Source organism: Pseudoxanthomonas indica (assembly GCF_900167565.1).
GTDB classification, from domain to species: Bacteria; Pseudomonadota; Gammaproteobacteria; order Xanthomonadales; family Xanthomonadaceae; genus Pseudoxanthomonas_A; species Pseudoxanthomonas_A indica.
The window spans coordinates 1,775,001-1,889,397 of the sequence record NZ_FUZV01000001.1 but is presented as its reverse complement, the minus strand read 5'-3'; the positions used below and the strand labels follow the sequence as shown (position 1 = coordinate 1,889,397).

At 66.9% G+C, this 114,397-nt stretch carries 100 protein-coding genes (1 of these 100 running past the window's edge); 47 read left to right on the top strand and 53 right to left on the bottom strand.

The window, feature by feature from the left end; translation table 11 throughout:
* From B5X78_RS08755 to rpmB, 5 genes are all read right to left on the bottom strand, one after another.
* Positions 1-2,485, bottom strand: the 5' portion of a protein-coding gene (locus tag B5X78_RS08755; protein WP_079724018.1) for a hybrid sensor histidine kinase/response regulator. It extends 968 nt beyond the left edge of the window; only the first 2,485 of its 3,453 coding nucleotides appear in the window; the start codon lies at positions 2,483-2,485; the stop codon falls past the left edge of the window.
* A gap of 91 nt (positions 2,486-2,576) precedes the next feature.
* A complete protein-coding gene (locus tag B5X78_RS08750) occupies positions 2,577-3,947 on the bottom strand; it encodes an FAD/NAD(P)-binding protein (RefSeq protein ID WP_079724017.1) in 1,371 nt (456 codons plus the stop codon).
* Between the two features lie 90 nt (positions 3,948-4,037).
* Positions 4,038-5,447, bottom strand: coding sequence for a cardiolipin synthase (cls, locus tag B5X78_RS08745; RefSeq protein WP_079724016.1), 1,410 nt, complete (start codon positions 5,445-5,447; stop codon positions 4,038-4,040).
* Positions 5,448-5,564: 117 nt separating this feature from the next.
* Positions 5,565-5,729, bottom strand: a complete 165-nt coding sequence (gene rpmG, locus B5X78_RS08740; protein ID WP_027070918.1) for a 50S ribosomal protein L33 — start codon at positions 5,727-5,729, stop codon at positions 5,565-5,567.
* A 13-nt stretch (positions 5,730-5,742) separates the two neighbouring features.
* Positions 5,743-5,979, bottom strand: coding sequence for a 50S ribosomal protein L28 (gene rpmB, locus B5X78_RS08735; RefSeq protein ID WP_056881579.1), 237 nt, complete (start codon positions 5,977-5,979; stop codon positions 5,743-5,745).
* A gap of 308 nt (positions 5,980-6,287) precedes the next feature.
* Here rpmB and B5X78_RS18415 point away from each other — a divergent pair, with 308 nt between their 5' ends.
* Positions 6,288-6,797 (top strand): hypothetical protein, encoded by a 510-nt coding sequence (locus B5X78_RS18415; protein WP_139381470.1) that lies wholly within the window; start codon positions 6,288-6,290, stop codon positions 6,795-6,797.
* A 177-nt stretch (positions 6,798-6,974) separates the two neighbouring features.
* Here B5X78_RS18415 and B5X78_RS08725 read toward each other — a convergent pair whose 3' ends face one another.
* The 10 genes from B5X78_RS08725 to B5X78_RS08680 all read right to left on the bottom strand — a co-directional run bounded on the left by B5X78_RS08725 (position 6,975) and on the right by B5X78_RS08680 (position 17,295).
* Positions 6,975-10,157: an efflux RND transporter permease subunit gene (locus B5X78_RS08725; protein ID WP_079724014.1), complete on the bottom strand. Its 3,183-nt coding sequence runs from the start codon at positions 10,155-10,157 to the stop codon at positions 6,975-6,977.
* Between the two features lie 10 nt (positions 10,158-10,167).
* Positions 10,168-11,148, bottom strand: coding sequence for an efflux RND transporter periplasmic adaptor subunit (locus tag B5X78_RS08720; protein ID WP_079724013.1), 981 nt, complete (start codon positions 11,146-11,148; stop codon positions 10,168-10,170).
* On the bottom strand, positions 11,145-12,410 hold the full coding sequence (locus B5X78_RS08715; RefSeq protein WP_079724012.1) for a TolC family protein: 1,266 nt from the start codon (positions 12,408-12,410) through the stop codon (positions 11,145-11,147). Before B5X78_RS08715 ends, B5X78_RS08720 begins: the two co-directional genes overlap by 4 nt.
* Positions 12,411-12,539: 129 nt before the next feature.
* Entirely contained in the window at positions 12,540-12,923 is a 384-nt protein-coding gene (locus tag B5X78_RS08710; RefSeq protein WP_079724011.1) for a hypothetical protein, read from the bottom strand.
* Positions 12,924-12,996: 73 nt separating this feature from the next.
* Entirely contained in the window at positions 12,997-13,338 is a 342-nt protein-coding gene (locus B5X78_RS08705) for a lipid-A-disaccharide synthase N-terminal domain-containing protein (protein WP_079724010.1), read from the bottom strand.
* Positions 13,339-14,067: a glycosyltransferase family 2 protein gene (locus B5X78_RS08700; RefSeq protein WP_079724009.1), complete on the bottom strand. Its 729-nt coding sequence runs from the start codon at positions 14,065-14,067 to the stop codon at positions 13,339-13,341. It lies immediately after the preceding gene.
* A gap of 71 nt (positions 14,068-14,138) precedes the next feature.
* Complete coding sequence (locus tag B5X78_RS08695; protein WP_079724008.1) at positions 14,139-15,041, bottom strand: ParB/RepB/Spo0J family partition protein; 903 nt, start codon at positions 15,039-15,041, stop codon at positions 14,139-14,141.
* Positions 15,041-15,838 (bottom strand): ParA family protein, encoded by a 798-nt coding sequence (locus B5X78_RS08690; protein ID WP_079724007.1) that lies wholly within the window; start codon positions 15,836-15,838, stop codon positions 15,041-15,043. The genes B5X78_RS08695 and B5X78_RS08690 overlap by 1 nt, the downstream gene beginning before the upstream one ends.
* 173 nt (positions 15,839-16,011) lie before the next feature.
* Entirely contained in the window at positions 16,012-16,659 is a 648-nt protein-coding gene (gene rsmG, locus B5X78_RS08685; protein WP_079724006.1) for a 16S rRNA (guanine(527)-N(7))-methyltransferase RsmG, read from the bottom strand.
* 33 nt (positions 16,660-16,692) lie between these two features.
* Positions 16,693-17,295 carry a 4'-phosphopantetheinyl transferase family protein gene (locus B5X78_RS08680; protein ID WP_079724005.1) on the bottom strand — a complete coding sequence of 201 codons (603 nt, stop codon included), beginning with the start codon at positions 17,293-17,295 and terminating at the stop codon, positions 16,693-16,695.
* Positions 17,296-17,438: 143 nt separating this feature from the next.
* On the opposite strand from B5X78_RS08680, the gene B5X78_RS08675 reads away from it, so the two are divergent.
* Positions 17,439-17,693: a GlsB/YeaQ/YmgE family stress response membrane protein gene (locus B5X78_RS08675; protein ID WP_079724004.1), complete on the top strand. Its 255-nt coding sequence runs from the start codon at positions 17,439-17,441 to the stop codon at positions 17,691-17,693.
* Between the two features lie 114 nt (positions 17,694-17,807).
* Here B5X78_RS08675 and xth read toward each other — a convergent pair whose 3' ends face one another.
* The gene (xth, locus tag B5X78_RS08670; protein WP_079724003.1) at positions 17,808-18,575 is read right to left on the bottom strand and encodes an exodeoxyribonuclease III; all 768 of its coding nucleotides are present in this window, start codon (positions 18,573-18,575) and stop codon (positions 17,808-17,810) included.
* Positions 18,576-18,656: 81 nt separating this feature from the next.
* Complete coding sequence (locus B5X78_RS08665; RefSeq protein ID WP_079724002.1) at positions 18,657-20,066, bottom strand: coniferyl aldehyde dehydrogenase; 1,410 nt, start codon at positions 20,064-20,066, stop codon at positions 18,657-18,659.
* 61 nt (positions 20,067-20,127) lie between these two features.
* On the opposite strand from B5X78_RS08665, the gene B5X78_RS08660 reads away from it, so the two are divergent.
* The 8 genes from B5X78_RS08660 (at position 20,128) to B5X78_RS08625 (ending at position 28,555) form a co-directional block, all read left to right on the top strand.
* On the top strand, positions 20,128-20,670 hold the full coding sequence (locus B5X78_RS08660; protein ID WP_079724001.1) for a gamma carbonic anhydrase family protein: 543 nt from the start codon (positions 20,128-20,130) through the stop codon (positions 20,668-20,670).
* Between the two features lie 76 nt (positions 20,671-20,746).
* On the top strand, positions 20,747-21,625 hold the full coding sequence (locus B5X78_RS08655; protein ID WP_425478716.1) for a DUF2167 domain-containing protein: 879 nt from the start codon (positions 20,747-20,749) through the stop codon (positions 21,623-21,625).
* Positions 21,626-21,818: 193 nt separating this feature from the next.
* On the top strand, positions 21,819-22,511 hold the full coding sequence (locus B5X78_RS08650; RefSeq protein WP_079724000.1) for an RDD family protein: 693 nt from the start codon (positions 21,819-21,821) through the stop codon (positions 22,509-22,511).
* On the top strand, positions 22,508-23,500 hold the full coding sequence (locus B5X78_RS08645; protein ID WP_079723999.1) for a stage II sporulation protein M: 993 nt from the start codon (positions 22,508-22,510) through the stop codon (positions 23,498-23,500). Before B5X78_RS08650 ends, B5X78_RS08645 begins: the two co-directional genes overlap by 4 nt.
* Positions 23,490-25,037, top strand: coding sequence for a DUF4129 domain-containing protein (locus B5X78_RS08640; RefSeq protein WP_079723998.1), 1,548 nt, complete (start codon positions 23,490-23,492; stop codon positions 25,035-25,037). The genes B5X78_RS08645 and B5X78_RS08640 overlap by 11 nt, the downstream gene beginning before the upstream one ends.
* The gene (locus B5X78_RS08635) at positions 25,034-26,203 is read left to right on the top strand and encodes a DUF4350 domain-containing protein (RefSeq protein ID WP_079724482.1); all 1,170 of its coding nucleotides are present in this window, start codon (positions 25,034-25,036) and stop codon (positions 26,201-26,203) included. Before B5X78_RS08640 ends, B5X78_RS08635 begins: the two co-directional genes overlap by 4 nt.
* A 44-nt stretch (positions 26,204-26,247) precedes the next feature.
* Positions 26,248-27,213: an AAA family ATPase gene (locus B5X78_RS08630; RefSeq protein WP_229730945.1), complete on the top strand. Its 966-nt coding sequence runs from the start codon at positions 26,248-26,250 to the stop codon at positions 27,211-27,213.
* Positions 27,214-27,256: 43 nt separating this feature from the next.
* Entirely contained in the window at positions 27,257-28,555 is a 1,299-nt protein-coding gene (locus B5X78_RS08625) for a DUF58 domain-containing protein (RefSeq protein ID WP_079723996.1), read from the top strand.
* Positions 28,556-28,559: 4 nt separating this feature from the next.
* On the opposite strand, the gene aroE is transcribed toward B5X78_RS08625, so the two are convergent.
* A complete protein-coding gene (gene aroE / locus B5X78_RS08620; protein WP_079723995.1) occupies positions 28,560-29,414 on the bottom strand; it encodes a shikimate dehydrogenase in 855 nt (284 codons plus the stop codon).
* A gap of 52 nt (positions 29,415-29,466) precedes the next feature.
* On the opposite strand from aroE, the gene B5X78_RS08615 reads away from it, so the two are divergent.
* Positions 29,467-30,357, top strand: a complete 891-nt coding sequence (locus B5X78_RS08615; RefSeq protein ID WP_079723994.1) for a TolB family protein — start codon at positions 29,467-29,469, stop codon at positions 30,355-30,357.
* 52 nt (positions 30,358-30,409) lie between these two features.
* Here B5X78_RS08615 and hemB read toward each other — a convergent pair whose 3' ends face one another.
* The 5 genes from hemB to B5X78_RS08590 form a co-directional block, all read right to left on the bottom strand.
* On the bottom strand, positions 30,410-31,405 hold the full coding sequence (hemB, locus tag B5X78_RS08610; protein ID WP_079723993.1) for a porphobilinogen synthase: 996 nt from the start codon (positions 31,403-31,405) through the stop codon (positions 30,410-30,412).
* 128 nt (positions 31,406-31,533) lie between these two features.
* Positions 31,534-33,150 (bottom strand): PA domain-containing protein, encoded by a 1,617-nt coding sequence (locus B5X78_RS08605; RefSeq protein ID WP_079723992.1) that lies wholly within the window; start codon positions 33,148-33,150, stop codon positions 31,534-31,536.
* Complete coding sequence (locus tag B5X78_RS08600) at positions 33,143-33,607, bottom strand: post-PEP-CTERM-1 domain-containing protein (protein ID WP_139381467.1); 465 nt, start codon at positions 33,605-33,607, stop codon at positions 33,143-33,145. The genes B5X78_RS08605 and B5X78_RS08600 overlap by 8 nt, the downstream gene beginning before the upstream one ends.
* A gap of 301 nt (positions 33,608-33,908) precedes the next feature.
* Positions 33,909-34,157 (bottom strand): hypothetical protein, encoded by a 249-nt coding sequence (locus B5X78_RS08595; RefSeq protein WP_079723990.1) that lies wholly within the window; start codon positions 34,155-34,157, stop codon positions 33,909-33,911.
* A gap of 66 nt (positions 34,158-34,223) precedes the next feature.
* Positions 34,224-35,240 carry a chorismate transformation FkbO/Hyg5 family protein gene (locus B5X78_RS08590; RefSeq protein ID WP_079724481.1) on the bottom strand — a complete coding sequence of 339 codons (1,017 nt, stop codon included), beginning with the start codon at positions 35,238-35,240 and terminating at the stop codon, positions 34,224-34,226.
* A gap of 232 nt (positions 35,241-35,472) precedes the next feature.
* On the opposite strand from B5X78_RS08590, the gene B5X78_RS08585 reads away from it, so the two are divergent.
* The gene (locus B5X78_RS08585) at positions 35,473-35,937 is read left to right on the top strand and encodes a hypothetical protein (protein WP_079723989.1); all 465 of its coding nucleotides are present in this window, start codon (positions 35,473-35,475) and stop codon (positions 35,935-35,937) included.
* A 68-nt stretch (positions 35,938-36,005) separates the two neighbouring features.
* On the opposite strand, the gene B5X78_RS08580 is transcribed toward B5X78_RS08585, so the two are convergent.
* From B5X78_RS08580 to B5X78_RS08570, 3 genes are all read right to left on the bottom strand, one after another.
* Complete coding sequence (locus B5X78_RS08580) at positions 36,006-36,485, bottom strand: cytochrome c oxidase assembly factor Coa1 family protein (protein ID WP_079723988.1); 480 nt, start codon at positions 36,483-36,485, stop codon at positions 36,006-36,008.
* Between the two features lie 33 nt (positions 36,486-36,518).
* Positions 36,519-38,699, bottom strand: coding sequence for a S9 family peptidase (locus B5X78_RS08575; protein WP_176140837.1), 2,181 nt, complete (start codon positions 38,697-38,699; stop codon positions 36,519-36,521).
* 98 nt (positions 38,700-38,797) lie between these two features.
* On the bottom strand, positions 38,798-39,499 hold the full coding sequence (locus tag B5X78_RS08570) for a glutathione binding-like protein (RefSeq protein ID WP_079723986.1): 702 nt from the start codon (positions 39,497-39,499) through the stop codon (positions 38,798-38,800).
* Between the two features lie 125 nt (positions 39,500-39,624).
* On the opposite strand from B5X78_RS08570, the gene B5X78_RS08565 reads away from it, so the two are divergent.
* From B5X78_RS08565 to B5X78_RS08555, 3 genes are all read left to right on the top strand, one after another.
* On the top strand, positions 39,625-40,269 hold the full coding sequence (locus B5X78_RS08565) for a TIGR00645 family protein (RefSeq protein WP_079723985.1): 645 nt from the start codon (positions 39,625-39,627) through the stop codon (positions 40,267-40,269).
* A gap of 15 nt (positions 40,270-40,284) precedes the next feature.
* Entirely contained in the window at positions 40,285-42,462 is a 2,178-nt protein-coding gene (gene uvrD / locus B5X78_RS08560; RefSeq protein WP_079723984.1) for a DNA helicase II, read from the top strand.
* 85 nt (positions 42,463-42,547) lie between these two features.
* The gene (locus B5X78_RS08555) at positions 42,548-42,994 is read left to right on the top strand and encodes a universal stress protein (protein ID WP_079723983.1); all 447 of its coding nucleotides are present in this window, start codon (positions 42,548-42,550) and stop codon (positions 42,992-42,994) included.
* A gap of 31 nt (positions 42,995-43,025) precedes the next feature.
* On the opposite strand, the gene B5X78_RS08550 is transcribed toward B5X78_RS08555, so the two are convergent.
* Positions 43,026-43,334, bottom strand: coding sequence for a DUF2782 domain-containing protein (locus B5X78_RS08550; RefSeq protein ID WP_079723982.1), 309 nt, complete (start codon positions 43,332-43,334; stop codon positions 43,026-43,028).
* 88 nt (positions 43,335-43,422) lie between these two features.
* On the opposite strand from B5X78_RS08550, the gene polA reads away from it, so the two are divergent.
* Positions 43,423-46,188, top strand: coding sequence for a DNA polymerase I (gene polA / locus B5X78_RS08545; protein ID WP_079723981.1), 2,766 nt, complete (start codon positions 43,423-43,425; stop codon positions 46,186-46,188).
* A gap of 404 nt (positions 46,189-46,592) precedes the next feature.
* Positions 46,593-47,087 (top strand): DUF421 domain-containing protein, encoded by a 495-nt coding sequence (locus B5X78_RS08540; protein ID WP_079724480.1) that lies wholly within the window; start codon positions 46,593-46,595, stop codon positions 47,085-47,087.
* 24 nt (positions 47,088-47,111) lie between these two features.
* Here B5X78_RS08540 and hemF read toward each other — a convergent pair whose 3' ends face one another.
* From hemF to B5X78_RS08525, 3 genes are read right to left on the bottom strand one after another with little or no spacing between them, the layout of a single operon-like run.
* A complete protein-coding gene (gene hemF, locus B5X78_RS08535; protein ID WP_079724479.1) occupies positions 47,112-48,020 on the bottom strand; it encodes an oxygen-dependent coproporphyrinogen oxidase in 909 nt (302 codons plus the stop codon).
* A 28-nt stretch (positions 48,021-48,048) separates the two neighbouring features.
* On the bottom strand, positions 48,049-48,648 hold the full coding sequence (locus B5X78_RS08530; protein ID WP_079723980.1) for a hypothetical protein: 600 nt from the start codon (positions 48,646-48,648) through the stop codon (positions 48,049-48,051).
* A 15-nt stretch (positions 48,649-48,663) separates the two neighbouring features.
* A complete protein-coding gene (locus B5X78_RS08525; RefSeq protein ID WP_079723979.1) occupies positions 48,664-51,030 on the bottom strand; it encodes a S9 family peptidase in 2,367 nt (788 codons plus the stop codon).
* A gap of 184 nt (positions 51,031-51,214) precedes the next feature.
* Between B5X78_RS08525 and B5X78_RS08520 the strand changes: the two genes are divergently transcribed.
* Together B5X78_RS08520 and B5X78_RS08515 are read left to right on the top strand one after the other, a co-directional pair.
* Positions 51,215-51,472 carry a YcgL domain-containing protein gene (locus B5X78_RS08520; protein ID WP_079723978.1) on the top strand — a complete coding sequence of 86 codons (258 nt, stop codon included), beginning with the start codon at positions 51,215-51,217 and terminating at the stop codon, positions 51,470-51,472.
* On the top strand, positions 51,465-54,758 hold the full coding sequence (locus B5X78_RS08515; RefSeq protein WP_079723977.1) for an ankyrin repeat domain-containing protein: 3,294 nt from the start codon (positions 51,465-51,467) through the stop codon (positions 54,756-54,758). The genes B5X78_RS08520 and B5X78_RS08515 overlap by 8 nt, the downstream gene beginning before the upstream one ends.
* A gap of 33 nt (positions 54,759-54,791) precedes the next feature.
* Here B5X78_RS08515 and B5X78_RS08510 read toward each other — a convergent pair whose 3' ends face one another.
* Positions 54,792-56,606 (bottom strand): monovalent cation:proton antiporter-2 (CPA2) family protein, encoded by a 1,815-nt coding sequence (locus B5X78_RS08510; RefSeq protein WP_079723976.1) that lies wholly within the window; start codon positions 56,604-56,606, stop codon positions 54,792-54,794.
* A gap of 159 nt (positions 56,607-56,765) precedes the next feature.
* Here B5X78_RS08510 and B5X78_RS08505 point away from each other — a divergent pair, with 159 nt between their 5' ends.
* Positions 56,766-57,653, top strand: coding sequence for a protein tonB (locus B5X78_RS08505; protein WP_139381466.1), 888 nt, complete (start codon positions 56,766-56,768; stop codon positions 57,651-57,653).
* Positions 57,654-57,672: 19 nt separating this feature from the next.
* On the opposite strand, the gene B5X78_RS08500 is transcribed toward B5X78_RS08505, so the two are convergent.
* On the bottom strand, positions 57,673-58,551 hold the full coding sequence (locus tag B5X78_RS08500) for a DUF2306 domain-containing protein (protein ID WP_079723974.1): 879 nt from the start codon (positions 58,549-58,551) through the stop codon (positions 57,673-57,675).
* 164 nt (positions 58,552-58,715) lie between these two features.
* On the opposite strand from B5X78_RS08500, the gene B5X78_RS08495 reads away from it, so the two are divergent.
* On the top strand, positions 58,716-60,776 hold the full coding sequence (locus B5X78_RS08495; protein WP_079723973.1) for a winged helix-turn-helix domain-containing protein: 2,061 nt from the start codon (positions 58,716-58,718) through the stop codon (positions 60,774-60,776).
* A gap of 85 nt (positions 60,777-60,861) precedes the next feature.
* Here B5X78_RS08495 and rho read toward each other — a convergent pair whose 3' ends face one another.
* The gene (rho, locus tag B5X78_RS08490; protein WP_425478699.1) at positions 60,862-62,613 is read right to left on the bottom strand and encodes a transcription termination factor Rho; all 1,752 of its coding nucleotides are present in this window, start codon (positions 62,611-62,613) and stop codon (positions 60,862-60,864) included.
* 174 nt (positions 62,614-62,787) lie between these two features.
* A complete protein-coding gene (trxA, locus tag B5X78_RS08485; RefSeq protein WP_079723971.1) occupies positions 62,788-63,129 on the bottom strand; it encodes a thioredoxin TrxA in 342 nt (113 codons plus the stop codon).
* Positions 63,130-63,352: 223 nt separating this feature from the next.
* On the opposite strand from trxA, the gene rhlB reads away from it, so the two are divergent.
* The 5 genes from rhlB to ung are packed head-to-tail and all read left to right on the top strand — an operon-like array spanning position 63,353 to position 68,358.
* Positions 63,353-65,062 (top strand): ATP-dependent RNA helicase RhlB, encoded by a 1,710-nt coding sequence (gene rhlB / locus B5X78_RS08480; RefSeq protein ID WP_079723970.1) that lies wholly within the window; start codon positions 63,353-63,355, stop codon positions 65,060-65,062.
* A 57-nt stretch (positions 65,063-65,119) separates the two neighbouring features.
* Positions 65,120-65,806: a cell division ATP-binding protein FtsE gene (gene ftsE, locus B5X78_RS08475; RefSeq protein WP_079723969.1), complete on the top strand. Its 687-nt coding sequence runs from the start codon at positions 65,120-65,122 to the stop codon at positions 65,804-65,806.
* Positions 65,803-66,744: a permease-like cell division protein FtsX gene (ftsX, locus tag B5X78_RS08470; protein ID WP_079723968.1), complete on the top strand. Its 942-nt coding sequence runs from the start codon at positions 65,803-65,805 to the stop codon at positions 66,742-66,744. The genes ftsE and ftsX overlap by 4 nt, the downstream gene beginning before the upstream one ends.
* A 20-nt stretch (positions 66,745-66,764) precedes the next feature.
* On the top strand, positions 66,765-67,598 hold the full coding sequence (locus B5X78_RS08465; RefSeq protein WP_079723967.1) for a response regulator: 834 nt from the start codon (positions 66,765-66,767) through the stop codon (positions 67,596-67,598).
* A gap of 34 nt (positions 67,599-67,632) precedes the next feature.
* A complete protein-coding gene (ung, locus tag B5X78_RS08460) occupies positions 67,633-68,358 on the top strand; it encodes a uracil-DNA glycosylase (RefSeq protein ID WP_079723966.1) in 726 nt (241 codons plus the stop codon).
* A 10-nt stretch (positions 68,359-68,368) separates the two neighbouring features.
* Here ung and B5X78_RS08455 read toward each other — a convergent pair whose 3' ends face one another.
* Complete coding sequence (locus tag B5X78_RS08455; protein WP_079723965.1) at positions 68,369-68,932, bottom strand: DUF2059 domain-containing protein; 564 nt, start codon at positions 68,930-68,932, stop codon at positions 68,369-68,371.
* A gap of 149 nt (positions 68,933-69,081) precedes the next feature.
* Between B5X78_RS08455 and arfB the strand changes: the two genes are divergently transcribed.
* Both arfB and B5X78_RS08445 read left to right on the top strand, forming a co-directional pair.
* Positions 69,082-69,516 carry an alternative ribosome rescue aminoacyl-tRNA hydrolase ArfB gene (gene arfB, locus B5X78_RS08450; protein WP_079723964.1) on the top strand — a complete coding sequence of 145 codons (435 nt, stop codon included), beginning with the start codon at positions 69,082-69,084 and terminating at the stop codon, positions 69,514-69,516.
* A 46-nt stretch (positions 69,517-69,562) separates the two neighbouring features.
* A complete protein-coding gene (locus B5X78_RS08445; protein WP_139381518.1) occupies positions 69,563-70,123 on the top strand; it encodes a lysophospholipid acyltransferase family protein in 561 nt (186 codons plus the stop codon).
* A 90-nt stretch (positions 70,124-70,213) separates the two neighbouring features.
* Here B5X78_RS08445 and B5X78_RS08440 read toward each other — a convergent pair whose 3' ends face one another.
* From B5X78_RS08440 to B5X78_RS08430, 3 genes are all read right to left on the bottom strand, one after another.
* Entirely contained in the window at positions 70,214-73,276 is a 3,063-nt protein-coding gene (locus B5X78_RS08440) for a TonB-dependent receptor (RefSeq protein ID WP_244898551.1), read from the bottom strand.
* Between the two features lie 123 nt (positions 73,277-73,399).
* Positions 73,400-74,494 carry a FecR family protein gene (locus tag B5X78_RS08435; RefSeq protein ID WP_079723961.1) on the bottom strand — a complete coding sequence of 365 codons (1,095 nt, stop codon included), beginning with the start codon at positions 74,492-74,494 and terminating at the stop codon, positions 73,400-73,402.
* Positions 74,472-75,059: an RNA polymerase sigma factor gene (locus B5X78_RS08430; protein WP_079723960.1), complete on the bottom strand. Its 588-nt coding sequence runs from the start codon at positions 75,057-75,059 to the stop codon at positions 74,472-74,474. Before B5X78_RS08430 ends, B5X78_RS08435 begins: the two co-directional genes overlap by 23 nt.
* A gap of 155 nt (positions 75,060-75,214) precedes the next feature.
* Between B5X78_RS08430 and B5X78_RS08425 the strand changes: the two genes are divergently transcribed.
* Complete coding sequence (locus B5X78_RS08425; protein WP_079723959.1) at positions 75,215-76,237, top strand: cyanophycinase; 1,023 nt, start codon at positions 75,215-75,217, stop codon at positions 76,235-76,237.
* 73 nt (positions 76,238-76,310) lie between these two features.
* The gene (locus B5X78_RS08420) at positions 76,311-77,345 is read left to right on the top strand and encodes an isoaspartyl peptidase/L-asparaginase family protein (protein WP_425478697.1); all 1,035 of its coding nucleotides are present in this window, start codon (positions 76,311-76,313) and stop codon (positions 77,343-77,345) included.
* 113 nt (positions 77,346-77,458) lie between these two features.
* Here B5X78_RS08420 and B5X78_RS08415 read toward each other — a convergent pair whose 3' ends face one another.
* Entirely contained in the window at positions 77,459-77,803 is a 345-nt protein-coding gene (locus B5X78_RS08415) for a VOC family protein (protein WP_079723958.1), read from the bottom strand.
* 72 nt (positions 77,804-77,875) lie between these two features.
* Complete coding sequence (locus tag B5X78_RS08410) at positions 77,876-78,844, bottom strand: LysR family transcriptional regulator (protein WP_079723957.1); 969 nt, start codon at positions 78,842-78,844, stop codon at positions 77,876-77,878.
* A 106-nt stretch (positions 78,845-78,950) separates the two neighbouring features.
* Here B5X78_RS08410 and aceB point away from each other — a divergent pair, with 106 nt between their 5' ends.
* Both aceB and aceA read left to right on the top strand, forming a co-directional pair.
* Positions 78,951-80,576 (top strand): malate synthase A, encoded by a 1,626-nt coding sequence (gene aceB, locus B5X78_RS08405; RefSeq protein ID WP_079723956.1) that lies wholly within the window; start codon positions 78,951-78,953, stop codon positions 80,574-80,576.
* Between the two features lie 27 nt (positions 80,577-80,603).
* Positions 80,604-81,893 carry an isocitrate lyase gene (gene aceA / locus B5X78_RS08400; protein WP_079723955.1) on the top strand — a complete coding sequence of 430 codons (1,290 nt, stop codon included), beginning with the start codon at positions 80,604-80,606 and terminating at the stop codon, positions 81,891-81,893.
* Positions 81,894-81,958: 65 nt separating this feature from the next.
* Here the strand turns inward: aceA and B5X78_RS08395 are convergent, their stop codons facing one another.
* Complete coding sequence (locus B5X78_RS08395; protein WP_217698654.1) at positions 81,959-82,612, bottom strand: helix-turn-helix domain-containing protein; 654 nt, start codon at positions 82,610-82,612, stop codon at positions 81,959-81,961.
* Positions 82,613-82,958: 346 nt separating this feature from the next.
* Here B5X78_RS08395 and B5X78_RS08390 point away from each other — a divergent pair, with 346 nt between their 5' ends.
* The 4 genes from B5X78_RS08390 (at position 82,959) to B5X78_RS08375 (ending at position 89,556) form a co-directional block, all read left to right on the top strand.
* Entirely contained in the window at positions 82,959-85,124 is a 2,166-nt protein-coding gene (locus B5X78_RS08390) for a TonB-dependent receptor (protein ID WP_188444695.1), read from the top strand.
* A gap of 126 nt (positions 85,125-85,250) precedes the next feature.
* A complete protein-coding gene (locus B5X78_RS08385) occupies positions 85,251-87,245 on the top strand; it encodes a serine hydrolase domain-containing protein (RefSeq protein WP_079723952.1) in 1,995 nt (664 codons plus the stop codon).
* Positions 87,245-88,243, top strand: a complete 999-nt coding sequence (locus B5X78_RS08380; protein ID WP_079723951.1) for a dipeptide epimerase — start codon at positions 87,245-87,247, stop codon at positions 88,241-88,243. Before B5X78_RS08385 ends, B5X78_RS08380 begins: the two co-directional genes overlap by 1 nt.
* Before the next feature lie 8 nt (positions 88,244-88,251).
* Positions 88,252-89,556, top strand: coding sequence for a peptide MFS transporter (locus B5X78_RS08375; RefSeq protein ID WP_079723950.1), 1,305 nt, complete (start codon positions 88,252-88,254; stop codon positions 89,554-89,556).
* A 19-nt stretch (positions 89,557-89,575) separates the two neighbouring features.
* On the opposite strand, the gene B5X78_RS08370 is transcribed toward B5X78_RS08375, so the two are convergent.
* Positions 89,576-91,078: a YifB family Mg chelatase-like AAA ATPase gene (locus B5X78_RS08370; protein ID WP_079723949.1), complete on the bottom strand. Its 1,503-nt coding sequence runs from the start codon at positions 91,076-91,078 to the stop codon at positions 89,576-89,578.
* A gap of 8 nt (positions 91,079-91,086) precedes the next feature.
* The gene (gene ubiK, locus B5X78_RS08365; protein ID WP_079723948.1) at positions 91,087-91,350 is read right to left on the bottom strand and encodes a ubiquinone biosynthesis accessory factor UbiK; all 264 of its coding nucleotides are present in this window, start codon (positions 91,348-91,350) and stop codon (positions 91,087-91,089) included.
* A gap of 176 nt (positions 91,351-91,526) precedes the next feature.
* On the opposite strand from ubiK, the gene B5X78_RS08360 reads away from it, so the two are divergent.
* The 3 genes from B5X78_RS08360 (at position 91,527) to B5X78_RS08350 (ending at position 93,703) form a co-directional block, all read left to right on the top strand.
* Positions 91,527-91,865 (top strand): P-II family nitrogen regulator, encoded by a 339-nt coding sequence (locus B5X78_RS08360; RefSeq protein WP_079723947.1) that lies wholly within the window; start codon positions 91,527-91,529, stop codon positions 91,863-91,865.
* Positions 91,866-92,005: 140 nt separating this feature from the next.
* Positions 92,006-92,497, top strand: a complete 492-nt coding sequence (locus B5X78_RS08355; protein ID WP_079723946.1) for a P-loop NTPase family protein — start codon at positions 92,006-92,008, stop codon at positions 92,495-92,497.
* Positions 92,498-92,668: 171 nt separating this feature from the next.
* Positions 92,669-93,703, top strand: a complete 1,035-nt coding sequence (locus tag B5X78_RS08350) for an amidohydrolase family protein (protein ID WP_079723945.1) — start codon at positions 92,669-92,671, stop codon at positions 93,701-93,703.
* Positions 93,704-93,821: 118 nt separating this feature from the next.
* Here the strand turns inward: B5X78_RS08350 and speE are convergent, their stop codons facing one another.
* Positions 93,822-94,670, bottom strand: a complete 849-nt coding sequence (speE, locus tag B5X78_RS08345; protein ID WP_079723944.1) for a polyamine aminopropyltransferase — start codon at positions 94,668-94,670, stop codon at positions 93,822-93,824.
* Between the two features lie 177 nt (positions 94,671-94,847).
* Between speE and speA the strand changes: the two genes are divergently transcribed.
* A complete protein-coding gene (gene speA / locus B5X78_RS08340; RefSeq protein WP_079723943.1) occupies positions 94,848-96,740 on the top strand; it encodes an arginine decarboxylase in 1,893 nt (630 codons plus the stop codon).
* Positions 96,741-96,888: 148 nt separating this feature from the next.
* Here speA and B5X78_RS08335 read toward each other — a convergent pair whose 3' ends face one another.
* The 5 genes from B5X78_RS08335 to radC form a co-directional block, all read right to left on the bottom strand.
* Positions 96,889-97,638, bottom strand: a complete 750-nt coding sequence (locus B5X78_RS08335) for an SDR family NAD(P)-dependent oxidoreductase (RefSeq protein WP_079723942.1) — start codon at positions 97,636-97,638, stop codon at positions 96,889-96,891.
* Positions 97,639-97,653: 15 nt separating this feature from the next.
* Positions 97,654-98,601: a carboxylesterase family protein gene (locus B5X78_RS08330; protein ID WP_139381464.1), complete on the bottom strand. Its 948-nt coding sequence runs from the start codon at positions 98,599-98,601 to the stop codon at positions 97,654-97,656.
* A gap of 6 nt (positions 98,602-98,607) precedes the next feature.
* Complete coding sequence (locus tag B5X78_RS08325) at positions 98,608-99,429, bottom strand: SPOR domain-containing protein (RefSeq protein ID WP_079723940.1); 822 nt, start codon at positions 99,427-99,429, stop codon at positions 98,608-98,610.
* 32 nt (positions 99,430-99,461) lie between these two features.
* Positions 99,462-101,150, bottom strand: coding sequence for an arginine--tRNA ligase (gene argS / locus B5X78_RS08320; protein ID WP_079723939.1), 1,689 nt, complete (start codon positions 101,148-101,150; stop codon positions 99,462-99,464).
* A gap of 84 nt (positions 101,151-101,234) precedes the next feature.
* Positions 101,235-101,909 (bottom strand): RadC family protein, encoded by a 675-nt coding sequence (gene radC, locus B5X78_RS08315; protein WP_079723938.1) that lies wholly within the window; start codon positions 101,907-101,909, stop codon positions 101,235-101,237.
* Between the two features lie 94 nt (positions 101,910-102,003).
* Here radC and coaBC point away from each other — a divergent pair, with 94 nt between their 5' ends.
* From coaBC to B5X78_RS08300, 3 genes are read left to right on the top strand one after another with little or no spacing between them, the layout of a single operon-like run.
* Positions 102,004-103,233, top strand: a complete 1,230-nt coding sequence (gene coaBC / locus B5X78_RS08310; protein ID WP_079723937.1) for a bifunctional phosphopantothenoylcysteine decarboxylase/phosphopantothenate--cysteine ligase CoaBC — start codon at positions 102,004-102,006, stop codon at positions 103,231-103,233.
* Positions 103,230-103,709, top strand: coding sequence for a dUTP diphosphatase (dut, locus tag B5X78_RS08305; protein ID WP_079723936.1), 480 nt, complete (start codon positions 103,230-103,232; stop codon positions 103,707-103,709). The genes coaBC and dut overlap by 4 nt, the downstream gene beginning before the upstream one ends.
* Positions 103,710-103,722: 13 nt before the next feature.
* Positions 103,723-106,053, top strand: coding sequence for a phosphomannomutase/phosphoglucomutase (locus B5X78_RS08300; protein WP_079723935.1), 2,331 nt, complete (start codon positions 103,723-103,725; stop codon positions 106,051-106,053).
* A 27-nt stretch (positions 106,054-106,080) separates the two neighbouring features.
* On the opposite strand, the gene B5X78_RS08295 is transcribed toward B5X78_RS08300, so the two are convergent.
* Together B5X78_RS08295 and pyrE are read right to left on the bottom strand one after the other, a co-directional pair.
* Positions 106,081-106,737 (bottom strand): hypothetical protein, encoded by a 657-nt coding sequence (locus B5X78_RS08295; RefSeq protein ID WP_079724477.1) that lies wholly within the window; start codon positions 106,735-106,737, stop codon positions 106,081-106,083.
* 63 nt (positions 106,738-106,800) lie between these two features.
* On the bottom strand, positions 106,801-107,463 hold the full coding sequence (pyrE, locus tag B5X78_RS08290; RefSeq protein WP_079723934.1) for an orotate phosphoribosyltransferase: 663 nt from the start codon (positions 107,461-107,463) through the stop codon (positions 106,801-106,803).
* Positions 107,464-107,580: 117 nt separating this feature from the next.
* On the opposite strand from pyrE, the gene B5X78_RS08285 reads away from it, so the two are divergent.
* The 3 genes from B5X78_RS08285 (at position 107,581) to B5X78_RS08275 (ending at position 110,077) form a co-directional block, all read left to right on the top strand.
* Positions 107,581-108,351, top strand: a complete 771-nt coding sequence (locus B5X78_RS08285; RefSeq protein WP_079723933.1) for an exodeoxyribonuclease III — start codon at positions 107,581-107,583, stop codon at positions 108,349-108,351.
* Entirely contained in the window at positions 108,351-109,751 is a 1,401-nt protein-coding gene (locus B5X78_RS08280; RefSeq protein ID WP_079723932.1) for an AmpG family muropeptide MFS transporter, read from the top strand. Before B5X78_RS08285 ends, B5X78_RS08280 begins: the two co-directional genes overlap by 1 nt.
* A 98-nt stretch (positions 109,752-109,849) precedes the next feature.
* On the top strand, positions 109,850-110,077 hold the full coding sequence (locus tag B5X78_RS08275; RefSeq protein WP_079723931.1) for a hypothetical protein: 228 nt from the start codon (positions 109,850-109,852) through the stop codon (positions 110,075-110,077).
* On the opposite strand, the gene B5X78_RS08270 is transcribed toward B5X78_RS08275, so the two are convergent.
* Together B5X78_RS08270 and B5X78_RS08265 are read right to left on the bottom strand one after the other, a co-directional pair.
* Positions 110,078-111,211, bottom strand: a complete 1,134-nt coding sequence (locus B5X78_RS08270; protein WP_079723930.1) for an anhydro-N-acetylmuramic acid kinase — start codon at positions 111,209-111,211, stop codon at positions 110,078-110,080. It abuts the gene before it with no gap.
* Positions 111,212-111,284: 73 nt separating this feature from the next.
* Entirely contained in the window at positions 111,285-112,760 is a 1,476-nt protein-coding gene (locus tag B5X78_RS08265; RefSeq protein WP_079723929.1) for a M23 family metallopeptidase, read from the bottom strand.
* 179 nt (positions 112,761-112,939) lie between these two features.
* On the opposite strand from B5X78_RS08265, the gene tyrS reads away from it, so the two are divergent.
* A complete protein-coding gene (gene tyrS, locus B5X78_RS08260; RefSeq protein ID WP_079723928.1) occupies positions 112,940-114,154 on the top strand; it encodes a tyrosine--tRNA ligase in 1,215 nt (404 codons plus the stop codon).
* The last annotated feature ends 243 nt before the right edge of the window (positions 114,155-114,397 follow it).

Here is a 114,397-nt window from a genome sequence, read left to right as displayed (position 1 = left end):
CCACGCGCTCGGCCAGATGCCGCTGGGATTCGTCGTGCTCGCCGTCGCGCAAGGCCGAGGCGAACAGGCGCGCCGCGTTCAACGGCTGCAATACGTCATGGCTGATCGCGGCGAGGAAGCGCGTCTTGGATTGCTGCGCCGCCTCGGCCGCCTGGCTGCGCTCGGCCACGCGCTGCTCCAGGTTCTCGTTGGCTTCGCGCAACGCCTGCTCGGCACGCTTGAAGTCGGTGATGTCGTTGTAACTGGTGACATAGCCGCCACCGGGCAACGCCTGGCCGCGCATCTCGATGATCTGGCCGTCGCTCAGCACGCGCTCGAACACATGCGGTGAGCCGGCGCGCATGTAGGCGATGCGCCGGCCAATCTGCACATCGACATCGCCTTCGCCCAGTTCGCCCTTCTCGGCGTTGTAGCGGATCAGATCGGCCACCGGGCGACCCACGTACAACATGCCGTCGGGGTAGCCGAACATCACCTGGTAGCTGCGGTTCCAGGCCACCAGGCGCATCTCCGGGTCGACCACGCTCACGCCGGCGGCGATGTTCTCCAGCGTGGTGGAAAGGATCTCGCGATTGAAGCGCAGTTCCTGGCCGGCCTGATCCAGCACCGCCACCACTTCGCCCAGCTCCATGCCCGAGCCACGCAGCACGCTGGTCAGCACGATGCGTGCGGAGGCCGCGCCGATCGCCGCGGCCAGCAGGCGTTCGGTGAACTGCACCCAGGCGCGATCCGCGGTGACCTGGGGTTGTACTTCGCGGCCCAGTGATTGCGCCTGCTCGGCAAAGGCGCGCCGCGCATGGCGCTCGCCGACTACCCGCTCGGCCAGCGTCTGCAGATCGCCGACCCGCACGCTGCCCGGCCATTCACCCGCGGCCAGCGCCGGCCGTTGCGCGTAGGGATCCAGGAACGGGGCCGCGCGCAAGCGATCATCCACGCCCGGTCGCCAGCGTGCCGAAACCACCATCATCGCGCCGGTGTTGATCAGCAGCGACCAGAAGGTGCCATGCGTGAGCGCATCCCAGCCGCTCAGGCCGAACAGCTGGTGCGGTCGCAACCAGGCAATGCCAAAGGGACCGGTCGCCACCCAATCCGGATGGAACCAGCCCGCCTGCGTCATCGTCGGCAGCAGCAGGGTGTAGATCCACGTGCCGAAGCCCAGCAGCATGCCGGCTTCCACGCCGCGTCGGCTGGCGCCGCGCCAGTACAGGCCGCCAATCAGCCCGGGCGCGAACTGCGCCACCGCCGCGAACGCCATCAGCCCATACGAGGCCAGCGTGCTGTCATTGCTGCTGCCGCGGTAATACGAGTAGGCGGTCAGGGCCAGCAGCAGGATCGCCAGCCGGCGTATCCACAACACCCGCGAGGCCACGTCGGCCTCGGCGTGATGCTCGGCCCAGCCGCGGCGAAGCAGCACCGGCATCACCAGGTCGTTGCTGACCATCGTCGCCAGCGCGATGCTCGCCACGATCACCATGCCGGTGGCAGCGGAGAAGCCACCCACGTAGGCAATCAGCGCCAGCGCCTTGCTGCCGTCGGAGAGCGGCAGGGCCAGCACGTAACTGTCGTCGGCCACGTTGCTGCCGGATCCGAACGCCGCCACGCCGGCGGCGGCGACCGGGATGACCATCACCGAGAACAACACCAGGTAAGCGCCAAACAACCAGCGTGCCTTGCGGATATCGCCCACGTCGCTGCATTCCACCACCGCCACATGGAACTGGCGCGGCAGGCAGACGATGGCCAGGAACCCCAGCAGCGACTGCGCGATGAAGCCCACCGGCGGCGCATTCTCGAACAGGGTGCGCGCCGACTCGGTCACGTCGATGTCGCGATGACCCAACCAGAGGTAGGCAAACAGGCCGATGGCGATCATCGCCACCAGCTTCACCATCGACTCCAGCGCGATGGCCAACATCATGCCGTGGTGGTGTTCGGTAGCGTCCACCTGGCGCGTGCCGAACAGCGCGGCAAACAAGGCCATCAGCAAGGCCACGTACAGTGCCGGATCGGAAAAGAAGCCATGGCTGGAACCGCCGGCCTGGCCGGTCAGCACGCTCAGGCTCATCGCCACCGCCTTGTACTGCAGGGCCAGGTAAGGCACCACGCCGATCAAGGCGATGACCGTGACCAGTGCGGCCAGGTGCCGCGAGCGGCCATAGCGCGAAGAAATGAAGTCGGCGATGGAGACCGTGTTCTCGCTGCGCGCGATCAGTGCCAGCCGTTCGATGATGCGCCAGCCGAACAGCAGCAGCAGCAGCGGACCCAGGTAGATCGGCAGATACCCCACGCCGTTGCGCACCGCGCTGCCGACTGCGCCGTAGAACGTCCACGACGAGCAATACACTGCCAACGCCAGGCTGTAGACCACCGGCCGCAGCCACGGCCGGTCCGGGTACATCGGCCGCCGATCACCCCACCACGCCACGCCAAACAGCAGGGCCGCGTAGGCGACGGAGACCAACAGCAGGATCCAGCTGGAAATCACGCGCCTGTCCCGGGGAATCGCCGCCTGGGTGGGCAGCTGCAGGGGGCAAAGTCGCCGCCCGTGCGGCAGCTGTCAATGGGCAAGGTGACCGCTACGCCAGCAGGACGCGGGCGGCGTGCTCGGCCTGGCCGCGCAATTCCGGTATGGCGGTGCTTTCCCACAGATCGCCCACGCGCAGGCTGCCCAGCGCGACCACGTCGTCCTGCACCTGCCCGTGTGCGTCCAGGACCTGGCCATCGCCGACGGTGGCCACGCCGATGCCATGCGGGCCCGGCTGCAGCAAGCCATCGCCGAGCATCTGGGTGAGCAGGGCATTGCGCATGGTCGGCACGCGCAATTCCACACCGGTGGCGTTGATCACATGATCAACGTCGAAGTGCAATTCCTTGCCGGCACGGGTCACCGCCGCCACGCGCACGCAACGGCCGGATTGCATCACCGCATCCAGGCGGCCGCGATGCACGCGCAGCTGGCCACTGTCGATCAACGTCTGCATGCGCGCATGCACGTCGCTGGCGATGCGATGACGATGCACGTCCCACAGGCGCACCAGGTGCCGCAGGAAGCGACGTTGATCGGCCGCGGACAAGCTCGCCCACAGGGCCTGACCGTGCGGTCGCAGCGTTTCCATCAACGCCTGCCAGGGCTGACCGGCGGCCATCGCCTTGCGTGCGGCCCGGCGCAACACGCGCAACCGCGCCCGCAGGCCCAGCGACATCAGCTGGCCCGCGTCGAAGTCCAGCTTGGCCGCGGCGGCATGCGGCTGCGGCCACCAGCCGTGGCGTGACAACACTTGGATGCGGCCACGATGCCCGGTGGCGACGAAACTCAGCACGGCATCGACCATGCTCAGACCGGACCCCACGATGCACAGGCTGGCATCCTGCGGAATGGCGCGCACGGCCTCGAAATCCCACGCCCCGGTCAGTGCGCCCGGCGCCAGCGACGATGCACCACGCGCCGGCAGCGGACGTGGGCGGTTGCCCACCGCCAGCACCACGCGCGCGCACTCCAGGGAGCTGCCATCCTGCAGACCCAGATGCAGCCGGCCGGCGTGCCTGTGCAGCGTGACCACCGACTGTTGCACGTGTTCCAGCGTCGCGGTGCTGGTCACCATGGCCTCGGCCAGGCGGGCGCGCAGATAGTCGCCATAGCGGCGACGTTCCAGGAACGCCGGTGCAAGCCGGGCGCGTTCGTCCGCATCGTCAGCGGCGACAAAATCGAGAAAGTCGTCCGGTTGATCCGGCAGCGCGCTCATCTTCTGCGCGGGCACGTTCAAGACGTGCTCGGGATAAGGCGTGGCATAGGCCACGCCCTGGGCAAGCACCGGCTGCGGCTCCAGCAAGGCAATGCGCAACGGCTTGCGCGCCTGGCGCAGCAATTGAATGGCCACGAGCACGCCGGCGGCTCCTCCCCCGACGATGGCGATGTCATGGGCGAGGCCCGCGTTGGCGCTGGTCATGCCGGCATTCTAGTCGATTGGACTACGCGGCCTCATGCTGGTTCGGCATGTGCAGGTGTATTCAAACGCAAACAAAATTTTCACTTCTGCTTACATCAACGAGTCGGCCAGGCGCGCAATGCCGTCGCGACTGCGGCGCCAGGCAGGTCGTCGCGCCCACTCCTGCGCCGACACGTGGCGTGACTGGCGCAAATACTCCGCTTCCAGTGCACGCAACTCGGCTACCAGGCGCGCGTCGTAGCACAGCAGGCCAATCTCGGCATTCAAGGCGAATGAGCGGATGTCCAGATTGATGGAGCCGACCAGCACCACGTCCTCATCCACGCTCAAATGCTTGGCGTGCAGGAAGCGCGGTTCGTACAGGGCGATATCCACGCCGCACGCAAGCAGCTCGGCGTAGTAGGACTCCTGCGCCCATGCGGTCAGGCGCTGGTTGTTGCGTGCCGACAGGATCAACTGCACCTGCACGCCGGACAGGGCGGCAATCCGCAAGGCGCTGAGGGTGGCGTCATCGGGAACGAAGTAGGGGGTGGCCAGCACGATCCGTCGCTTGGCCAGATGGATCAGCGCGTTGACCGCATCGCGCGCATTCTCGAACGGATACGCCGGGCCGCTGGGCAGCAACTGCGCGGGCACATCATCGGCGCAGGTCGGCTGCTCGTTCTCCACATGCAGGCGCTCGCCCGTTTCGATGTACCAGTCGCTGGCGAACACCGCATCCAGATGCGAAACGACGGGGCCGCGCACCTGTGCCACCAGTTCGCGGTTGGGATAGCCGGCAATGAAATCGGCGCTGGCCAGGTTCTGCGAACCGACGAATCCGATCTGTCCGTCGATGACGGCGATCTTGCGGTGGTTGCGCAGGTCCATGCGGCCACTGCGTCGCCAGCGCAGGCCACCCGGCAGCAGTTCGTGCACCTGCACGCCCGCCTGCATCAGCGAACGCCGATAGCGGCGCAGGCCGCGCTTGGCGCCAACCGCATCCAGCAACAACCGGCAGGTCACCCCGCGTTGCGCGGCACGCGCGAGCGCAGCGGCGATGCTGTCCCCCACGGGGTCATCGAACATCAGGTAGTAGAGCAGGTGCACGCGCGATTGCGCGCTGTCGATGGCGCCGATCAGGGCCTCGAGCGAGGCGTCGTATTCGCCCCACAGATGGACCGCGTTGCCGTGCACCGGCATGAACGCACCCTGGGTTTCCACCAGCGGCGCCATTTCCGCCGCCACTCCGCCATCGGGCTGCCAGCGCAGCGCGCGCAGGGGTTGCTGTTCTTCGCGGATGACCTGGTTGGCGCGCGCCTGCCGCTCGATGCGCTGGCGCGACAACCACGGATGGCCCAGCAACAGGTAAGCCGGCAGGCCGAACAGCGGCACGAAGCCGACCAGCAACATCCAGCTGCGTGCGGCGGCCGGCGAGGTGCGGCTGGGTATCCACAACAACGCGGCCAGGCGGATCAGCCAGTCGACGATCAGGAAGGCGGTGCCAGCGGACCAGTCCATGCGCGCCCCGTCGGAGAGAGACCGCTCGATTCTGGCAAAACGTGCAGGCAAAAAGAAACCCGCCTTGCGGCGGGTTTCTTCAGTTCGAAGTCGAAGGGGCGCCTGGCGCCGCTCGGCTTACTTGATCTTGCCTTCCTTGTAGATCACGTGCTTGCGCACGACCGGGTCGTACTTCTTGATTTCCATCTTGCCCGGGGTGTTCTTCTTGTTCTTGTCCGTCGTGTAGAAATGGCCGGTGTTGGCCGAGGAAATCAGACGGATCTTGTCGCGCTTGGATGCCATGGTTGATTACTCCTCAGACCTTTTCGCCGCGGGCGCGCAGCTCGGCCAGAACGGAGTCGATGCCGTTCTTGTCGATGGTGCGCAGTGCATGCGCGGAAACTTTCAGCTTGATCCAGCGGTTTTCGCTGGCAACCCAGAAACGACGCTCATGCAGGTTGGGCAGGAAACGACGACGGGTCTTGTTGTTGGCGTGGGAGACGTTGTTACCCGTCTGCACACGCTTGCCGGTCACTTGGCATACGCGGGACATTACGCACCTCGAAGGTAGTTGTTGCTTCCCTTGGCCAGGGAGGCGGCGGCCAGGCGCGGCCAACAGGCCAACGCCACGCGATACAGTCAAAACCTCGCCGTAACCCCAAGCCGGAATCGCGCTTCCGGCCGCAAATCCGGTCAGACCGGACACAGCGAGCCGCGCATTATGCCGGCCTTTCCCTTGCGCCGCAAGCACTTAGGGTGGCGATGGCGTTCACGAACCCGTCGAAATGTCCCTCGTGATGGTCGTTAGGGTGGCCCGGACAGCAAGTGCCTCTTCCCTGGGCGCGCAGCCAGGCGGAGGCAATGGCCAAGTGGTCCCCCTACCTCGCGTGCGATGGCCAAGTCCATCCGCTGTCGCAGTTCCACGCGCGGATACATTCGTTCACCTTGCCGCCGACCACGTCTCGTCCAAAGGTCCGGCACGTCCGGGTCAGGGCCAGCTACAGCATGCATTGCTTCACCCGGACCCCCGAGCCCGGCGAGACGATCAGGCCAAGTCAGGTCTACTGCCGTAACCCGTCAGGCAGGTTGTTCTCGCCAGAACGCGCCGAGCTGGGAAGAGCATTGCCTGCCATCGTGGCCGGCCTGTTGGAACGGAACTGCTTTGCCACGGATCGCAGGAACCATGTGCTGTTCTGCCCGGCGCAACTGGAAAACGGTGACGAGTACGCCATCTTCTTCGCCCTCCGCACTGCCTCACCGGCAGTGGAATGGGACGCCAACCTGATGATTCTCAGCGCGCATGCGCGTCGCGGATTCCGCCCCGGCGGCAAGCCGGAGAAGTTCCGGAATCTGTTGCAGCCTGTGATCTAGAAAAAGCGAAGCCCCCGCTATCAACGGGGGCTTCGTGTACCGGGAAACTCTTGGCTATCCCCACTCAAGGTGGAGGCCGCTGCTCGCGGCGGTCGGGCGCTTGCACCCGTCAGCGCAACCTGCGGCGGACGTTACCAACTTGGTAACGCCCAGGCAAACGAGACGGGCTGCGGATGTTCAGGCAATCGACGTCGGAGGGCGCCTATCCCGGGTCCATCCGTGCCAGGCCCGGTACAAGGCCGGCAGCAGGCACAGGGTCAGCAGGGTCGAGGAGACAATGCCGCCGATTACCACCGTGGCCAGGGGGCGCTGGACTTCCGAGCCGGCACCGACGTTGAGGGCCATCGGCAGGAAGCCCAGCGAGGCCACCAGCGCGGTCATCAGCACCGGCCGCAGCCGGCCCAGGGCGCCTTCGACCACGGCCTGGTCCAGCGACATGCCATCCAGGCGCAGGCGCCGGATGAAGCTGATCATCACCAGCCCGTTCAGCACCGCCACGCCGGACAGGGCGATGAAGCCCACCCCCGCCGAGATCGACAGGGGGATGCCGCGCACGGCCAGGGCCAGCACGCCCCCGGTCAGCGCCAGCGGCACGCCGCTGAACACGATGGCCGCGTCGCGCGCCGAGCCGAAGGCCCAATAGAGCAGGGCGGCAATCAGCGTCAGGGTCAACGGCACCACCACCGCCAGCCGCTGGCTGGCCGAGATCAACTGCTCGAAGCTGCCGCCGTAGGCCAGCCAGTAGCCGGTGGGCAGGGTCACCTGCGCGTCCAGGCGCTGGCGCAGCTCGCCGACAAAGCCGCCCAGATCGCGCCCGCGCACATTGGCCGTGACCACCACGCGGCGCTTGCCGTCCTCGCGATTGATCTGGTTGGGGCCCAGCGCCCGCCGGATCTGCGCCACCTCGCGCAGCGGCACCGTGCGCGCTTCGGCCAGCCAGGTGGCGGCACGGCTGGCTTCGTCCGGCGCGTCGACCGCGCGCAGGGGGATGGGCAGATCCAGCAGCGCGGCCGGATCCTGGCGCAAGGCTTCGGGCAGGCGCACGACGATGTCGTAGCGACGATCACCTTCGAACAGCGTCCCCGCCACCGCGCCGCCCACCGCCGCGCTGACGGTGTCCTGCACATCGCCGGCATTCAAGCCGTAGCGGGCCAGCGCCTGGCGGTCGGGGACGATGCTCAGAACCGGCAATCCGGTAGTGGCTTCCAGACTGACATCGGCGGCGCCCGGCACCTGCCTGGCCACCGACTCCACCTGGCGCGCCAGTCGCAGCAGGGTGTCCAGGTCATCGCCCTGCACCTTGATGGCAACGTCGGCACGCACGCCGGAGATCAACTCGTTCATGCGCATCTGGATCGGTTGGGTGAACTCGTAGGCATTGCCCGGCAGCAGCGCCACGGCGGCCTGCATCTCGGCCACCAGTTGCGCCTTGGGTTTGCGCGGGTCCGGCCATGCCGTGCGCGGCTTGAGCATGACGAAGGTGTCGGCCACCGAAGGCGGCATCGGATCGGTGGCGACTTCGGCGGTGCCCAGCTTGCCAAACACCCGCTGCACTTCCGGGAACTGGCGCAGACGCGCTTCCAGCGTCGCCTGCATGTGCAGTGCCTGGCTCAGGCTGGTGCCGGGGATGCGCATCGCGTGCAGGGCGATGTCGCCTTCGTCCAGGCTGGGGACGAACTCGCTGCCCAGGCGCGTGGCCAGGGCCGTGCACAACAGCACCAGCACGGCCGTGGCCGCGAACACGGCCCGCCGCCAGCGCAAGGTCCAGGCCAGCACGGGGGTATAGACCCTGCGCGACCAGCGCATCACCGGCGTGTCGTGTTCGCGCACCTCGCCACGCAGGAACATGGCCACCGCCGCCGGTACGAAACTCAGCGACAGCAGCATCGCGCCGGTCAGCGCCAGCACTACCGTGATGGCCATCGGGTGGAACATTTTTCCTTCCACCCCGGTGAGCGCGAAGATCGGCAGATACACCGCGGTGATGATGCCCAGGCCGAACAAACTGGGGCGAATCACTTCGGCGGTGGCGCTGGCGGCCACCTCGCGGCGTTCCTCATCACTGAGCACGCGGCCATGCTGACGCTGCAGTTCGGCAAAGCGGCGCAGGCAGTTCTCGATGATGATCACCGCGCCATCGACGATCAGACCGAAGTCGAGCGCACCCAGGCTCATCAGATTGCCCGACACGCCGCCGCGGGCCATGCCGGTCACGGTGAACAGCATCGACAGCGGAATCACCGCCGCCGTGATCACCGCCGCGCGCACATTGCCCAGCAACAGGAACAACACCAGCACCACCAGCAGCGCGCCCTCGATCAGGTTCTTGGCGACGGTGCGGATGGTGCGATCGACCAGCACGGTGCGGTCGTACACCGGCGTGGCGGTGATGCCGGCCGGCAGGCCCTTGCCTGCTTCGGCCAGACGCCGCGCAGCCGCCTCTGCCACCTCGCGGCTGTTGGCGCCCTTGAGCATGAACACCGTGCCCATCACCACTTCGTGCCCGTCCTGGGTCGCCGCGCCATTGCGAAGCTCGGCGCCATCACCCACCTGGGCCACGTCGCCGATCGTGATCGGCACGCCTTCGCGTCGCGCCAAGACGATCCCGGCGATCGCGGCGCTGTCGGCCACCTGGCCCGGTACCCGCACCAGCCATTGCTGGCCATTGCGCTCCAGGTAGCCGGCGCCGAGGTTGCGGTTGTTGCTTTCCAGGGCATCCACCAAGTCCTGCAGGGTCAGACCCAGCGACACCAGCCGCGCCGGATCCGGGGTGACGTGGATCTGCCGGGCGTAACCACCGAGCGTGTTGACCTCGGTGACGCCGGGCACGTTGCGCAGCTGTGGTCGGATTACCCAATCCTGCAGGCCGCGCAGATCGGTGGCGGTCCAGCGCGTGCCGTCCGCTTTGCGTGCGTCCGGCGCGGCGTCGAGCGTGTACATCAGAATCTCGCCCATGCCGGTGCTGACCGGGCCCATCGCCGGTTCCAGCCCAGGCGGCAGTTGCGAACGCACCGCTTGCAGGCGTTCGGCCACCTGCTGGCGGGCGAAGTACAGATCGGTGCCGTCCTTGAACACCACCGTGACCTGCGACAGGCCATAGCGCGACAACGAGCGCGTGTAATCCAGGCCCGGCAGTCCGGCCAGGGCGGTTTCCAGCGGATTGGTCACGCGCTGCTCGGCTTCCAGCGGCGAGTAGCCTTCGGCTTCAGTGTTGATCTGCACCTGGACATTGGTGATGTCCGGGGTGGCATCGATGGGAAGTTGACGGAAGCTGGCCACGCCGATGGCGACCAGCAGCAGGGTCAGCGCCAGCACCAGCCAGCGCCGCGCGATGGCGGTACGAATCAGTGTCTCGAGCATGGTCGCGGCCTCAGTGCTCGTGCGCGGCGCCGGATTTCTCCAGGTCGGCCTTGATCACGTAACTCTGCTCCACCACCACCTGTTCGCCCGTCGCCAGGCCCGACAGCACTTCGGCGCGCTGCGCATCGCGGCGCCCCAGCTGCACGGCGCGCGCGCTGTACTCCTCGCCCGTACGCACGAACACCACCTCGCGTCCGTCCATTTCCTGCAGCGCCGTCAGCGGAATGGCCAACGCCACCTGCGCGCGATCCACGGTGATGCGCGCACGCACTGCCGTCCCCGGTCGCCACAGGCCATCGGTGTTCGCCAGGACCGCGCGCGCCACGGTGCTCTGGCTGGCGGTGGCGGTGGCCGGCAGGATGCGTTCGATCCGCGACTGGCTGCTGACGCCGTCGCCCAGGCGCGTGACCAGCACCGGCGAGCCCACGCCGATATGGCTGGCGTCGGCGCCAAACACATGCAGATCCACCCACAGCGAGGACAGGTCCGCGACCTCGAACAGCACTGCGCCTTCGCCCACTACATCGCCTGCCGCCGCATCGCGGCTGAGCACGACACCGGTGATCGGCGAGTGGATCGCGTAAGTGGACAGGCTCAGGTTGCTTTCCACCTGCGCCAGCACCTGGCCGGCGCGCACCTGATCGCCGACGCGCGCCTGCATGCTGCGCACGGGACCGGCAAAGCGCGCGGCTACCCGCGTCAGACGGCCTTCAATGGGCGTCAGCAGGCCCTGCACTTCATGCTCGTCGGCGATTTCGCCGGCCGCGACGGCGGCCGTGCGGATGCCGGATTGATCGGCGATGGCGCGGGCGATGCGCGTACTGGCGTGTTCGTCGGACGTTTCTTCGTGCCCGCCTTCGCCTTCGCCCGCGGCGTGCGCTTTGCCGTCGTCGTCCGCGTGATCGTGGGTGGGTGTCTTGCCGCCCTCGCCGCAGGCGGCCAGCGCCAGCAACAGGACGGGCAGGAGGATTACGGTCAACAACGTCTTCATGGGGTGTCTCCTGCATCGCCTGCCGCCAGGACGAACGACTGGCCGGTCAGGCGCTGGATTTCGATAAGGGCGCGCTGGGCTTCAAACGCGGCGTCATGCTGCTGGCGACGTGCGGCCGCCAATTCGCCCTGCAGCTGCGCCCATTCCAGATAACTGAGCGCACCGGCGCGGTAGGCGCGCTCGGCGGCGCGTTCGGCTTGCTGCAAGCGTGGCGAGACCTGCGTGCGCAGCGCCTGCACTTCCGCTTGTGCGATCCGATAGCGGCCGTGCGCGTCGGCCAGGGTGGCCTGCAGCGAGAAGGCTTCCACCTCGCGCTGTACTTCCAGCATTCCCAGCTCCGCCTGCGCACCGCGAATGCCGGGTGCGGCGCGCGCCGCGCTGCCCAGCGGTACGGTCAGGCTGGCGACCAGGCCGCTGTCGCCGTTCTCCTGCAAGCGGCGCACACCCAACTGCCAGGACACGTCGGTGGCGCGTTCGCTGCGTGCCAGTTGCAGGCGCGCTTCGGCGATGCGACGCCGATCCGCCAGTTGTGCCAACTCGGGTGCATTGCGCAGGTGCGCGGCAATCTGCTCGAAGTCGGCAATCGCCGGCAACGCCAGCATCCGGCCGCTGACGCGATCGAAATCGGCATCGGCCTGTCCCCACAACAACGCCAGGTGGCGACGGGCGACCTGCAACTGCAGGCGCTGGCGATCCTGTTCCAGTTCGGCGCGCGCCAGCGCGGCCTGCGCGGTCAGCAGGACCGACTCGGGCGACGCACCGGCCTGGAAGCGCAGGCGCGCGGCGGCCACCGTGCGCTTGCGCTGATCGATGTCCTGGCCAGCCAGCGCCAGCTGCTCCTGCGCAAGACACACCGCCAGATAACGACGCGCGGTTTCGGCCAGCATGTCCAGGCGCTGCGCCTGGCCCTGCCACGTCAACGCACGCAGGCGTTGATCCGCCAGTGCCTGCCGGGCCTGCGCCTTGCCGCCGCGTTCCAGCACGCCGGCCAGACTCAGGGTTATTTCAGCGCGGTCCAGGCCCTGCAATTCGCCCCGGCCAAAAGCGTTCTCCACCTCCAGGCCAAGTTGCATCGCCGGCCGCAAGGCGGCCGCATCGGCTTCGGCAGCCAATTGCTCACGTTCGGCATCGATCAACTGCAAGGCGGGATGTTGCCGGGATACGCGCGCAAACGCGTCGTCCAGGCTCAAAGGCGTACCGGCCCAGGCGCACAGGCCGGGCACGGCTGCCAGGACGGCAACCGCCGTCATTCGCAACCACATGGGGAAACTCCCATACACGGCGCACGCGCCAGGCGCGTACGCTCAATCCGCGGGAAGGTCCGGACACTGACGCGTCACGGAAGAATCGCCGGCACGCGCCGACGAAGCGCCGGCCTGCGCCGGCTGCGGTTACGCCGCGATGGGCGGCCGGAACGGATGACCCGGACGCGTGACGAGCCTGGCCGAATCCGAAGGCGTGGCCGTCGTGCACGGAGGGGCGAAGGAGGGCAGCACGGCCAGGCCGGCAGGCATGGCGACGGCATGGCCGCAGCAATGACTGGCGCACATCAGGGCATGCAACAGGCTGTCGCGTTCGGCGTCGTCGCCGGCGGGATCAGCACCGGCATCCCCATGCGGGTCGCTGGCGGGCGCATGCAGATCGGTGCCATGCGCGGCTTCATGCAGATCACCCAAGGACGCCATCACCGGCTGGCAAATCACCGCCAGCAACAGCAGCGCCTGCGCGAAACGGCGCAGGGTGGCGGATGCAAGGGTGAGGGGACGGCGTGCCATGAGCCGGCAAGGCTAAGTCGAGCGCACCGCGTTACACAATCGCAAAGCAGGCAAAGTTGCCGGCTACGCGCCGTCAGTGTGCGGCCTTGTCGCGCTTCCAGCCGCGGTGCTTGATGTCCAGGTACAGGCTGTAGAGCGCGGTGAACGCAGGAAACAGGTTCTGCAACACGCCCACCGAGTCCTGCTTGGCCGAGAACAGGAAGTAGCTCAAGGTCATCAGGCTGCCGATCACGCTCATGTACCAGAACAGCCGCGGGATCACCGGCTTGCCGGCGCGGCGCGAGGCGATGAACTGGACCAGCCAGCGCCCCCCGAACATCAGCGCGCCGGTGTAGCCGATCAGCTTCCAACCGGTGACGTGCAGACCGGTCCAGAACAGTGCTTCGATGGGCTGGTTGAGCCAGTGCGGTTCCACTTACAGCTCCCGCACGGCGGTGCGTTTGCTGCGGGTGATCAGCCAGGCCACGCCACGCAGGTCGCGGATGCCGACCAGCGCGCGATTGAGGTTGTTGTACTTCGACACGCCGGCGGTGCGGTGGCGGTGGTGGACCGGCACGCTGACGGTCTGCCAGCCGGCACGCTGCATCAACGCCGGCAGGTAGCGGTGCATGTGATCGAAGTAGGGCAGATCCAGGAAGGCCTCGCGCTCGAACAGCTTGATCCCGCAACCGGTATCGGGGGTGTCATCGCGCAGCATGCGCGAGCGGATCGCATTGGCCCAGCGGCTGGCCCAGCGCTTGCTGCCGCTGTCCTGGCGGTTGACGCGCCAACCGGCATAGAGCTTGGTCTGCACGCCGCCGCCATCCCGCGCGGCGATCAGCTTGGAAATGTCGGCCGGGTCATTCTGGCCATCGCCATCGAGGGTGGCGATCCAGGCGCCGCGCGCAGCCTTGACTCCGTTGCGGATGGCGGTGCTCTGGCCGCTCTGCTGCACGTGGTGGAGCACGCGCAGCTCGGGCACCTGCGCCTTCAGCGCCTGCAGGACCGCGGCGGTGTCGTCGCGGGAATGGTCATCGACATAGACAATTTCGAAATCCACCACGCCGCGCAGGGCGGCGGTGATCTCGTTGACCAGCGGCGCGACATTGTCGCGCTCATTGAAGACGGGGACGACGACGGAGAGCTGGGGCTGGGCGGCGGTCATGGCGCGCGCAGGGTACTAAAAAATCTGTCGGAATGGTGTCGGTTCCGACCGCCATCCCGGCACCGCGCGAATTACTGATTTCGCTGGACGCGCAACTTTTCCAGCACCCCTTCCAAGGTGTCCAGATCGGTGTACTGGATGATCAGCTTGCCCTTGCCGCCGCGGCCATGGGCGATGGTGACCTTGGTGCCCAGGTTTTCCGACAGTTCGGTCTCCAGCGAGGCGATGTCCGGCTGCGGCACGGCCTTGCTCGGCTTGGCGCGGCGGCCATTGACCGGCACTTTGCCGGCGGCGAACTGCTGCGCGCGGTGTTCGACTTCGCGCACCGACCAGCCCTGCTCGGCGGCTTCGGACGCCAGCTTGCTGGCCAGCTCCGGCGACAGCGTCAGCAGGGCGCGGGCATGGCCCATTTCCAGTCGACGCGCTTCGAGCAGGGCGCGGATGGCCGGCGGCAGTTCCAGCAGGCGCAGCAGGTTGGACACCGCCGCGCGCGAACGGCCGACCGCTTCGGCGGCTTCGGCATGGGTCAGCGAGAATTCGTTGATCAGGCGCTGCAGCGATTGCGCTTCTTCCAGCGGATTGAGGTCTTCGCGCTGGATGTTCTCGATCAGCGCCATCGCGATGACGGTGCGATCGTCCAGCTCGCGCACCACCACCGGCACCTGCGCCAGTCCGGCTTCCTGCGAGGCGCGCCAGCGGCGTTCGCCGGCGACGATTTCGAATTTGCCCGCCGACAGCTCACGCACCACGATCGGCTGGATCACGCCCTGGGCCTTGATCGACTCGGCCAGTTCGCTGAGTTTGGCCGGGTCCATCGCCATGCGCGGCTGGTACTTGCCCGGCTGCAGCTGGTCCACCGACACCGTGCGCAGGACTTCGCCCGGTTGCGCTTCCGGCGGCGCGGTTTCAGCCGCCTTGGGGCCGAGCAGGGCTTCCAGACCGCGACCCAGGCCGCGCTTCTTCGACGCACTCATCAAGCCACCTCCCGCGCCGGCTGCTGTTTCCTGCGATCGGCCTGGCGACGGATGATCTCGCCGGCCAGTCCCAGATAGGCCACGCCACCGCGCGAGGTGCGGTCGTAGCCGACGATGCTCTGGCCATGGCTGGGCGCCTCGGCCAGGCGCACGTTGCGCGGCACGATGGTGCGGAACACGCGATCGCCAAAGTGCTGGGTCAGCTCGGCCGACACCGCATTGGCCAGGTTGTTGCGGACATCGAACATCGTGCGCAGCACGCCTTCGATTTCCAGCGCCGGGTTCAGCCGCGCCTTCAGGGCATCGATGGTTTCCACCAGCGCGCTCAGGCCTTCCAGTGCGTAGTACTCGCACTGCATCGGCACCAGCACCGAATCGGCGGCGGTCAGCGCATTGAGGGTCAGCAACGACAGCGCCGGCGGGCAATCGATGATGATGAAATCGTAGTCACCGCGCAGCGGTTCGAGCGCGGCCTTCAGGCGCATCTCGCGACCGTTCAGTTCCATCAGCTGGATTTCCGCCGCGGTCAGATCGATGTTGCCCGGCATCAGGTCGAAGTTTTCCTGCGTGGCCACGATCGCTTGGCGGGCATCGACTTCCTGCAGCAGCACATCGCAGGTGGAGTTCTCCACTTCGCGCTTGTCCACGCCGCTGCCCATGGTTGCATTGCCCTGGGCGTCCAGATCGACGAGCAGCACGCGCTGGGGAGCGCGCGCGAGCGCCGCGGCCAGGTTGACGGCCGTGGTGGTCTTGCCGACGCCGCCTTTCTGGTTGGCAATCGCGATGATGCGGGCCATGCGGTGCTCGCCTCGTCAGGGAAGGAGTGGGTGGGAGATTATGCGGGGCCGGGCCGGCTTTCGCGAATCGGCATTGCGTCATCCGGTCACGCGGTGGGCCGGCCGGACCGGACACCGGCGCGCACCAGGGCGGTGCGCACCCTGCGCGATCAAGCGCTTAGGCTTGCGCAGGTTCAGGCTACCGGCTTGCGCACCACCACCAGATGGCGTTCACCCACCAGCCCCGGCACCTGCAGGGGATGTACGGCGTCCACGCTCCAGCCAGCAGGCAGCGCGGCAATCTCTTCGTCCAGCCGCACCGCTTTCATCGCCAGCAGCGTGCCGCCGGGTTTGAGCAGGTGGCCACCGACCTCGATGATGCCGCTCAAGGTATCCAATGCGCGTGCGGTCAGCGCGTCATACGCGGCGGGTTCGGCCAGGGCTTCGGCGCGCGATTCGGCCACGCGTGCATTGTCCAGGCCCAACTGGCGCACGGCTTCGCGCAGGAAGCGCGCCTTCTTGCCATTGCTTTCCACCAGGGTCACCCGCAGCGCGGGATGGGCGATGGCCAGCGGAATGCCGGGCAGGCCCGGGCCGGTGCCCAGATCGGCCAGCGTGCCGTCGCAAACAAACGCATGCATGGCCAGCGAATCGAGCAGGTGGCGGGTCACCATCTCGCCCGGATCGCGCACGGCGGTCAGGTTGTAGGTGCCGTTCCAGCGGTGCAGCAAGGCCAGATAGGCGAGCAGGCGCGGCGACAATGCGTCGGCCTCCAGGCCCAGGGCGAGCAGGCCGGCATGCAGGCGGGGCGCCACATCGGCGGGCAGGGCGGTGTCATTCATCGCGCACAGTATCGCCGATGCCGGCGATTCCGATCAGTCGCGCCAGGCCAACGCACCGCGATAGCCGGCTTGCGGTTGCCATTCACGCAATTGCCATTCGCCGGGCGAGCCCAGGTCTTCGGCGCAGTCGATCAGCTGCAGGCCGCCCTCGCGCTCGCCGAACACCAGCTTTTCCAGGCCGAAGGAAACCCCCTGCCCATGCGCCTTGAGCACGGCCTCCTTGGCGCACCACAGGCGCACGAACACGGCGGTGCGTTCGGCCTCGGGGTGGGCGCGCAGCCAATCCAGCTCGCTGGGATGAAAGAAGCGCGCGGCGATATCCATCATGCGCGGGCGTTCGCGGTACTGCTCCACGTCCACGCCCAGGTCGCGCGCCGGTCCCAGCGCCACCAGCAACAGCGCGCCGCTGTGGCTCCAACTGACCCGTTGCTGCTGATAGGGCGGGTCCAGATGCGGCTTGCCGCGCTCATCGCGCTGGATCGGCACCTGCCCGGCGGCCAGCCCCAGCGCCGGCCCCAGCACCTCGCGCGCACCGGGCTCGCCGCGCTGGCGCGGCGCATGCGCGCGCCGCCACACCTGGAAACGGTCGAATTGCCAGTGATCACGCGGCGCGTCGGCAGGCGGCGATTCGGTCATGGGCGTGGGCATCGTCGCCAAGGATGCCACCGGGGCGGCGGAACTTGACAGCGGTTTCACGGTTGAGACGGCTTAATCCGCTCGTCCCGTGTCATTGCGGGACGTCCGGATTCAATGGCATTGGCGCAGGACAGGAGGCAGGCATGCAATTTCTGATCTTTCTGATCGTCGGTGGCATCGCGGGCTGGTTGGCCAGCCTGGTCATGCGACGGGATGGTTCGCAAGGCATCATCCTCAATATCGTGGTGGGTATCGTCGGCGGTTTCCTGGGTGGCTGGCTGTTGCCGGCACTGGGCCTGGCCCTGGGCGGTTGGCTGGGATACCTCATCACGGCCTTCATCGGCGCCGTGGTGTTGTTGCTGATCGTCAACCTCTTCACGCGTGGACGGGCACGATGATCGCGTTTCGCTGCGGCCGCGTGCGCTATTCGTGACGCACCCAAGGTCCGTGGCAACAAAGGCCCGGCATTGCCGGGCCTTTGTTTGTCAGCCAGCTGCGAGACGTGCGCGGCGTTACTGCAGGTCCACCCACACCGGCGTGTGATCACTGGGGCGTTCCCAGGTGCGCGGCTCGCGATCGATGCCGGCCGCCACGGCGCGGGCACGCAGGGCGTCGGAGACCAGGGTCAGATCGATGCGCAGGCCCAGGTTGCGGCTGAGGCCACCCATCCGGTAATCCCACCAGCTATACAGGCCGGCATCCTGGTGATGCAGGCGGAAACCGTCGTGCAGTCCCAAGGCCTGCATGCGCCGCAGCGCATCGCGTTCGGCCACCGAGGTCAGGATGTGATCATCGCCCCAGCGCTTGGGGTCGAACACATCGCGCTCGTCCGGCGCGATGTTGAAATCGCCCAGCACCACCAGGTTGGGGTGGCGCTGCATTTCATCGGCCAGCCAACCGTGCACGGCATCCAGCCAGCGCAGCTTGTAGGCGTACTTCTCGGTGCCCACGTCCTGGCCATTGACCACGTAGAGGTTGACGATGCGCGTATCGCCCACGGTGGCGGCGATCACCCGCTTCTGTTCGTCCTCGAGGCCGGGCACGCCCATCTGCACATCGGTAAGCGGTTCGCGCGAGAGGATCGCCACGCCGTTGTAGGTCTTCTGCCCGGCAAACACGCTGCGGTAGCCCATCTCGGCCAGGGCGGTGTCCGGAAAGCGGTGATCTTCCAGCTTGGTTTCCTGCAGCCCCACCACATCCGGCGAGAAATCACGCAGCCACTGTTGCAGCTGCGGCAGGCGCACGTTGAGCGAGTTGACGTTCCAGCTGGCGATTTTCATGGCGGCTCGGGTGTGAAGCGAGCCCATAGCTTAGACGAGGCGAAGCCGGGAGCGGCCAGCGGCGCGCTCCCTTTCGTCCACTCAGCGCACGATGAAATCGATGAAGCGCTGCACCTTCGAATACGGCGGCTTGAGGAAATCGCTGCCCGCGCGCCGCGTCTGCCAGAGGATCGGCAGCGCTTTGCTGAAGGCATCGAAGCCCGCGCGCCCGTGATAGGCGCCCATGCCACTGGGGCCGATGCCGCCGAACGGCAGGTCGTTGATGGTGAAGTGCAGCACCGTGTCGTTGACCGTGATGCCGCCGGCCAGGGTGCGGCCGAGGATGCGCTCGATGGTCGCCTTGTCGTGGCTGAAGGGATACAGCGCCAGCGGCCGGTCGTGCGCGTTGACGTAATCGATGGCCGCGTCCAGCGACGGCACCGAGCAGATCGGCAGGATCGGGCCGAAGATCTCGTCGCGCATCACCGTCGCGTCGTCGCCCGGGTCCAATACCAGGGTGGGCGCGAACAGGCGCTGTTCGGGGTCGTGGACATCGGCCAGCGGCAGCACCGGCACGCCGCGTTCGCGGGCGTCTTCCAGATAACCGCTGAGCCGCGCGAACTGGCCGTTGTTGATGATGCGGGTGTAGTCGGTGGCATCGCCCAGGTCCCCGTAGCGCTCGCGCACTTGCTGGCGCAAGGCCTCGACCAGTGCGTCGCGACGATGCGCCGACACCAGCACATAGTCCGGCGCAATGCAGGTCTGGCCGCCGTTGAACCACTTGCCGGTGGCCAGGCGTGCGGCCGCCAGTTCGATCGGATAGTCATCGCAGACCAGCGCCGGCGACTTGCCGCCCAGTTCCAGCGTCACCGGGGTGAGGTTGGGTGCGGCCGCAGCCATCACCTTGCGGCCAACGGCGGTCGAGCCGGTGAACACCAGGTGGTCGAATGGCAGGCCGGCAAACAGCGAAGCGACATCGGCGCCACCGCTGGCCACGGCCACGCGATCCGCGGGGAAGACTTCGGCCAGCAGGCTGCGCAGGAATTCGGTGGTGCGCGGGGTGTGTTCCGAGGGCTTGAGGTAGACGTGGTTGCCGGCAGCTATCGCGGTGGCCAGCGGAATCAGCGCCAGATTGACCGGATAGTTCCAGGGAGCGATGACCCCGACCACGCCCACCGGCTCGGCGCGGATCTCCGCGCGCGCCGGCCAGGCCCGCCAGCCCACGCCCACGCGGCGGGGCTTCATCCAGCGGCGCAGATGCTTGAGCAGGTGGTCGATTTCGTTGAGTACGGTCATGCCATCGGCAATGCGCGACTCATGCAGTGAACGGTGGCCGAAATCGGCGGCAATGGTGCGCGCCATTTCATCGAGCCGGCGCTTGAGCGTGTCGCGCAGGCGCTGCAGATCGGCGCGGCGCTGGGCGTAGTCGGGACGCTGCGCCTGCCAGGCCGCGCGCAGGCGGGTCAGGGTGGGCTGCAGTTCGGAAACGGGGCTGTCGGCATGAATGTCCATGGGCGGAGTGTAGGATCGAAGCCCACCGCCACGTCACTCACTTTGCCCGCCCGACTGCGACATGACCGCTATCCGCCCCTTTCTTGACCGGTTTCCCGTCCTCGGCCAACGCGTCTACGTGGACCCGGCCGCGCACGTCATCGGCGATGTGGTGCTGGCCGACGATGCCTCGGTCTGGCCGGGGACCATCATCCGCGGCGACGTCAACCACATCCGCATCGGCGAGCGCACCAACGTGCAGGATGGCACCATCATCCACGTCAGCCACCACAGTCCGTACAACCAGGCCGGCTACCCGACCCTGATCGGCGCCGACGTCACCATCGGCCACGGCACCATCATCCACGCGTGCACCATCGAAGACCTGTGCCTGATCGGCATGGGCGCCTGCATCCTGGATGGCGCCACCATCAAGCGGCATGGCTTTGTCGGCGCCGGCGCCGTGGTCGGGCCGGGCAAGGTGGTCGGCGAGGGTGAACTGTGGCTGGGCAACCCCGCCCGCTTCGCGCGCAAGCTCAGCGAACGCGAAATCGAAAGCCTGCACTACTCGGCCGCGCATTACGTCCGCCTCAAGGATCAGTACTTGTCCGCCCCCAGCAGCTAGAATTGCCCGCGATTCCAGGACGGACGCAATCCCGCGACGTTGGAATCCATTCGGGGGAATGATGAAACAAGCAAGGATGTGGCTGGGCGGCCTGGTGGTCGCCCTGGGGATGGGCCTGGCCGTTGCACCGGCGCCCGCGCAGGAAGGCAATGCCGAAGACCTGCTCAAGCAACTGGATTTCCACGGCGGCGACATCGCCGTGCCCGGCGCGCACGCGCGCTTCCATCTGGACGACAAGTTCCAGTACCTGCAACAGGCCGACGCGCGTCGCGTGCTCGAGCAGCTGTGGGGCAATCCGCCGGACGAGTCGGTGCTGGGCTTGATCGTGCCGAAACAACCGGGCCTGCTGGAAGATGGCAGCTGGGCGGTGGTGGTCACCTATTCGGACGACGGCTACGTGTCGGACGAAGACGCCGCCAAGATCGACTACGCCGAGCTGCTGGAGCAGTTGCAGGAAGAAACCCGCGACAGCAATGCCGCGCGCAAGGAAGCCGGCTACGGCACGGTCGATCTGGCCGGCTGGGCGGAGACCCCGCGCTACGACGCCGCCAGCAAGAAGCTGTACTGGGCCAAGGATCTGGCGTTCAACGGTGAGGCCGAGCACACCCTCAACTACGACATCCGCGTGCTGGGCCGTCACGGCTATCTGAGCTTGAATGCGGTGGCCGGCATGTCGGATCTGCCGGCGGTGCGCACGGGCATGCAGGAACTGCTGCCGATGGCCGAGTTCGATGCCGGCTCGCGCTATGCCGACTTCAATGAAAGCACCGACAAGACCGCGGCTTACGGCGTGGCGGCCTTGATTGGCGGTGGCCTGGCGGCCAAGGCCGGCCTGTTCGCCAAACTGGGCCTGGTGCTGGCCAAGTTCTGGAAGCTGCTGTTGATCGGCGGCGTGGTAGTGGTCAGTGGCGTGCGCAAGCTGTTCGCCAAAAAGCCGGCATCCACGGTCAGTTGAGGTGCACCACCGGCGCGGCCGCAGGGCCGCGTCGGTGGTGGGTCCGGGCTGGGCAAGCGCAGCGGGCTCGCTTACAGTCGGGCCAGGGGATTCCGCAGGGACAGCGCCGTCGATGTTTTCTCATCCACACCGATCACGGGCGACGGCAGCGGGCGCACCGCGTTGCGTGCGCCCGGCCGATGGCGGCTGATTGATGACACCGCCCAAGCTCGATACCTACCGCGAAGTGATCACGCCCGAAGGCGTGGCCCTGCAGCTGCCCGTCAGCGGGCCGGTGCCACGCGCGCTGGCGTGGGCCATCGATCTGGGCTTGCGGCTGGCGGTGCTGTTCTTCCTGTCGATGGTGCTGGGCCTGCTCGGCGGTTTTGGCCAGGGCATCTGGATGGTGCTGATGTTCGGCGTGGTCTGGATCTATCCGATTGCGCTGGAAGCACTCTGGAACGGACAGACCGTGGGCAAGCGCGCGCTGGGCCTGCGTGTGGTCTCGGCCGATGGCGGGCCGCTGGGCTGGTTGCCGGCAATCACCCGCAACCTGTTGCGCACGGTGGACATGCTGCCCTTCGGCTATGCCGCCGGCTTGATCACCTGCCTGGGCGATCCGCATGGCCGTCGCCTGGGTGACATGGTTGCCCGCACCCTGGTCGTGCATGTGGCACGCGAGCACCTGGCCAGCCCACCGACGGCACAAGGGGTGTATCCGGTGCCGCCCGGCCTGCAACCGGATGAGCAGGCGGCGCTGGCCGCGTTTGGCGAACGCGCACCGCTGCTGTCACCGGCGCGCCAGGCCGAGCTGGGCGACATCCTGTCGCCGCTGACCCAAGCCCGCGGCCATGCCGGCGTCCTGCGCCTGCATGGCATGGCCAACTGGCTGATGGGGCGACGATGAGGCAGGAGCAGTTTGTCGCCCGTCATCAAGGCGAATGGTCGGCGTTCGAACACTGGCTGGACCAGCGCGGCGACACGCGCCGCTCGCGCGGCCAGCCCAACGACAGCGGCATCGCCGACGAGGACATGCCGACCCGCTATCGGCGCCTGTGCGATCAGCTGGCGCTGGCGCGCAAGCGCGGCTACAGCCCGCAGCTGATCGCGCGCCTGCAGCAGCTGATGCAACGCGGCCACGTGCTGCTGTACCGCACGCCGCCGCCGCGCTGGCGGCTGGCGCTGCGCTTCGTGCTGGCCGGCTTTCCGCGGCAGGTGCGGCAACAGGCGGCGGCGATGTGGATTTCGACGGTGCTGTTCGTGCTGCCGTTGGTGATTGTCTTCGCCACCCTGCAGGCGCGGCCGGAAGTGATCCATTCGATCCTGTCGCCGCAGGAAGTGGCCGGCATCGAGCACATGTACGACCCGGGCAACAGCGATCGGCTGGGTCGCGATTCGGGCACCGACTGGCAGATGTTCGGCGTCTACATCATGAACAACACCAGCATCGGCCTGCGCACCTTCGCCAGTGGCCTGCTGGGCTGCCTGGGCACGATCTACGTGCTGATCGCCAACGGCGTGGGCATCGGTGCGGTGTTCGGCCACCTGCAGCAGGTGGGCTACAGCGACACGCTGTGGCGGTTCGTGGTCGGCCATGCACCGTTCGAGCTGACCGCGATCGTATTGACCGGCGGCGCCGGGCTGCGGCTGGGCTACAACCTGATCGCACCGGGCCGGCGCAGCCGCATCGACGCACTGGTGGATGCCGGACGCATTGGCGCGCGCATCTGCCTGGGCGCGGCGCTGATGTTCTTCATCGCCGCCTTCATCGAGGCGTTCTGGTCGTCGATTGAATCGGTGCCGGCGTGGGGCAAGTTCACCGTCTCGGGTGTGTTGTGGACGCTGGTGCTGGGCTGGTTGTTGCTGGGCGGGCGGGGAGCGGCGGATGAAGCTTGAGCAGCTCACCGTCCACCTGCGCCAGCGAACCGCATGGGAAGCCATCGAGCTGGGCATGGCGCTGGTACGGCGCGATGCCGGCGCGGTGTTCAAACCGTGGCTGCTGATCACCCTGCCGATCCTGCTGCTGCTCAATGCGCTGGGCTGGGCGCTGGATCTGATCGGCCTGGCCGGCTTCCTGATGTGGTGGCTCAAGCCGGTGTTCGACCGCATCCCGCTGTTCGTCATCTCGCGCGCGGTCTTCGGCGCGACGCCCACGGTGCGCGAGACGCTTGCCGCGCAGCTGCGCTGGGGCTGGCGCCCGATGCTGCACTACCTGACCTGGCGTCGCCTCAGTCCGGCGCGCTCGGTGTTCCTGCCGGTGGACTTGCTGGAAGGCGTGGACGGCGCGCGCCTGCGCGATCGCCGGCGCGTGCTCGGCGGCAGTGTCTACGGGCACGCCGCGCTGCTGACCCTGCTCTGCGTGAACTTCGAGATTGCCCTGTGCCTGGGCGGCATTTTCGCGGTGATGCTCTACTTCCCCTTGGAACTGTTGCCCGACACCCTGCGTGATGCGTGGACCCTGCTGGCGTTGCAATCGCCGCAGTGGTCGCGGGTGGCGCTCAACCTGCTGGTGTGGTCGGCGGTCACCGTCATCGAACCCTTCTTTGTCGGCGCCGGCTTCGGCCTTTACCTCAACCGGCGTACCGAGCTGGAAGCCTGGGATGTGGAGCTGGTGTTCCGCAAATTGCGCCAGCGCCTGGCGGCTGGCGCCAGCGGCGTGCTGCTGGTGCTGGTGGGTGTATTGGGCATGCACAGTGACGTTGCCCGCGCCCAGGATGCCGCACCCGCCAGCGAAGAAAGCGTTGAATCGCCGACCGACGATCGACTGGAACAGGTGTTTGCCGACCAGTTCGACGATGACCGCCGCTTCCGCAAGGCCGCCGACCAGGCGCATCGCGATCCGGATCTCAACCGCACCCGCACTCAGAAGCGCTGGGAGCCCAAGACCCGCGAGGAGAAGGAGCAGGCGCCACGCGAACAGCCCACCCTGCCGTGGCTGCAGGCGCTGGCCGGGACGTTCGCCTTCATCGGCGAATGGGGATTGTGGATTCTGCTGGCGGTGCTGGTGCTGGCCCTGCTGATCAGTGCACCGCGCTGGCTGCCGTGGATGCGCGGTGCGTATGCGCCACGCGTGCGGATCGACAACGCCATCACCACCCAGCCCGTCGATCTGCCGCAAACCCTGCCGGCCGACGTGGCCAGTGCCGCGCGCCGCCTGTGGAAGTCGGGCCAGCGCCGGGACGCGCTGGCGCTGCTCTACCGTGCCGGCGTGGTCGCCCTGGCGCGGCAGTTGCAGACCACCTTGCCGCCCGGCGCGACCGAGGCCGAATGCCTGCGCGCCTCGCGGCGCTTGCCGCAGGCCGAAGATCGCCAGCTGTTCGCGCAGGTGGTGCGGATCTGGCAATACGCCGCCTACGCCCAGCGCGATCCTGACGAGGACGAATTCGAAGCGCTGCTGCAGCAGCTGCAGCAACGCGGTGGGTGGCTGGCATGACCCGCGGTTCGCGCATGCCGCTGTTTGCCGGCCTGGCGGTGCTGGTCGTGGCGCTGGTGGTGGGCGGCGTGGTCTGGTTCCGCCACAACTTCCATCAGGTCGAACACACGCTGGCGTTGCCGCCCAAGGGCGAGGCCCGCTACAACCCGCTCTACCTGCTCAAGCAGACCCTGCTGGCCGATGGCATCCGCGTGGACGCGCGCCAGCCCCTGGCCCTGGATCGGCATCCGTTGCAGGCGCACGACACCCTGCTGCTTTTCAACGATCCGCGCGTGCTGGCGACCGCACAGCAGGATGCGCTGCTGGACTGGGTGGAGGGCGGCGGTCATCTGATCCTGCGTACGCCGCCGGCCAGTCCGGAGGAAGAGGTGAGCGTGGGCCTGCTGGAGGATCTGGGTGTGTCCATCAGCGAACGCAGCCAATGCATGGACCTGCGCGTGCCCGGTCAGGATCCGCACCAGGAATTCTGTCGCGGCCGCCGCTTCAGCCTGTATGACGTCGAACCGGATCTGAGCTGGGGCGATCTGAAAGACGGCTACGTGTTCATGCGCCTGGCGTATGGCGAGGGCCATATCGACCTGCTGGCCGACCTCGACTTCCTGGGCAACGGCGAGTTCCAGGTCGACGAGCACGGCAAGCTGTCCGCCGCCGACGGCCTGCGCGATGTGCCGCATCAGGCGCTGGCCCGGCAGGTGCTCGCACCCAACTATGGCCGCGGCACCGTGCACCTGATCTATGCGGCGGAGATGCCCTCGCTGCTGCGCACGCTGATCACCCGCTACTGGATGGTCTGGTTGCCGCTGCTGCTGGCGCTGTTGGGCTGGTTGTGGTCGCGCATGCGCCGCTTTGGTCCGCTGCTGCCCGCGCCGGAACTGGCGCGCCGTTCGCTGCTGGAACACGTGCGCGCCAGCGGCGATCACCTCTACCGGCATGGTCGCGGCGTGCTGCTGTACCTGGCCGTGCGGCAGGCGTTCCTGGCGCGCCTGCGTCGCCGCGATCCAGTCGCGGCCGCGCTGGCCGGCGATGCCCAGGTCGAACTGATCGCGCAGCGCTTCGGCCTGACTCCGCAGGCGGTGCGCACGGCATTGCAGACTCCTTCCAGCCACGAGCGCGCGCATTTCCGCGAGCGCATTTCCATCTTGATCGAACTGAGAAACCGACTATGAGCGAGCCCACCGCCGCTGTCCTTCCGCCGAGCCTGCCCCCGCTGATGCCGCTGACGGGCGCCGAACTGGCTGCACGTGTGGCCCTGGTGCGCGATGAAGTGGCCAAGGCCTTCATCGGCCAGGCTGAAGTGCTGGATCAGATCCTGATCGCGTTGCTGGCCGGTGGCCACGTGCTGATCGAAGGCGTGCCGGGTTTGGGCAAGACCCTGCTGGTGCGCGCGCTGGGCCAGGCGCTGGAACTGACCTATGCGCGCGTGCAGTTCACCCCGGACCTGATGCCCAGCGATGTCAGCGGCCACGCCGTCTACGATCCCAAGACCGAAAGCTTCAAGATCCGGCGCGGCCCCATCTTCACCAATCTGTTGCTGGCCGATGAGATCAATCGCGCGCCGGCCAAGACCCAATCGGCACTGCTGGAAGTGATGCAGGAAGGGCAGGTGACGATTGAAGGCAAGTCGTTCGAGCTGTCGCCGCCGTTCCTGACCCTGGCCACGCAGAACCCGGTCGAGCAGGAGGGCACGTATCCGCTGCCGGAAGCCCAGCTGGATCGCTTCCTGTTGAAGGTGGTGATCGACTACCCCGCGCTGGAAGACGAAAAGCGCATGGTCGATGCAATCACCACCGGCCGCGCGGCCAGCGATTTCGATCTGTCGCAGGTCAAGCGGGTGCTCGGTGCGGCCGACATCGTGGCGATCCAGCGTGGCGTGGCAGCGGTGACGGTGGATCCGCAGGTCATCGACTACGCCGTGCGCATCGTCGCCGCCACCCGCAAATGGCCGGGCGTGGCGCTGGGCGCCGGCCCGCGCGGCAGCATCGCGCTGGTGCGCGCCGCGCGCGCGCAGGCGGTGCTGCAGGGGCGCGACTTCGTCACTCCCGACGACGTGCGCGAGATCAGCCTGCCGGCGCTGCGCCATCGCATCGCGTTGTCGCCGGAGCTGCAGATCGAAGGCCAGTCGCCCGACGACGTACTGCGCGCGTTGCTGGCCAAGGTGGAAGCGCCGCGTCAATGAAGCCGCACGCGCCCGCGCTGGTCGGCACGCCCGGGAGGGCGGGATGAGAGCTGGCTGGCTGCAACTCACCCTGCTGGTGGCCTGGGGCCTGATCGGTCTGGCGGTCATCCACGCCGGCCTGGATGCACGCCTTTGGTGGGCCGCGGGCGCCGCGCTGGCGTTGCTGATGCTGGCCGATGGCTGGGCGCTGCATCAGCAGCCGACGCCCGAAGTCGAGCGGCACCTGCCCGAGGCCCTGCCGCTGGGGATCGAACGCGAGGTGATCCTGCAGCTGCAGTCCAGCCGGCGTCAGCGCGTGGATGTGTTCGATCACGCACCGGGCGCGTGGCCGCTGCAGGGTTTGCCGGCAAAGCTGCGCCTGCGCGCCGGCACGCAGACCCGATTCCAGTACCGGCTGCGCCCGGTGGTGCGCGGCGACGCGCACTTCGATGCGGTGCAACTGCGCCTGCACTCGCCGCTGCGGCTGTGGTGGCAGTCGCGCCAGGCCGGGCGGGCGCAGACGGTACGGGTGTATCCCAACTTCGCGCCGCTGACCCGCTTCGCCTTGTTCAGTGCCGAACAGGCGTCGCGCCTGGTCGGCGCGCACCTCAAGCGCCGTCGCGGCGAGGGCACCGACTTCCACCAGATGCGCGAGTACCGCGTCGGCGACAGCCTGCGCCAGATCGACTGGAAGGCGACCGCGCGCGCGCGCAAGTTGATCTCGCGCGAATACCAGGACGAGAAGAACCAGCAGCTGGTGCTGATGCTGGACACCGGCCGGCGCATGCTGGCGCTGGATGGCGAACTCTCGCATTTCGATCACTCGCTCAACGCGGCGCTGGTGGTGGCCTACCTGGCCCTGCGCCAGGGCGATGCGGTCGGTCTGCTGGCCAGTGGCAGCCAACGCCGCTGGGTGCAACCGCAACGCGGCGCGGCCGGCATCGAACCGCTGCTGCGCGCCAGCTACGACCTGCAGCCACAGGCGGTGGCCACCGACTACCTGGCCGCAGCCACCGAACTGTCGCTGCGCCAGCGCCGGCGCTCGCTGGTGATGCTGGTCACCAATGTGCGCGACGAGGACATCGACGATCTTCTGGCGGCGGTGCGCCTGCTGCAGAAGCGTCACCTGGTCTGCGTGGCCAGCCTGCGCGAGCGCGAGCTGGACGAGGCGCTGCTGCAACCGGTCAAGGATCACGCCGACGCCGTGCATGCCGGCGCCATCGCCCGCTATCTCGAACAACGCGCGGCCGCGCACGATGCACTGCGCCGACACCATGTGATGGTGCTGGACGTGACCTGCGATGATTTGCCCGGCGCGTTGGTCGAGCGCTACCTGTCGGTCAAGCGCGACGGGCTGCTGTAACGGATCAGTCGGCGGTGACCAGCAGATCGTCCTTGCGGCGCAGCGCGGCGTAGACCGCATCGGCATCGGGGCTGATGCCATGCCATTCCTCGAACGCCACGGCCGCCTGTTCCACCAGCATGCCCAGGCCGTCCACCGCATCGTGGCAACCCGCTGCCTTGGCCCAGGCCAGGAACGGAATCGCGGCTTCGCCGTAATTCAGATCCACCGCCAGGGTGCGCGGGGTGGTCAGGGCGAATGGCAGGTCGAACGCGCTGGCGTCGATCTGTCCACGGCCGGCGGAGGTGGCGTTGATCACCAGGCCAAAATCGCCCAGTTGCTCCAGATCCTTCCAGTAGCGCGAATGCGCGCGTTCCGGATCGCCCAGCGCATCGGCCAGCGCATCGGCGCGTTCGGGTGAGCGGTTGACGATCACCAGCTCGGCCACGCCGGCATCCAGCAGGGCCGGCGCCACGCCGCGCGCGGCGCCACCGGCGCCCAGCAGCACGGCGCGACGGCCGCGCAGGTCCAGCGCATTGCGACCGGTCAGATCGCGCACCAGGCCGATGCCGTCGGTGTTGTCGCCATACCACTGGCCATCGTTCCAGCTCAGCGTATTGACCGCACCGGCGCGCTGCGCGCGCTCACTGGTGCGCGCGCAGATGGCGAACGCGGCTTCCTTCAGCGGCAGGGTGACATTGGCGCCCACGCCACCGGCGCCGACGAAGCGATCCAGCGCCGCCACGAAGTCGTGCGGTGCGCTGTCGATGGCCGTGTATTCCAGTGTCACGCCGGTTTGCCGGGCAAAGGCGGCATGGATGCGCGGTGACAGCGAATGGGCGACCGGATGGCCGAAAACCGCATAACGATGTGTGGTCATGACTTGGTATAAATCCCGTAGCAGAGGGAAACCGGGTGCGGGAGCCAACACCATGAAACGTCATCGCGCGGCGACCGCCATCATCGCCAGTCTACTCTCGGCCACGGTGATGGCGCAGTTGGCGGAGTTCGGCATCGAGGGCATGGGCGTGGTGTCCACCCCGGCCGGAGAAGTACGCGCCACGGTCAGTCCGGACGGCCAGCGGATCGTCTGGGGCAGCACCGATCGCCCGGGCGGGGCGGGCGGCTGGGACCTGTGGCAGGCACGCCTGGAGGGCCAACGCTGGATCGATCCGCAGCCGTTGCCGATCAACTCCGCGGACAAGGACTTCGATCCGTTTTTCAGTGCCGATGGCCGTTGGCTCTACTTCTTTTCCAACCGGCCCGGTGGGCAGGGGGGTGATGACCTCTGGCGTGTGGCGGTCAAGGCCGACAGCGGCTGGGGCGAGCCGGAAAACCTGGGTGCGGGCGTCAATACCCGCGGCGATGAGTGGGCGCCGGCTACCAATGCCGACGGCCAGCGCCTGCTGTTCGCCAGCAATGGCCATGGCGGCGCGGGCCGGCATGATCTGTTCGTGGCTCGATGGGATGGCCAGGCGTTCGTCTACCCGATGCCGGTCCCGGGCATCAACACGACGGCAGACGAATTCGACGCTGCCTGGCTGGAAGACGGCCGCGCGATCCTGTTTGCGCGTTCCGATGATGTGGAGACCAAGCCCATCCAGCTGCAGCTGGCGCAATGCGAAGGCCAGCGCTATGGCGCGGCGACGCCGTGGGCCTTGTCGTTCAACACCGCCGATGCCGCCACGCTGGGACCGGTAGTGGACTGGAGCCGCCCACGCGAAGTGCTGGTCACCGGTGCGGCGCGATCACCGCGCGCCGGCAAGTTGGACATCTATCGGGCGCTCGCGCCCCGCGTGACCGGCACCTCGGGCTGCAGGTGATCCCTGCGCCCGTTTCCTGATCGCGTCAGCGCGTGCGCATGACGCGCCGCAATCAGCCCTGCGCCTTGCGCAGCCAGCGCGCCGCATCCAGCGCGAAGTAGCTGAGGATGCCGTCGCATCCCGCGCGCTTGAACGCGGTCAGCGCTTCCAGCGTGCAGGCCTCTTCGTTGAGCCAGCCGTTGGCATAGGCGGCTTTCAACATCGCGTACTCGCCACTGACCTGGTAGGCGAAGGTCGGCACGCCGAATTCGTCCTTCACCCGCCGCACGATGTCCAGATACGGCATGCCGGGCTTGACCATCACCATGTCGGCGCCTTCCTCCAGATCCAGCCCGACTTCGTGGATGGCTTCGTTGCTGTTGGCCGGGTCCATCTGGTAGGTGAACTTGTTGCTCTTGCCCAGGTTGCCGGCGCTGCCCACGGCATCGCGGAACGGGCCATAGAAGGCCGAGGCGTACTTGGCCGAGTAGGCCATGATGCGGGTATGGATGAAGCCTTCGGCTTCCAGCGCGGCGCGCACCGCGCCGATACGTCCGTCCATCATGTCGCTGGGAGCAACGATGTCCACGCCGGCGCGCGCATGCGACAAGGCCTGCTTGACCAGTGCCTCGACGGTGATGTCGTTGAGCACGTAGCCGCTGTCATCGATGATGCCGTCCTGGCCGTGGGTGGTGAACGGATCCAGCGCCACGTCGGTGATCACGCCCAGTTCCGGGAAGCGCTGCTTGATCGCGCGTACCGCACGCTGGGCCAGGCCGTTGTCGTCCCAGGCGGCTTCGGCCTGCAGCGACTTGGCCTCCGGTGCGGTCACCGGAAACAGCGCCAGCGCCGGCACGCGCAGCTCGGACGCCTGCTCGGCGACCTTCAGCAGTTCATCGATCGACAGCCGCTCGATGCCCGGCATCGAAGGCACCGCGGCGCGGCCCGCCAGCTCGTGCACAAACACCGGGTAGATGAGATCGTCGGCGGTCAGCACATGCTCGCGCATCAGCCGGCGGGAAAATTCGTCGCGGCGCATGCGCCGCGGTCGGGAATGCGGAAAGGCCATCGCGGTCTCCTGCGGGGGAGCGGCGATCATACGCCTGGCTCCCCTGGCCCTGGCTGCGACACAGTGTCCCGCGTAAAAAAACACGGCGCCCTGCGGCGCCGTGCTTGTCTTGCGCTTGGAGCGGGAACCTACTTGGCGGCCTTGGCCGCGCAGGCCAGCACCTTGGCGCCCTGGCTGCCGACCAGGATCTTGTCGGCGGTCGCGCGCTTGCGGTAGTTGTCCATGCACTTCAGGTACTGCGGCTTGCCGCTGCTGCTGGCCTCGCACAACTTGTTCCAGGCCTGCACGTTGGCGCCGGTGATCAGGCCACCGGTGTCCACCACGTCCACGTTGGTCACGCAGTCGCCAATCGCGGCGTTGCCCGGGTTGACGGTCCAGCCGATGTCGCGGAACAGCGCCGGGGTCAGATCCAGGTTGACGTCGCCACGCAGGGTGTCGGTGATCGCCGGTTCCATCAACGCATTGGGGATGTGCGAGACATCGTAGTGCGAGAAGGTCGAGCCGGACTCGTACGGATTGGGCGCATACAGACGCACCCGGCCGTTGTTGTCCGCACCTTGCAGATGGCGATAGTCCTGGCCGTAAGTGATCAGCGAAGGCAGGTTGGCGCGCAGCTTGGCGCCATCGGCCTGCGATACGCTGATGGCCGGGATGCGGATGGTGTCATCCGCGCCGCCCATCGCCGGCGAACCCAGGCCGGTATTGGCTACAACCACGCCCAAACCACCGGCCGCCTGCACATTGGCCACCTTGGTGACGTACGGGCAGTTGCCGCGATCGACCAGGGCGAACTTCTTGCGCACGGTCGCGCCATTGGTCAGCGGTTCGCAGGCATCGGTGCTGCTCAGGCCCGCGCCATCCTGCGCGGCGACCAGGATGCCCAACATGCTGAGCAAGGTCGGCTTGGGACCGAACGCCGCCAGCCCGGCTTCGTAATTGCCGGCGGCCTGCCAGGGCAAGGCCACCTTGAGCGCGTTGCGATAATCCAGCACCAGCGGTGCTTCCTTCTTCACCTGCGGGCCGGACCACACCAGCACGGTGGTGCTGCGCAAGGCGTTGGCGCGCTCGGCAGGGGTCATCGCCGGGAAATTCTTGCCCAGCACATTGTCGTAGGCGAAGGTGGAATAGATGTCCTGCTGTCCGGCCAGGAAATCGCCGATCGAGTTGGTGAAGCCCTGGAAGCCCAGGCCGTGGCCAATCTCGTGCATCACCACGTTGAGGAAATTGATCTTGCCTTCCGGAGTCTTGCCATCCAGGCCGTAGTACCAGTCCGCGCCGGTGAGGCAATTGGGATTGACGCCGATATCGCCGTTGAAGCGCGAGTTGATGTCGATGAAACCCGGGTTGAGATCTTCACCGGCAATGGCATCCGCCAAGGCCGATGAGTACCAGGTTTCCGGTACCACGCCAGGCGCGAAGTCGGAGAAGATGAAGGTGGTGCCGGCCGAACCCAGCACGGCGCTGGTCGGCGTGCAGGTCAGCGGCTGGAAGCTGGCGCCCACGTAGATGGTGGCGTCGCTTTGCAGCACCGAGCCCCATAGATCCATCGCGAATTGATAGGCGATGGTGCGTTGCTCACCCAGGGTGGTGCCGGGATTCTGTCCTTCCGGCGCCTTGGCGGTGGGATCTTCCAGGCCGGTGCCGGTGCCGGCATCGCCACTGATCAACACGAGGTCGGCGGCAGACACGGCGGGAGCGAAGGCGGCGGCCAGCAGGGCGGCCGCGAGCGGTGCGAACCTATTCATGGTCACCCTCCTTGGCGGCCTGCGGCAGCGTTTCGCCGTCGACGTGCTGCAACACCATGCGGCCCTGCGCATCGCGCTGGATCGCCACGTTGGTCATGAAGCTTTCCGGCACCTGCTGCATGGTGCCGCCGCTGGCCAGTTTGCGTTGCGCGGCAGTGGCTTCACCTGCGGTGGCCGGCGCGACGAAGCCGCGCTTGCCGGCGCCGAGCGGTTCGGCGCGACGCAGGCTGCGCGCATTGGCGGCCGGCTGCGCGGCCTGGCTCAGTGCGCGGGCTTCATCATCGGTGGGTGCACGCAGTTTGCCGGTCTTGGGATCGATGGCGACCTTCATCGCGGCATCGCTGTTCTCAACGGCGGTCGGGGCAGGAGCTGCTTGTGTCTGTTGCGGGCTTGCCTGGGCGGTGATGCATACGGCGATGCCCGCAAGCAGCCACAAAGGCTGATGCTTCAGGTTCATCACGCTCTCCATTGCAGTTCTTCAGGGGAAAAAATCCCTCACCACGCCGGACCGTTGCGACCCGGACAAAGCGGGGACGGACTGGGCCAAGCATGCAGCAATAGGGGAGCCTGGCTGCGGCCAGTCTGCTCCCGTTTCCGGCGGATGATCAATCGGCGGCGGATTGGCGCGGCTGCGCCCCGCCATGACGGGGTGTAGCGCGGAGAAAGACGTTTCCAGGGCCTGCGTGAAGGCCGTGGCTGCGCAGGTGGCCCGTGACCGGCAGGCTCGGCGGTGTCAGCCGGACCTGCCTGCGCAGGATTCAAATGACGCCGCCGCCCAGCACCAGGCGACCGATGGCCACCACGATGACGATGCCGTTGAGGATCAGGCCGGTCTTGGCGCGGCCGCGATTGGCCGGCGCGGTGAACAGGATGCCGATGGCGGCGATGATCGCGCCCACCGCGGCAAACGGAATGAGGAACCAGTTGCCCCAGCCGAGCAACGGAATCAGCGCCAACACCATCCAGACCAGGGACACGATGCCCCACAGCAGACTGATCACACCCATTGCATTCGGCTCCCTGGCCGCAAGGTCGCGGCGTAGGCATCCACTATAGGCAGGCGGCGCGGGCGATCAACCATCCAGCCCGTGCATGCCTTCGATTTCCACGCGCAGTTCGCGCCGGCACACATCCGCCTGCAGCATCAGCCAGGGCACGCCCGCACCCAGGCGGGCCGACAATTGCGCGGCGACGTCCTCGGCATCGACGGCGTCGCGCACATACACCTTCAGTCGCGAAGAACCGTCGAAGTGCGGCGGCAAGCCGGGACGCAGCGCGCGCGCCGCGCCGATCATGCTGTCCAGGTTGGTCAGGGTCTCGTCCAGCTGCGCCTTCAGCGAATCGGCATGCTGCGAGGCATGGCCGACGATGGCGGCGGTGCCGGACAGGAACAGCGGCAATTCCGGCGCCGCCTGCGGCAGCAGCGCGCGCGCGAAGCTGGGCGACTGCGGGCCGTACTCGCGCGGGTAGCGGTAGGCGCTGACCTGGCGTGGATTCTCCAGCGGCGTACCGGGCTGGCGCGCACTCAGCCAGTACACCTGCAGCACGCGCCGGCGTTCGCGTCCGCCGATCGCCGTGGCCGCCGGCAGGGTAGCCAGGTCCAGTTGTCCGAGCCCGCGCACGCGGCCCACGCAGAACTGGCGATAGCGCTCGGCATCGCCGTCGCCGGCGGTGATGTCGGAGAAGTAATTCCAGATGCGCAGCAGATGCGGAAACCGGCTCGCGCCCCAGAAGCTGCTCAGACGCTGGTAGAGCTGCTCGCTGGTGGGCAGGATGCCGGCCTCGGGCTCTTCCAGCTCGAGCACGCCGAACTGCAGTTCGCCATCACTGGACCAGTGCAGTCCCTCCTGCTCGCCGTGGTGCAGCACGCCCGGCACGCGCCAGACTTCCAGCTGCGCCTGGCCAGGCAGCGGTTGCAGCGGCACGTTGAGGTAGCGCGGGTCGGGTACCAGATCGCGGCCGGGCGCGGACCGGCCGAAGCCGAACACCGCCAGGGTGTCGGCGCGCTCCAACTGCTGCGACAAGGAAGCGACCGGAACGTAGTCCACGGTCAGCCGGGGCGCCGGCTGGGCCTGCGGCGCCACGCTCATCGGGCGCGCACCGGCAGCACCGGTGAGGCGGAGCAGGGCGGAAGTACGGAAGCAGTCATTGCGGCGATTCTTGGGCTCGGTGCGGCAAGGTTGCGATGGGCCGCCAGGCAATAGTGTAACGGCCATGCAGTCACTGGTCTGCCTGGCGCCGCACGCGCCCCGGGCCAGACGGGATATGCCATATTCACGCGCAGCGGCCGAAGATGCCCGCGTCCCTACAGGAGAGAACGCGATGACGATCCGAATTGCCGCGCTCGGCGCGGTCCTGCTGGTGCTCGGCGGCTGTGCGGGCACCCAGAAAGTCATGCTGGGCCAGGCGCGCGCGCCGATTGATCCGTCCCAGGTGCAGATCTATTCCAGTCCGCCGGTGGGCTCGGTGGAGATTGCGCAACTGGAATCCACCAGCGCGGTAGGTTTCGGCACCCAGGGCCAGACCGACGCGGCGGTGGCGCGCATCAAGCAGGAAGCGGCCAAGCTCGGCGCCAATGGCGTGGTCCTGATGGGCGTGGGTTCCAGCGGTTCGCCGGTGGGCATGTCGGTGGGTGCGGGCAGCTACGGCAGCCATTCCGCCGGCGGCGTGGGCATCGGTATTCCCACCACCCAGAAGCGCGCGGCCGGCGTGGCGATTTATGTGCCACCGGGCGCGGCGCCCCCCGCTCCGCAGGCGCCGACGACGACGCCTGCCACCACGCCGTAAGCGTGGCCTTCTGCAGGGGCGGGCCAGGTGCAGGACACCTGGCTGCCCGCCCATGACGCCGTGACGTTTTATTCGGCGACGTCTTCCGGCAATGCCGGCGCCTGTCGCTCCTGCGGCAGGCGCAGATCGATCGCCTGATCCTGCCCGACGATGCGCACGATCATCAGTTCGTAATGCCACGTGCCGGCCGTTTGTTCGCCCACCACGTAGAGCGTGGCTCCGCCGTGCGGACCGGCGAGTGGAATCGCCAGATCCGCCGAACCACGTGATCCCTGCGTACCGATGTTGCCCTGGATGAACCAGCCCACCTCGATCGGCTCGCCCAGCGCGGCGATCACCTGCGGCTGCGCCAGCGCGCGCTGCATGGCGGTCTGGTACGGCTCGGACGAACGCATCATGCCGTTGATCAAGCCGAACAGCAGCACGAAGAAGCCGACCAGGCACACCAGCCCGGTCACCAACAGCGTGGGCAGGAACCACTTCCAGTTGCGCTCCCACCAGTTGCGGGTGGGAGCGGCGGAGTGCAGCGGTGGCGGCTGGGCGTTCATGGCGATCCTTCGTCCACGCGGGTGGGTCCGGGATTACTTGGCTTGCGGCTTCAGGCAGCGCTGGAAGAAATCCTCGGTGATCCGGTAGCGGTGCAGGGCGTCCTTGCTGCGCAGGCCATGCTTGGCGCCCGGGTAGGTCATCAGTTCAAATGGCGTGCCACGCTGCTGCAACGCGCTCATCAACTTGGTGGAGTTGGTGAACAACACGTTGTCATCGGCCATGCCATGGATCAGCAGCAGGCGCGAGGTGATGCCGTCGACGTGGGTGAATACCGAGCCTTCGCGGTAGCCGTCCACGTTATCCTTGGGCAGGTCCATGTAGCGCTCGGTGTAGTGGGTGTCATACAGACCCCAATCGGTCACCGGCGCGCCCGCCGCACCGCAGGCATAGGCGCTGGAAGCCTTGGCCAGCAGCATCAGCGTCATGTAGCCGCCGTTGGACCAGCCGTACACGCCGATGTGCTTGCCATCGACCCACGGCTGGCTCTTGAGGAAGTCCACGCCCTTGAGCTGATCGGCCACTTCCACCGTGCCCTGCTTGCGGAACAGTGCGCTGAGGAACTTCTGCCCGCGCCGCGGCGTGCCACGGTTGTCCAGCGAAAACACCACGTAGCCATGCTGGGCCAGGTACTGATCAAAGCTCGGCGCCCAGCTGCGGGTCACGGTCTGGCCGGCGGGACCGCCGTAGACGTTCACCACCACCGGGTACTTCTTCTTCGCGTCGAAATCGCTGGGCTTGATCAGGCTGTAGTGCAGGGTCTGGCCGTCTTCGGCGGTTAGCGTGCCGTATTCGATCGGACGCTGCGCATCCTTGTACTTGGCGTAGGGATGGGCCGGATCGGCCAGGTCGTTCTTGATCAGCGTGGTCAGCAGCTTGCCGCTGGCATCACGCAGTTCCACCTGCGGCGGCGTGGTCGGGTTGGACCAGGTGTCGATGTAGATCTGCGCATTGCGGCTGAAGGCCACGCCATGCATGCCCGGCGACTGGCTGATGCGGGTCGGCTTGGCGCCGCCGGCCAGCGACACCGAATACAGCTGGCGCTCCAGCGGCGAGGCTTCGGTGGCGGTGAAGTAGACCAGGCCCCGGGTTTCATCCAGCGCGACCACGTCTTCGACCATCCAGTCGCCCTGGGTCAGCTGCGCCTGCGGCTTGCCGTCGGCGTCGTACAGGTACAGATGCTCGAAGCCGCTCTTCTCGGAGGACCACAGGATGCGGCCGTCCTTGAGGAAGCGCAGGTTGTTGTTGAGATTGAGGAAGGTATCGCTGGTGTCGGTAATCAGCGTGCGCTGCTTGCCGCTGTCCAGATTGGCTTCAATCAATTCGATCTTGCGCTGGTTGCGCGATTGCCGCTGGAAAGTCGGGTGGCGCGCATCGCGCCAGTCCACGCGCGCCAGGTAGATGTCCTTGTCCGCGCCCAGGTCCAGCCATTTCACCGCGCCGCCGTTGGGCGAGATCACGCCCAGCTGGATCAGCACGTTGGGATCGCCAGCGGCGGGATAGCGCTGCTCGACGATGTCGGCGCGATCGGGGTACACCTCGAAGCGTTTCTGCACCGGCACCGGGGTTTCATCGATGCGGGCGAAGGCGATGCCCGAATCATCCGGCGCCCACCAGTAGCCGGTGTGGCGATCCATTTCCTCGTCGGCGACGAACTCGGCCACGCCGTTGCCGATCACCTCGGAGCCGTCCTTGGTCAGCTGCGCTTCCTTGCCGCTGGCCAGATCGATTACCCACAGGTTGCGATCGCGGATGAAGCTGACATAGCCGCCCTGGGGCGAGACCTTGGCATCGGTGGCGAAGCCGGTACCGGAGGTCAGCTTGCGCACGGCGTCGCTGCCGCTCTTGCCCAGGTCGTACAGATACAGCTGGCCGCCCAGCGGGAACAGCAGGCGCTGGCCATCGGGCGAGAACTGGTAATCGACGATGCCCGACAACGCGGCGATGCGCTGGCGTTCACGGCGCGCCTTTTCCTCATCGCTCAGGGTTTCCTCACCCGGCATCACCACCTTGGAATCCACCAGCAGGCGGGTCTGGCCGCTGGCGATGTCGTATTCCCACAGGTCCAGCTGGAAGCGGTTCTCGGTCTTGCCGCGCAGGAAGGTCACGCGCTTGCCGTCGGGCGAGGTCTTGGCCTTCATCAGTGACGGGCCGGACAGCGAGGCTTCGCCGGTCAGGGCTTCCAGGGTCAGTTTTTCGGCGTGGGCCATGGGCATCGCGGCAATCTGGCAGGTGGCCGCCACGCAGGCGGCGAGAACGTAGCCGGTGAAGCGTCCGGCGAAACGGGTGTTGGCGGGGCGGGCGCGCGATGGCGTCATGACTGGGTCGGTCCTTGGTTGAACAGATGCTTGCGCTCTTCGTCACTGAGCGGTTGGCCAGCGCGCGGATTGACCTGCTGACGCAGGGCGTAGGCACGCTGGGTGGCGGGACGATCGGCGATGGCCTGGTGCCAACGCCGCAGGTGGGGATAGAGGGACAGATCCGGCGGGACCTTGTCGTAGGCGTTGATCCACGGATGGCAGGCCATGTCGGCGATGCTGTACTCGTCACCGGCCAGCCACGCGCGGTCGGCCAGGCGGTGATCGATCACGCCCAGCAGGCGCGCGACCTCGCGCGAATAACGCTCCATGGCGTAGGCAATCGGCTCGGGCGCATAGACATGGAAATGGCCCATCTGCCCGGTCATCGGACCCAGCCCGCCCATCTGCCAGAACAGCCACTCCAGCGCGGCGATGCGATCGCGCGGCTCGGCAGGCAGGAAGCGGCCGGTCTTCTCGGCCAGGTACAGCAGGATCGCGCCGGACTCGAACACGCTCTGCGGCGCGCCGCCATCGGCGGGCGCGTGGTCGACGATCGCCGGCATCTTGTTGTTGGGCGAGATGGCCAGGAATTCGGGCTTGAACTGATCGCCGGCGCCGATGTTGACCGGCTTGAGGGTGTAGGGCAGCCCGGCCTCTTCCAGGAACAGGGTGATCTTGTGGCCGTTGGGTGTCGGCCAGTAATACAGGTCAATCATGGTGGATCCCCCCGCGGGACACGGTTTTGCCTTGCAAGGGGGCGAGTGTACCGTCCCCGTCGGCTTGGCAGCATCCGCCCCGGCCGGTACCCTGCGCGCTCCCCCTGATTCGTGCCCGCCATCCCATGTCGCAGCCGTCCAACGTACGCCTGGGCCTTCTGCCCAACCTGATTTTTGCTTCCCGCTGGCTGCAGTTGCCGTTGTACCTGGGCTTGATCGTCGCGCAGGGCGTTTACGTCTTCCTGTTCCTGAAGGAACTGTGGCACCTGATCCACGATGCCAACGCGTTGACCGAGCAGGGCATCATGCTGATCGTGCTGGGGCTGATCGATGTGGTGATGATCTCCAACCTGCTGGTGATGGTGATCGTGGGCGGCTATGAAACCTTCGTCTCGCGCCTGCGCCTGGAAGGCCATCCGGATCAGCCCGAGTGGCTGAGCCATGTCAACGCCAGCGTGCTCAAGGTCAAGCTGGCCATGGCGATCATCGGCATCTCCTCCATCCACCTGCTCAAGACCTTCATCGGTGCTGGCGAGCTCGGCCTGCCGATGTGCGGATCCGCGGATCACGTGCAGCTGCTGCGGTTGGGTATCGACGCGGTCCAGGCCGGGCTGACCTTGCCGGCGGTCAAGTGCACGGCGGTGACTGGCGCTGGCGTGATGTGGCAGACGATCATCCATGGCGCCTTCATCCTGTCGGCGATTGGCATTGCCTACACCGACAAGCTGATGAGCAATGGATCGCACAAGACCGCGGTGGCGGTGCACTGACGCTAAAATAGCGCGGTGGATGTCTCTCACCTACTTGATGATCTGAACCCCGCCCAGCGCGAGGCCGTCTCCGCGCCGCCCGGCCATTACCTCGTATTGGCCGGTGCCGGTTCGGGCAAGACGCGCGTCTTGACCCATCGCATCGCCTGGCTCAACGAAGTCCAGGGCGTACCGACCCACGGGATCCTGGCGGTCACCTTCACCAACAAGGCCGCCGGCGAGATGCGCGCGCGTGCCGACCTGCAGCTGCGCACCGGCAGCCGTGGCATGTGGATTGGCACCTTCCACGGCCTGGCCCACCGCCTGCTGCGCCTGCACTGGCAGGAAGCCAAGCTGCCGGAAACCTTCCAGGTGCTGGACAGCGATGACCAGACGCGCCTGGTCAAGCGCGTGGTGCAGCAGCTGGAGCTGGACGAGGCACGCTTCCCGCCACGGCAGATCGCCTGGTGGATCAATGCGCAGAAGGACGAAGGCCGTCGCCCCGAGCACCTGCAGCCCGGCGACGACATCTGGACCGATACCCTGCGCCGCGCGTACGCGCTGTACCAGGAGCGCTGCGATCGCGCCGGCCTGGTCGACTTTGCCGAACTGCTGCTGCGCGCGCACGAACTGCTGCGCGACAACGCCGCCCTGCTGGCGCACTATCGGCATCGCTTCCGCGAGCTGTTGATCGACGAGTTCCAGGACACCAACGCCATCCAGTACGCCTTCGTGCGGGTACTGGCCGGCGACACCGGCAACGTGTTCGTGGTCGGCGATGACGACCAGGCCATCTACGGCTGGCGCGGCGCCAAGGTCGAGAACGTGCAGCGCTTCCTGCAGGACTACCCGAGCGCGCAGACGATCCGGCTGGAGCAGAACTACCGCTCCACCGCCAACATCCTCAACGCCGCCAACGCGGTGATTGCGCACAATCCCGGCCGCATCGGCAAGCAGCTGTGGACCGATACCGGCGACGGTGAAGCGATCGATCTGTATGCGGCCTACAACGAAATCGACGAAGCCCGCTTCGTGGTGGAGCGGGTGCGTCAGTGGGTGCGCGACGGCGGCAGCCTCAATGACGCCGCCATCCTCTACCGCAGCAACGCCCAGTCGCGCGCGTTCGAAGAAGCCCTGCTCTCCGAGCAGGTACCGTATCGCGTCTACGGCGGCATGCGCTTTTTCGAGCGCGCCGAAGTCAAGGACACCCTGGCCTATCTGCGCCTGATCGCCAACCGCGACGATGACGCCGCATTCGAACGCGCAGTCAACACGCCCACGCGCGGCATCGGTGATCGCACGATGGACGAAGTGCGGCGGGTGGCGCGTGCCGAGTCTCTGTCGCTGTGGGCGGCGGCACGTCGCGTGATGGCCGGCTCGGAACTCGCCGCGCGCTCGCGCAACGCGGTGGCGGGATTCGTGTCGCTGCTGGATGCGCTGGGCGCGGAAACGGCCGAGCTGGATCTGCAGGACAAGATCGATCACGTGCTGGCCCGCTCCGGCCTGCGCGATCACTACGCGGCGGAAAGCCGTGGCCAGCTGGATTCGCGCACCGACAACCTCGACGAACTGGTTTCGGTGGCTTCGCGCTTCAAGCGCCCGGAGGATGAAGACAGCGAGTCGATGTCCGAGCTGGTCGCCTTCCTGGCCTATGCCGCCCTGGAAGCCGGCGAGGGCCAGGCCCAGGCCGGCGAAGACGGCGTTCAATTGATGACCCTGCACTCGGCCAAGGGACTGGAGTTTCCGCTGGTGTTCCTGGCCGGGCTGGAAGAGGGGCTGTTTCCCAGCAACAAATCGCTGGATGAAAGCGGCCGGCTGGAAGAAGAGCGTCGCCTGGCCTACGTGGGCATCACCCGCGCGCGGCAGAAGCTGGTGCTGAGTTTCGCCGAGGCGCGTCGCCTGCACGGCCAGGACATGTACGGCATTCCCTCGCGTTTCCTGCGCGAAATCCCCACCCCGCTAATCAACGAAGTGCGTCCGCGCGTGCAGGTGGCGCGGCCGGCGACCTCGTATGGCCCGCGCCGGGACCTGGGCCATGCCGCCATCGAAACGCCCGGCGTCAAGCTGGGCCAGAACGTGGTGCATGCCAAGTTCGGCCGCGGCGTGGTCACCGACTACGAAGGCAGCGGCGCGCATGCGCGCGTGCAGGTCAATTTCGATGACGAAGGCAGCAAGTGGCTGGTGCTGGCCTACGCCAACCTGACCGCGGTCTGAGGCGTGCCTGCGACAATCGGGGAATGGAATCTTCACCGCCGCGGGAGTAGCGTCACCCGGTGTCGATTCCCCTCAGGAAACTCCCATGTACAAGCGCCTGCTGATTGCCACCGACGGTTCCGAACTCGCGCAGAAGGGCGTTGACCACGGCCTGGCGCTGGCGCAGCAACTGGGTGCGGAGATCGTGGTGGTGACGGTGAGCGAACCGATTGTCACCGGCTTTGACGATGCGCTGGGCTGGGGCGGCGCCAACAGCCTGTCCTCGGAATACCAGAAGTCGCAGGACGACAGTGCGCACAAGGTGCTGGAGCAGGTCCGCGCCAAGGCCGAGCCGCTGGGCCTGGTCTTCACCGCCGAGCATGTGCGCGATCGCTACGCCGCCGAAGCCATCGCCGAAACCGCGCAGTCACGCGGCTGCGATTTGATCGTGATGGCCTCGCATGGCCGGCGTGGGCTGGGTCGCCTGTTGATCGGCAGCCAGACCCAGGAAGTGCTGACCCATTGCGGCGTGCCGGTGCTGGTAGTGCGTTGAAAACTGCGGCCAAGGCGTGCCAGACGCGCGCTTACCAGCCGTAGATCTTCCAGTACACCGGCGAGACCGGCCCCTCGCCCTTGCTCTTGTCCAGGCGACCGTCGCCATTCTCGTCGAGCAGGTAGTACGCCGGACCGCGTGCCGGGGTCACCTTGACCATGCGCAGTTGCCCGCCCACGCGGTATTCCTCGATCACGTCGCCATTGGTTTCCGTGCGCACGGCTACCTGGGCGTCGGCCAGGTCCATTTCCGGCGGCGCGGGTTGCGCCGTGTCCATCGAGGCGCAGCCGGCCAGCAGCAACGCCAGGCCCAACGCGGTAACAGCAAACAGACGGCACATGGCGGACTCCCGCGGAAGCATCGACACATTATGCCGCCTGCGCCGCGCAAGGCCACGTGAGGCCGGTGGCGCGGCGTAGAATCCCCGCATGAGCCGACTAGTCCTGATCGACGGAAGCAGCTACCTCTTCCGCGCCTTCCATGCCCTGCCGCCGCTGACCAATGCCGCGGGCGAGCCCACCGGTGCACTGTTCGGCGTGGTCAACATGCTGCGCTCCACCCTCAAGGACAAGCCGGACTACGTGGCCTTCGTGCTCGATGCCAGCGGACCGACCTTCCGCGACGCGATGTATCCGCAGTACAAGGCCAACCGCCCGCCGATGCCGGAAGAGCTGCGCGCGCAGGTGCAGCCGATGCGCCAGATCGTCGAGGCGCTGGGCTTTCCCCTGCTGTGCGTGGAGGGCGTGGAAGCCGATGACGTGATTGGCACGCTGGCCGTGCAGGCGGCGCAGCAGGGCATGGACGTGACCATCTCCACCGGCGACAAGGATTTCGCCCAGCTGGTGCGCCCGGGCATCGCCCTGATCAACACCATGAGCGGCAGCCGCATGGATTCGGTCGAGACGGTGATGGAGAAATTCGGCGTGCGGCCGGATCAGATCGTCGATTTCCTGGCCCTGATGGGCGACACCGTGGACAACGTGCCCGGGGTGGAGAAGTGCGGCCCCAAGACCGCAGCCAAATGGCTGGGCGAATACGGCACGCTGGACGCCATCATGGCCGGCGCCGACGGCATCAAGGGCAAGATTGGCGAGAACCTGCGCGCGGCGCTGCCGCGGTTGCCGCTCAACCGCGATCTGGTCACGATCAAGACCGATGTGGCGCTGGAAGGTGGTCCTGACACGCTGGCCATGCGCGAGCGCCATGTCGAGCAGCTGCGCGAGTTGTACGCGCGCTACGGATTCCACCAGGCGCTGAAGGAACTGGACGGCGGTGCGGCGCCGGCGGGCGTCGCCGAGACCGAACCCGGACGAGCGCGCGGCACCGGTCGCGTTTCAGCGCCGAGCAGCCGGGCGACGGAAGCCGTGGATCCGGCGCTGTCGGCGCCGGGCGAGTACGAGACCATTCTCGAGCCCGCGCAGTTGCTGGCCTGGATTGCGCGCCTGCAGGCGGCCGATGAATTTGCCTTCGATAGCGAAACCAACAGCCTGGATCCGATGCAGGCCGATCTGGTGGGGCTGAGTTTCAGCGTGGAGCCGGGCAAGGCGGCGTACCTGCCGCTGGCGCACGACTACCCGGGTGCACCGGCGCAGCTGGATCGCCGGCTCACCCTGCAGCAACTGGCGCCACTGTTCGCCGATGCCGGCAAGAAAAAGCTCGGCCAGCATGGCAAATACGATCTGCATGTGCTGCGCCGGCATGGCGTGGACGTGCATGGCTACCGTGACGACACCATGCTGGAGAGCTTCGTGCTGAACTCCGGCAGCGGACGCCACGACATGGACTCGCTGGCCAAGCGCTGCCTGGGCTACGAGACCATCAAGTACGAGCAGGTCGCCGGCAAGGGCGCCAAGCAGATCCCGTTTTCGCAGGTGGCGCTGGACGACGCCACCCGCTACGCCGCCGAAGACGCCGATATCACCCTGCGGCTGCATCGCGTGCAGGCGCCCCGGCTGGCCGCGGAAGCGGGTCTGGAGCAGGTGTACCGTGACATCGAGATGCCGCTGGTGCCGGTGCTGGCGAGCATCGAAGCCAATGGCGTGAGCGTGGACGTGGACGAGTTGCGCCGGCAGAGCGCGGACCTGTCCAAGCGCATGCTGGCCGCGCAGCAGCAGGCCACCGAGCTGGCCGGCCGCAGCTTCAACCTGGATTCGCCCAAGCAGCTGCAGGCTTTGTTGTTCGACGAACTGAAATTGCCGGTGCTGGTGAAAACCCCGACCGGCCAGCCCAGCACCAACGAAGAAGCGCTGGAAGCCATTGCCGACCAGCACGAGCTGCCGCGGGTGATCCTGGAGTATCGCGGCCTGGCCAAGCTGCGCAGCACGTACACCGACAAGCTGCCGGACATGGTCAACGCGCAGACCGGGCGCGTGCATACCAGCTATCACCAGGCCGGTGCGGCGACCGGGCGATTGTCCTCCACCGATCCCAATCTGCAGAACATCCCGATCCGCACCGACGATGGCCGGCGCATCCGCCGCGCCTTCATCGCGCCGCCGGGACGCAAGCTGGTGGCCTGCGATTACTCGCAGATTGAATTGCGGATCATGGCCCACCTGTCCGAAGACCCGGGCCTGGTGCGGGCCTTCGAGTCCGGCGCCGACGTGCACAAGGCCACCGCCGCCGAAGTCTTCGGCCGCAAGCTCGAAGACGTCACCGGCAATGAGCGCCGCGCCGCCAAGGCGATCAACTTCGGCCTGATGTACGGGATGAGCGCGTTCGGCCTGGCGCGGCAGCTGGGTATCGCCCGCGGCGAAGCGCAGGACTACATCGCGCTGTACTTCAGCCGCTACCCGGGCGTGCGCGACTTCATGGAGCGCACCCGCCAGCAGGCGCGCGAGCGTGGCTATGTGGAAACCGTCTTCGGCCGGCGTCTGTATCTGGAATACATCAACCAGGGCACGCAGGCGCAACGTGCAGGCGCCGAGCGCGCCGCCATCAATGCGCCGATGCAGGGCACCGCGGCCGACATCATCAAGCGCGCCATGATCAGCGTGGATGCCTGGCTGGCCGACCACCGCGAACGCGCGCTGATGATCCTGCAGGTACACGATGAACTGGTGTTCGAGGTGGACGCCGACTTCGTGCCCACCTTGCTGGACCAGGCCACCGGCCTGATGTCGGCGGCCGCGCAGCTCAGCGTGCCGCTGGTCGTGGATTCCGGCGTGGGCCAAAACTGGGACGAAGCTCACTAAGTCCAGCGGGCAAGCCACGGTGAAAAACCAAAAGGCCTTGGGCCACAGCGGCTTGCCCGAGAAATGCAGATTCCAGACGAGATTCTATTTGTGAACTCACGAGTATATTAAAATGAATCCGTCCTTAATCTTACGGTTTTTTAACTGCAATCTTCACGAACTATGCATGTCCGTGGTGGTCATATAGCTCGCGACAGATGCAACGTCTGTCGCGGATCTCTCCCATCCCCTGGAGTGATCTCCCCCGGAACGGCGACCCCTCCCCAGGTCCCGTTCCCCTAGCCCCGACGACCCCCCCCTGGTCTTCGGGGCTTTTTATTGCCTGCGATTTGGTTCCCGCGATGGGGTGCTCGCAGTGGCAGCCGACGCGCTACCGTGTGCGCAACTGCCCGGAGCGCACGCGAATGTCCCATCCGAATTTCTCCCACGATCTGTTCGACCTGGCCATGCCGTGGTGGGTGTTCATTGCCCGCGCGGTGATCGTCTACTTCGTGCTGCTGGCGATGATTCGTGTGTCCGGGAAACGCACGATGGGCCAGTTCACCGCCTTCGACATGCTGCTGGTGGTGCTGCTGGGCAATGCGGTGCAGAACGCCTTGCTGGGGCCGGACACCTCGGTGGGCGGCGGGCTGCTGCTGGCGGCCACCTTGATTGGCTTGAACTGGCTGGTGGGGCTGGCCTCGGCGCGGAGTGCGCGGGTCGAAGCGCTGGTGGAAGGCTCACCCGTGCTGCTGGCGCGCGAAGGCCAGGTCTACAAGCAGGTGCTGCGCCGCGAGCTGATCAGCAAGGAAGACTTCGAGAAGGCGATGCGCGAGGAAGGCGTCGACGATGTCGGCGACATCCACATGGCCGTGCTGGAAACCAACGGCCACATCACCATCATCCAGCGTAACGCCTGACGCCGCGGATCACCTGGCGGTGGATCAGCCTTCGCCCAGCCAGTCGCGCGGACGCAGGTAATCGTCCAGCCGCTGTTCGGCGCTGCCGGGTTCGGGCTGGAAGCCATATTCCCAGCGCACATAGGGCGGCAGGCTCATCAGAATCGATTCGGCACGACCACCGCTCTGCAGGCCGAACAAGGTGCCGCGGTCATACACCAGGTTGAATTCCACGTAGCGGCCGCGCCGGTACAACTGGAACTCGCGCTCACGCTCGCCATAGGGGCTGTCCTTGCGTCGCTCGACGATCGGCAGGTAGGCATCCAGGAAGCCATCGCCGACGGCGCGCAGATAGGCGAAGTCCTGATCGAAGTCCTGGCCCAGGTCATCGAAGAACAGGCCACCCACGCCGCGCGTTTCATTGCGGTGCCGGAGGAAGAAGTACTCGTCGCACCACGCCTTGTGGGCGTCGTAGCGGGCCTGGCCGCCAAAGGGCTCGCAGAGCGCACGCGCGGTGCGATGCCAGTGCAGCACGTCTTCGTCAACCGGATAGAACGGCGTCAGGTCAAAGCCGCCGCCAAACCACCAGGCGACCGGCTGGCCATCGCGCTCGGCCCGGAAATGGCGCACGTTGGCGTGGGTGGTGGGCAGGTGCGGATTGCGTGGATGGAACACCAGCGACACCCCAACCGCACGCCACGACGCGCCGGCCAGCTCGGGCCGGTGCGCCGACGCCGACGGCGGCAGCTTGGTTCCGGAAACATCGGAAAAGCCAATGCCGGCCTGCTCGAACACCGCGCCGCCACGCAACACCCGCGTACGGCCACCGCCACCTTCGGCGCGTTGCCAGCGATCTTCCTGGAAGCGCGCCTGGCCGTCGGCCTGTTCGATGGCCGCGCAGATGCGGTCCTGCAGATCGGTGAGGTAGTCGCGAACCGGCTCGATGGTATTCATGCCGGCCATTCTACCGGCGCGGCCTCTTTCAGGCCGAACGGAACTCGCCGCGGATGGCCGGGCTGTGCAGCTTCCAGGCAATCCAGCCATGCAACCCGGCAATGGCCACCGAGCACACATACATGGTCAGCTTGTAGCTGAGGAACATGTCGCGGAAGGCCGCCACCTCTTCGGCCTCGCCCAGTTTGACCACGATCCAGTCGGCCACGCCGGCAAAGGCCCAGGCCATGCCGAAGCCGAGCAGGCCACCCAGCAACAGCAGCGCGATGAAGCCCAGCCGTGCCCACTCCAGCCGCCGCAGCAGGCCCCACGACACCACCAGCATCACCGCCGAAGCCAGCGTGGACAGCGCATTGAGCAGCTGCAGGTGCCCGAAGGCCCATTCGATTGCCGGCGGCAACATGCCCTGCGCGTGCATCTGCTCCCACAACGCCTGCCATTGACTGCTGCCGTCGAGCATGGCCAAAGCGGCCATCTGCAGCAGTCCACCCACCACGCCCAGCGCTGCCATCGCCAGCGACAGCCAGGCCAGGATGTTGACGAAGTTCGACTTCCGCGGCGCCGCGGGCCGGGGCAGCGGCGGCGGCATCGTGGTGGATGGCAGGGCAGGCGGCAGCGGCGTCGACATGGAACAGGCTCCTGCTTACTTCAGGTTGGCTTCGAACAGTTTGAGCACGCGCTTGTACTCGTCCAGCCAGGAATCGGCGCGGACAAAGCCATGCCGCTCCAGCGGATAAGGCGCCAGCTCCCAGTTGTCCTTGTGCAGCTCGATCAGCTTCTGCGTCAACACCACCGAATCGCGGAAGAACACGTTGTCATCGATCATGCCGTGGGCGATCAGCAGGTGGTCCTGCAGGCCGGCGGCGTACTCGATCGGCGAGGACGTGCGGTAAGCCTGGGGATCCAGTTCCGGGGTATTGAGGATGCTGGCGGTGTACTCATGGTTGTACTGGGTCCAGTCCACCACCGGCCGCAGCGCCGCACCGGCCTTGAACACGCCCGGCTTGCGGAACAGGGCCATGAACGTCATGAATCCGCCGTAGGAGCCGCCATAGATGCCGGCGTGACCACGATCGCCCTGGCGCTGTTCGACCAGCCAGTCCAGGCCGTCGAGATAGTCCTCCAGCTCCGGATGGCCCATGTTGCGATAGATCGCGGTGCGCCAGTCGCGGCCGTAGCCTTCGCTGGCGCGGTAGTCCAGATCCAGCACGATGTAACCACGCTGTACCAGCAGGTTATGGAACATCTGCTCGCGGAAGTAGGTGGGATAGCGATGGTGGGCGTTCTGCAGGTAGCCCGCACCGTGCACGAACATCACGATTGGATAATGCTTGCCCGGTTCCAGTGTCTTGGGGCCGTAGTACTTGCCCCAGATCGGGCCAGCGCCGTGCTTGGAGGGCACCTGCACCAGCTCGGGCTCGATCCACTCGCGCGCCTTGAACTCGGCGGTGCGGGTGTCGGTCAGGGCGCGCAGGCCGCTGCCGTCCACGCCCATCACCGACAGCTGGGTCGGCACGTACGCGCGTGAATGGCTGATCAGCAGCTGCCGGCCATCCGGCGACTGCTCGAAGCCCTCCACGCCGTCCAGCGCGGTGACTTCGCTGATTTGATCGCTGCCCAGGTCCAGCTTGCAGACTTCGTAGTCCACCGGTGCGGCGCGGTTGCACAGGAACAGGAAGCCACGGCCATCGGCACTCGCCGCCGGTTGCGATACTTCCCACTTGCCCTGCGTGCGCTGGCGCGGCTTGCCATCGCCGGTGACGGTATACAGATGAGAATAGCCGGATTCCTCGGACAACAGCCACAGGGTGTTGTCGGGCAGCCAGCCGAATTCGTTGTAGTTCCAGTTGATCCAGGCCTTGTCGTGCAGGCGGTGGCGCGACTGCAGCTTGGCGTTGGCCAGATCGACGGTGGCCAACCAGCGATCCTTGTTGTCGGTGGAGTGCACCTGCACGGCCACCTGGCGACCGTCATCGCTCCAGGCGATGGCCGAACTGCCTTCGTTCTCCACGCGTACGGCGCGGTTGCCCTTGAGGGGATCCTTGCCGGCCTGCTTGCGCAGGTCGGCCAGCGGATCCTGCTGGATGCCCGGCAGGCCATCGAAGGACAGCGCGCGTGCCTGGCCGGCGGCGACATCGACCAGCCACAAGGCCTGCGGCACCGGATCATTGCGACCCACGCGCGTGCGCACGGTCTGGAATTCTTCGTAGCCGGATTCGGTCACGTACATCGGCATCTTGCCGTCCTGGCCCTCGTCGGCGTTCTTGGCCTGGGTCACCACAATCAGCCAGCGCCCGTCCGGCGACAGCGCGCTGTCGACGATGCTCACGTCGTTGCCCAGGTAGACCGTGGCCGGCGCGCGGCTGCCGTCGGCTTTGCGCCAGGCCTCGCTCTGCTGCTGGGCGGCTTCGCGTTGCGCGCGATCCCGCGCCAACGTGTCCAGCGTGCGCAGTTGTTGATCGCGCAAGGCGTCGGCCTTGGGCTTGCCGGCCGGATCCTTGTCGGCGCGAATCGACGACGCCTGCGCGGTGCCGGCCTGGGCCGACCAGCGAACCCACTGATCCCCGCTGCGCCAGATCACTCCGCCGTCGGCGGCGAAGCGCGCGCGCGTTTCGGTGTCGTTGCTGCGGGTCAGCTGGGTCAGCGCGCCCGAGCGTAGATCTCGCAGGAACACATCGCCGTTGCGCACGAACACCATGCGCTGGCGCTGGCGGTCGTATTGCGGATTGGCCGCATCCAGCTGGCCGCGCTGCGCATCTTCCACGCGCAAGGCGGCGCTGCCATCCACGCCCTGCAGGTAGGTATCGCGAATGACCCCGCCCGCACGCCGGGTTTCGTACTGGACCTGCCGGCCGTCCCATGCCCACCATGCCCGCTCGACCGGCGGACCAATCCAGTCCGGATCCGCCATGACCTGCTCAATCGTCAACGGCGCAGGTGACTGGGCCCAGGCGGCGGGGAGCACGCACAAGGTCAGGGGCAACAACAGGCAGGGCAGGGAGCGGCGCATTCGGCGTTCCGTTAGAGCGGCGTGAACGGGCAAGAGTAGCAGCCCCCCGCTTGCGCTCCGCCGGTCGATGGTCATGCCCAATCGCCTGAATGCGCGGGGATTCTGCGTGCTTGAGGTTTCCCGGCCCCGCTGTTTCCGACACAATCACACCTCGACATCCTGGGAAAAATTCAAGCCGACGCGGATGCACGCCTTCATCTACAAAAGCCAGCGCAAGGACGACACCTTCGTCTACCTGGCGGCGCGCGACGACTTCGCCCGCCTGCCCGAACCTTTGCGCACCCAACTCGGTGAGCTCACCTTCGTCCTGGACGTGGCGCTGACCCCGGAACGCAGGCTCGCCCGCGAGAACGTGCAGGTGGTGCGGGCCAACCTGGCCGAGCGCGGCTTCCATGTGCAGTTCCCGCCGCCACTGACCGGTGACGAACGCGCCGATGCCTGAGTCCGCGTTGCAACGCCGTCACCTGATCGCCATCGCTGCTGTTGCCGGCCTGTTGTTGTCGCTGCTGGGCCTGGCCGGTGGTGTGCTGGCCGCGCTGGGTGCGTGGCTGGCGCAACCGGCCTGGGCGCTGGCCTGCTCGTGGCAGAGCGGCAGCCGGCCACTGCCCAGCCGCCGCGACTGGCGCGAATCGCTGCCGGCGTTGTTGCTGGCATGGGGCGTGGGCATGCTCGGCAGTGGCCTGCTGGTGGCCTGGCCCATCGCCGCCCTGCGCGACAGCGGCAGCCTGCCGGCGGCGCTGGGCTTGAGCGCCGCCGTGGGCGTGCTGCTGATTCTGTTGTGGCGCACCTGGCCGCTCTGGCAAGGCCTGGAGCGTGAGCCTGGCAGCGTGGGCTGGCATTGGCGCGCGCTGGCCGAGCGCGACATCCAGGCCTGGCGTGGTTTGGGCGTGGCCGCGCTGGTCGCGCTGGCGATCGCCGGCGCGCTGTCGCTGGCTTGGCCCGATGCGTGGAGCGGGCAATCGCGCACCATCGTCACGCTGGTATATGCCATTGCGCTGCCGCTGCTGCATGCGGGCGTCCAGCGCATCACCCCGGCACGCGGTCTGCCGGTGGTGGAGATGGAGCACAGCGCCGCCGCCAGCATCGAAGACGACAGCCAGATGCCGCTGTCGGAAACGGATCTGGACCTGGCGCTGTTCGACGCCGCACGCGGTGGCCGTGTCGAACGCGCGCTGGAACTCATCGAAGCCGGCGCGGATGCGCATGCCATGCCTGCCGCCGGCTGGCGCGATCAGCGCAGCCTGGCCGTCCTGGCGGCGGTGCTGCCCGACCTGCGCCTGCTGCGCACGTTGATCGCCCATGGCGTGGACATCAACCAGGCGCAAGCCGGGATGACGCCGTTGCTCGCGGCCACTCGCGACAGCTGGCACGGTCGCCCCGACGCGGTCACCACGTTGCTGGCCAACGGTGCGGATCCGCGCGTGGCCGACAACGAAGGCAATACCCCGCTGCACCATGCCGCGCGCAGTTCCGATCCCGGCGTGGTCGCGCTGCTGCGCGATGCCGCCGCCGAGATTGATGCGATCAACCAGGACGGCCTGACGCCGCTCGGCGTGGCCTGCATGGCTGGCAACTGGCGCCTGGCAAAGTTCCTGCTCGAGCGCGGCGCCAAACCTGATCCGGCCGGCGGTCAACCGGCCCTGCTGGCAGCGGCGGCAACCGAAGAAGACGATCCTGCCGGCGTGCAGTTGCTGCTCAAGCATCGCGCCAAGATCGATACCCGCGACAGCCAGCGCCGTAGCGCCCTGCACCAGGCGGCCTTGGCCGGGCATACCGAAATCGCCTCCGCGCTGTTGGCGGCGGGCGCCGATGTGCAGGCGCATGACGCCGAAGGCCGGACGCCTTGGCTCGACGCGGCGCGCGGTGGACGCATCGGCGTGCTGGATCGGCTGGCCGATGCCGGCGCCGACATTGCCGGCGTCGACAACGCCCAGCGCAACGCCATCCTGTTGGCCTGCGCCGGCGATACGGTCTCGCCGGCGTTGATTCGTCGCCTGCTGGAGCTGGGCGTCGAAGCGGATCGGCGCGACGTCGATGGCAAGCGCGCGGTGGATCTGGCGGCCGAAGCCGGGCGTTGGGCCATCGTCTCGGCGCTGGATCCGAACTACGCCTTGCCGGCGGCCGTCGCCCGCGGCGAGGAAGAAGCGGTGCCGGACCGCGCGCCCATCGCCTTGCTGCGCGAAGGCCTGCAGGCGGGCCGACCGGAAGAAGAGCTGCTGCCGCTGCTGCGCCTGCTGTCGCGCACCGAACTGGGCAGCCTGCTGCACGACGCGCAGGTCGCGCTGTCGCCGCAGCGCGTGGCGTGGCTGCTGCTGCGTGGCGCCGATGCCGAAGTGCTGGATCCTACCGGCGATACGCCCATGTTCGCGCTGCTGTCGCGCGGCGCCGATGCCTTGCCGACCTTGCACGTGCTGCTGCGCCATGCGGTGTCGCCTGCCGGTGCCGGTGGCCTGGCGCGCTTCCTGGAAGCGTGCGCGCGCGGTGACCAGGCCTCGCGCGGCTTGGAGCTGTTCGCCTGCGAACTGATTGAGCGCGGTGCGGACCCGTTCGCCAATTCGGAGCTGGGCGATCCGCCGCTCGCCCTGGCCGTGCGCCTGGGTTGGCCGCGCCTGCTGGAGCGCCTGCTCGACCTGGGCGTCAACCGCGAAGCCCGCGACAGCCACGGCATGACGGCGTTGCACCTGGCCGCGGCGCTGGGCCGCGAAGCCGCGCTGAAACAACTCATCCTCAAGGGCGCCAGCCCGGAATCGCGCGCCGCGGACGGGCAAACCCCGTTGGGCGTGGCGCTGGCCAGTGGTCGCCGCGATCTGGCGGACTGGCTGGACTGGCGCGGTTGGACGCTGCCGCGGCGAGCGTTGCGTGCCGCGGATTTGCCGGCCGCCGCGATGACCGGCGACGTGGATGCGGTGCGACGCCTGCTCGATCTCGGCTTCGCCGTGGATGCGCCGGATGCACAAGGCTGCACCGCGCTGCTGCGTGCCGCGGGCGGTGGCCACCGCAGCGCGGCCGAACTGTTGATTGCGCGCGGCGCAGACCCGCAACACGCGGCCAATACCGGCGCCACGCCACTGTCGGCGGCGGTGAGCATGCGCCAGGCGGAGATCGTCAACCTGCTGCTGCAGGCCGGTGCGCAACTGGAACACCGCCTGCCCGGCGGGGTGACGGTATTGATGCTGGCGGCCGCCTTGGGCCTGCCCGACATCGTGGCCAGGCTGCTGACCGCAGGGGCCAATGTGCATGCCGGCGACGCGCAAGGCCTGACACCGCTGCATTGCGCCGCCCTGTACGGCTTCACCGCGCGCGACAAGCCACGCCTGGTCGCCTTGTTCGACACCTTGCTGCTGTCCGGCGCCGAAGCCGATCACGTGGCGGCCGGATCGGTCACGCCCTTGCTGCTGTTGCTGGGCGCACGCGCCGAGCCGGGAACCGCGTGCGATGAAGACGCGGTGCTGGCGGGTGTGGAGCGGCTGCTGGACGAAGACGTCTCACTGGAGCAACAGGATCCGCGCGGCTTTGGTCCGCTGCATCTGGCGGCCTTGCATGGCTTGTTGCGCGTGGTCCAGCGGCTGATTCGCGCGGGAGCCGATCCGGAACTGCGCGATGGCCTCAATCGCACACCGCGCGAAGTGGCGGTGATGCGCGGCTTCGTCGACGTGGCCGGCGAGTTCACCCCCATCGCACCCGGCGCATCGATGGCGCGCTTCCTGCGCGAGCCGCGCAACAGCTGATGATGCCGGCCGTCGCCCATGGGCGACGGCCACTCACACAGTAGGTGCGGGAGGTGGTTCCGGCAGCGGCTCCGCTGCCTCGCTGACATCGGCCTCGAACAGCTTCTCCAGATCGCCGACTGCATCGCGCGCCGTCTTGATCACCGCCGCGTCATCGTCGTAAACCAGATACTGCGCGCGCAGCAGCTTTTCATCGTGTTCGCGGAAACGTTGCGTCTGCTGCCTGGCCGCATCGGGCGAGCGACCCAGGGCCACCAGCGTCTCCTCCGCCATCTCCAGGCTGCTGCCAAGCGTCTCGCGGAACGCCTCGGCGCTCAGATCCATCAAGCGCCAGGCATGCTGGCGATTGCGTGCGCGCGCCAGCACCTTGGCCTTCGGATACATGCGCCGGATCAGCCGCACCGCCTTGATGTTGGTGTCCGGGTCATCCATCGCCACCACGAACACCCGCACATGCTGGGCGCCGGCCGAGCGCAGCAGATCCGGGCGGGTGGGATCACCGTAGTAAATGCGCGCACTGCCAAAGCGGCGCAGCGTATCCACGGTCTCGGGGCTGTGTTCCAGCGCCACGAAGGGAATGCGCTGCGACGTCAGCAGGCGCGCGACGATCTGGCCAAAGCGGCCCATGCCCGCAATCAGTACCTGCGGCTGCAGTTCCGGAATGTCGTCGAAGACGCGCGGGTCATGCGGTGTCGGCTGGATGTTCGACAGCAGCCTGCTCAGGCCCATCATGATGAGGGGCGTCAACGCCATCGACACGCCGACCATCGCCACCAGGCGATCACGCATCTGCGGATCGAGCAGGTTGACCCGCGCCGCTTCGCTGAACACCACGAAGGCGAACTCGCCGCCCAGCCACAGCGAGCCCCCCAGCAGCAGCGCGCCGCGCACACCGATGCGGCCAGGCCACAGGCCCAGCAGGAACAGCACGCCAAACTTGATCACCAGCAGCGCCAACACGCCCAGGCTGATGATCTCCGGCTCGGCCACCACCCGATCCAGATCGATGGCCATGCCGACCGCGATGAAGAACAGGCCCAGCAACAAGCCCTTGAAGGGCTCGATCTGCGATTCAAGTTCGTGGCGGAATTCCGAATCCGAGAGCAGCACGCCGGCCAGGAACGCGCCCAGGCCCGCGCTCAAGCCGGCCAACTGCATGAACCAGGCGGTGCCCAGCACCACCAGCAAGGCGCTGGCGGTGAAGACTTCCGGCATGCGCGTACGCGCCACCACCCGGAACAGGTGCCGCAGGATCAAGCGACCGCCGAGAATGACGATCGCCATCGCGCCGACGGCCTGGAACACCATCGTCCAGGTCAGCGTCTCGTTCTTGGCGCCACCCAGCAGCGGGATCGCGGCCAGCAGCGGAATGGCGACCAGATCCTGGAACAGCAGGATCGCAAAGCCCAGCCGGCCATGCTCGCTGGTCAGCTCCTTGCGCTCGGACAACAGCTGCAGGCTGACGGCAGTTGACGACAACGCCAGGCCCAGGCCAATCACCAGCGCGGTCTTCCAATGATGTTCGGCCAGCAACGCCACACCGCCCAGCGCCGCGCCGGTCAGCAGCACCTGCAGGCCTCCGGCGCCGAACACCGGCTTGCGCATCACCCGCAGGCGCGAGGGCGACAACTCCAGGCCGATGACGAACAACATCATCACCACGCCGATCTCGGCCGCATCCAGGATGCGATCGGTATCGCGCACCATCGCCAGGCCATCCGGTCCCAGCACCACGCCGGTCACCAGATAGGCCAGTACCGCGCCGATGCCAAGGCGTTTGAACACTGGCACCGCGATGACCGCGGCCAGCAGGAAGACCAGCGTCAGGACCAGACCACTACCGTGCATTGATTCACCTCGGTGGTCATTATGCGGCTTGCCGTTGGCCGGCAAGTGACGGGTCACCCCAGACCATAGGCGTATCCGGCCGCGCTCGTGGTCACCGGCCAGTGGTAATCTGCGGCCGGTGCCGTGCCGCACCCTCGGCAAGGAGCAAGAGTGATGGTGATGTCATCGCAATCGCAGGTTCGTCGCATCCTGCCGTGGGTCTTGGGCATGGCGGTATTGCTCGCCAGCCTGGCCGCATGGGCCGGCAATGCCAGCAGCCAACGCAAGCTCGTGGAGATGAGCATGCTGGTCACCGGAGAACTGGTGATCGCCGCCGATGGCAGCGTCAGCGAACTGCAAGTGGATCAACGCGAGAAGCTGCCACCCGGCGTGCTGCAGCTGGTTGACCAGGCCAAGACCCAGTGGCGCTTCGAGCCGATCCTTGTCGACGGCGTGGCGCGCAATGTGCGCTCCCGGATGAGCCTGCGCGTGGCAGCGCATCGACTCGAAAGCGGTGACTACTCGATTGGCCTGCGCAGCGCCTACTTCGGCAAGGAAGCGCTCGCGGCGCAGGAGAAGATCGACTCCCAGGACACGACCACGGTTCGCGCGCGCAAGCTCACCCCGCCCGCGTTCCCGCAGAGTGCAGGCATGGTGGGTGGTCGCGGCATCGTCTATCTGGTGGTGCGGGTCGGCAGCGACGGCACGGTCACCGATACGGCGGTGGAACAGGTCAACCTGCAGGTGCTCGGCGACGATCGCACCATGAAGATGCTGCGCAAGGAATTCGGCAATTCCGCGCTGCGCACCAGCAAGTACTGGACCTTCGACGTGCCCACCACCGGCGAGATGGCCGATGACGGTGCGTGGGCGGTGCGCATTCCGGTGTCGTTCCAGTATCCCGGCTATGAACGACCAGGCTATGGCGAATGGGAAGCCTACGTGCCCGGCCCGCGCCAGAGCCCGCCGTGGGCGGAGAACGACGACGCGGCCGAAGCCATGATCGCCGGCGGCATCTACCCGGTCGGACAGGGCCTGCGCCTGCTGACACCCTTGCAGTCAATCTGAGCCGCACACGCAGCGGCGGTCAGCCAATCACCAGTGGCAGCAGGTGCTTGCCGTACTTGCCGCTGAGTGTGGCGGTGGTGGCGATGATCGCGTAGACGAAGATCAGGCAGGTCATCGCCAGACCCGCCAGCACCGGCCAGCGCCAGCGGCCCGGCAGCGCAAGGCGCCTGTGCAGGTTACGGATGAAGAATTCCGCCACCAGCAAGTTGGGCACGAAGAACAGGTACAGCAGGGCATAGTCGAACAAGCCGCTGGCCGTGTCCTTGCCTACGCCCAGCCCACCGGTGAGATCGTTCCAGGCGCGGAATTCGATATCGAACAGCCACGAGCCCAGCACCATCGCAAACAGCCGGATGGCCCAGGCGCGATGGCGATCAAAGCGCCTGGCGCGCGCATGCAGCCAGGCCATGGCGGCGCACGACATCATCACCCACCCCCATGCGCCAAAAGCGATCGATGAGGCCTGGTTGTAAGCGCCGTGGGTCAGGATGAAAGACAGGCCGCCAATCCCCGCCAGCAACGCAGCGCTCACGTAGAGGCGCCCGGTCCAGCGATGCACGGTGCGATGGCGCGCGCGGATGCGTGACGACAACAGAATCGGCCAGGCCAGCACCAGGATGGCGCCCATCACAAAGTGCATGCCGATGCCGAGGTTGGCGATCCAGTCCCTGGCCGTCGTCAGGGGCAGGCCCGCAATCAGCGCGCGCCACTGGCCGAAATTCCTGACGGTGGCGCCGCTGGCGCGCAGGACGATATAGGTACCGAACAGCGTCAGCCCCACCAGCGCGGCGATGGCGAAGGCACGCGCGAGCCAGTGCAGCAGGCGATCTTCGAGCGCCACCGCCGGTGTCGTGATCGGGCCCAGGGTCAGTTCGCCGGGTGGCTTAACTTCGCTCATCTCACAGACTCCGCCATCGCATCAATGCTGGTGCCGGCAGTCTGGCGTTTGCACCGGCCAACGTCTTGAGGCGAATCGCAGGAACTGCTTGGGGAAGCTTGGGCCGGGGTGGCCGGGTGCGCACCTATACTTGCGCCGGCGGGGCGACCCCGCTGGAGAAACCTATGCCGCAGCCTGTTCCAAGCCGCCTGGCAATCGACGACGTGGTCATCGACTTTGCCGGTCGGCGCCTGTCACGCGCGGGCCGCGAGCAGGCGCTGGAACCCAAGGCTTTCGCCGTGCTGGCGCTGCTGGCGGCAACGCCGGGCCGCGCCTTCACCCGCGAGGAGATCCTGGACGAGGTCTGGGGCCATCGGCATGTCACCCAGGGCGTGTTGAACCGCATCATGAGCCTGCTCCGGCAGGCGCTGGGCGAAGACGCGCAACACCCGCGCCTGCTGCATACGGTGTACGGCGTCGGATACCGGTTCGACTTGCCGGCTTCGGCGCACGCCGGTGCAGATGTCACGCAGACGGAATCCGCGGCGCCGGCAGCAGTCCCCGTGCCGCCGCCTGGCCCAGCCGGGCCTGCCGCCCACTCAGCGCAACCGGATGCAAGCGCCAACAGACCGCGGCGTCGCCCGCGACTGGCGGCGGTGGCCATCGCGGTCGTGCTGGTGTCCAGCGGCAGCGCCTGGCTTTTGCGTGATCGCAGCGGTGTCTCCAAATCGGCATCGACTGACTCAGCGTCCGCAGTCGGTACGCGGCCGTCGCTGGCGGTGCTGCCCTTCGATGATCTATCGCAGACCCGCGACCAGGACTATCTGGCCGATGGCCTGGCCGAGGAAATCCTCAATCAGCTGGCGCAATCGCCGGCGTTGCGGGTAGTGGGGCGCGCGTCCAGCTTTTCGTTCGAGGACAAGCACGAAGACGTGCCCACGATTGGCCAGAAACTCGGCGTGGACTATCTGCTCGCCGGCAGCGTGCGCAAGGACGGCGACCAGCTGCGTGTAAGCGCGCAGCTGCTGCGCGCCGATGATGGCAGCCAGCTTTGGTCGCAGGTGTATGCACGTCGAGAGCGTGACGTCTTCGCGGTGCAGGAGAGCATCTCGCGCGAGGTGGCGCAGGCGCTGAGCGTCACCCTGGATGTGGCGAAGTTCAATCGCGAGCAAGGCGGTACCACCAATGTACAGGCCTACGAGCGCTACCTGCGCTGGCGCAACATCGCCATGCGCGGGCAGTTCGACTTCGACCAGGATCGCGAACGGCTGCAACTGGCGCGCGAAATGGTCGCCATCGATCCGCACTGCGTGCTGTGTGCGGACGCGCTGGCCGTTTCCTTGAACGCAATGGCGCAGGAGTTGGATGATACGCAGGGCGATCCCCTGCGCGACGAGGCACGTCAGGTACGCGCTGACATCGCCCGTACCGCGCCGGACAGCTGGGTGGCCCGGCGTGATCGTTCCAACGCGCTGTGGCGCGAAGGCAAGCGCGCCGAAGCGATCGCGCTGGCCAGGCAGATCATGGAATCGGGTCCGCTCGACAAGGAGCGGGTGTGGGACTACGCCTACATGATCTACGCGATGGGCCGGCTGGATGAGACCATCCAACTGGTCGAACAAGTGCGCGCCATCGAACCGATGGCGCTGTTCCTTTCCCGCGATCTCCAGTTCGACTACACCGCCGCGCGCCGGTTTCAGGACGCGGAAGCCGAGTATCAGCGTGGACGCGGACTGGATGGCAGCCAACAGGATCCGGACTATGTGGCCTTTATTCGCCAGCTGGCGGGCAAGCGCACGGCTCCGCCGCAGGCGCTGCGTGAGCTGTATCGTCGCCTGCGCGGCAAGGACAGCGAATTTGACACGCCCTTTTTCCACGACCTGGGCGCCGTGCTGGAGAACCGCACGGCCATGCTTGCGCTGGTGCGCAACGCGCTCGCTGACAAGGCGACCCGCGGTGGCCCCGATGCCTATGTCATGACCAATGTGGCCGATGCGCTGGGGGATGCCGACCTGGCGGTGGCGGCGCTGCGCCGGGAACTGGAAGCCCAGCCCGGATTCAAGCAAGGTGCGATGGCGCAGTTCCCGTACGTGGCCTTCTGGAACTCGCCGTACTCGGGTCTGCGCGCGCATCCGCAGTTCAAGCAGCTGCTGCTGCAGGCCGGCGTGGTGGATTACTGGCGGCAGAGCGGCCAATGGGGCGATGGCTGCAAGCCGCTGGGGGCGCAGGATTTCGAGTGCCGCTGAGCGTTCCTGTCCGGCGTTTCTCCGACGGCGAAAAAAAGAACGCCCCGCGTAGGCGGGGCGTCTTGTTTGCAGCGGTCCGGCCGACTCAGCGTTTCATCGAAGCAAAGAACTCGTCGTTGGACTTGGTGTTCTTCATCTTGTCCAGCAGGAACTCCATCGCCGCGATTTCGTCCATCGGATGCAGCAGCTTGCGCAGGATCCAGATCTTCTGCAGCAGTTCCGGTTCAATCAACAGATCTTCGCGGCGGGTGCCGGAGCGGTTGATGTCGATGGCCGGGTAGACGCGCTTCTCGGTGATGCGGCGGTTCAAGTGCACTTCGCTGTTGCCGGTGCCCTTGAACTCTTCGTAGATCACCTCGTCCATCTTGCTGCCGGTCTCCACCAGCGCGGTGGCGATGATGGTCAGCGAGCCGCCTTCTTCCACATTGCGTGCGGCGCCGAAGAAACGCTTCGGACGGTGCAGGGCGTTGGCGTCGACACCACCGGTCAGCACCTTGCCGGAGCTGGGCACCACGTTGTTGTAGGCGCGGGCCAGACGGGTGATCGAGTCGAGCATGATCACCACGTCCTTCTTGTGCTCGACCAGGCGCTTGGCGCGCTCGATCACCATTTCGGCGACCTGCACGTGGCGCGCGGCCGGCTCGTCGAAGGTCGAGGAGACCACTTCGCCGCGCACCGTGCGCTGCATTTCGGTCACTTCTTCCGGACGCTCGTCCACCAGCAGCACGATCAGGTGCACGTCCGGGTGGTTGGTGGTGATGGCGGTGGCGATCTGCTGCATCATGATCGTCTTGCCGGCCTTGGGCGGCGACACGATCAGCGCGCGCTGGCCCTTGCCCTGCGGCGCCATCAAATCGAGGATGCGGCCGGCGATGTCTTCGCTGGAACCATTGCCGCGCTCCAGGGTGAAGCGGCGACGCGGGAACAGCGGGGTCAGGTTCTCGAACAGCACCTTGTTCTTCGACGCTTCCAGCGGCTCGCCGTTGATCGTATCGACCACGGCCAGGGCGAAATAGCGTTCGCCGTCCTTCGGGAAGCGGATGCGGCCGGACAGGTGGTCGCCGGTACGCAGGTTGAAGCGGCGGATCTGGCTGGGGCTGATGTACACGTCATCCGGGCCGGCCAGATAGCTGGCCTCGGCCGCGCGCAGGAAGCCGAAGCCGTCGGGCAGGATTTCCAGCACGCCGTCGGCGGCCACGCCCTCGCCATGGCGGGTCAGCACCTTGAGCAGGGCGAAGATCACGTCCTGCTTGCGGGCGCGGGCCACGCCTTCCTGGATGTTGAGCTGCTCGGCCACGTCCAGCAGCTTGGCCGCCGGCATGCGCTTGAGGTCGCTCAGGGAATACTGCGGGAAGCCTTCCGGCACCTGCGGGTTCTGGCGCGGCACGAAGGTCTCGTTGCCGTTGCCGTCCTGCGGCATGCCGTCATTGCCATGGCGCTCGCGATTGCGGTCACGATCGCGGTCGCGGCGGTTGCGGAAGCGGTCGCGGCGATTGTTGTTGTTGTTGAAGCGATTGCCTTCGCCCTGCTGGCCCTGGCCACCGCCGCTACCACTGCCTTCGCCAGCATCACCACCGTCCTGGCCACCGTGCGGGGGCGGAGCGGCAGGGCGGGGTGGGGCCTGCACCGGGGCTTCAACCGCTGGTGCGGGAGCAGAGGCGACGGGCGGGGTGGGGGCGACCGGGGCCGGCGCGCTGGCGCTGGCGGGGGTCTGGTCGGCGGCGGCGGAAGCCTTGGTGACGCGGGGCTTGCGCACGCGCTTCTCGGCGGGGGCGCCGGTATCGTTGCTACTGTCGGACAAGTTGCGAATCCTCGCTAAGCTGGCGAGCGCCGGCATGATTGCGGCGGGTCATGGGAGTGTGCGGACCTACGGGTGGGCACTTCAGAAGGGTGCGGCACGCAACACGTGCCGGATGCCAGGGACACTAACACCGCGTCGTGGCCTCGGCAAGCGCCGGGGGGCCGCGACGGGATCCAACGGTTCAGCCGGCTCCCCCGCCGGCTGGCTGCCTCAGGCGGTCTGTGCGCCCAGGGTCTTGTCGATCATCTGGGTCAGCTGGCCCTTGCCCACCGCGCCGACCTGGGTGGCCTGCACCTGGCCGTTCTTGAACAGCAGCAGCAGCGGGATGTTGCGTACGTGGTACTTGATCGCGGTGGCGCGGTTCTCGTCCACATTGAGCTTGACCACCTTCAGGCGGCCATCATAGGTCTGCGCCAGCTCGTCCAGGACGGGGGCGATCATCTTGCACGGGCCACACCATTCGGCCCAGAAATCAACGAGCACGGGCTCGTCGGAATTCAGCACGGCGGCATCGAAATCCGCGTCGCCGACATGGGTTACTTTTTCGCTCACTGGGGTCTCCTGCGGGGTCCGCGGCGGGCCGCGGACGGATTCTGGCCGGGGACGGCCGTCGTATTGCGGTAAACTGGGTCGTTACGCGGCCAGTTTCAAGTGGCTTGAGTGCCCGCGAGTCCGGCATTGGGGGCGCAGTGTGCGACGCCACCGACGACGATGCAAGCTCGTTCGGTCCCCCATCAATGACGCCCTTGGAACACAGCGGCGCAAAGAAGAAAGCATGAGCGACAAACCTTTAACAGACATTACTTTCAGTTCCTTCGACCTGCATCCGCAGCTGCTGGCGGGCCTTGAATCCGCAGGCTTTTCCCGCTGCACGCCCATCCAGGCGCTGACCCTGCCGGTCGCGCTCGCCGGCCGCGACGTAGCCGGCCAGGCCCAGACCGGCACCGGCAAGACGCTGGCCTTCCTGGTGGCGGTGATGAACCGCCTGCTGTCGCGTCCGGCACTGGCCGAGCGCAAGCCGGAAGATCCGCGCGCGCTGATCCTGGCGCCGACCCGCGAACTGGCCATCCAGATCCACAAGGACGCGGTGAAGTTCGGCGCCGACCTGGGCCTGCGCTTCGCCCTGGTCTACGGCGGCGTCGACTACGACAAGCAGCGCGAGCTGCTGCAGCAGGGCGTGGACGTGATCATCGCCACCCCCGGCCGGCTGATCGACTACGTCAAGCAGCACAAGGTCGTTTCCCTGCACGCCTGCGAGATCTGCGTGCTGGACGAAGCCGACCGCATGTTCGACCTGGGCTTCATCAAGGACATCCGCTTCCTGCTGCGGCGCATGCCGATCCGCACCGAGCGCCAGACCCTGCTGTTCAGCGCCACCCTCAGCCATCGCGTGCTGGAGCTGGCCTACGAGCACATGAACGAGCCGGAAAAGCTGGTGGTGGAGACCGAGTCGATCACCGCCGCACGCGTTCGCCAGCGCATCTATTTCCCCTCGGATGAGGAAAAGATCCCGCTGCTGATCGGCCTGCTGTCGCGCAGTGAAGGCGCGCGCACGATGATCTTCGTCAACACCAAGGCTTTCGTCGAGCGGGTGGCGCGCGCGCTGGAGCGTGCCGGCTACCGCGTCGGCGTGCTCTCCGGCGATGTGCCGCAGAAGAAGCGCGAGACCCTGCTCAACCGCTTCCAGAAAGGCCAACTGGAAATCCTGGTGGCCACCGACGTGGCCGCGCGCGGCCTGCATATCGACGGCGTCTCGCACGTCTACAACTACGACCTGCCGTTCGATGCCGAAGACTACGTGCATCGCATCGGCCGTACCGCCCGCCTGGGCGCCGAGGGCGATGCGATCAGCTTCGCCTGCGAGCGTTATGCGATGAGCCTGCCGGACATCGAGGCCTACATCGATCAGAAGATCCCGGTGGAGTCGGTCAGCGCCGAACTGCTGACCGCGCTGCCGCGTCCCGAACGCGCGCCGGTGGCAGCGGGCGAGGGCGATGGCGAAGAGAACGAAAGCGTCGGCGCGATCTTCCGCGAGGCCCGCGAACAGCGTGCCGCGGACGAGCAGCGCCGTGGTGGTGGCCGCAGCGGCTCGGGTAGTGGCGACGGCCGTCGCCGCAGCGGCGGCGCTGGCGGCAGTGGTCCGGGTGGCCGCGGTCGCGGCGAGCGTCGCGAAGGCTCGCGTGCTGGCGGCGCCAGCGACAAGCCGCGCGCACCGCGTCCGCCGCGCAATCCCGACGATCCGGCAGCGGCCAGGCCGCCACGCACGGCGGCCGCATCGCCTGCCGCGATACCGACGGATCTGCCCGAGGGTGATCGCGCGCCGCGCAAGCGTCGTCGTCGTCGCCATGGCCGGCCGATCGAAAACGCCGATGCCGCGGTGTCGGCCAAGCCGGTCGCCAACGCGCCGGTCGCTGCGAGCAAGCCGGAAGCCGGTTCGTTCCTCACCCGCCTGGGTCGCAAGATCAAGTCGCTGGTTGGCGGCTGACCGCGGCGCGGTAAACGGAGCCTCGGCGCAACGCCCGGGCTCCGGCATAATCGCCGGATGAGCGTCCTGCGATTCGAAAACGTCAGCAAGCAATACCCGGGCGGCCACGCAGCCCTGGCCGAGGTCAGCTTTGATGTGGCCGAGGGCGAGATGCTCTTCGTGACCGGTCATTCCGGCGCCGGCAAGAGCACCCTGCTCAAGTTGATCCACCTGAGCGAACGCCCCACCCGCGGCGCCGTGCTGTTTGCCGGCCGCAACCTGCTCAAGGTGCGCGGCTCACGCGTGCCCCTGCATCGGCGCGAAGTCGGCGCGGTCCACCAGGACCATCGCCTGCTCACCGATCGCAGCGTGTTCGAGAACGTGTCCCTGCCGCTGATCCTGCGCGGCGAACGTCGCGGCGACATCGCCAAGCGGGTGCGCGAAGTGCTGGCGCGATTGGGCCTGGGCCATCGCGAGCGCGCGCTGCCGACCGAGCTGTCGGCCGGCGAACAACAACGCGTGGGCATCGCCCGCGCCATCGTCGCCGAACCCAAGCTGCTGGTCGCCGACGAACCCACCGGCAACCTCGATCCCACCCTGGCCGCGGAAATCATGGCGCTGTTCGCCTCCATGCCCGAACGCGGCACCAGCGTGCTGGTGGTGAGCCACGACCTGGCCCTGATCCGGCGCATGCGCAAGCGCGTGCTGATCCTGGACCACGGCAAGCTGGTCGACGACATCTCGCCGGCGGACCTGGCCGAATGAACGAGACCAACAGTTACGCGCGCCAGCGCTCGGGTTTCGGCATCTGGCTGGACCAGCATCTCTACAGTTTCGTTTCCAGCCTGGGCCGGCTGGTGCGCAAGCCGTGGGCGACGCTGCTGACCATCGGCGTGATGGCAGTGGCCTTCGTGTTGCCGCTGGGCCTGTGGCTGGCGCTGGCCAATGTCGAGCACTTCGCCGGCAACGTCAGCGACTCGCGCGAAATCGATCTTTTCCTCAAGCCTGACATCGACGTGGCCCGCGCGCAGGTATTGGTCGAACAACTGCGCGACCGCGCCGACGTGGCCAAAGTCCAGTTGCGCACCCCCGAACAGGGCCTGGCCGAATTCCGCGAACGCAGTGGCCTGGGCGCCAGCCTGGATGCGCTCGAGGGCAACCCGCTCCCCAGCCTGCTGCAGATCAGTCCGCGCGGCGACGAGGCCGGGCTGGTGGCGGCGCTGGAACATCTGCCGGAAGCCGACCTGGTCCAGCATGACGCCGTGTGGCGTGATCGCCTGCGCGGCTGGCTGGGTTTCGGCGAACGCCTGACCTGGGTGCTGGCCGCGCTGTTCGGCCTGGGCGCCTTGCTGGTGGTCGGCAACACGGTCCGCCTGGATATCCAGGCCCGGCGCGAGGAAATCGGCGTGCTGCAATTGCTGGGCGCCAGCGATGGCTTCATCCGCCGCCCCTTCATCTACTTGGGCGCCTGGTATGGCCTGGTCGCCGGTGCGCTGGCCATCGCCCTGCTGGCCGCCGCCGCCGCCGCCCTGGCGCCGCCGCTTGCGCAGCTGGCGCAGAGCTACGGCAGCCCGTTCGCCCTGGCCGGACTGGCCCCACTGCAAGCCGGCGCGGTGCTGGTGGGGGCCATGATCATCGGTTGGGTGGGCGCATGGCTGGTGACCGGCCATTTCTTGCGTCAGACTCGACCGACCCAAACCTGACACCCACCCGGCCCTCCCGCATGTCCCAAGCGCTCCGGCACCTCATCAGCGACGCCCCCCGGGTGATGGTCGTCGACGGTTCCAAGCTGGTACGCAAACTGATCGCCGATGTACTGCAACGCGATCTGCCGGGGGTGGAAGTGATTGGCTGCGCCAGCATCGCCGATGCGAAGAAGGCGCTGGCTTCCGGCGCCGTGCATCTGGTCACCACCGCGCTGGCGCTGCCCGATGGCGACGGCATGGAAATCGCGCGCAGCGTGCGCGAGGCCTCGGGCCAGGCCTACGTGCCGGTGATCGTGGTCTCCGGCGATGCGCAGCAACACCTGGAAGAGCGCCGCTTCACCGAATTCGTCACCGACTACTTCGACAAGTCGCTGGGCCATGAGGCGCTGGCGGCGTTCATCCGTGGCTATGTGCAGCCCGAACCGATCAGCGGCGCCACCGTGCTGTACATCGAAGACAGCCGGGTGGTGGCCGAAACCACCAAGCGCATGCTGGAACGGCAGTCGCTGAAGATCGTGCACGTGCTGAAGGCCGAGGACGCCTTTGCCCTGCTCACCGCCGAATCACTGGGCCTGTCCACGCATCACTTCGATCTGGTGCTGACCGACGTCACCCTGAAGGGCGAGTTGAGCGGCCGCGACGTGGTGCAGCGCATCCGCATCGACTTTGCCTACGGCAAACGCCGCCTGCCGATCCTGGTGATGACCGGCGACAGCAACCGCGACAACCAGGCGGTACTGCTGCAGGCCGGCGCCAATGATCTGGTGCTCAAGCCGATCGAGGAACGCCTGCTGGTGACCAAGGTGTTGTTCCAGCTGCGCCTGGCGCGGATGGAAGAGCGCGAGCGTTGAGCACACCCGCGATGCGCTTTGCTACGGTGCGGCGATGACCGAAAACGACCGCATCAAACTCGAACCCTCGTGGAAGCAGCACGTCGGTGACTGGTTCGCCCAGCCCGAGATGCAATCGCTGTCGACCTTCCTGCGCGAGCGCAAGGCGGCCGGCGCGCGCATCTATCCACCCGGTCCGCAGATTTTTTCCGCCTTCCAGGCCACGCCCTTCGAGGCGGTGAAAGTGGTGATGCTGGGCCAGGATCCGTATCACGGTCCGGGCCAGGCGCATGGGCTGTGTTTCTCGGTGCGGCCGGGCGTACCGGTGCCGCCCTCGCTGCTCAACATCTACAAGGAAATCCAGGCCGACCTGGGCATCGCGCCGCCCGACCATGGTTGCCTGCTGCCGTGGGCGCACCAGGGCGTGCTGCTGCTCAACGCCGTGCTGACGGTGGAAGACGGCCGTGCTGGCGCCCATCAGCGCAAGGGCTGGGAAGGCTTTACCGACCACGTGATCCAGACCCTGTCGCGCGAGCGCGAAGGGCTGGTGTTCCTGCTCTGGGGCGCTTATGCCCAGGCCAAGGGCAAGGTCATCGATACGCGCCGCCACCGCGTGCTGCGTGCGCCGCATCCGTCACCGTTGTCGGCGCATCGCGGCTTCCTGGGCTGCGGGCATTTCTCCGCCGCCAACCGCTACCTGCAGGAGCGCGGCAAGGCCGGCATCGACTGGCGGCTGCCGTCGCGGGCGGCACTGCCCGCTGATCCGCTGCTGGACGCCTGAGTCGCCTGACTCAGCGCTTCTTCTTCTTCTTGGTGGGGGTGACCGGCGGCGCCGGCACCGGCTCGGGGGTGACGTTCTTCATCTCCGCCTGCAGCTGCTCCATCACCGGCGCCATCTTGACCTGGATGGCGCCCATCAGGTTCTGCATCAGCGCGGGGGTCTTGTCGAGCAGGCTGCGCCCGGCCGAACTTTCGTAGAACTTGGTAATCGCGCGCACGTCTTCGCGAGTGAAGGTCTTCTTGTACACGTCGATGTAGAGCGGCCGCATTTCCTGCCAGGACAGGGCCTTGCGCATGATCTCGTTGGTCCGCGCCAGCAGCCGGTCGGCCTCGGCGCGTTGCTCGGGGGTCAGTTCCTTGCCGGCCATCATCTGGTCGAACTGCTGGCGCTGCATGGTTTCCATCTGCGGGACGATCGCGTTGAGCACGCTCTCCGCCCGCGACGCCTGCAACAGCTTGTCGATGTCCGCATCGGTGGGCTCGGCCGCCAGCGTCGTGCCCGCAAGCACAAGGCAGCAGCACGCCAGCAGCGCCGAGGACAATAACAGGCGCATGCGGTTCGAAAGCTTGGTCATGGGTGCAACTCGGCGGCAGCGGGTCTGCATGGTGCCGACGCGCCAGTAAACATCACGTTAAGCGACATTGGCCATTACAGGGCGCAATCACGCGTCTGTTCGCTGCATCACGATGGGCGGATCCGGGCCGCGTCCACTACAATCCGCGCATGGGGAGCGGACCACTGACCATCACCGAGACACTGGCAATACCGGACGACGAACTGGTGGAACGCTTCGTGCGCGCCAGTGGCGCCGGCGGCCAGAACGTCAACAAGGTCGCCACAGCAGTGGAACTGCGATTCGACATCGCCCACTCGCCCTCGTTGCCGGATGCGCTGCGCGAGCGCCTGCTGGCGCGCGCCGATCGCCGGCTCACCGATGAAGGCGTGATGGTGATCGATGCGCAGCGCTTCCGCACCCAGGATCGCAACCGCCAGGATGCGCGCGAGCGTCTGGCCGCCTTCATTGCCGACGCCCTGCATGTGCCGCGGCCGCGCATCGCCACCCGGCCTTCGCGCGCGGCCAAGGCGCGCCGGCTGGATGCCAAGCGGGGACGCGGTGACATCAAGCGCTCGCGCGCCAAGAAGACCGATTGGGAGTAATCGATTGAGCGACGCCTCGTCCACCGTCCCCGCCATCCCGCCCAACATGCCGCAGGTACCGCCCAACCGGTTCACCCGCTGGCTGGGCCGCACCTTCCTGCGCACGTTTGGCTGGCGCATCGTCGGCACCCTGCCGGACGTGCCCAAGCTGGTGATGATCGTGGCCCCGCATTCGTCCAACTGGGACGGCATCTGGGGCATGGCCGCCAAGATTGCGATGGGCTTCGAGGTGCGCGTGCTCGGCAAGGCGCAGTTGTTCTGGTGGCCGCTGGGCCCGTTGCTGCGCAAGCTGGGCGTGATTCCGGTCGACCGCGCCCGCGCGCATGGCACGGTGGAGCAGGCGGTGTCGATGATCCGCGCCGCCGATCGCATGTGGTACGCGCTCACCCCGGAAGGCACGCGCAAGAAAGTGACCAAGTGGAAGAGCGGCTTCTGGAAAATCGCCCACGAGGCGAACGTGCCGATCCTGATGGCCTACTTCCACTACCCGGAAAAGATCGTCGGCATCGGCGATCTGTTCTACACCACCGGCGATGCCGAAGCCGATATCGCCGCCATCCGCGAGTGGTACCGGCCGTGGCAGGGGAAGAATCGCGGCACGGTGTGAGCGGCGCGCGCGCATCGCGGCAGGCTGTTCGCCGGGCATGAAAAAGCCCGCCATGACGGCGGGTTTTTTCGTTCTGCCGGCAGGCCGTGCTTACAGGGCCTGGCCGCCGATCTTCCAGGTGACCTGCAGGAAGAAGCTGCGGCCCATCGAATCGAACCACGAGGTGTCGTAGTACGGGTAGTTGGACCAGGTGGCATCGCGCGGCGGCATCTTGTCGAACAGGTTGTTGATCGACAGCGACAAGCGCAGGTGGTCGGTCACGTCGTAACGCGCGCCGCCGTTGAAACGCCAGGTGGCATCGGTCCAGGCATCGTTGTCGTAGTTGGCGACGCGGCCCAGGTAGGTGCCGAACAGGCTCGCACCGAAGGCGCCCTTGTCCCAGCTCACGCCCAGGTTGCCCTTGGTGCGCGGCAACGTGGTGGCGCTGAAGCTGACGTCCAGCATGTCTTCGGTCGGATCGCCCGGATACAGCTGGCGGGTGTGCTCGTGGGTCCAGTTGTAGCTGGCGCGGAAGTTGAAGTCGCCGGCGTTGGCCGTGGCCAGACGGTAGTTGGCGGTGGCATCGATGCCCGAGGTTTCCTCGTTGGCGATGTTGATCGGACCAAAGTGCACGCTGGTGATCTCGCCGTCCGCATCGCGGATGACGCGGGCGATCGCGTCCACGCAGGTCGGCGAATTGATGTCCACCGGCGCGCCGCTGTCGGTCACGCCCAGGCGGCAATCGCCTTCGGTCTGGCGCAGCAGTTCGCGATCCTGCGTCTGCACCTGGTTCTTCACCTGGATCTTGTAGTAATCCAGCGCCAGGTCGAAGTTGGCCACCGGTGACCAGACGAAGCCGGCGGTGAACGACTTGCTGGTCTCGACATCCAGATCCAGATTGCCGCTGTATTCATCAAAGGTGCTGACGTCCCATTCGCCATCGTCGTAGCACTCGCCGTTGGTGAAGTCCGGCTCGTCGGTGCGGCAGGCGTAGTAGTCGGTGGCAAAGCGCGTGCGGTAGTAGTCCGGACCGGCAAACAGATAGTGCATGTCCGGTGCGCGGAAACCGGTGCCGTAGGAGCCGCGCACCAGCAGGGTGTCGACCGGGCGCCATTCCAGGCCGGCGCTGTAGGTGAACTTGCTCGGGCTCTTGCCGGCATAGCTGTAGCGGTCATAGCGGCCGGCCAGGCTGGCTTCCAGGGTGGACAGCAGCGGCAGGCGCAGTTCGCCTGCCGCGCTCCAGCGATCGCGGCTGCCACCGCCGTCGCCGTAGCGCGGGCCGTAGTAGGCGTCTTCGGTCAGTGCATACGGGTCCGGGTTGATCTGGTACGACTGCTCGCCGTATTCGAGCGCGCCGGCAAAGCCGACATCGCCGGCCGGCAGGGTGAACAGGCTGGAGGTATCGATGGTGAAGCTGAGGTTGTCGTTCTTGGCTTCCGGGCGGAAGGTGGACATCGCCGCGATGGTATTGAACTGCTGCTGCGTGATCGGCTGGTACAGGCGCTGCGGATCGGCGTTGTAGATGGCATAGCCGTCTTCGTCGTAGCCGAGGCGTTCGCCCAGGAACAATTCGTTCGCCGCCGCCGCCCAGATCCGCGGCATGCCCACATCGGCCTTGTACTGCGAGTGGTTGTAGGCCGCTTCCCAGTTCCATTCCTGCGCGATCAGGCCTTGCAGGCCGGTGGTCACCGCCAGGGTCTTCTGGGTGGTCTCGTTCATGCGGTTGCGCAGGCCGCCGATTTCCTCGGGGGTGAACTGGCGCGACCAGATTTCGTAACGGTCGGTGGCCTGGTTGAAGAACACCTTGTTGCGGTAGTTGTTGGTCGAGGCCGGATCGTGGAACTCCCAGCCCATGTGATCGCTGGTCACGTTGTTGCCGTTGGTGCCGGTCAGCAGCTTCACTTCCTGGCGACCCATCTGCAGATCGGCAAACCAGGACAGGGCATCGGAGAAGCGGTACTCGAACGAGCCATAGGCATTGACGCCCTTGCGCTCGTTCTGGATGGTCCGGTACGCGATGGCGCGATCACTGCCGCAGTACGGCTGTCCGTCAGCGTCTTCGGCCAGCACAGTGGTGCCCTGGTTCAAACCCGCCATGGCGGCGCAGCCGTCGTCCGGCAACACACCTTCGTCGTTGTCCCAGTCGTAGGCCTGGGCAATCAGGCGCGGCAGGCGGCGTTCTTCGGTGGGCGCATCCAAGGTGGAATCCTGGATGCCGCGATCCGTGCCCCACAGCGGCTTCTTGTTGAGAAACTCCACGCCGACGATGCCGCTGAAGTTGCCGGTCTCGAAGCCGCTGGTCAGGGTCAGGTACTGCGACGAACCACCGCCGCGGCTGGTATCGCCAAAGCGGTAGTCGATGGTGGTGCCGTCGGTGGACTTCTTCAGGATGAAGTTGATGACGCCGGCCATCGCGTCCGAGCCGTACACGGCCGAGGCGCTGCCGGTCAGCACTTCGATGCGATCGATCATGCCCAGCGGGATGTTGCCGATGTCGGTGAAGTTGCTGCGGCCATTGAGCGGCAGCGGAAAGTCGGCGATGCGGCGACCATTGATCAGCACCAGGGTGTGGTTGGGACCCAGACCACGCAGATCCACTGCCTGCGCACCCGGGGTGGACTGGGCGCTGGTGGTGTTCTGCTGGCCCTGCACGCTGCCGCTGTTCTGGCTGAGCGAGCGCAGGACGTCGGGCACGGAGGTCAGACCGGCCGCTTGAATCTGTTCGGCGGTGACCACGGTGATCGGCGCCGGGCCTTCAATCTGCGCACGCGGAATGCGCGAGCCGGTGACCTGGATGCTCTCGAGCTGGGTGACCGGATCCGGGATGGCGGCGGACTGGCCACTGGGCGGCGGGGTGGCCGGGCGCGGCGGCGGCGCGGCGGCGGGCGTGGCCGCCTGCGCCACGATCAGCACGGCGCCGGAGCTGTCGCGCTTGGCGACGAAGCCGCTGCCTTGCAGCAATCGATCCAGGGCCTGGTCGGAGGTGAGCGTGCCCTGCGCGCCCCGGGTCTTGAGGCCCTTGAGCTGGTCGGGGCGATACACGAACTGTGCACCGGATTGACGCGCCAGCACGTCCAGGGCGGCGGACAGATCGCCGGCGGGAATGTTGACCGCTGCCGGGGTGGTGGTTTGCGCCTGGGCGGCGAGGGCCGCTGAACAGGCTAGCGACAACATCAGGACACGCAACGACGACCGCATGAGTTCTCTCTCCCCATGGACGCTCGGGACGGCGTCCTGGCTAACAGGACGAATGAGCCGGACAAATCCCCCCAGCCCTCGTAGCGAAGAAGTTGACGCCTACTGGCTGTGCAGGACCACACGATCCTCTTCGCGTTCGACGCGCACCGGAAAGCCCTGCTCCAGCAGGCGCACAAAGACGTCGGTGTTGGACCAGCGGAAGTTGCCGCCAACCCGCAATGCGCCCACCGCCGCATCCCCCATCACGATCTTGCGGCGGTTGTAGCGGTTGAATTCGTTCGCCGCCTCGGCCAGCGAGGTGTCGTGGAAGGCGAGGTAGCCGCTGCGCCAGTCGACCAGTCGCTCGGCGTCGGCCACCGAGCCGGTGCGCACGAACACGCCGCTGCCATCGACCGTGGCGATGCTGCCGGCCGGCAGCAGGGTAGTGGGTTGGGCGCGACCGTTGGCATCGGGTTGCGATTCCAGCCGCACCACGCCCTCGGTCACCACCACCCGCACCGCCTCGCCATCGCGGCGCACGGCAAAGCGGGTGCCCACCGCCACCACGCGACGCGGACCCACGGCCACCGCAAACGGGCGCCCCGGATCCTTGGCCACCTGGAAGAAGCCTTCGCCCCGTTGCAGGTCCACATGGCGTTCGTCGCGCGACAAGCTGACCGTGATGCGGCTGTCGCTGCTGAGGGTCGCCTGGGATCCGTCGCTGAGTGCGACGTCGCGCAGGTCGCCCACGGCGGTGAGGTAGCTGGTCTGTTCCACCTGGCTCCACCATTGCCAGCACAGGGCCAGGCTGGCCATCAGTGCGGTGGCGAACGCCGCGGCCAGCGGGCGCGGCCAACCGGCGCCGCCGCGCTCGCGATCAGGGCGCCGCGCAAACACCAGATGGGCCACATCGGGCGGACGGGTCTGCGCTGCTTCCGGCTCCTGCGCCGTTCGTGCAGCGGCGCGCCGATCCAGCGGCGAAGCGGCCCACTGCCCGCGCACCGGCGCCGTGCCCATCGCCTGGCCGGCGCCAAGCGCCGCCAGCCGTCCGCTTTCCTGCCAGGCGGCCTCCAGGCGCAGGAAGGCGACGCGATGCGCGATCGACTGTTCCAGCCAGGCGTCCAGGCGGACCTGCTGCACCCGGTCCCAGTGATCGCCTTCGCGACGCGCCAGCCATTCGGCCGCGGTCTGCTCAATCTGCCTGCTGCTGGCCATGTCCCTGTCCCTGCCGAGGCGCACGCGCGGATTCCATGGCGTGCGTGCGCGCTCCGGCGCCTCCGTAGAAGTGCTCGGCGATCAAGCGGATACCCTTGGCCATGTGCTTCTCCACGGTTTTCTCGCTGATACCCATCCGCTGGGCGACCTCTTTCTGCGGCAATTCCTCGACCCGCCGCAGCCAGACCACCTCCCGGCACCGGTCCGGCAGCCGGTCGAAGGCCTCGGACAGGCGCTTGAGCACCTGCCGGCCACCGCACCAGCGTTCCGGCGAAACCTCATCCACCAAGACGTTCGTGGGCTCCAGATCACCCATCGTCTCGATGGAAACGACCCGGCTGCGACGCACGCGGTCGGTCATCAGATGGCGGGCGGTGGTGAACAGGAACGACTTGGGCAGGGTCGGACGCGACTTGCCGGCGGCCTCGTACACGCGCACGTAGATTTCCTGGCGCAGGTCGTGGACTTCGTCGCGGTGCGGCCAGCAGCGACGCAGGTACGCCACGAGCGCTTCCTCATGGATGAGGATCTCGTGGGCGAACCAGGCGTCGAGCGATTCGGACATGCGTCGACATTAGCCGAATCCACACGCCCGCGCAGCGTGCCCTCCGGCAGGGTCTGCGCGCCGTGCGATGCTGCACGGCAGCGCAAGCCGGGGCAGGGGAAAGCCGGTTCCGTTCGTCCTGTTGATATGTCCCGAACACCCGAGGTCCGTTGCCGATGATCCGAAATCGCCTGGTCACCCTGCTGGCCGTGATGTCCCTGATGCTGGCGGCAAGCGGCGGGGCCCTGGCCCAGACCGGGGACGGATCGCAGCGCAATGGCTACCGCTATTTCGAAATCGGTGATGTCGCCGCCAAGCGACCGCAGCCCACGTCGGCCGGCCTGCTGATGGTCGGTGGCGGTGACTGGCCCTACGACGCGTTCCGCTGGTTCATCGCCAAGGCCGGCCATGGCCGCATCGTGGTGTTGCGCGCTTCGGGCACCGTCGAATCGCAGGACGAGTTCTTCAAGGAAATCGGCGGCGTCACCGCGGTGCAGACGATTGTGTTCGAGGATCGCCGCGCCGCCAGTGATCCGCAGGTCCTGGCGATCGTGCGCCAGGCCGACGGCATCTTCCTGGCCGGTGGTGATCAGTCCAACTACGTGCGCATGTGGAAGGGCACCGCATTGAATGAATTGCTGGACGCGCACGTGCGCGCAGGCAAGCCGCTCGGCGGCACCAGCGCCGGCCTGGCCATCCAGGGCGCCTACAGCTATGGCGCCATGGACGGCGGCAGCATCGACTCGCCGACGGCGCTGGCCGATCCGCTGGGCAAGGGCGTGACCCTGGTCGACAACTTCCTGCATCTGCCGCACCTGCAGCACGTGATCACCGACAGCCATTTCAACGCGCGCGAGCGCCAGGGTCGCCTGATCGCTTTCATGGCGCGGGTGAGCCAGGAGCATGCCGCCGCCAAGCCGCTGTATGGCCTGGGCATCGATGAGTACACCGCGCTGTGCGTGGACGCCGACGGCAAGGGCCAGGTGTACAGCGGCAATGGCGGGCATGTCTGGCTGTTCCGCACGCCGCGCGAACTCACGCCGCTGCTGGCCAAGAAACCGCTGAGCGCCCGCGACATCGACGTCACCGGCCTGGATTCGGGCAGCACGCTGCACTTGCAGGACATGCGCGTGGAGCGCGCCGGTTTCGAGCGCCGTTACCAGGTCAAGGCCGGCGTGCTCAGCGAAAGTCCGCGTTGAGCCCGATTAGAATCAGCCATCACGCAAGCACGCGTCACTTCCCACCTCGCTTCATTTCGTCTGGAGTTACCGCATGAATACGTTGCAGCGCGCCTGTTGCCTGGCCTTGATCGGCATGGCGGGTTCCGGTCTTGCCGGCTTGGGCCTGGCCGCGGAAGTGAAGCCGATCCTGGTGATCCATGGCGGCGCCGGCGTCGAGCGCGCCGACATGTCGCCGGAAGACATCGCGGCCGCGCGCAAGGCGCTGGAACAGGCGCTACGCGCCGGCCATGCGCAATTGGCGGCAGGCAAGCCGGCCGTGGACGCGGTGGCCACCACCATCACCGTGCTGGAGGACGCGCCGATGTTCAACGCCGGCCGCGGCGCGGTGTTCACCCATGACGGCAAGAACGAGCTGGATTCCTCGATCATGGATGGCGCCACCGGCAAGGCCGGCGCGGTGGCCGGCGTACATCGGATCAAGAATCCGATCCAGCTCGCGCGCCTGGTGATGGACAAGTCCAAGCACGTGATGATGGTCGGCGACGGCGCCGAGACCTTCGCCACCGAGCAGGGCGTGAGCCTGGTGGATCCGTCCTATTTCCGCACCGAGAAGCGCTGGCAGCAGTTGCAGAAGTCGCTGAAGGAAGAAGCCTCCGGCCAGGCGCACAGCGATCTGGAAACCGCCAAACATTTCGGCACCGTCGGCGCGCTGGCGCTGGATGCGCAGGGCCATCTGGCTGCGGGCACCTCGACCGGTGGCATGACCAACAAGCGCTACGGCCGCGTCGGTGATTCGCCGGTGATCGGCGCCGGTACCTACGCCGATACGAAGTGCGCGGTGTCGGGCACCGGCTGGGGCGAGTTCTATATCCGCTCGGTGGCCGCGTTCAACATCTGCGCACGCGTGCGCTATGGCGGGCAGGACATCGGCAGCGCCGCCAAGGCGGTGATCAACGAAGAGATTCCCAAGGCCGGCGGTGACGGCGGCGCCATTGCCTTGTCGGCCGATGGCACCGCGGCGTTCCCGTTCAACACCGAAGGCATGTACCGCGGCTGGATTGGCGCCGATGGCGTGCCGCACGTGGCGATCTTTGCCGACGATCCGTTGCCGCTGCCCAAGCCGTAAGGGCTGCTCTCAAAGAGCCGCCCTCATCCGCCCTGCGGGCACCTTCTCCCGCAGGCGGGAGAAGGGGGAGCAGGGGGCAGAGGGAGAAGGGGAGCAGGGGCCAGCGTTGCGGGCTACTCGTGGGTCCACACGGCCCATTCGTAGCCGTCGACATCCAGGAAATGGAAGCGACGGCCACCGGGAAAACCGAAAATCGGTTTGCTGATGCGCCCGCCTGCGGCCACCACGGTATCCAGCGTCGTACCCAGGTCATCCGAGTACAGGATCACCAGCGGACCGCCCGGCTGCACTGGACCATGGGCAAAGCCGCCGGTGAGCCGGCCATCACGGAACTCGCAATAGTCCGGGCCGTAATCCATGAAGGTCCAGGCAAAGGCGCGCCCAAAGAATTCCTTGGCGGCGGGGATGGAAGCGACGTTGAGTTCGACGTAATCGATGCGGTGGTGGTTGTCGGCCATGAAAGTGATCGCTCGCAGCGGGATGCGGTGGTCTGCCCACTGTAGCCGCTGCGGCGGGATCACGGCACGCGCTCAGCGTTCGGAGTGTCCGCTGTCGTCGTAATCGCGCCGGGTGAACAAATCCGGCTGGATCAATTCCACGAACGCGCGCGCCTGCGGCGACAGGTACTTGCCCTTGCGCACGATCACGCCGTAGCTGCGCGAGGGAAACCATTCCTTCAATGATCGCGTGGCCAGCCGCCCGCGATCGGCGTCGGTCAGGCAGATCGAGCTGACGATCGATACGCCCATGCCCATCGCCACGTATTGCTTGATGACTTCCCAGCCACCCACTTCCAGCGCCACGGTGTAGGGCACGCGGTGCTGCTGGAACACCAGGTCGACCAGGCGATAGGTGATCTGCCGCTTGGGCGGCAAAATCAGGCCGTAGCGGGAGATGTCGGCGAGTTCAAGCTTGGTTTTGGTCGCCAGCGGGTGATCGGGCGGGGTGATCAGCAGCGGCTCGAAGCGATAGATCGGCGCGTAGCTCAGGTCGGCCGGCACATCCATCATCGAACCCACTGCCAGGTCCACCGCATCGGCTCGCAGCAGATCAGTGCCGTCGGCGGTGATCGCGTTGTGCAGGGTCAGCCGCACATCCGGATGCTCGGCGCGGAAGTGCTCCACGATGCGCGGCAACAGATAGAGGATGGTGGAGCTGTTGGCGGCGATGTTGAGCTCGCCCGCATCCAGCCCGGCCACCTTGTCTTTGAACACGGATTCCAGCCCGTCCAGGCCTTCCACGAGAGGCTGCGCCAGCTCGTAGAGCAATTGCCCCTCGCGGGTCGGCGTCAGCCGGCGTCCGCTGCGCTCGAACAGGCCCACCCCCATCTCCCGCTCCAGCGCCTGCAATTGCAGGGTGATGGCCGGCTGGCTGACGAACAGCGCCTCGGCCGCACGCGATACCGAGCCCAGGCGAACGGTCTGGCAGAACGCCCGCAGCGGCTTGAGCCGGTCCGACTTGTACGAAAATCGGGGCGTAAGAGGGGTCTTGTCCTGCATGTTGGCAGCAATATAAGTACAGCTTATTAAATGCATTGCCAAAACTGTTTTGTCAAATAACTGGTGCAGGGAGCACGGTGGATGCCCGTTGTAGAGGAGTTTCACCATGTCCGCCGTCGCCCTGGATACTGCCCCGACCCCTGTTCCCCGGCCCACCCCGGGCATCAGCCTGACCCGCTCGCGCCGCGACCAGACCGACCTGCTGCCACCTGCGGCCCTGGGCCTGCTGGTGTCGCTGCACCGGGCCATCGAACCCGAGCGCCAGGCCCGGCTGGCGGCACGTCGCGAACGTCAGGCCTATTTCGATGGCGGTGGTTTGCCGGATTTTCGCAGCGACACCCGTGCGATCCGCGAGGGCCACTGGCAGGTAGCGCCGTTGCCCGCCGCGCTGCGCGATCGCCGCGTGGAGATCACCGGCCCGGTCGATCCCAAGATGGTCATCAACGCGTTGAACTCGGGGGCCAAGGTGTACATGGCCGACTTCGAGGACTCGACGTCACCGACCTGGGACAACCTGTTGATCGGCCAGCGCGCGCTGATCGGCGCGGTGCGCGGCGATCTGAGCTTCACTGCCGACAGCGGCAAGCACTACGCGCTCAAGCCGCGCGAGCAACAGGCCGTGCTGCTGGTGCGTCCGCGCGGCTGGCACCTGGACGAAAAGCACGTGCGCATCGACGGCCAACCCATGGCCGGCGGCTTGTTTGATCTGGCCTTGTTCGCGTTCCACAACGCGCGCGCGCTGACCGAGCAGGATCGTGGCCCCTACTTCTACCTGCCCAAGCTGCAGAGCATGGAGGAAGCGGCGCTGTGGGAAACCGCGCTCTCGCACATCGAGGCCACCCTGGGCCTGCCGCACGGGCAGATGAAGGTGACCGTGCTGATCGAAACCCTGCCGGCCGTGTTCGAGATGCACGAAATCCTGTACGCGCTGCGCGAGCGCATCGTCGGCCTGAACTGCGGACGCTGGGACTACATCTTTTCCTACCTCAAGACCTTCCGCCGCCATCGTGACAAGGTGCTGCCCGAGCGCAGCCAGGTCACCATGACCCAGCCGTTCCTCAAGGCCTATTCGGAATTGCTGATCCAGACCTGCCACCGTCGCGGTGCGCACGCGATGGGGGGGATGGCCGCGCAGATCCCGATTGCCGACGACGAGGCCGCCAACGAGCAGGCGATGGCGCGCGTGCGCGCCGACAAGCTGCGCGAAGTCAGCGCCGGCCACGATGGCACCTGGGTGGCGCATCCGGCGCTGATCCCGATTGCACGCGCGATCTTCGACCAGCACATGCCGGCGCCCAACCAACACGGCGTGCCGCGCGACGATGTACAGGTGAGCCGCGATGATCTGATTCGTCCCAGCACCGGCACCATCACCCGCGGTGGATTCGAAGGCAGCGTGGAAGTCTGCGTGCGCTACCTGGCCGCGTGGCTGGACGGCAATGGCTGCGTGCCGATCCACTGGCTGATGGAAGACGCGGCGACCGCCGAGATTTCCCGCACCCAACTGTGGCAATGGCTGCACACGCCCGGGCTGCACCTGACCGATGGCACGGCCATCGACGCGAACCTGTTCGCCGCCACCCTGCGCAACTTGCCAGCCAAGCTCGGCGATCGCGCGGCGCTGCCCGGCGGCGAACGCATCGAACAGGCCATCGCCCTGCTCGACCAGCTCACCCGCGCCGATGACTTGGCTGAATTCTTGACCCTGCCCGCTTACGCACTGATCGATTGATCACTCCCTTCCCTACGGAGCACCACCATGAGCAAGCTGCCGACCGCCGAACAACTTCAGCACGACTGGGACACCAATCCCCGCTGGAAAGGCATTACCCGCAACTACAGCGCCGCCGACGTGGTGCGCCTGCGCGGCACGATCCCGGTCGAGCATTCGATCGCGCGTATCGGCGCCGAGAAGTTGTGGGGCTACCTGCACACGCAGGGCTTCATCAACGCCCTGGGTGCGCTCACCGGCAACCAGGCCATGCAGCAGGTCAAGGCCGGCTTGAAGGCGATCTACCTATCCGGTTGGCAGGTCGCGGCCGATGCCAACCTGGCCGGGCAAATGTATCCGGACCAGTCGCTGTACCCGGCCGATTCGGTGCCGGCGGTGGTCAAGCGCATCAACAACACCCTGCTGCGCGCCGACCAGCTGCATCACGCCGAAGGCGATGACAGCATCGATTTCCTGCAGCCGATCGTGGCCGATGCCGAAGCCGGCTTCGGCGGCGTGCTCAATGCATTCGAACTGATGAAGGCGATGATTGAAGCCGGCGCATCCGGCGTGCACTTCGAAGATCAGCTGGCCAGCGTCAAGAAATGCGGGCACATGGGCGGCAAGGTGTTGGTGCCCACGCGCGAGGCGGTGGAGAAGTTGAATGCCGCGCGCCTGGCCGCCGACGTGATGGGCGTGCCGACGATCCTGATTGCGCGCACCGATGCCGAGGCGGCGGACCTGCTGACCAGCGATGTCGATGCCAATGACCAGCCGTTCACCACCGGCGAGCGCACGGTCGAGGGTTTCTACAAGACCCGCAATGGCCTGGAGCAGTCGATCAGCCGCGGCCTGGCCTATGCGCCGTATGCGGATCTGATCTGGTGCGAGACCGGCAAGCCGGATCTGGAATTCGCGCGCAAGTTCGCCGAAGCCATCCACGCCAAGTTCCCCGGCAAGCTGCTGGCTTACAACTGTTCGCCGTCGTTCAACTGGAAGAAGAACCTGGACGACGCCACCATCGCCAAGTTCCAGCAGGAAATCGCCAGCTACGGCTACAAGTTCCAGTTCATCACCCTGGCCGGCTTCCACAGCCTGAACTACTCGATGTTCAATCTGGCCCACGGCTATGCGCGCCGGCAGATGAGCGCCTTCGTGGAATTGCAGGAAGCCGAATTTGCGGCGGCGGAGAAAGGCTTCACCGCGGTCAAGCACCAGCGCGAAGTGGGCACCGGGTATTTCGATACGGTGACCCAGGCGATCCAGCAGGGCCAGTCGTCAACGACCGCGCTGAAGGGTTCGACCGAAGAAGAGCAGTTCGCGCACAAGGCGGCGTAAGGCTTCCGCTGCTTCCCCCGCAGGCGGGGGAAGCAGCAGAACGCGGGACGGCCCGCCGCGGCGAATCAGCCGGCCGGTTTGCCGGCCGCTTCCTCCTGGCGATGGCTCATCAAGCCTTCGGCCAGCACTTCGTCAGGGCTCGACATCACCGCCAGGATGGTGGCCACCTCGCACTGCTCGGCCACGTAGACGTGGCCCATCGAGCTGTCCAGATAGATCGAATGCCCCGCGCGTACCACCACCGGGTCGTAGAACTCGGTGTGGACCTTGATCGCGCCGTCGATCACGTAGATGAACTCTTCGCCCGAGTGCCGCATCAGTTCCTTGAACTCGCTGACGCTCTGCACGGACACGCGGCCCAACACCGGAATCATCCGCTTGTTGCGCAGTTCCGGGCTCAGATAGAAGTACTCGTAGCCGCCCACGGCCACATGCAGGGCCGAGTCCAGGCCGCCCAGGCTGCGGCGGGCCGTCACCGCCGGCCCGGCGCCCGGGTTCTCCGGGTCCACCAGCATCTCCGACATCGGGATGCCCATGCGCTGGCTGATGTGCTGGACCTTGTCGTAGGGCAGGCTCAGGCGGTCGTGCTCGACCTTGGACAGGGTCGACACCGGGATTCCGACCCGTTCGCTCATTTCCTTGAGCGTCCAGCCCTGCCGGCTTCGCAGCCTGCGCAGGACGCTTCCCAGCGTCGGTGAAGCGGGGTTTTTCGTGTCCATCGGGTCTTGGCGTTGGGCAGACGGCGCAAGCATACGCCGAAGCATCGTCATCCCGCCAAAATTTCCCTCACGGACAAATTGTTGACAAATTTTCTGTGGAGGACGACATTCTCCCTGGAGAGAGCCGTCAGACCCACCGCGCAATGGGGGCGGGGGCGAGTGTCACCGGTTTTCCGGCCCCTGCTGGGGCCTGCTCTGAAGCGACGTACGGCCACACGGGTCCTTGGAACCTGCTGCAAAAGCAGGCAGGCCCACCACCGCACCACCAGCCACTTTTAGAACCCGGGGAGAACCAGAAGTGAAGTCCACGATGATCCAGTTGGCGGCACCCGCCCTCATCGGTGTCATGGCCCTGAATCCGGCGCATGCGCAGGAGCAGGCGACGCCGGAATCCAGCAAGCAGGAAGCCAGCACCACGCTTGAAACCATCGTCGTCAGCGCGCAGAAGCGCAGCGAAGACGTACAGAAGGTTCCGGTCTCCGTCAGCGTTGTCGGCGGCGAGCAGCTGGAACAGATGCATGCCACCCAGTTGTCCGATTACGTGGGCTATGCGGCCGGCGTGCAGATGGTCACCGCCGGTACCCCCGGCACCGGCCAGATCGCCGTGCGCGGCATCACCTCGCTGGGCACCAACTCCACGGTGTCCACGTACATCGATGAAACCCCGCTGGGCTCGAGCACCTTCTTCGCCGCCGCGGTCAACAACGTGCTCGACCTCTTGCCGTACGACGTGGAGAGCTTCCAGATCTTCCGCGGCCCGCAGGGCACCCTGTGGGGCGCCGGCGCCTTTGGCGGCGTGGCCCAGTACGTGACCCGCAAGCCGGAGCTGGACTACACCTCCTTCCGCGCCGGCACCGACGTGTTCTCGCTCGATGGTTCGCACCAGACCGGCTACGGCGTGCGTGCCAGCGCCAACCTGCCGCTGATCGCCAACCGCCTGGCCGCCAGCATCAGCCTGGCCAAGCAGTTCACCCCCGGCTACATCGACAACGTCGACACCTACGAGCGTGACCAGAACGACTTCAGCCAGACCGCTGCCCGCTTGGCCGTGCGTTGGGAACCCAGCGACACCGTCGCCGTGGATCTGACCGCCATCAAGCAGAAGAGCGAAGCCGACAACCTGGGCTACGTGTCGGTGGAGCCGCAGACGCTCAAGCCGGTCTATGGCACCACCCGCAACGACAACTACACCGACGAATACGACAACCGCGAGCTGGAATACTTCAGTGGCACGGTGAGCTGGGACGTGGGCTTTGCCGATTTCGTCTCGGCCAGCAGCTACTCGCAGACCGACTACGACGCCAACACCGATCTGACCGCGACCTTCGGTCCGGCCATTCCCTTGTTCACCGGCGGCGCCGTCCCCGAAGGCCGCAGCTCGTTCCTGTCGCACCTGAAGCTGTACAAGACCACCCAGGAATTCCGCCTGGCCTCCAAGCCCAGCGACACCTTCGAGTGGATCGTCGGCACCTTCTACACCCACGAGAACAGCCGCAACTACCAGCTGATCACCGCGCAGTTCCCGGACAGCAGTTCGATCCCCGGCCTGGATCCGCTGGCCAACGCCGAGTTGCCTTCCAATTACAAGGAAACCGCGGTGTTCGGCAGCGTCACCTGGAAGATCAACGAACGCTTCGACCTGAGCGGCGGCGTGCGCCAGGCGCGCAACGAGCAGGACTTCGCGCAGATCATCGCCGGTGCGTTGAGCCCGCCCGGCACCATGACCGGCGAGTCGGAGGAAGACGTGACCACCTGGTCGCTGGGCGCGCGCTTCTTCGCCACGCCCAACACCATGGTCTATGCACGCGCCGCCACCGGCTACCAGCCGGGCGGTCCGAACGCCGCGATTCCGGATGTGCCGACGCAGGTGGATTCCTCCACGCTCACCAACTACGAGTTGGGCATCAAGAGCACCTTGCTGGATCGTCGCCTGACCTTTGATCTGGCGGCCTTCAACATTGAATGGGAAGACCTGCAGATCCGCACCACCTCGAACGGCATCAGTTACCTGGTCAATGGCGGCAAGGCGCGCAGCCGCGGCGTCGAACTGTCGGCAACGTATCTGCCGGTAGCCGGCCTGCGCCTGGGCGTCAATGGCGCCTACACCGACGCCGAGCTGACCGAAGACGTGCCTTCCATCGGCGGCTTGAATGGCGACAGCCTGCCGTTCGCGCCCAAGTGGAGCGGTTCGGTCACGGCCGACTATCTGTTCCCCTCCAGCGGCGAGTGGAGCACCCGCGTCGGCGGTGGCGTGCGCTACACCGGTGAACGTCGCACGGCGGTGGATCATGATCCCAGCGGCCAGCCGCTGGACGACTACACCGCGCTGGACCTCAACGCCGACATCGCCAACGACCGCTGGACGTTCCGCATCTTCATCAAGAACCTCACCAACGAAGATGTGTTCGTCAACGCCGTCCCGCAGGCAAGCGCGCTGGGTGGCTTGACCACGGTCCGCGCCATCTCGCTGCAGCCGCGCATGATCGGCGTCGGCGTCGACGTGAAGTTCTAAGCCGTACGTCGCGACGACGCGGTCCTTCGTTGTACACAGCAGGCTGGTGGGTGACTCTCTCTTTCACCAGCCTGCTGTCCACGCGTCAGCGCACACCCGATGCCTTTCTCGAACAGGAACTTCCCCATGCGGATCTCCGGCTGGTTCACCGCGCTCGTCCTCGCATCCGCCACGCTGGCCATGCCGGCGTTCGCCGCCGAGTCGCCTCCCGCGCAACCCTCCGCACCGGTGGACGTCGCGGTCGATGCCGCGGCGCCGGCCGACCCTGCGGATCGGCTGACGCGCCAGGAGGTGGACGTCTGGCTGGACGGCTATCTGCCGTACGCGATCAAGAGCGCCGATATCGCCGGCGCGGTCGTGGTGGTGGTGAAGGACGGCCAGGTGCTGACCCAGCGTGGCTACGGCTATGCCGATGTGGCCAAGCGCACGCCGGTGGATGGCGCCAACACGCTGTTCCGTCCGGGTTCCATCTCCAAGCTGATCACCTGGACGGCGGTGATGCAGCAGGTGGAGCAGGGCAAGGTGGATCTCGACGCCGATATCAACACCTACCTGGACTTCAAGATTCCGCCGCGCGACGGCAAGCCGATCACGCTGCGCCAGATCATGCAGCACGTGGCCGGTTTTGAAGAAACGCTCAAGCACATCATGTCCTATTCGGCCGACGCGCCCGGCTACGCCGACGTGCTCAAGCGCTGGGTGCCCGAGCGCGCGTTCGCTGCCGGCGATACGCCGGCCTATTCCAACTACGCCACCGCGCTGGCCGGCTATGTGGTCGAGCGCGTGTCGGGCGAGCCGTTCGACGACTACGTCGAGAAGCACATCTTCCAGCCGCTGGGCATGGCGCACTCCACGTTCCGCCAGCCGGTCCCCGCGGCGCTGGCAGGCCAGCTGTCCAAGGGCTACAAGCTGGCGTCGGAAGACGAGGCGAAGTTCGAAATCGTCGGCCCCGCACCGGCCGGTGCGCTGTCGGCCACCGGCGCCGACATGGCGCGCTTCATGATCGCGCACCTGCAGCAGGGCCAGTACCAGGGCGCGCGCATCCTCAATGCCGCCACCGCGCAGCAGATGCACGACAGTCCGCTGACCCTGATCCCGCCGCTCAACCGCATGCAGCTGGGTTTCTTCGAAACCAACATCAACGGTCGCCAGGTCATCGGCCACCTGGGCGACACCAATTTCTTCCACAGCGCGCTGCATCTGTTCCTCGATGAGGGCGTGGGCCTGTACATCTCGTTCAACAGCACGGGCAAGGAACGCGCGGCAGGCGCCCTGCGCGCGGCGCTGTTCGAGGATTTCGCCGATCGCTATTTCCCCGGCCCGGCATTGCCCAAGCCGGCCGTCGACGCCGCCACCGCCAGGCAGCATGCACAGCTGATGCTGGGCAGCTGGAGCATGTCGCGCCGCTCGTACTCCAGCTTCTTCTCGATCACCGACCTGGTCGGCCAGGTCAAGGTCAGCCTGGACAAGGACGGCGGCATCAGCTTTGCCGCGTTCCCATCGTTGAACGGCAAGCCGCGTCGCTGGGTCGAAGTCAGTCCGTTTGTCTGGCAGGACCAGAACAGCCATGACCGCCTGGCGGCGGTGGTGGTGGACGGCAAGGTGTTGCGCTGGAGCTTCGACATGATCTCGGCGGTCATCGTGCTGGATCGTCCGGCCTGGTACCGCGACTCCGCCTGGTTGATGCCGCTGTTCGTGCTGTCGCTGCTGGCGTTGGCGATCACCGCGCTGTTCTGGCCCATCCGTGCGCTGGTGCGTCGTCGCTTGCAGTCGCGCCTGGCATTGTCTGCTCCGCAGCTGCGCGTGTATCGCCTGAGCCGCATCGCCGCCGCGGTGATCGTGCTGGCCGTGCTGGCCTGGGCGATGACGATCGGCTCGATGATGCAGGACTTCGACAAGTTGTCCGACAGTTCCAATGGCCTGGTGCTGTTCAACCAATGCCTGAGCGTGATCGCCTTCGTCGGCGGCGCGCTGGTGATGCTGTGGAATCTGCTGGTGAGCTGGCGTGCCGGTGGTCGCTGGACCGGCAAGGTTTGGAGCGTGGTGTTGCTGCTCGCCTCGCTGGTCGTGTTGTGGGTGGCGATGGCCTTCCACCTGTTGAGCTTTGGAGTGAACTACTGATGTCGTCCCGCACCTTGCAGGTGGAAATCTGCGAACTCCGTTTCACCACGCCGTTCCGCATTTCCGGCTACACCTTTGCCAAGCAGGACGTCATCCGGGTCAGCCTGGAGCAGGATGGTCACGTGGGCCGCGGCGAAGCGGCCGGCGTCTACTATCTGGGCGACACCGCGCAGACGTTGCTGGAAGCCGTGGAAGCGAAGCGTTCGGTGCTGGAGGGTGGGCTGGATCTGATCGGCCTGCAGGAACTGATGCCGCCGGGCGGCGCGCGCAACGCGGTCGACTGCGCGCTGTGGGATCTGGAAGCCAAGCTGGCCGGCCGACCGGTGCACGAACTGGCCGGGCTCGCGCCGGCGGCGCCGCTGGTGACCACCTTCACCCTGGGCGCGGACGAGCCGGAACGGATGGCCAAAGCCGCCACCGCCAGCGGCTACTACGAGCAGGCGCGCGCGCTCAAACTCAAGCTGACCGGCGAACTGGAACTGGATCTGGCGCGGGTGAACGCCGTGCGCGCGGCGCGCCCGGATGTGTGGATTGGCGTGGACGCCAACCAGGGTTTCCGCAAGGAGGATCTGCCGGCGCTGGTGCAGGGCCTGGCGGCGGCGCGCGTCTCGCTGCTGGAGCAGCCGCTGGCGCGCGGTCGCGAGGAAGATCTCGAAGGCTTTGTCTCGCCGATTCCGATCGCCGCCGATGAAAGCGTGCAGTCGCTGCGCGACGTGGCCGGCCTGGTCGGGCGCTTCAACGTGGTCAACATCAAGCTGGACAAGTGCGGTGGCCTGACCGAAGGTTTCGCCATCGCGCGCGAGGCCCGCAAGCTGGGCCTGGGGGTGATGGTCGGCAACATGTGCGGCACCAGCCTGGCGATGGCGCCGGGCATGCTGGTCGGCCAGCTGTGCGATTTTGTCGATCTGGATGGCGCGATTCCGCTGTCCAACGAACCCGAGCCGCGCACGCGTTACGAGCACGGCGAGGTCTGGTGTTCTTCTGACGTCTGGGGCTGAGCCAAGGTATGACCGAATCCGTCCGCATTGATCCGACCGAGCCGACCTGGTTCGGCCAGCCACGCGGACTGACCGTCCTGTTCCTGACCCAGATGTGGGAGATCTTCTCCTACTACGGCATGCGCACGCTGTTGGTCTATTACATGACCAAGCATCTGCTGCTGGGCCAGCAGCATGCCTCGCTGGTATTCGGCACCTACGTGGCGATGGCCTACTTCACCCCGATTCTCGGCGGCGTGGTGGCCGATCGCTGGCTGGGCAAGCGCAAGGCGGTGATCCTGGGCGGCTGCATCATGGCCGCCGGCCACGGCATGATGGCCTTCGAGGCCTGGCTCTACATCGCCCTGGGCACGATCGCGCTGGGCAATGGCCTGTTCACCCCCAGCCTGCCCAGCCAGATTGGTGACCTCTACAAAAAGGACGATCCACGCAGCGGTCGCGCCTTCAACATCTATTACGTCGGCATCAACCTGGGTGGTCTGCTGGCCCCGCTGGTGTGCGGCACGCTGGGCGAACTGTATGGCTGGCACTATGGCTTTGCCGCCGCCGGCATCGGCATGTTGCTGGGCCTGGTGATCTACGTCTGGGGTGGGCGCTATCTGCCGGCTTCCGAGCCGGTGGTACGCATCGATCCGGTCAAGCGCGCTTCGTTGCGTGACTACAAGCCCACGCTGTTACTGCTGCTGGCGGTGGGCCTGGCGGTGACCGTATTCCGCGCCGCCTACGAACAACTCGGCAATACCGTGGCGCTGTGGATCGACAGCGGCGTGGATCGCGCGGCCGGCGGCATGGTCATCCCGATGACATGGTTCCAGTCACTCAATCCGTTCTTCGTGTTCCTGCTGACACCGTTCCTGCTGGCGGTGTGGCGCGCGCGTTCGCGCAACGGCAGGGAACCGGCATCGATGCGCAAGATGTCGATTGGCGCCTTGGTCATCGCACTGGCTTACCTGATGTTGGCAGGGCTCACTTCGCTGGCTGGCGCGGCGGATGTCCACTGGCTGTGGCTGGTGCTGTTCTTCGGCTTGTTCACCCTGGGCGAGCTGTACATCCTGCCCACCGGCCTGGGCCTGTTCGCCCGACTGGCGCCGCCCGGCCACGCCGCCACCACGGTGGCGGCCTGGTTCCTGGCGATCTTCAGCGGCAGCCTGGCCGCGGGCGCGACCGGCACCTTGTGGAGCAGCCTGAGCCACGCCAGCTTTTTCCTGTGCCTGGCCGGCCTGGCTTCGATTGCCGCGTTGCTGTTGTTCCTGCTGGAACCCCTGGCCGCGCGCATCGAAGCGCAGCGCGCCGGATCTTCCGCTACGCCCTAGTGGTTCGCGCCCCGCACCATCAGTGGCCGGCGCGATCCAGCCGCCGATAGCCCAGCGCTTCGGTGAGGTGGGCACTGCCGATGTCATCGGCCTCGGCCAGATCGGCAATGGTGCGCGCCACCCGCAGGATGCGCTGCATGGAACGGGCCGACAGTTGCAGACGATCAATGGCGCGTTCGAGCAGCAGCTGATCGCGGGTCTGCAGCCGGCAGCAGGCCAGCATGTCCGACTGGCGCAACTGCGCATTGAGTCTGCCGTGGCGCTGCAGCTGGCGTTCGCGCGCCGCCTGCACGCGTTCGCGCACCTGCGCGCTGCTTTCGCCGGGCGGCGCACCCGGGCGCAGATCCTGTGGCGGCAGCCGGGGTACTTCCACATGCAGATCGATGCGATCCAACAGCGGCCCGGAAATGCGCGCGCGATAGCGCAGCACCGCTTCCGGCGTGCAGCGACAACGACCGCTGGCATCGCCGGCCCAGCCGCACGGGCAGGGGTTCATCGCCGCCACCAGCTGGAAGCGCGCCGGGAACTCGGCGCTGCGCGCCGCGCGTGAGACGTTGACCACGCCGGACTCCAACGGTTCGCGCAGCACTTCCAGCGCGCGTCGTTCCCACTCGGGCAATTCGTCAAGAAACAGCACCCCGTGGTGGGCCAGCGAAATCTCGCCGGGTCGCGGATCCGCACCGCCGCCAACCAGGGCGACCGCGCTCGCCGTGTGGTGCGGGCTGCGAAAGGGGCGCTGTCGCCACCGCGACGGATCCAGGCCGCGCCCGCTGATCGAGGCAATGGCCGCGCTTTCCAGCGCTTCTTCCTCGCTGGCCTCGGGCAACAGGCCGGGCAGGCGCGTGGCCAGCAAGGTCTTGCCGCATCCCGGCGTGCCGATCAGCAGCAGATGATGGTTGCCGGCCGCAGCCACTTCCAGGGCGCGACGCGCCTGTGCCTGCCCGCGGACATCGGCCAGATCCGGAAAAGCGTCGCAGCCCAAGGCAGGCCCTTCGGCCGGCGGCAGTGCGCGCGCGCCGCGAAGGTGCGCGCACACCTCCAGCAAGGTGCGCGCGGTGAAGGCCGGCACCCCGCGCGCCAATGCTGCTTCGGCGCCGTTGCCCGCCGCCACGATCAGGCGATGCCCATCGCGCCCGCAGGCTACCGCCGCCGGCAACACCCCTTCCACCGGCCGCAACTCACCGGTCAGCCCGAGCTCGCCGAGGAATTCCACACCGGACAATGCGTCGCGCGGTATCTGTTCGCTGGCGGCCAGGATGCCCAGCGCGATGGGCAGGTCGAAGCGGCCCCCGTGCTTGGGAAGATCGGCCGGGGCCAGGTTGATGGTGATGCGCCGAGCCGGAAACTCCAGTTGCGCGCAGAGGATGGCCGCGCGCACGCGGTCCAGCGACTCGCGCACCGCCGCTTCGGGCAGGCCGACGATGTGGGTGCGCGGCAGACCACCGCCCAGGTGCACTTCCACCCGCACCGGAGGCGCACGCACACCCGCCCGTGCACGGCTGTGCACCAGCGCCAGACTCATGGAAAGGATTACGCGGAAGCGGGCGGCGTGTTCTGCGCGGCTTCGAGCTCGCGCACCGTGCGTTCCAGCGCGTCGAGTTTCTCGCGGGTCTTGAGCAGCACCGCGCGCTGGACTTCGTATTCCTCGCGGGTCACCAGATCCAGCCGCGACAGCCCGCTTTGCAGGGCGCCCTTGAAGGCCTGCTGCAATTCCTCGCGCGACTCGCGCAGGCCGGGCGGGATCAGGTCGCTCAGACGGCGGGCGAGATCATCAATGTGATTAAGGTCAATCATGGCGAACTTCCTTCTGCGGTCACCGGCACTTTGCCTGGCGATGGTGGGGGCCACCATCGGTGATTGCCGCGTTGCAGGGTCAGATTACGCCGACCCCGGTTGCCGGCCATTGAACCCGAGCCCCGCCGTGGCCGCAACCGCGATATGCTTTGGCGGTACTGACGAGGACCTGCCGCATGAAGATGATCATGGCCATCATCAAGCCGTTCAAGCTGGATGATGTGCGCGAAGCGCTGGCCGAATCCGGCATTGCCGGTATCACGGTGACCGAAGTGAAAGGCTTTGGACGCCAGAAGGGCCACACCGAGTTGTATCGCGGCGCCGAGTATGTGGTCGACTTCCTGCCCAAGGTGAAGCTGGAAGTGGCCGTGACCGATGAGCAGGTGGATGCCGTGGTCGAGGCCATCGTCAAGGCAGCAGGCACCGGCAAGATTGGCGACGGCAAGGTCTTCGTCTACGAACTGGAACGCGTAATCCGCATCCGCACCGGCGAGCTGGACGGCGACGCGCTCTGATTGCGGGTGGCGACTACCGAGTGGGGAATGCCGGCCAGGGCAGCATCGGCTCAAGTGCGGCGGGTTCGTGCCGATAACCAACGAATTGGCCGCATCGTCCCGTTCACCGCGTAAGTCGTCACGTCCCAACCGGAGTTCCCATGCGTAAACCCGCTTTGCTGGCTTGCCTGTCGCTGGCCGCACTCATCACCACGCCCGCGTTCGCGCAGGACATCAAACTGGCATCCAACGTGCCGTATACCGAAGACAACGAAATCTCCGACGCGATCAAGGCGGAGTGTTCGTTGGGCAACAAGCTCGCTGATTCGATCAAGCGCCACGACGGGTCGGTGGTGCTGGTTGATGGCGTGCCCGACACCGCCAGCGGTCGGGTGTTGCAGCTGGAAATCGTCGACTCGGTGAACATGGGCAACGCCTTCATGGGTCGCCAGACCTACACCAAGATCAAGGGCAGCCTGTGGCAGGACGGCGCCAGGGTCGCCGGCTTCAAGGCCCGGCGCAACTCGATGGGCGGCGCCTTCGCCGGCTTCAAGGGCGCCTGTTCCGTGCTCGGCCGCACCGTGGAAAAGCTGGGCGAGGACGTCGGCGGCTGGTTGAAATCGCCCAAGGACGGCGCCGCGCTGGGCGACTGACGCCCGCGCCTGCCTAGGCAGCAGTGCCGGCACTGGCCTGCAGAGTGAGCCCCGCATCGCGGGGCTTTTTCTTTCCGGCGCCTGCGATGCCGTGCCTGCGCTGTCCGAGCCGAACGCTGTTCGGCGTTGGGGTAGACGACGATCCACCACCACAACCAGGGAGGGTGTCCCATGCGTCGCATGCTGATCCTGCTGCTGTTGTCCGGTTCCGTGCTTTCGGTAGGCGCAGTCGAATTTCCGCATGGCGGGCCCGTCATCGACATGCATATCCATGCTTTCGCACTGGATGTTCCGCCGGGTACCGCGGCCTGTCCGGGGGATGAGGGCGTGTCCAATCCGCCCATCGATCCGCGCGAGGCGTTCGACCTGTCCCGGCTCGCCGCCTGCACCCACCCCATGCGCGCTCCTGCCAGCGACGCCGCCCTCCGCGACGAGACCCTCGCCACCCTGCGCAAGCACGGCGTGCGCCGCGCCATGACCGAGGGCGCACCCGAGCGGGTAGCCGAGTGGCGCCGCGCCGCGCCGGACTTGATTTTGCCGGGCGTGGGCTTTGGCAAGCGCAAGGATCCCGGCATTGATGAACTGCGTCGACTGCATGCCGCCGGGCAACTGGCTGTGCTGGGCGAGGCATACATCCAATACCGCGGCCTGCGTCCCGACGATCCGAGATACGAACCCTACTTTGCCCTTGCCGAGGAGCTGGATGTGCCGGTCGGCATCCATCTGGGCGAAGGTCCGCCGGCGACGTCGCGGTTTCCTGGTCACGAAAGCTACCGCGCCAGCATGGGTTCGCCCTTCCTGCTGGAAGAGGTGCTTCGCAAACACCCGAAGCTGCGAATCTACGTGATGCACTACGGCTCGCCGCTGGTCGACGAGATGATCGCGATGATGTTCGCCCATCCCAACCTGTACGTCGATGTGAGCTGCAACAACTGGAGTTTCCCGCGTGCGCAGTTCGATGCTGCGCTCAAGCGGATGGTGGATGCCGGCTTCAGCCAGCGCATCCTGTTCGGCACGGATCAACTCTATTGGCCGGAGGCCATCGGCGAAGCCATCAGCGCCATCGAAGAAGCGCCGTACCTCAACCCGGCGCAGAAACGCGACATCCTGTACAACAATGCGGCACGCTTCCTGCGCTTGAATCAGCAGGAAATCGCCGCGGATCATGCCATGCCCCCTGCTGGCGCCTCTGTCGCGGAGCGATGAGCTGCCGGCGCTTGCCAGACCCTTTCGGACCGGCACCCGAGGCGGACATTCCACGTAGCAATGAAGCGAAAAAAAAAGCCCCGCAGTGCGGGGCTTCTTCTTGCATGTGGCCGGCCGCTTACTCGCCCAGCACCTTGGCCACGAACGGCGGCGACACCAGCACGCCGGTATGCAGCGGGGCGGTGTAGTACAAGGTCTCGAAGCCCTTGTTGGCGGCATCGTCCTGGCGGAAATCAAAGCCGCCGGATTTGCGCGCCAGGGTCACGCTCCACCAGCCGGTGGGATAGCAGGGCTGCGGGAAGGGCAGGGTCTTGAAGGTGGTGAAGCCGGCCTTGCCCATCTCGGCGCGCATTTCCTTGATCAGATCCAGCAGCGCCAGCGGCGACTCGGATTGCTGCACCAGGATGCCGTCGTCCTTGAGCGCGCGGAAGCAGCTCTCGTAGAAGGCTTTGTTGAACAGGCCTTCGGCCGGGCCGACCGGATCGGTGGAGTCCACGATCACCACGTCCACGCTGCCGGCCGGGCAGTTGGCCATGTAGGCCACGCCGTCGTCGAACAGCAGTTCGGCGCGCGGGTCGCTATTGGAATCGCACAGTTCCGGGAAGTACTTCTCCGACATGCGCGTGACCTGCTCGTCGATGTCGCATTGGGTGGCGCTTTCCACGCCCGGGTGCTTCAGCACTTCACGCAGGGTGCCGCAGTCGCCGCCGCCGATGATCACCACGCGCTTGGGCGCGGCGTGGGTGAACAGCACCGGATGGCTGATCATCTCGTGATAGAAGAAATTGTCGCGCGTGGTCAACATCACCGCGCCGTCGATGATCATCAACTTGCCCCAGTCGGTGGTGTTGTAGATCTCGATCTTCTGGAACGGCGACTGCACCTCGTCGAGCTTGCCGGTGATGCGGTAGCCGATGGCCGAGCCGGTGGGCTGGAAGTGTTCGATGTACCAGTTGTCGTTCGTCATGGGCTTGCTTGGGCGGTATGGCAGGGGGCGCAGATTGTACCGGAAGCCCCGTGACAGGCCGGCGGCACGGGCCAGCTGACAGCGGCGGCGGCCGCAAAGGCCGCGCCGTTGGTCATGGGACCACCACGTCCGGGGGGTTAGAATGCACGCCCTTTGCCGCCGCACCGAGTCGCCGAGATGAGCCATTGGTCCACCGACCACGCCCGCAAGACCTATTCCATCCCGCATTGGGCGGAAGGGTATTTCGACGTGGACGCCGCCGGTCGCATCGTGGTGTCGCCCAAGGGTGACGCCGGTCCGGTGATCCCGCTGCCCGAGGTGGTGGAGGCCGCGCGCGCCAATGGCGCCCAGCTGCCGCTGCTCGTGCGCTTCCCCGACATCCTGGGCGATCGCTTGGGCAAGCTGCAGGCCGCGTTCGCGCAGGCGCAGACAGACTGGGACTACCGCGGCGGCTATACCGCGGTGTATCCGATCAAGGTCAACCAGCATCGCGGCGTCGCCGGCACCCTGGCCTCGCACGCCGGCGAAGGCTTTGGCCTGGAAGCCGGCAGCAAGCCCGAGCTGATGGCGGTGTTGGCACTGTCGCGTCCGGGCGGGCTGATCGTCTGCAACGGCTACAAGGATCGCGAGTACATCCGCCTGGCGCTGATCGGCCGCAAGCTGGGCCTGCAGACCTTCATCGTGGTGGAAAAGCCCTCCGAGCTGCCGCTGGTGATCGAGGAAGCGCGCAAGTTGGGCGTCAAGCCGGGCCTGGGCGTGCGCATGCGCCTGGCCACGCTCGGCGCGGGCAAGTGGCAGAACAGCGGCGGTGACAAGGCCAAGTTCGGGCTGTCGCCGCGGCAGGTGCTGGATCTGTGGAAACAGCTGCGCGAGGCCGGCCTGCAGGATTGCCTGGGTCTGCTGCATTTCCACATGGGCTCGCAGATTTCCAACGTGCGCGACATCGCCAACGGCATGCGCGAGGCCACCCGCTATTTCATCGAGCTGTCCAAGCTGGGCGCCACCATCAGCCACGTCGACGTCGGCGGTGGCCTGGGCATCGACTACGAAGGCACGCGTTCGCGCAGCTATTGCTCGATCAACTACGGCATCCAGCAGTACGCCAGCAACATCGTGCAGCCGCTGGCCGAAGCCTGCGAGCAGAACGGCCTGACCCCGCCGCGCATCGTCACCGAATGCGGCCGCGCCATGACCGCGCATCATGCGGTGCTGGTGGTCAACGTGTCTGAAGTGGAGCAGGCGCCGGAAGGGCGCGTGCCGCCGAGCCATGACGATGAGCCGGCGGTGATCCGCCACCTGCGCGAAATCCATTCGGAACTGGATGCACGGCCGGCAGTGGAACTCTTCCACGAAGCCCAGCACCACCACAGCGAAGGCCTGTCGCTGTACGCGCTGGGACAGATCGATCTGGTCCATCGCGCGCGCATCGACGATTTGTTCTACGCCATCGCCCATGCCGTGCGTGGCCGCCTGAGCAGCGACGAGCGCAGCCATCGCGACTTGCTGGATGAGCTCAACGAGCGCCTGGTGGACAAATACTTCGTCAACTTCAGCGTGTTCGAGTCCATTCCGGACGTGTGGGCGATCGACCAAGTGTTCCCGATCGTGCCGATCGAGCGGCTCGACGAGGCGCCGGATCGGCGCGGCGTGATTGCCGACATGACCTGCGATTCCGACGGCATGATCGACACCTACGTCGAAAACGAAGGCCTGGACAGCTCCTTGCCGCTGCATCGCCTCAAGCCGGGCGAAAGCTACCGGCTGGGCATCTTCCTGGTCGGCGCGTATCAGGAAATCCTGGGCGACATCCACAATTTGTTCGGCGATACCGATGCGGTGGAAGTCAGTGCCGATACCGGCACCGGCTATCTGCTGACCCAGCAGCGTCGCGGCGACACCACCGATGTGATGCTCGATTACGTGGGTTACAAGCTGGATGATCTGCGCGCGGTCTATCGCGAACGCGTGGCCGCGGCACAGCTGTCGGCGGAAGAATCGCAGGCGTTGTCGGCGGATCTGGAAGCCGGCCTGACCGGCTACACCTACCTGTCAGACGAACCGCTCGCCTGAAGCGGGCAAGAGCGCCCTCATCCGCCCTACGGGCACCTTCTCCCGCAAGCGGGAGAAGGGGAGAGCGTCTACCGGCTCCAGTTGGATGAAGCGAGGGCCCCCCTCTCCCGCTTGCGGGAGAGGGTTGGGGTGAGGGCCCGCTTCTCCCTCAGCCGCGAAACACCTGAAACCCCGCAAACGACTGCGTCACCGGCATGATCTCCAACCGGTTGATGTTCAAGTGCGCCGGCAGCGTGGCGACGTGCCAGATTTGCTCGGCGATATCTTCGGCGGTCATCGGTTGCGCACCGGCATAAAGCTTGTCGGACGCCAATTGATCGCCATGCGTGCGCACCAGGGTGAACTCGGTCTCGGCCATGCCCGGTTCAATCGAGGTCACCCGCACGCCGGTGCCATGCAGATCCGAACGCAGGCCCAGCGAGAACTGGGTGACGAAGGCCTTGCTGCCGCCGTAGACGTTGCCGCCCGGATACGGGTAGCTGCCGGCGATCGAGCTGATGTTGATCACCGCGCCCTTGCGTTCGATCAGCGTGGGCAGCAGCGCCTGGGTCAGCACCACCAGGCTGGTGATGTTGGTGTCGATCATCGTGCGCCAGTCATCCAGGCTGGCGTTCTGTGCGGCCAGGGTGCCGAGCGCCAGGCCGGCGTTGTTGACCAGCAGATCCACGTTCGCGAAGTCGCCGGGCAGGGCGGCGAGCGCCGCGCGCATCGCGGCTTCATCGCGCACATCGAAGCAGGCCGGATGGGCGTTGCCGGCGCCCAGTTCGTCCACCAGCGCCTGCAGGCGATCCGCACGGCGACCGGTGACGATCACGCGCCAACCGCCCGCAACGAAGCGGCGTGCAGCGGCCGCGCCAAAGCCGGAAGTGGCGCCGGTAATGAGGGCAGTGCGGGTCATCGGTGACTCCTGGGACTATTCGGAAGCGGGGACGGAAGCCGGGACGGCGGCGCGCCGTTGCGCGAACAGCCAGTCGCGCCAGGCCTGGCCGGGCAGGCTGTCGCCCGGCGGCATATGCGCCAGGCCGACGTATTCGCGCAGGCGCACTTGCTGATTGCCGCGCGCGCGCAGCGTGGCCACCAGACGGCGATCCGCATCGATCGGATTTTCACTGTCGGCATCGCCATGCATGACCAGGATCGGCAATGACGCCAGCGCCTGCGCGTCGGCATCGGCCGGGGCGATCCCGCTGATCGGCACGATCGCGGCGAAGCGTCCGGGCCGCAGCACGGGCGACAACCAGGCGGCCGAGCCGCCCATCGAAAAGCCGGTGGCGTAGATGCGGTCTGCGTCCACCGGCAGGCGTGCGGCCAATTCATCGACCAGCGCCATTGCGCTGGTCAGGGCCGGACTGGCCTGTGCGCTGCGTGGTACGACCGGATCATCGTAGTTCGCGCTGCGCACCGGGAACTGCGGCACCAGCACGAAGGCCGGATAGCGCGCGCGGTTCTCGGGCAGGGCCCAGCCCTTGGCCATGGCATCCAGCTGCGCCTGGTTGTCCTGGCCGATGGCGCCGGAACTGTGCAGCTGCAGGACCAATGGATACACGCGACCGGGTTCGATCGTGGCCGGGCTCAGCAGCCGATAGGTCAGCGCGGTGCCGTCGGCCGCGACAAACTGACCTGCGCTGAACACCGATGTATCCAGTTGTGCGACCTGGCTGCGATCCATGGCGGGAATGCCCACCACCCGTTCGATCGTCGGCTGGCCTGCGCAGGCGGACAGGGCCGACAGCAACAGGACGATCGACAGCGCGCGCATCGTCAGCGAAGTCGGCAGCATCGCACTGGCAAGACTTCGCGCGCGCGTGGCGCGCAGTCGCGCGCAGCGGCGTGAACCGACCGGCGCGCGGGGATCGCTCACGTCGCCTTACTTGGCCTTGATCGCCATCGCGGGCAAGCCGCCGCTGGCCAGTTTGCCCTTGGCTTCGGCCAGTTCGCTGGCGGTGCCATACGGCCCCATGCGCACGCGATACACCGTCTTGCCATTGATCTGCGCCGACTCCACCCGCGCGCTCAGGCCGAGCAGGGCTATCTTGGCCTTGGTCGCCTCGGCGTCGCCGGACGCGGCGAAGGCGCCGGCCTGCAGGATGTAGCGCGCGCCATCGGCGCTGGCCACGGTCTGCGCGGGCTTGTCGGCGGCGGCAGCGCTGGCGACGGATGCGGTCGAAGCCGCAGGCGCGGGACGCGACGCAGCGCTCGGCGTTTCATCCAGCGGCTTGGGATCGGCTGCCGCCACCGGGCTGGCCGGGGTGACAGCGGTGCTGCCGGCCGGCGGCGTCTGTCCGTTGAGCAGGGCGGCGGCACGCTGGGCTTCGCGGGTCTTGCGTGCTTCTTCCTCGCGCGCGCTGGCGGCCAGCTCGGCATCGGACATCTGCACTTCCTTGCCTGGCAGCAAGGTGTAGAAGTCGTATTGGGTTTCCTTGGGCGTGTCGATCTTGTCGCCCTTGGCGCTGGCGGCCGATTCGGGCACGACCGATTCGACATCGGCATTGGCCACCGGCGCCGGCTGTGCGTCGGGATTGGGCTGCGGGCGGAAGAACCCATCGCCGTCCTGCTGGCGCAGGCCCGGGAAGATGAAATAAATGCCCACGCCCACCAGCAGTGCGAGCACCACCCACACCCATGCGGGCGTGGCCTGGCTCGAACTGTTCCGGGTTGCCTGACGCTTGTTGCCGCGACGTGCCGCCATTCCCACTCTCTCCGACTGGCCTTGCTTGCTACTTACATTCGTTCGGGCGCGCCGACGCCCAGCAGATCCAGGCCATTGGCCAACGTCTGGCGCACCGCCGAGGCCAGCGCCAGGCGCGCATCGCGTGCGTTGGCGTCATCGATCAGCACAGGCGTACCGGCGTACCACGTGTGGAAAGCATAGGCCAACTCACGCAGGTATTGCGCGATCATGTGCGGCTCCAGCGAGACGCCGGCCGCTTCCACCATTTCCGGATAGCGCGACAGCTCCACCATCAGCGCCAGTGAGCCTTCATCGTTCAGCTGATCCAGCTGCGCCAGGCCATTGGCCTGATCGTAGGTGTAGCCCTTTTCGCCGGCCTGACGGTGCAGGCTGCACACGCGGGCGTGCGCGTACTGCACGTAGAACACCGGGTTGTCGTTGCTCTGCTGGCGCGCCAGATCGATGTCGAAGGTCAGCTGCGAATCGGGCTTGCGTGCGATCAGGAACCAGCGCACCGCATCGGAACTGGTTTCCTCAATCAGATCACGCAGGGTGATGTAGCCGCCCGCGCGCTTGCCCAGCTTCACTTCCTCGCCGCCGCGCATCACCGTGACCATCTGGTGCAGCACGTATTCGGGCCAGCCCTGCGGGATGCCCACGTCCAGCGCCTGCAGGCCGGCGCGCACGCGCGCCAGCGAGCCGTGGTGGTCGGCGCCCAGTTCGGTGATCGCGCGCTGGTAGCCACGCTGCCACTTGGACAGGTGGTAGGCCACGTCCGGCACGAAGTAGGTGTAGCTGCCGTCGGACTTGCGCATCACCCGGTCCTTGTCGTCGCCAAAGTCGGTGGACTTCAGCCACAGCGCGCCGCCTTCCTCGTAGGTATGGCCGGAGGCGATCAGGCGCGACACGGTCTCCTCGACCTTGTCATCGGCGTACAGCGAGCTTTCCAGGAAGTAGGTGTTGAACGACACCCCGAACGCGGCCAGGTCCAGGTTCTGCTCGCGGCGCAGGTAGGCCACGGCAAAGCGGCGGATGGCGTCCAGGTTCTCGACATCGCGCTCGCCGGTGACGGCATGGCCTTCGAACTCCACCGTCTCGCCGGCCAGATAGGCCTGCGCCACATCGTTGATGTAGTCGCCGCGGTAGCCGTCTTCGGGCCAGCCTTCGCTGTCCGGTGCCAGGCCGCGTGCGCGCGCCTGGGTGGACTTGGCCAGGTTCTCGATCTGCACGCCGGCGTCGTTGTAATAGAACTCGCGCTTGGCGTCCCAGCCATTGGCCGCGAGCACGCGGGCGATGCAGTCGCCAATCACGCCGGCACGGCCATGGCCCACGTGCAGCGGGCCGGTCGGATTGGCCGACACGTATTCCACACCCACCGTGCGCCCGGCGCCGCTCTGGTTGCGACCGTAGTCCGCGCCTTCGCGCAGCACGTTGGCCACTTCGCGCTGGTACGCAGCCGGGCTCAGGTGGAAGTTGATGAAGCCCGGACCGGCAATCTCCACCTTGGCCACGTCGTCACTGGCCGGCAGCGCGGCCAGCAGGGCCGTGGCCAGCGCGCGTGGATTGCTGCGCGCCGGCTTGGCCAGCAGCATGGCGGCATTGGTGGCGAAGTCGCCGTGCTCGCGGGTCTTCGGTCGCTCGACCACGAAATCGGGCGTGGCGATGTCGGCTGGCAGGGTGCCGGCCTGGCGCAGGGCGTCGATGCCCTGGGTGATCAAGGCGCGAAGAGAGGCTTTCACGGGAACTCGGTGATGTGCGGGACCGGGCATTTTACGCGCAAGGCCCGGCCAGCGTCCGCCCGGGCCCTGCGCCGCCCGGCCGGTTCAGACCCAGCCCAGCATCGCCATCGACACGGGCTGGCCATCGCCGACCACGAAATGGTCGAGCAGGCGGACGTCCACCAGCGCCAGCGCCTCCTTGAGCTTGGCGGTGATGGCGCGGTCGGCCGAGGAGGGCTCGGCGCAGCCGGAGGGATGGTTGTGACCCACGATCACCGCGGCGGCGTTGTAGCTCAGCGCCCGCCGGACCACTTCGCGCGGGTGGACTTCGGTGCAGTCGAGCGTGCCGCGGAACAGTTCCTCGAAGCCCAGCGAGCGATGGCGCGTGTCCAGGAACATCACCGCGAAGACCTCGTGCCCGTGGCCACGCAGGCGTTGGGCGAAGTAACGCCCGGCCGAGTGCGGATCACTGAGCAGGGCGCCGCGCTTGAGGTCTGCGGCCAGACAGCGCTCGCCCAACTCCAGCGCAGCCAGCAGCATGGCCGTCCGCGCCAGGCCGATGCCGGTCTGACCGCACAGTTGCCTGGGATTGAGGGCAAGCAGGCCGCGCAACGTCTCGTGTTCGGCGAGCAGGTCGCGGGAGGTGCTGACGGCGTCTTTGCCGTGCACCCCCGAACCGAGGAAGATCGCCAGCAGTTCGGCGTCGGACAGGCACTTTGCGCCTTCGGCCATGAGTTTCTCCCGGGGGCGTTCGCCCTTCGGCCAGTCTTTGATATGCATGTGGCTACTGTGGCCAAGCCGGCGCAATCCGGGCATCGGGCTTTTCCGGGGCTTCGGGTAAGCTAGTTGCTCGTTCGTCTGTAGGACTTCCGACGTGACCGCAAGCCCGCCGCCCGGTTCCCTTCAAGGCCAGCGCCTGCTTCTTTGCGTGGGCGGCGGCATCGCCGCCTACAAGGCCCTGGAACTGGTGCGCCGGCTGCGCGATGCCGGGGCCGTGGTGCAGGTGGCCATGACCGAAGGCGCGCAGCAGTTCGTCACGCCGTTGAGTTTCCAGGCCCTGTCCGGCCAGCCCGTGCGCACCAGCCTGTGGGACAGCGCGGCAGAAGCCGCGATGGGCCATATCGAACTGGCCCGCTGGGCCGACCGGATCCTGGTGGCGCCGGCCACCGCCGACCTTCTCGCGCGGCTGAGCCACGGCTTTGCCAATGACCTGGTCACTACACTCTGCCTGGCCACCACGGCACCGATCACCGTGGCGCCGGCGATGAACCACCGGATGTGGCTGCATCCGGCCACCCAGGCCAACATCGCGACGCTGCGCGAACGCGGCGTGCAGATCATTGGCCCCGAGGACGGCCCGCTGGCCGAAGGCGAGTCCGGGCCCGGCCGCCTCAGCGAGCCCGAGCAGATCGTGGCCGCGCTCGGTTCGGCCGCTGCGGTGCCGCCGACCCATGCCGGCGAGCTGGCCGGACTGAAGGTCGTGGTCAGCGCCGGCCCCACGTACGAAGACCTGGACCCGGTGCGTTACCTGGGCAACCGCAGCAGCGGCAAGATGGGTTTCGCCGTCGCCGCCAGCGCCGCCCGCCGCGGCGCCGAGGTAGTCCTGGTCGCCGGGCCGGTGCAGCTGCCGACACCATCCGGGGTCAAGCGCATCGATGTGCGATCCGCCGCGCAGATGCGTGAAGCGGTGTTCGGCGCGTTTCCCGCCGACATCTACATCGGCGCGGCTGCCGTGGCCGACTATTCGCCGCGGGTATCGGTGCAGAACAAGATCAAGAAGACCGGCGAGACTCTGACCCTGGACCTGGTGCGCACGCCGGACATCCTGGCCGAAGTCGCCGCCCAGACCCAGGGTTTGAAGCTGGTGGTCGGCTTTGCCGCCGAGACCGAGAACGTGGCCCACTATGCCCGCGGCAAACTCCAGGCCAAGCGCCTTGACATGATCGTGGCCAACCAGGTGGGCATCGCGGGGGGCGGTTTCGAGAGTGACCAGAACGCGATGACCGCCTACTGGAATGGCGGCGAACGCGATTTCTCGACCGCCCCCAAGACGCAGTTGGCGGATGCCCTGATGGATTTGATCGTGGAGCGAATGAACGCATGAAGGTTGCCGGGACGCAGGCCGTGGAAGTGAAGTTGCTGGACCCCCGTTTCGGTGACGAATGGCCGCTGCCGGCCTACGCCACGTCCGCTAGCGCCGGCATGGATCTGCGCGCCGCCCTCGAGGCCGCGCTGACCCTGCAACCCGGCGATGCCGCGCTGATACCCAGCGGCATTTCCCTCCATCTGGCCGATCCCCACCTGTGCGCGGTCGTCCTGCCCCGTTCCGGTCTGGGCCATCGGCATGGCATCGTGCTGGGCAACGGCACGGGCCTGATCGATGCCGACTACCAGGGACCGCTGTTGATCAGCGTCTGGAACCGCGGCCACGAGGCCTTCACCGTGCATCCCGGGGATCGTATTGCACAGTTGGTGGTGTTGCCGATCGTGCGCGTGGAGTTCCAGGTGGTGGATACGTTTGCCGAACATGCGGGTAGTGCAAGGGGAGCCGGCGGCTTCGGCCATACCGGCGTGCGCTGACGGGGAGAAAGCAATGAGCAAAGCAATCGAAGGCGACAAGCGCGCGCCAGCCGCCAACCCGGGCCGCGCCTTGCTCTGGCTGGCGGTCCTGTGCGTGCTGCTGGCGGTCTGGTTTGGCTGGAACGGCGTGCGCCAATGGCGCGATGACCAGCGTCTGGAAGCCTTGCAGCGCAGCCGCGACAACGTGGTCGCCGTGGTCCAGTCGGCGCATGCGCGGCAAGCGGCGCAGCTGAGCCAGCGCGCCGCCCTGCCGGAAGTCGCAGCGGCGTTGGCCGGCGGCGATACCGCGGCGGTGACGCGCGCCATCGAACACGGCTGGGCCGGGGTGGAAGCGGTCGAAGTGCTGCCGGTCGATCTGGAAGCGGCCTACGCCGAGCCGGGCAAGTTCGGCTACAGCAAGCTGGCCTTGCTGGAGGCGGCGCAGCAGGACCAGGCCGTCGCCGCGCGGGTGGTGCGCGATGGCGCGAAGGCGCGCTTTGGCCTGGCCAAGGCCACGCCGCAGGGCCTGATCTACGTGCGCCTGCCCTTGAACCTGCTCAGCGCCGGCTTTGACGCCGCGCCTTTGCCGGATGGCACCTATCTGGCCTTGCGCCAGGGCAGTTACAACGTGGGCGAGCGCGGTCCGACTTCGCTGGCTGAGGGCGCCGAGGTGCTGGCGCATGCCATTGGCAAGACCGGCCTGCGCGTTGCCGCGGCGGCGCCCGACAAGGAGCCCGGCCCGGCCGGCCTGGGCGCCATCAACTGCATCATCGTGGCCGTGCTGGCGCTGATCCTGGGCGTGCTGGCACTGGTGGCCGCACGCGGCGGCATGCGGGTACCGCGCTTGACCAAGCGATCGCAGGATGCCGCCACGCATGACGAACCCACCCTGGGCCAGGCGCTGGAGCGGGATCCGCTGCCGGTGGCGCCGCGTGCGCCCAGCACCGGATCGGCGAACTCCGCCAGCGCCAGTGAGCGCAAGCCGGTGGAAGTGGATCCGGGCATCTTCCGGGCCTACGACATCCGCGGCATCGTCGGCACCAACCTGGATGCCTCCGTCGCCGAAGCCATCGGCCAGGCGATTGGCAGCGTCATGCAGGCCCAGGACCTGAGCGACATCGTGGTCGGACGCGACGGTCGCCTGTCGGGGCCGGAACTGGCCGACGGCCTGATCCGCGGTCTGCGCCGGGCCGGTCGCAATGTCATCGACATCGGCATGGTGCCTACACCGGTGGCCTACTTCGCCGCGTATCACCTGCACGTGGGCAGCAGCGTGGCGGTGACCGGCAGCCACAATCCGCCGGACTACAACGGCTTCAAAATCGTGGTGGGCGGCGAGACGTTGTCGGGCGACGCCATTACCGAGCTGTATGAACGCATCCGCGATGCCCGCCTGCATGAAGGCGTGGTGCCGGGCAGCGTGCAGCAGCGCGACGTGGCCGCCGACTACGTGCAGCGCATCGCCGATGACGTGCAGCTGGATCGCCCGTTGAAAGTCGTGGTGGATGCCGGCAACGGCGTCGCCGGCGATTTCGCCCCGCGCCTGCTGGAATCGATCGGCGCCGAAGTCATTCCGCTGTACTGCGACGTGGACGGGACCTTCCCCAACCACCACCCGGATCCGAGCGAGCCGCACAACCTGGAAGATCTCATCCAGACCGTGAAGCGTTTCGACGCGGATCTGGGTTTGGCTTTCGACGGAGACGGTGATCGCCTGGGCGTGGTGACCGCGCAGGGCGAGATCATCTTCCCCGATCGCCTGCTGATGCTGTTTGCCGCCGACGTGCTGGAACGCAATCCCGGCGCCATGATCATTTACGACGTGAAGTGCACCGGCAAGCTGCAGGGCTGGGTGCTGCGCCACGGCGGCACGCCGATGATGTGGAAGACCGGGCATTCGCTGATCAAGGCCAAGATGCGCGAGACCAGTGCCGAACTGGCCGGCGAGATGAGCGGCCATTTCTTCTTCCAGGAGCGCTGGTTCGGCTTCGACGACGGCATGTACGCAGCCGCGCGCCTGCTGGAAATCCTGGCGCTGCGCGCGGAAACGCCCACCCAGGTGTTGAACGCCTTGCCGGACGGCATCGCCACGCCGGAGATCAAGGTGCCGGTGGAGGCGGAAACCCCGCACGCGGTGGTGCAGCGCTTCGTGGAAACCGCCCGTTTCGAGGGCGCGCGCCTGTCCACCATCGATGGGCTGCGGGCGGACTGGGAAGATGGCTGGGGCCTGGTGCGCGCTTCCAACACCACGCCGGTGCTGGTGCTGCGCTTTGAGGCCGACAACGAAGCGGCACTGGAACGCATCAAGACCCAGTTCCGCGCCCATCTGAGCCTGGTGGCGCCGGAATTGACGCCGACGTTCTGAGCGTCGGCGCCGCAGGGTCAGGCGGGCTTACTGCTTGACCGGCGCCGGCGTGGACGACGGATCCACCGCCGCCGCGCCACTGGCGGCCGGCACCGTGGCACCTTTCATTTCCCGGTAGCGCCGCATGATGTCGGCGATTTCCACATCCAGCTCGGCACGCTGCCGCTCGAAGCTGGACTGGAGCGCGCGCTGCCGCACCAGGGTGGCATGGCGCAGGCGGATGGTGTCGACGGTTTTCTCCGCGGCCGGCTTGTTGGCCAGCTCGCGGTCACCGGCCACCTGCAGCAGGCTGACCAGGCCATCGCGCAGGCTGACCACGTTGTAGCGGGCGGTCTTGATGTTGTTGTCGACGATGCCGACGCGCTCGTTGAAGACCCGGCGCAGCTCCTCTTCCGTGCGATAGGACAGCAGCATCGCCTGCTCGGTGCGGCGGCGGGTTTCCTGCGCCGCCAGGTCCGCCTGCAACTGGGCATGCTCGGCGTCGGCCTGGGCACGCTCCTGCTCGGTCAGCTCGCGTGCCACCTCGCCCGTGCGCATGCCGCTCTTGGCATTGATTTCCTCGCGTGCGCGACCGACGGCTTCGGCCGGCAGCGAATCGCTGCAGACGCGCTGGCCGTTGTCATTCCAGCAGTAGAGCTTCTTGGTCGGCGCTTCCTTGTTCTGCGCCACGGCCAGCGACGCCATCAGCATCGCGGCCGGTACTGCCCATCGCAGTGGATGATTAGCCATGCGCAGCCCCCGCTGCCGTCATTCCGGTGAACCGCTGCCATAGCGCGCCCGATAGGCGAGCAGGCGATCACGGTGATGGACAAGGTCGGCGCTTTCGCCGGCGAAATCAAGCAGGTCGTGCAGGCTGGCGACCGCGACCACCGGCACACCGGTATCGCTGGCCACGGCCTGCGCCGCCGATTGCCGGGATTCGCCCTCGCCCAGCACCTCCTGCCGGTCCAGCGCCACCACGATGCCGGCCGGTCGGCCGCCGCCGGCGCGGATCAGCGCCAGCGCCTCGCGGATCGCGGTGCCGGCGGTAATGACGTCATCCACGATCAGCACCTCGCGGCCATCCAGCGGCGCGCCGATCAGCAGGCCACCTTCGCCATGGTCCTTGGCTTCCTTGCGGTTGAACGCCAGCGGGATGTCGCGACCGCGGCGCGCGAATTCGCAGCCCAGTGCGGTCGCCAGGGGGATGCCCTTGTAGGCCGGACCGAACAGCAGATCAAAACGCAGGCCCGCCGCCTCGATCGCATCGGCGTAGCAGGCGGCCAGTTCGGCCAGGCATGCGCCACTGTCGAAACGCCCGGCATTGAAGAAGTACGGACTGAGCCGGCCCGACTTGAGGGTGAACTCGCCGAAGCGCAGGGCCTGTGCGTGCAAGGCCAATTGGAGGAAGCGGGCGCGATGGTCGGACATGGCGGGCAGGGGCGTGACGGGGGACACGGCCATGATAAGGCCCGGCTGCGTGATGACGCACCACGGCCGTCGTGCGGAATCGGCTACGCTTGTATTTCGACCGCTTCCGGCTTGCCCATGCGCATCATCAGTTTCAACGCCAACGGACTTCGATCAGCCGCCAACAAGGGATTCTTCGAATGGTTCGGCCAGCAGCAGGCCGACGTGCTCTGCGTGCAGGAGACCAAGGCCCAGGAGCACCAGCTGGCCGGCCCGGCCTTCCTGCCGGAGGGTTACAAGGCCTGGTTCCGCGACGCCAGCACCAAGAAGGGTTACAGCGGCGTGGCCATCTACAGCAAGCGCGAGCCGGACGAACTGCGCACCGCGTTGGGCTGGGCCGAATTCGATGAAGAAGGCCGCTATCTGGAAGCACGCTACGGCAACCTGAGCGTGGTCTCGTTCTACATCCCGTCCGGTTCCTCGGGCGAGTTGCGCCAGGGCTTCAAGTTCCAGGTGATGGACTGGTTGGCGCCGATCCTGGACGAGTGGCGGCGCAGTGGTCGTGACTACGTGCTGTGCGGTGACTGGAACATCGTGCGCAGCCGCCTGGACATCAAGAACTGGACCAGCAACCAGAAGAATTCCGGCTGCCTGCCGGCCGAGCGCGACTGGTTGAACGGCATGTGCGTGGAGCAGAGCGGTTGGGTCGATGCTTATCGCGCGCTGCATCCGGAAGGCCAGGACTACACCTGGTGGAGCAACCGCGGCGGCGCCCGCGCCAACAATGTGGGGTGGCGCATCGACTACCAGTTCGTCACGCCTTCGCTGCTGGATCGCCTGCGCGGGTGTTCGATCTACCGTGACAGCTGGTTCTCCGACCATGCGCCCTTCACGGTGGATTACGCCTGATGAGCCAGCCCGATCTGGCCGCACCGCCACCGCGCCGGCGCAAGCCTTGGCAGGAGGTGCTGCTCAATCTGCGCCAACCCAAGGTATTGGTGATGTTGCTGCTCGGCTTTGCCTCGGGCATGCCGATCTATCTGGTCGGCAACACGCTGGGATTCTGGGCGCGCAAACAGGGCATCGAGCTGGACACGATCGGCTTCCTGTCCTGGGTGGGGTTGGCCTACTCGCTCAAGTTCCTGTGGGCGCCGCTCGTGGACAGGTCCGACGCGCCGCTGTTCGGCCGCTGGCTGGGACGCCGACGTGGCTGGATGCTGCTCTCGCAGATCGTGGTGGCCCTGGGTCTGCTGGGCATGGCCATCGTGCAGCCACGCGGGGGCCATGTGCTGGTGTTCGGCTACGCGCTGGAACACCTGCTGGTCTTTGGCGGGCTGGCCCTGCTGGTGGCGTTCGCATCAGCGACCCAGGACATCGTGATTGATGCCTGGCGCATCGAGAGTGCCGAGGATAGCCAGCAGTTGGGTTTGCTCACCTCTTCTTCTGCGCTGGGCTATCGCAGCGCATTGCTGGTGACCGACGCGCTGATCCTGCTGATCGCCGCGCAAGTGGGTTGGGTGGGGTCCTACCAGATCATGGCGGCACTGCTGCTGGTCGGCGTGGCGGCGACGCTGATGGCGCGCGAGCCCGCCCGTGCGGTGGAAGCGGTCTCGCACCAGGCCAGCGCGCTATGGACGCCGCGCGGCTTGTTCGACGCCATCCTGGGGCCGTTCGTGGCCTTCTTCCGCGAGCATCGCAGCGCGGCGGTGCTGATCCTGGCGGCCATCAGTGTCTATCGCCTGGCCGACTTCGTGATGGGGCCGATGAACAACCCCTTCTATGTGGATCTGGGCTTGACCGAGCAAACCGTGGGTTCGGTGCGCAGCTCGGTCGGCCTGGTCGCCTCCTTCGCCGGTATCGCTTTGGCCGGCATGGTGGCAGTGCGTTGGGGGGTGATGGTGGCCTTGCTGGTGGGCGCCGTGCTCGGCCCGGGCTCCAACCTGGCCTTTGCCTACCTGGCTTGGCACGGGCCTGACACTGCCAGCTTCGCCTGGGCGATGGTCATCGACAACGTGGCGGGGGGCTTTGCCGGCACAGCCCTCATCGCCTACATGTCCAGCCTGACCAGCGTGGGCTATACGGCGACCCAGTACGCCCTGCTCAGTTCGTTCTACGCACTGCTGGGCAAGATGCTGAAGGGGCTGTCGGGCGAGGCGGTCGAGCAGCTGGCGGTCGGGCGCACCCTGCTGGATGGCTATGCGCTGTTCTTTGTCGGCACCGCCTTGATTGGTATCCCGGTCGTCATCCTGTGCCTGCTGCTTATGCGGCAGGAGCGACGGCGCGCGCTGGTGCAGGCGGCGCCTTCCTGAGTCCCGCCGGCAAAGGGGACTTGCCGCAACCGGCCGCGCCCAGTATTTAGTCAGTCGGGCGCCCGCGGCGTACCAGCAAGGGAAGGGGACGAGACGCCATGACCGACATCGTGCTGAAGGACATCGATCCCATCCTGGCCGAGCGCATCCGCCGGGTCGCCAGTGCCCGTGGCTGGAACGTGCACGACACCCTGTTCAATCTGATCGAGCAGGGCTTGTTCCATTGCGAATCGGAGGTGCGCCGTGGCTTCGACACCAGCGAAGTCGACGCGCTGACCGCTGCCATCAATGCGCTTCGCGACGTGCCGCCCGGCAAGGGCTTCTGATCAGGCGCGGTGGATCGCACCCAGCACGCGGTAGCCGCGCGCGCCGGTGACCGAGGGCAGGTTGCCGGGCCGGCCAGCCAGGGTTTCCCTTGCCAGCCAGGCGAAACCCATGGCTTCGACGAAATCCGGATCCAGGCCGTGCGACGCGGTGGATTCCACCACCACTTCCGGCAGACGCGCGGCGATCCGCGACAGCAACCGCGGATTGCGGACGCCTCCGCCACACACCAGCACGCGCTGCGTGCGTGGCTGGTGCTCGCGCAAGGCGTTGGCCACGGTGGCGGCGGTCAGCTCCATCAAGGTTGCCTGCACATCGGCGGCTGCGTGATGCGCACTCAGCGCAGGCTGCAGCCAGGCCAGGTGGAATTGCTCGCGACCCGTGCTTTTGGGCGGCGGTTGCGCAAACCATGGTTCGGCGAGCAGGCGGGCCAACAATGCATCATCCACCGTGCCAGTGGCAGCGAACTCGCCACCCGCATCAAAGTCATGGCCGGTGTGCTGATGGCACCAGGCGTCCATCAAGGCATTGGCCGGACCGGTATCAAAGCCGCGTACCTCGCCGTGGGCAGGAAGCAGGGTGAAATTGCCGATGCCGCCCAGATTGAGCACCGCGCGATCTTCATCCGGCGAATGCAGCAAGGCCGCATGAAAGGCGGGCATCAGCGGCGCACCGTGGCCACCGGCGGCGACGTCGCGACGGCGGAAGTCGGCAACGGTATCGATGCCGGTGCCTTCGGCGATCACGTTGCCATCGCCGATCTGCCAGGTGAAAGGGGGAGCGCCATACGGGCGGTGACGAATCGTCTGTCCATGCGAACCGATCGCGCGAACCGAATCAGTGTTCACGCCCGCTTCCTCGAGCAGGCGGCGGCTGGCGTCGGCGAACGCGAGGGCCACCCGCACGTCCAGGCGACCCAAGGCATCGAGCGAAGGCTCATGCGCCGCCTGGCCCAGGCTGACCAGGTCCTGCCTGGTGGGAGCATCCCAGGCAAAGGTCCGGCCCATTACCAGTTCGCAGCGCAGCGGCGCGGCATCTTCGGAGAATCGGACGAGCGCGGCATCGATGCCATCGGCGCTGGTGCCGGACATCAGGCCCAGATAGAGCGAGGTAGCGCGTTCCTGCGACTGCGACATGCCGTATTCCGGAAAAGACCGGTCAGCAGTACACGCGATTGCGCCGCGGCCTTCAAGCCGCGGCTCAGGATCATCAGCCCTTCTTGGCCTTGCTCTTGGCTGGCTTGGCGGGCGCGGCCGCTACCTGGGTAGCCGGCTTGTCTTCCGTCGTAGGCACGGCGGGCGCCACATCGGCGTAGATGATGTTCTCCACCGTACGGATGCGCGCCAGGGCATTGGCCGTATACGTGCGGTACGAGGCCAGTTGCGCGCCGGACAACGGCTCGGGCGGCGGCATGGTCACCGACAGCGGATTGCGATGCACCCCGTTGACGCGGAATTCGTAATGCAGGTGCGGGCCAGTCGCCATGCCGGTGGAACCGACGTAGCCAATTACCGTTCCCTGTGCGATGCGCTGGCCGACCTTGATTTTGCCCAAGCGCGACATGTGGCCGTACAAGGTGGTGTGTCCACGGCCATGATCCAGAATCACGACGCGGCCGTAGCCATTCTGCCAACCGGCGAACTGCACGCGGGCATCGCCCGCCGCCATGATCGGGGTGCCGGTGCCGGCGGCGTAATCCACGCCCTTATGCATGCGCATGCTGCCCAGCACAGGGTGCCGACGCGCGCCGAACTTCGAGCTCAAGCGCGCATACGGAATCGGCATGCGGATGAAGCTCTTCTTCAGCGGACGGCCGGCGGCGGTGAAGTACTCGGGCTTGCCACCCGGACGGGCGAAACGGAAACCCGAATGCAGCTTGCCGTCCACGGTGAAGGTCGCCGCCTGCACGGGGCTGGTGCTGATCAGCTCGCCTTCGCGCCAGGTCTGCTCGACCACCACGCTGAAACGGTCATCCGGCGCCAGGTCGGAGTTGAAGTCGATGTCGTACTTGAAGATGTCATCGGTCAGCGAATTGATGTTGGCCGCCGTCAGTCCGGCCTTGCGTGCCGAGCGATTGAGGGAGCGGCCCACCTTGCCACTGAGCACCACCGTGCGCGTGGTGGTCTCGCGCTCGATGACGCGCTCGGTGACCTTGTCACCTTCGACGCTCAGTTCAATCCGGTGCTGCGGGTCCCGGTCGTAGCGCAGCGTGCGCAGTTCGCCGCTGACCGGCAAATCGAAAGCCAGTTCGGTGCCCGGCTTCAGGCGGGTCAGGCTGGCCTTGGCTTCCTTGTCTTCCAGCAGCACGTGCATCGTGGCTGCCGGGATATCGAGTTCTTCGAAGATCGCGCCCAACGTCTGGCCCGGCTTGACCCGCACGATTTGCCAACTGTCGCCGGCAACTCCTTCCAACTGGGCCTGCGACAGGCTTGGAAGGCTCAATGCCAGAGTGGCGCGTCCATCGACGGCGGACTGCGGCTGGATGGCATTGGAAAAACCGGGCACGATCGTCGCCACCATCACGCCGATGGTGGTGAAGAGGCTGGCATGAATCCAATGTCGGCGCGTCCACCGGCCCGTGGGCAGGTGCTGTTTGACGCGCTGATGGAGCGTCGATTCACGCAGGACTTCCAAACGTTCCTGGAAGCGCTGCTTACGGCGGGTGCCGTCCCCATGGTTGTGCATCTAGCCGCCACCTCGGGCCCAAAGGGGGCCCTAATCGGCGTACCATAAACACCTGAAATGTTCGCGTCAAACCATTGAGTCCATTGGCTTTTTTGAATGGCGTCACGATTAACTTTGGTTTAACTTAGAGTTCACTTTTGTCGCCGGCCATTCAGTCGGCCCCCGCCAGGAAATCCGCCTTGTCTTCCGCTGATGCGCTTGCCCAGATCGGCCGTGGCGCCGACGAAATCCTGAAAATCGAAGAACTGCAGGCTCGCCTGGCCCAAGGCAGGCCGCTGCGGGTCAAGGCCGGCTTCGACCCTACCGCGCCCGACCTGCACATCGGCCATACCGTGCTGCTCAACAAGATGCGCCAGTTCCAGGACCTGGGACACCAGGTGATTTTCCTGATTGGCGACTTCACCGGGATGATCGGCGACCCGACCGGGAAAAACGTGACCCGCAAGCCGTTGACCCGTGAAGACGTGCTGGCCAACGCCCAGACTTATGCCGACCAGGTCTTCAAGGTGCTGGACCGGACCCGGACCGAGGTCCGCTTCAACTCGGAATGGTTTGGCCAGATGAGTGCCGCCGACATGATCAAGCTGGCTGGCCAGCACACGGTCGCGCGGATGCTCGAGCGCGATGACTTCGCCAAGCGCTACGCCGGACAACAATCCATCGCCATCCACGAATTCCTGTATCCGCTGGTGCAGGGATACGACTCCGTGGCCCTCAACGCAGACGTCGAGCTGGGCGGCACCGACCAGAAGTTCAATCTGCTGATGGGACGTGGCCTGCAGGAGCACTTCGGCCAGCCGCCACAAATCGTGCTGACCATGCCGCTGCTGGAGGGCCTCGATGGCGTGCAGAAGATGTCCAAATCGCTGGGCAATTACATCGGCATCAGCGAGCCAGCCATCGATATCGTCACCAAGACCATGAAGATTGGCGACGAGCTGATGTGGCGCTGGATTGATCTGCTGAGTTTCGACATCAGCGCCGAAGAGGCCAGGACCCTGCGCTCCGAAATCGCTGCGGGCCAGTTGAATCCGCGTGACCTCAAACTGCGGCTCGCGCGGGAACTGGCGACTCGCTTCCACGATGCGTCAGCAGCCGAGCAGGCGGTGGCCGGCTGGCATGCGGTAGTGACAGGTGAGGGCGATACCTCACTGTTGCCCGTGCAGGAGATTGCGGTCCCGTCCGATGGCCTGCGCATAGGCGCCTTGTTGACGGCGGCAGGCATTACGCCAAGTAATTCCGAGGCAATGCGCAAGTTCAAGGAACGCGCCATCAAGGTCGACGGTGAGGTCATCGAGGATGCCGGGCGCGTCTTCACGGCGGGTTTCGAGGGCCTTCTGCAAGTGGGCAAGCGCAACTTTGCGCGCGTCAGGCTTGTTGCATCAGGCACTTGAGCCCGCCAGTCGGCCGGTTACGAAAATATTTCTGTCACAGGCTTCCAAATTCTCCGGGAACCGGCCATACTTTCCCTCCCCCTTCGCAGGGTTGCTTGCTCCCCCGGGAGCGCAGCGAACGAAGTGGGTTCCTCGGCAACTTTCCTCTCACGAGGGTGTTGACGAAGTGAAAAAGGGTCGCCATAATGTGCGGCTCACCTCGACGGAAACGGCGAGGTTGAACGAAGGAAGGCGCTGAGGCCG

Bases quoted from the DNA above. Each gene is read 5' to 3' on its own strand.
- B5X78_RS08505 (WP_139381466.1), top strand. From the start codon at position 56,766: ATGTCATCGCAATCGCAGGTTCGTCGCATCCTGCCGTGGGTCTTGGGC.
- hemF (WP_079724479.1), bottom strand. From the start codon at position 48,020: ATGAATACCATCGAGCCGGTTCGCGACTACCTCACCGATCTGCAGGAC.
- B5X78_RS08335 (WP_079723942.1), bottom strand. From the start codon at position 97,638: ATGACCCGCACTGCCCTCATTACCGGCGCCACTTCCGGCTTTGGCGCG.
- B5X78_RS08585 (WP_079723989.1), top strand. From the start codon at position 35,473: ATGACGATCCGAATTGCCGCGCTCGGCGCGGTCCTGCTGGTGCTCGGC.
- B5X78_RS08565 (WP_079723985.1), top strand. From the start codon at position 39,625: ATGTCGCAGCCGTCCAACGTACGCCTGGGCCTTCTGCCCAACCTGATT.
- B5X78_RS08495 (WP_079723973.1), top strand. From the start codon at position 58,716: ATGCCGCAGCCTGTTCCAAGCCGCCTGGCAATCGACGACGTGGTCATC.
- B5X78_RS08520 (WP_079723978.1), top strand. From the start codon at position 51,215: ATGCACGCCTTCATCTACAAAAGCCAGCGCAAGGACGACACCTTCGTC.
- B5X78_RS08455 (WP_079723965.1), bottom strand. From the start codon at position 68,932: ATGACCAAGCTTTCGAACCGCATGCGCCTGTTATTGTCCTCGGCGCTG.
- B5X78_RS08630 (WP_229730945.1), top strand. From the start codon at position 26,248: ATGCCGCTGACGGGCGCCGAACTGGCTGCACGTGTGGCCCTGGTGCGC.
- B5X78_RS08440 (WP_244898551.1), bottom strand. From the start codon at position 73,276: ATGTTGTCGCTAGCCTGTTCAGCGGCCCTCGCCGCCCAGGCGCAAACC.
- B5X78_RS08300 (WP_079723935.1), top strand. From the start codon at position 103,723: ATGAGCAAAGCAATCGAAGGCGACAAGCGCGCGCCAGCCGCCAACCCG.
- B5X78_RS08415 (WP_079723958.1), bottom strand. From the start codon at position 77,803: ATGGCCGACAACCACCACCGCATCGATTACGTCGAACTCAACGTCGCT.
- B5X78_RS08280 (WP_079723932.1), top strand. From the start codon at position 108,351: ATGAGCCAGCCCGATCTGGCCGCACCGCCACCGCGCCGGCGCAAGCCT.
- B5X78_RS08265 (WP_079723929.1), bottom strand. From the start codon at position 112,760: ATGCACAACCATGGGGACGGCACCCGCCGTAAGCAGCGCTTCCAGGAA.
- B5X78_RS08595 (WP_079723990.1), bottom strand. From the start codon at position 34,157: ATGGGTGTGATCAGTCTGCTGTGGGGCATCGTGTCCCTGGTCTGGATG.
- B5X78_RS18415 (WP_139381470.1), top strand. From the start codon at position 6,288: ATGGCCAAGTGGTCCCCCTACCTCGCGTGCGATGGCCAAGTCCATCCG.
- B5X78_RS08295 (WP_079724477.1), bottom strand. From the start codon at position 106,737: ATGGCGTCGCTGGCCGTGGCGCAGAACAAGGAAGCGCCGACCAAGAAG.
- B5X78_RS08640 (WP_079723998.1), top strand. From the start codon at position 23,490: ATGAAGCTTGAGCAGCTCACCGTCCACCTGCGCCAGCGAACCGCATGG.
- rpmG (WP_027070918.1), bottom strand. From the start codon at position 5,729: ATGGCATCCAAGCGCGACAAGATCCGTCTGATTTCCTCGGCCAACACC.
- radC (WP_079723938.1), bottom strand. From the start codon at position 101,909: ATGCATATCAAAGACTGGCCGAAGGGCGAACGCCCCCGGGAGAAACTC.
- B5X78_RS08435 (WP_079723961.1), bottom strand. From the start codon at position 74,494: ATGGCCAGCAGCAGGCAGATTGAGCAGACCGCGGCCGAATGGCTGGCG.
- B5X78_RS08645 (WP_079723999.1), top strand. From the start codon at position 22,508: ATGAGGCAGGAGCAGTTTGTCGCCCGTCATCAAGGCGAATGGTCGGCG.
- speE (WP_079723944.1), bottom strand. From the start codon at position 94,670: ATGACGAACGACAACTGGTACATCGAACACTTCCAGCCCACCGGCTCG.
- B5X78_RS08590 (WP_079724481.1), bottom strand. From the start codon at position 35,240: ATGAGCGTGGCGCCGCAGGCCCAGCCGGCGCCCCGGCTGACCGTGGAC.
- rho (WP_425478699.1), bottom strand. From the start codon at position 62,613: ATGCCGGCGCTCGCCAGCTTAGCGAGGATTCGCAACTTGTCCGACAGT.
- B5X78_RS08550 (WP_079723982.1), bottom strand. From the start codon at position 43,334: ATGTGCCGTCTGTTTGCTGTTACCGCGTTGGGCCTGGCGTTGCTGCTG.
- rsmG (WP_079724006.1), bottom strand. From the start codon at position 16,659: ATGAATGACACCGCCCTGCCCGCCGATGTGGCGCCCCGCCTGCATGCC.
- B5X78_RS08285 (WP_079723933.1), top strand. From the start codon at position 107,581: ATGCGCATCATCAGTTTCAACGCCAACGGACTTCGATCAGCCGCCAAC.
- B5X78_RS08325 (WP_079723940.1), bottom strand. From the start codon at position 99,429: ATGGCGGCACGTCGCGGCAACAAGCGTCAGGCAACCCGGAACAGTTCG.
- B5X78_RS08680 (WP_079724005.1), bottom strand. From the start codon at position 17,295: ATGACCGAATCGCCGCCTGCCGACGCGCCGCGTGATCACTGGCAATTC.
- B5X78_RS08615 (WP_079723994.1), top strand. From the start codon at position 29,467: ATGAAACGTCATCGCGCGGCGACCGCCATCATCGCCAGTCTACTCTCG.
- B5X78_RS08600 (WP_139381467.1), bottom strand. From the start codon at position 33,607: ATGAACCTGAAGCATCAGCCTTTGTGGCTGCTTGCGGGCATCGCCGTA.
- B5X78_RS08580 (WP_079723988.1), bottom strand. From the start codon at position 36,485: ATGAACGCCCAGCCGCCACCGCTGCACTCCGCCGCTCCCACCCGCAAC.
- ftsX (WP_079723968.1), top strand. From the start codon at position 65,803: ATGAACGAGACCAACAGTTACGCGCGCCAGCGCTCGGGTTTCGGCATC.
- B5X78_RS08515 (WP_079723977.1), top strand. From the start codon at position 51,465: ATGCCTGAGTCCGCGTTGCAACGCCGTCACCTGATCGCCATCGCTGCT.
- B5X78_RS08370 (WP_079723949.1), bottom strand. From the start codon at position 91,078: ATGAGTCTGGCGCTGGTGCACAGCCGTGCACGGGCGGGTGTGCGTGCG.
- B5X78_RS08410 (WP_079723957.1), bottom strand. From the start codon at position 78,844: ATGCAGGACAAGACCCCTCTTACGCCCCGATTTTCGTACAAGTCGGAC.
- polA (WP_079723981.1), top strand. From the start codon at position 43,423: ATGAGCCGACTAGTCCTGATCGACGGAAGCAGCTACCTCTTCCGCGCC.
- B5X78_RS08660 (WP_079724001.1), top strand. From the start codon at position 20,128: ATGACCGCTATCCGCCCCTTTCTTGACCGGTTTCCCGTCCTCGGCCAA.
- B5X78_RS08715 (WP_079724012.1), bottom strand. From the start codon at position 12,410: ATGTGGTTGCGAATGACGGCGGTTGCCGTCCTGGCAGCCGTGCCCGGC.
- B5X78_RS08675 (WP_079724004.1), top strand. From the start codon at position 17,439: ATGCAATTTCTGATCTTTCTGATCGTCGGTGGCATCGCGGGCTGGTTG.
- ung (WP_079723966.1), top strand. From the start codon at position 67,633: ATGACCGAAAACGACCGCATCAAACTCGAACCCTCGTGGAAGCAGCAC.
- B5X78_RS08540 (WP_079724480.1), top strand. From the start codon at position 46,593: ATGTCCCATCCGAATTTCTCCCACGATCTGTTCGACCTGGCCATGCCG.
- B5X78_RS08375 (WP_079723950.1), top strand. From the start codon at position 88,252: ATGACCGAATCCGTCCGCATTGATCCGACCGAGCCGACCTGGTTCGGC.
- B5X78_RS08635 (WP_079724482.1), top strand. From the start codon at position 25,034: ATGACCCGCGGTTCGCGCATGCCGCTGTTTGCCGGCCTGGCGGTGCTG.
- arfB (WP_079723964.1), top strand. From the start codon at position 69,082: ATGGGGAGCGGACCACTGACCATCACCGAGACACTGGCAATACCGGAC.
- B5X78_RS08655 (WP_425478716.1), top strand. From the start codon at position 20,747: ATGTGGCTGGGCGGCCTGGTGGTCGCCCTGGGGATGGGCCTGGCCGTT.
- B5X78_RS08430 (WP_079723960.1), bottom strand. From the start codon at position 75,059: ATGTCCGAATCGCTCGACGCCTGGTTCGCCCACGAGATCCTCATCCAT.
- B5X78_RS08710 (WP_079724011.1), bottom strand. From the start codon at position 12,923: ATGGCACGCCGTCCCCTCACCCTTGCATCCGCCACCCTGCGCCGTTTC.
- B5X78_RS08695 (WP_079724008.1), bottom strand. From the start codon at position 15,041: ATGAGTGCGTCGAAGAAGCGCGGCCTGGGTCGCGGTCTGGAAGCCCTG.
- B5X78_RS08605 (WP_079723992.1), bottom strand. From the start codon at position 33,150: ATGAATAGGTTCGCACCGCTCGCGGCCGCCCTGCTGGCCGCCGCCTTC.
- dut (WP_079723936.1), top strand. From the start codon at position 103,230: ATGAAGGTTGCCGGGACGCAGGCCGTGGAAGTGAAGTTGCTGGACCCC.
- B5X78_RS08420 (WP_425478697.1), top strand. From the start codon at position 76,311: ATGAATACGTTGCAGCGCGCCTGTTGCCTGGCCTTGATCGGCATGGCG.
- B5X78_RS08395 (WP_217698654.1), bottom strand. From the start codon at position 82,612: ATGGACACGAAAAACCCCGCTTCACCGACGCTGGGAAGCGTCCTGCGC.
- ftsE (WP_079723969.1), top strand. From the start codon at position 65,120: ATGAGCGTCCTGCGATTCGAAAACGTCAGCAAGCAATACCCGGGCGGC.
- B5X78_RS08270 (WP_079723930.1), bottom strand. From the start codon at position 111,211: ATGTCGCAGTCGCAGGAACGCGCTACCTCGCTCTATCTGGGCCTGATG.
- B5X78_RS08700 (WP_079724009.1), bottom strand. From the start codon at position 14,067: ATGACCGCCGCCCAGCCCCAGCTCTCCGTCGTCGTCCCCGTCTTCAAT.
- B5X78_RS08500 (WP_079723974.1), bottom strand. From the start codon at position 58,551: ATGAGCGAAGTTAAGCCACCCGGCGAACTGACCCTGGGCCCGATCACG.
- B5X78_RS08750 (WP_079724017.1), bottom strand. From the start codon at position 3,947: ATGACCAGCGCCAACGCGGGCCTCGCCCATGACATCGCCATCGTCGGG.
- B5X78_RS08625 (WP_079723996.1), top strand. From the start codon at position 27,257: ATGAGAGCTGGCTGGCTGCAACTCACCCTGCTGGTGGCCTGGGGCCTG.
- B5X78_RS08355 (WP_079723946.1), top strand. From the start codon at position 92,006: ATGCGTAAACCCGCTTTGCTGGCTTGCCTGTCGCTGGCCGCACTCATC.
- B5X78_RS08575 (WP_176140837.1), bottom strand. From the start codon at position 38,699: ATGCCCATGGCCCACGCCGAAAAACTGACCCTGGAAGCCCTGACCGGC.
- B5X78_RS08720 (WP_079724013.1), bottom strand. From the start codon at position 11,148: ATGAAGACGTTGTTGACCGTAATCCTCCTGCCCGTCCTGTTGCTGGCG.
- B5X78_RS08275 (WP_079723931.1), top strand. From the start codon at position 109,850: ATGACCGACATCGTGCTGAAGGACATCGATCCCATCCTGGCCGAGCGC.
- pyrE (WP_079723934.1), bottom strand. From the start codon at position 107,463: ATGTCCGACCATCGCGCCCGCTTCCTCCAATTGGCCTTGCACGCACAG.
- B5X78_RS08650 (WP_079724000.1), top strand. From the start codon at position 21,819: ATGACACCGCCCAAGCTCGATACCTACCGCGAAGTGATCACGCCCGAA.
- B5X78_RS08525 (WP_079723979.1), bottom strand. From the start codon at position 51,030: ATGCGCCGCTCCCTGCCCTGCCTGTTGTTGCCCCTGACCTTGTGCGTG.
- aceA (WP_079723955.1), top strand. From the start codon at position 80,604: ATGAGCAAGCTGCCGACCGCCGAACAACTTCAGCACGACTGGGACACC.
- rhlB (WP_079723970.1), top strand. From the start codon at position 63,353: ATGAGCGACAAACCTTTAACAGACATTACTTTCAGTTCCTTCGACCTG.
- speA (WP_079723943.1), top strand. From the start codon at position 94,848: ATGAGCCATTGGTCCACCGACCACGCCCGCAAGACCTATTCCATCCCG.
- B5X78_RS08380 (WP_079723951.1), top strand. From the start codon at position 87,245: ATGTCGTCCCGCACCTTGCAGGTGGAAATCTGCGAACTCCGTTTCACC.
- hemB (WP_079723993.1), bottom strand. From the start codon at position 31,405: ATGGCCTTTCCGCATTCCCGACCGCGGCGCATGCGCCGCGACGAATTT.
- B5X78_RS08510 (WP_079723976.1), bottom strand. From the start codon at position 56,606: ATGCACGGTAGTGGTCTGGTCCTGACGCTGGTCTTCCTGCTGGCCGCG.
- cls (WP_079724016.1), bottom strand. From the start codon at position 5,447: ATGGACTGGTCCGCTGGCACCGCCTTCCTGATCGTCGACTGGCTGATC.
- B5X78_RS08690 (WP_079724007.1), bottom strand. From the start codon at position 15,838: ATGGCCCGCATCATCGCGATTGCCAACCAGAAAGGCGGCGTCGGCAAG.
- aroE (WP_079723995.1), bottom strand. From the start codon at position 29,414: ATGACCACACATCGTTATGCGGTTTTCGGCCATCCGGTCGCCCATTCG.
- B5X78_RS08555 (WP_079723983.1), top strand. From the start codon at position 42,548: ATGTACAAGCGCCTGCTGATTGCCACCGACGGTTCCGAACTCGCGCAG.
- B5X78_RS08350 (WP_079723945.1), top strand. From the start codon at position 92,669: ATGCGTCGCATGCTGATCCTGCTGCTGTTGTCCGGTTCCGTGCTTTCG.
- B5X78_RS08465 (WP_079723967.1), top strand. From the start codon at position 66,765: ATGTCCCAAGCGCTCCGGCACCTCATCAGCGACGCCCCCCGGGTGATG.
- B5X78_RS08665 (WP_079724002.1), bottom strand. From the start codon at position 20,066: ATGGACATTCATGCCGACAGCCCCGTTTCCGAACTGCAGCCCACCCTG.
- xth (WP_079724003.1), bottom strand. From the start codon at position 18,575: ATGAAAATCGCCAGCTGGAACGTCAACTCGCTCAACGTGCGCCTGCCG.
- B5X78_RS08445 (WP_139381518.1), top strand. From the start codon at position 69,563: ATGCCGCAGGTACCGCCCAACCGGTTCACCCGCTGGCTGGGCCGCACC.
- ubiK (WP_079723948.1), bottom strand. From the start codon at position 91,350: ATGATTGACCTTAATCACATTGATGATCTCGCCCGCCGTCTGAGCGAC.
- B5X78_RS08530 (WP_079723980.1), bottom strand. From the start codon at position 48,648: ATGTCGACGCCGCTGCCGCCTGCCCTGCCATCCACCACGATGCCGCCG.
- B5X78_RS08390 (WP_188444695.1), top strand. From the start codon at position 82,959: ATGGCCCTGAATCCGGCGCATGCGCAGGAGCAGGCGACGCCGGAATCC.
- rpmB (WP_056881579.1), bottom strand. From the start codon at position 5,979: ATGTCCCGCGTATGCCAAGTGACCGGCAAGCGTGTGCAGACGGGTAAC.
- B5X78_RS08725 (WP_079724014.1), bottom strand. From the start codon at position 10,157: ATGCTCGAGACACTGATTCGTACCGCCATCGCGCGGCGCTGGCTGGTG.
- B5X78_RS08360 (WP_079723947.1), top strand. From the start codon at position 91,527: ATGAAGATGATCATGGCCATCATCAAGCCGTTCAAGCTGGATGATGTG.
- B5X78_RS08385 (WP_079723952.1), top strand. From the start codon at position 85,251: ATGCGGATCTCCGGCTGGTTCACCGCGCTCGTCCTCGCATCCGCCACG.
- aceB (WP_079723956.1), top strand. From the start codon at position 78,951: ATGTCCGCCGTCGCCCTGGATACTGCCCCGACCCCTGTTCCCCGGCCC.
- B5X78_RS08425 (WP_079723959.1), top strand. From the start codon at position 75,215: ATGATCCGAAATCGCCTGGTCACCCTGCTGGCCGTGATGTCCCTGATG.
- B5X78_RS08570 (WP_079723986.1), bottom strand. From the start codon at position 39,499: ATGATTGACCTGTATTACTGGCCGACACCCAACGGCCACAAGATCACC.